The sequence below is a fragment of the Luteibacter sp. CQ10 genome (assembly GCF_040900725.1).
In the GTDB taxonomy this organism is placed as follows: Bacteria; Pseudomonadota; Gammaproteobacteria; order Xanthomonadales; family Rhodanobacteraceae; genus Luteibacter.
In genome coordinates this window covers 1-113,984 of the sequence record NZ_JAEUYM010000002.1, presented here as the reverse complement: position 1 = coordinate 113,984, position 113,984 = coordinate 1, and the positions used below count along the sequence as shown (strand labels likewise).

Annotated in this window: 99 protein-coding genes, 1 other RNA gene and 1 riboswitch (1 of these 101 running past the window's edge); of the genes, 50 read left to right on the top strand and 50 right to left on the bottom strand. The window is 67.9% G+C overall.

Going from position 1 to position 113,984, the window contains the following annotated elements:
* On the bottom strand, positions 1 to 17 hold the 5' end (the start) of the coding sequence (locus tag JNG39_RS09390; RefSeq protein ID WP_368310976.1) for a hypothetical protein. It extends 307 nt beyond the left edge of the window; the window shows 17 of its 324 coding nt (coding positions 1-17); it begins with the start codon at positions 15 to 17; its stop codon lies beyond the left edge, outside the window.
* Between the two features lie 90 nt (positions 18 to 107).
* Between JNG39_RS09390 and cysK the strand changes: the two genes are divergently transcribed.
* Together cysK and JNG39_RS09380 are read left to right on the top strand one after the other, a co-directional pair.
* A complete protein-coding gene (gene cysK, locus JNG39_RS09385) occupies positions 108 to 1,064 on the top strand; it encodes a cysteine synthase A (RefSeq protein WP_368310975.1) in 957 nt (318 codons plus the stop codon).
* Between the two features lie 102 nt (positions 1,065 to 1,166).
* The gene (locus JNG39_RS09380; RefSeq protein ID WP_368310973.1) at positions 1,167 to 1,505 is read left to right on the top strand and encodes a hypothetical protein; all 339 of its coding nucleotides are present in this window, start codon (positions 1,167 to 1,169) and stop codon (positions 1,503 to 1,505) included.
* Here JNG39_RS09380 and JNG39_RS09375 read toward each other — a convergent pair.
* The 12 genes from JNG39_RS09375 to JNG39_RS09320 form a co-directional block, all read right to left on the bottom strand.
* Complete coding sequence (locus JNG39_RS09375) at positions 1,499 to 2,716, bottom strand: hypothetical protein (protein ID WP_368310972.1); 1,218 nt, start codon at positions 2,714 to 2,716, stop codon at positions 1,499 to 1,501. The two genes, JNG39_RS09380 and JNG39_RS09375, sit on opposite strands and share 7 nt — an antisense overlap.
* Positions 2,716 to 5,508, bottom strand: coding sequence for an AAA family ATPase (locus tag JNG39_RS09370; protein WP_368310970.1), 2,793 nt, complete (start codon positions 5,506 to 5,508; stop codon positions 2,716 to 2,718). The genes JNG39_RS09375 and JNG39_RS09370 overlap by 1 nt, the downstream gene beginning before the upstream one ends.
* Complete coding sequence (locus tag JNG39_RS09365) at positions 5,501 to 6,232, bottom strand: hypothetical protein (protein ID WP_368310968.1); 732 nt, start codon at positions 6,230 to 6,232, stop codon at positions 5,501 to 5,503. Before JNG39_RS09365 ends, JNG39_RS09370 begins: the two co-directional genes overlap by 8 nt.
* On the bottom strand, positions 6,225 to 7,535 hold the full coding sequence (locus JNG39_RS09360) for a hypothetical protein (protein ID WP_368310966.1): 1,311 nt from the start codon (positions 7,533 to 7,535) through the stop codon (positions 6,225 to 6,227). The genes JNG39_RS09365 and JNG39_RS09360 overlap by 8 nt, the downstream gene beginning before the upstream one ends.
* 2 nt (positions 7,536 to 7,537) lie before the next feature.
* Positions 7,538 to 8,134: a GTP cyclohydrolase I FolE gene (folE, locus tag JNG39_RS09355; protein WP_144913258.1), complete on the bottom strand. Its 597-nt coding sequence runs from the start codon at positions 8,132 to 8,134 to the stop codon at positions 7,538 to 7,540.
* A gap of 183 nt (positions 8,135 to 8,317) precedes the next feature.
* Positions 8,318 to 9,766 carry a DNA recombination protein RmuC gene (locus JNG39_RS09350; RefSeq protein WP_368310964.1) on the bottom strand — a complete coding sequence of 483 codons (1,449 nt, stop codon included), beginning with the start codon at positions 9,764 to 9,766 and terminating at the stop codon, positions 8,318 to 8,320.
* Between the two features lie 159 nt (positions 9,767 to 9,925).
* On the bottom strand, positions 9,926 to 10,582 hold the full coding sequence (gene rpiA / locus JNG39_RS09345; protein WP_368310963.1) for a ribose-5-phosphate isomerase RpiA: 657 nt from the start codon (positions 10,580 to 10,582) through the stop codon (positions 9,926 to 9,928).
* Positions 10,579 to 11,055, bottom strand: coding sequence for an EVE domain-containing protein (locus JNG39_RS09340; RefSeq protein WP_368311907.1), 477 nt, complete (start codon positions 11,053 to 11,055; stop codon positions 10,579 to 10,581). Before JNG39_RS09340 ends, rpiA begins: the two co-directional genes overlap by 4 nt.
* Positions 11,034 to 11,645 carry a 5-formyltetrahydrofolate cyclo-ligase gene (locus JNG39_RS09335; RefSeq protein ID WP_368310961.1) on the bottom strand — a complete coding sequence of 204 codons (612 nt, stop codon included), beginning with the start codon at positions 11,643 to 11,645 and terminating at the stop codon, positions 11,034 to 11,036. Before JNG39_RS09335 ends, JNG39_RS09340 begins: the two co-directional genes overlap by 22 nt.
* Positions 11,646 to 11,758: 113 nt before the next feature.
* Positions 11,759 to 11,941, bottom strand: a non-coding RNA gene (gene ssrS / locus JNG39_RS09330) — 6S RNA.
* Positions 11,942 to 11,948: 7 nt separating this feature from the next.
* Positions 11,949 to 12,257 carry a cell division protein ZapA gene (locus JNG39_RS09325; protein WP_144913270.1) on the bottom strand — a complete coding sequence of 103 codons (309 nt, stop codon included), beginning with the start codon at positions 12,255 to 12,257 and terminating at the stop codon, positions 11,949 to 11,951.
* A gap of 10 nt (positions 12,258 to 12,267) precedes the next feature.
* Entirely contained in the window at positions 12,268 to 12,492 is a 225-nt protein-coding gene (locus JNG39_RS09320) for a TIGR02449 family protein (protein WP_144913272.1), read from the bottom strand.
* 72 nt (positions 12,493 to 12,564) lie between these two features.
* Between JNG39_RS09320 and JNG39_RS09315 the strand changes: the two genes are divergently transcribed.
* Both JNG39_RS09315 and JNG39_RS09310 read left to right on the top strand, forming a co-directional pair.
* Entirely contained in the window at positions 12,565 to 13,131 is a 567-nt protein-coding gene (locus tag JNG39_RS09315; RefSeq protein WP_368310959.1) for a UPF0149 family protein, read from the top strand.
* The gene (locus JNG39_RS09310; protein ID WP_368310957.1) at positions 13,128 to 14,420 is read left to right on the top strand and encodes an aminopeptidase P N-terminal domain-containing protein; all 1,293 of its coding nucleotides are present in this window, start codon (positions 13,128 to 13,130) and stop codon (positions 14,418 to 14,420) included. The genes JNG39_RS09315 and JNG39_RS09310 overlap by 4 nt, the downstream gene beginning before the upstream one ends.
* 140 nt (positions 14,421 to 14,560) lie before the next feature.
* Here JNG39_RS09310 and cydX read toward each other — a convergent pair whose 3' ends face one another.
* The 12 genes from cydX to rph all read right to left on the bottom strand — a co-directional run bounded on the left by cydX (position 14,561) and on the right by rph (position 25,730).
* Positions 14,561 to 14,677: a cytochrome bd-I oxidase subunit CydX gene (gene cydX / locus JNG39_RS09305; RefSeq protein WP_368310956.1), complete on the bottom strand. Its 117-nt coding sequence runs from the start codon at positions 14,675 to 14,677 to the stop codon at positions 14,561 to 14,563.
* A gap of 12 nt (positions 14,678 to 14,689) precedes the next feature.
* Positions 14,690 to 15,820, bottom strand: coding sequence for a cytochrome d ubiquinol oxidase subunit II (gene cydB / locus JNG39_RS09300; protein ID WP_368310954.1), 1,131 nt, complete (start codon positions 15,818 to 15,820; stop codon positions 14,690 to 14,692).
* A gap of 11 nt (positions 15,821 to 15,831) precedes the next feature.
* Entirely contained in the window at positions 15,832 to 17,400 is a 1,569-nt protein-coding gene (locus tag JNG39_RS09295; RefSeq protein WP_368311905.1) for a cytochrome ubiquinol oxidase subunit I, read from the bottom strand.
* Positions 17,400 to 17,618 carry a cytochrome oxidase putative small subunit CydP gene (gene cydP / locus JNG39_RS09290; protein ID WP_368310952.1) on the bottom strand — a complete coding sequence of 73 codons (219 nt, stop codon included), beginning with the start codon at positions 17,616 to 17,618 and terminating at the stop codon, positions 17,400 to 17,402. Before cydP ends, JNG39_RS09295 begins: the two co-directional genes overlap by 1 nt.
* A 331-nt stretch (positions 17,619 to 17,949) precedes the next feature.
* A complete protein-coding gene (gene pepQ / locus JNG39_RS09285) occupies positions 17,950 to 19,275 on the bottom strand; it encodes a Xaa-Pro dipeptidase (RefSeq protein ID WP_368310950.1) in 1,326 nt (441 codons plus the stop codon).
* A 101-nt stretch (positions 19,276 to 19,376) separates the two neighbouring features.
* Positions 19,377 to 19,982 carry a hypothetical protein gene (locus JNG39_RS09280; RefSeq protein ID WP_247372925.1) on the bottom strand — a complete coding sequence of 202 codons (606 nt, stop codon included), beginning with the start codon at positions 19,980 to 19,982 and terminating at the stop codon, positions 19,377 to 19,379.
* A gap of 58 nt (positions 19,983 to 20,040) precedes the next feature.
* Positions 20,041 to 20,388 (bottom strand): PilZ domain-containing protein, encoded by a 348-nt coding sequence (locus tag JNG39_RS09275; RefSeq protein ID WP_368310948.1) that lies wholly within the window; start codon positions 20,386 to 20,388, stop codon positions 20,041 to 20,043.
* Complete coding sequence (locus JNG39_RS09270) at positions 20,385 to 22,550, bottom strand: DUF1631 family protein (RefSeq protein ID WP_368310947.1); 2,166 nt, start codon at positions 22,548 to 22,550, stop codon at positions 20,385 to 20,387. Before JNG39_RS09270 ends, JNG39_RS09275 begins: the two co-directional genes overlap by 4 nt.
* A gap of 195 nt (positions 22,551 to 22,745) precedes the next feature.
* A complete protein-coding gene (gene hemW / locus JNG39_RS09265; protein WP_368310946.1) occupies positions 22,746 to 23,903 on the bottom strand; it encodes a radical SAM family heme chaperone HemW in 1,158 nt (385 codons plus the stop codon).
* Complete coding sequence (gene rdgB, locus JNG39_RS09260; protein WP_368310944.1) at positions 23,900 to 24,493, bottom strand: RdgB/HAM1 family non-canonical purine NTP pyrophosphatase; 594 nt, start codon at positions 24,491 to 24,493, stop codon at positions 23,900 to 23,902. Before rdgB ends, hemW begins: the two co-directional genes overlap by 4 nt.
* A complete protein-coding gene (locus JNG39_RS09255) occupies positions 24,493 to 25,002 on the bottom strand; it encodes a GNAT family N-acetyltransferase (protein WP_368310943.1) in 510 nt (169 codons plus the stop codon). Before JNG39_RS09255 ends, rdgB begins: the two co-directional genes overlap by 1 nt.
* Positions 24,999 to 25,730 (bottom strand): ribonuclease PH, encoded by a 732-nt coding sequence (rph, locus tag JNG39_RS09250; RefSeq protein ID WP_368310941.1) that lies wholly within the window; start codon positions 25,728 to 25,730, stop codon positions 24,999 to 25,001. Before rph ends, JNG39_RS09255 begins: the two co-directional genes overlap by 4 nt.
* Before the next feature lie 77 nt (positions 25,731 to 25,807).
* Between rph and JNG39_RS09245 the strand changes: the two genes are divergently transcribed.
* On the top strand, positions 25,808 to 26,671 hold the full coding sequence (locus JNG39_RS09245) for a YicC/YloC family endoribonuclease (RefSeq protein ID WP_247372938.1): 864 nt from the start codon (positions 25,808 to 25,810) through the stop codon (positions 26,669 to 26,671).
* Between the two features lie 73 nt (positions 26,672 to 26,744).
* Here the strand turns inward: JNG39_RS09245 and JNG39_RS09240 are convergent, their stop codons facing one another.
* Positions 26,745 to 27,143 (bottom strand): VOC family protein, encoded by a 399-nt coding sequence (locus JNG39_RS09240; protein WP_368310939.1) that lies wholly within the window; start codon positions 27,141 to 27,143, stop codon positions 26,745 to 26,747.
* A 16-nt stretch (positions 27,144 to 27,159) separates the two neighbouring features.
* Positions 27,160 to 27,903: an SDR family NAD(P)-dependent oxidoreductase gene (locus tag JNG39_RS09235; RefSeq protein ID WP_368310938.1), complete on the bottom strand. Its 744-nt coding sequence runs from the start codon at positions 27,901 to 27,903 to the stop codon at positions 27,160 to 27,162.
* A gap of 133 nt (positions 27,904 to 28,036) precedes the next feature.
* On the opposite strand from JNG39_RS09235, the gene JNG39_RS09230 reads away from it, so the two are divergent.
* Entirely contained in the window at positions 28,037 to 28,951 is a 915-nt protein-coding gene (locus tag JNG39_RS09230; protein ID WP_368310936.1) for an AraC family transcriptional regulator N-terminal domain-containing protein, read from the top strand.
* Between the two features lie 204 nt (positions 28,952 to 29,155).
* Here JNG39_RS09230 and JNG39_RS09225 read toward each other — a convergent pair whose 3' ends face one another.
* The gene (locus JNG39_RS09225; RefSeq protein ID WP_368310934.1) at positions 29,156 to 30,106 is read right to left on the bottom strand and encodes a LysR substrate-binding domain-containing protein; all 951 of its coding nucleotides are present in this window, start codon (positions 30,104 to 30,106) and stop codon (positions 29,156 to 29,158) included.
* 172 nt (positions 30,107 to 30,278) lie between these two features.
* On the opposite strand from JNG39_RS09225, the gene JNG39_RS09220 reads away from it, so the two are divergent.
* The 9 genes from JNG39_RS09220 (at position 30,279) to JNG39_RS09180 (ending at position 54,141) form a co-directional block, all read left to right on the top strand.
* Complete coding sequence (locus JNG39_RS09220; RefSeq protein WP_368310932.1) at positions 30,279 to 31,031, top strand: response regulator; 753 nt, start codon at positions 30,279 to 30,281, stop codon at positions 31,029 to 31,031.
* Positions 31,021 to 34,506: an ATP-binding protein gene (locus JNG39_RS09215; RefSeq protein ID WP_368310930.1), complete on the top strand. Its 3,486-nt coding sequence runs from the start codon at positions 31,021 to 31,023 to the stop codon at positions 34,504 to 34,506. Before JNG39_RS09220 ends, JNG39_RS09215 begins: the two co-directional genes overlap by 11 nt.
* 278 nt (positions 34,507 to 34,784) lie before the next feature.
* Positions 34,785 to 45,602, top strand: a complete 10,818-nt coding sequence (locus JNG39_RS09210; RefSeq protein WP_368310928.1) for a VCBS domain-containing protein — start codon at positions 34,785 to 34,787, stop codon at positions 45,600 to 45,602.
* Positions 45,603 to 45,622: 20 nt separating this feature from the next.
* Positions 45,623 to 47,515 (top strand): TolC family protein, encoded by a 1,893-nt coding sequence (locus tag JNG39_RS09205; RefSeq protein WP_368310927.1) that lies wholly within the window; start codon positions 45,623 to 45,625, stop codon positions 47,513 to 47,515.
* A gap of 5 nt (positions 47,516 to 47,520) precedes the next feature.
* Entirely contained in the window at positions 47,521 to 48,348 is an 828-nt protein-coding gene (locus JNG39_RS09200; RefSeq protein ID WP_368310925.1) for an efflux RND transporter periplasmic adaptor subunit, read from the top strand.
* A 4-nt stretch (positions 48,349 to 48,352) separates the two neighbouring features.
* Positions 48,353 to 49,732 carry an efflux RND transporter periplasmic adaptor subunit gene (locus tag JNG39_RS09195; protein ID WP_368310923.1) on the top strand — a complete coding sequence of 460 codons (1,380 nt, stop codon included), beginning with the start codon at positions 48,353 to 48,355 and terminating at the stop codon, positions 49,730 to 49,732.
* A gap of 3 nt (positions 49,733 to 49,735) precedes the next feature.
* The gene (locus tag JNG39_RS09190; RefSeq protein ID WP_368310922.1) at positions 49,736 to 51,859 is read left to right on the top strand and encodes an HlyD family efflux transporter periplasmic adaptor subunit; all 2,124 of its coding nucleotides are present in this window, start codon (positions 49,736 to 49,738) and stop codon (positions 51,857 to 51,859) included.
* 196 nt (positions 51,860 to 52,055) lie between these two features.
* A complete protein-coding gene (argS, locus tag JNG39_RS09185) occupies positions 52,056 to 53,786 on the top strand; it encodes an arginine--tRNA ligase (RefSeq protein WP_368310920.1) in 1,731 nt (576 codons plus the stop codon).
* Between the two features lie 202 nt (positions 53,787 to 53,988).
* Entirely contained in the window at positions 53,989 to 54,141 is a 153-nt protein-coding gene (locus JNG39_RS09180) for a hypothetical protein (protein WP_368310919.1), read from the top strand.
* A 138-nt stretch (positions 54,142 to 54,279) separates the two neighbouring features.
* Here the strand turns inward: JNG39_RS09180 and JNG39_RS09175 are convergent, their stop codons facing one another.
* The 3 genes from JNG39_RS09175 to JNG39_RS09165 are packed head-to-tail and all read right to left on the bottom strand — an operon-like array spanning position 54,280 to position 56,440.
* On the bottom strand, positions 54,280 to 55,518 hold the full coding sequence (locus JNG39_RS09175; protein ID WP_368310917.1) for a flavin monoamine oxidase family protein: 1,239 nt from the start codon (positions 55,516 to 55,518) through the stop codon (positions 54,280 to 54,282).
* Positions 55,515 to 55,889, bottom strand: a complete 375-nt coding sequence (locus JNG39_RS09170; protein ID WP_368310915.1) for a hypothetical protein — start codon at positions 55,887 to 55,889, stop codon at positions 55,515 to 55,517. Before JNG39_RS09170 ends, JNG39_RS09175 begins: the two co-directional genes overlap by 4 nt.
* Complete coding sequence (locus JNG39_RS09165; protein ID WP_368310913.1) at positions 55,886 to 56,440, bottom strand: RNA polymerase sigma factor; 555 nt, start codon at positions 56,438 to 56,440, stop codon at positions 55,886 to 55,888. The genes JNG39_RS09170 and JNG39_RS09165 overlap by 4 nt, the downstream gene beginning before the upstream one ends.
* 132 nt (positions 56,441 to 56,572) lie before the next feature.
* Between JNG39_RS09165 and JNG39_RS09160 the strand changes: the two genes are divergently transcribed.
* Positions 56,573 to 56,896: a hypothetical protein gene (locus tag JNG39_RS09160; protein WP_368310911.1), complete on the top strand. Its 324-nt coding sequence runs from the start codon at positions 56,573 to 56,575 to the stop codon at positions 56,894 to 56,896.
* A 29-nt stretch (positions 56,897 to 56,925) separates the two neighbouring features.
* On the opposite strand, the gene JNG39_RS09155 is transcribed toward JNG39_RS09160, so the two are convergent.
* On the bottom strand, positions 56,926 to 57,666 hold the full coding sequence (locus JNG39_RS09155) for an SDR family NAD(P)-dependent oxidoreductase (RefSeq protein ID WP_368310910.1): 741 nt from the start codon (positions 57,664 to 57,666) through the stop codon (positions 56,926 to 56,928).
* 80 nt (positions 57,667 to 57,746) lie between these two features.
* Between JNG39_RS09155 and JNG39_RS09150 the strand changes: the two genes are divergently transcribed.
* The 3 genes from JNG39_RS09150 to JNG39_RS09140 are packed head-to-tail and all read left to right on the top strand — an operon-like array spanning position 57,747 to position 61,983.
* Entirely contained in the window at positions 57,747 to 58,433 is a 687-nt protein-coding gene (locus JNG39_RS09150; protein ID WP_368310909.1) for a TetR/AcrR family transcriptional regulator, read from the top strand.
* 44 nt (positions 58,434 to 58,477) lie between these two features.
* Positions 58,478 to 60,679 carry a penicillin acylase family protein gene (locus JNG39_RS09145; RefSeq protein WP_368310907.1) on the top strand — a complete coding sequence of 734 codons (2,202 nt, stop codon included), beginning with the start codon at positions 58,478 to 58,480 and terminating at the stop codon, positions 60,677 to 60,679.
* The gene (locus JNG39_RS09140; protein WP_368310905.1) at positions 60,676 to 61,983 is read left to right on the top strand and encodes an amidohydrolase family protein; all 1,308 of its coding nucleotides are present in this window, start codon (positions 60,676 to 60,678) and stop codon (positions 61,981 to 61,983) included. The genes JNG39_RS09145 and JNG39_RS09140 overlap by 4 nt, the downstream gene beginning before the upstream one ends.
* Before the next feature lie 27 nt (positions 61,984 to 62,010).
* On the opposite strand, the gene JNG39_RS09135 is transcribed toward JNG39_RS09140, so the two are convergent.
* Positions 62,011 to 62,994 (bottom strand): oxidoreductase, encoded by a 984-nt coding sequence (locus JNG39_RS09135; RefSeq protein WP_368310904.1) that lies wholly within the window; start codon positions 62,992 to 62,994, stop codon positions 62,011 to 62,013.
* A 78-nt stretch (positions 62,995 to 63,072) separates the two neighbouring features.
* Between JNG39_RS09135 and JNG39_RS09130 the strand changes: the two genes are divergently transcribed.
* The 7 genes from JNG39_RS09130 (at position 63,073) to JNG39_RS09100 (ending at position 68,369) form a co-directional block, all read left to right on the top strand.
* Positions 63,073 to 64,008, top strand: coding sequence for an AraC family transcriptional regulator (locus JNG39_RS09130; RefSeq protein ID WP_368310902.1), 936 nt, complete (start codon positions 63,073 to 63,075; stop codon positions 64,006 to 64,008).
* A 232-nt stretch (positions 64,009 to 64,240) separates the two neighbouring features.
* A complete protein-coding gene (gene gmk / locus JNG39_RS09125; protein ID WP_368310900.1) occupies positions 64,241 to 64,858 on the top strand; it encodes a guanylate kinase in 618 nt (205 codons plus the stop codon).
* Positions 64,855 to 65,667 (top strand): ABC transporter ATP-binding protein, encoded by an 813-nt coding sequence (locus JNG39_RS09120; RefSeq protein WP_368310899.1) that lies wholly within the window; start codon positions 64,855 to 64,857, stop codon positions 65,665 to 65,667. Before gmk ends, JNG39_RS09120 begins: the two co-directional genes overlap by 4 nt.
* Positions 65,664 to 66,431 (top strand): lipid asymmetry maintenance ABC transporter permease subunit MlaE, encoded by a 768-nt coding sequence (gene mlaE / locus JNG39_RS09115; protein ID WP_368310897.1) that lies wholly within the window; start codon positions 65,664 to 65,666, stop codon positions 66,429 to 66,431. Before JNG39_RS09120 ends, mlaE begins: the two co-directional genes overlap by 4 nt.
* Positions 66,432 to 66,489: 58 nt before the next feature.
* Positions 66,490 to 67,365 (top strand): outer membrane lipid asymmetry maintenance protein MlaD, encoded by an 876-nt coding sequence (gene mlaD, locus JNG39_RS09110; protein ID WP_368310896.1) that lies wholly within the window; start codon positions 66,490 to 66,492, stop codon positions 67,363 to 67,365.
* Positions 67,366 to 67,386: 21 nt separating this feature from the next.
* On the top strand, positions 67,387 to 68,076 hold the full coding sequence (locus tag JNG39_RS09105; protein WP_368310895.1) for a phospholipid-binding protein MlaC: 690 nt from the start codon (positions 67,387 to 67,389) through the stop codon (positions 68,074 to 68,076).
* A complete protein-coding gene (locus tag JNG39_RS09100) occupies positions 68,073 to 68,369 on the top strand; it encodes a lipid asymmetry maintenance protein MlaB (RefSeq protein WP_247372986.1) in 297 nt (98 codons plus the stop codon). The genes JNG39_RS09105 and JNG39_RS09100 overlap by 4 nt, the downstream gene beginning before the upstream one ends.
* A 112-nt stretch (positions 68,370 to 68,481) precedes the next feature.
* Here JNG39_RS09100 and JNG39_RS09095 read toward each other — a convergent pair whose 3' ends face one another.
* Positions 68,482 to 69,315 carry a VacJ family lipoprotein gene (locus JNG39_RS09095; protein WP_368310893.1) on the bottom strand — a complete coding sequence of 278 codons (834 nt, stop codon included), beginning with the start codon at positions 69,313 to 69,315 and terminating at the stop codon, positions 68,482 to 68,484.
* A 173-nt stretch (positions 69,316 to 69,488) separates the two neighbouring features.
* Here JNG39_RS09095 and rpoZ point away from each other — a divergent pair, with 173 nt between their 5' ends.
* The 4 genes from rpoZ (at position 69,489) to recG (ending at position 74,807) form a co-directional block, all read left to right on the top strand.
* A complete protein-coding gene (rpoZ, locus tag JNG39_RS09090) occupies positions 69,489 to 69,779 on the top strand; it encodes a DNA-directed RNA polymerase subunit omega (RefSeq protein ID WP_247372989.1) in 291 nt (96 codons plus the stop codon).
* 112 nt (positions 69,780 to 69,891) lie between these two features.
* A complete protein-coding gene (locus tag JNG39_RS09085; RefSeq protein WP_368310891.1) occupies positions 69,892 to 72,075 on the top strand; it encodes a bifunctional (p)ppGpp synthetase/guanosine-3',5'-bis(diphosphate) 3'-pyrophosphohydrolase in 2,184 nt (727 codons plus the stop codon).
* Between the two features lie 217 nt (positions 72,076 to 72,292).
* Positions 72,293 to 72,676, top strand: coding sequence for a RidA family protein (locus tag JNG39_RS09080; RefSeq protein ID WP_368310889.1), 384 nt, complete (start codon positions 72,293 to 72,295; stop codon positions 72,674 to 72,676).
* 16 nt (positions 72,677 to 72,692) lie between these two features.
* Entirely contained in the window at positions 72,693 to 74,807 is a 2,115-nt protein-coding gene (recG, locus tag JNG39_RS09075) for an ATP-dependent DNA helicase RecG (protein ID WP_368310887.1), read from the top strand.
* 113 nt (positions 74,808 to 74,920) lie between these two features.
* On the opposite strand, the gene JNG39_RS09070 is transcribed toward recG, so the two are convergent.
* Positions 74,921 to 75,889: a mitochondrial fission ELM1 family protein gene (locus tag JNG39_RS09070; RefSeq protein ID WP_368310886.1), complete on the bottom strand. Its 969-nt coding sequence runs from the start codon at positions 75,887 to 75,889 to the stop codon at positions 74,921 to 74,923.
* A 126-nt stretch (positions 75,890 to 76,015) separates the two neighbouring features.
* Between JNG39_RS09070 and JNG39_RS09065 the strand changes: the two genes are divergently transcribed.
* The 6 genes from JNG39_RS09065 (at position 76,016) to JNG39_RS09040 (ending at position 80,896) form a co-directional block, all read left to right on the top strand.
* Complete coding sequence (locus JNG39_RS09065; RefSeq protein ID WP_368310884.1) at positions 76,016 to 76,609, top strand: malonic semialdehyde reductase; 594 nt, start codon at positions 76,016 to 76,018, stop codon at positions 76,607 to 76,609.
* Between the two features lie 68 nt (positions 76,610 to 76,677).
* Positions 76,678 to 77,256, top strand: a complete 579-nt coding sequence (locus JNG39_RS09060) for a YceI family protein (RefSeq protein ID WP_368310883.1) — start codon at positions 76,678 to 76,680, stop codon at positions 77,254 to 77,256.
* 178 nt (positions 77,257 to 77,434) lie between these two features.
* The gene (locus JNG39_RS09055; RefSeq protein ID WP_144913399.1) at positions 77,435 to 77,644 is read left to right on the top strand and encodes a zinc-finger domain-containing protein; all 210 of its coding nucleotides are present in this window, start codon (positions 77,435 to 77,437) and stop codon (positions 77,642 to 77,644) included.
* 57 nt (positions 77,645 to 77,701) lie between these two features.
* Entirely contained in the window at positions 77,702 to 78,841 is a 1,140-nt protein-coding gene (locus JNG39_RS09050; protein ID WP_247372997.1) for a glycosyltransferase, read from the top strand.
* Entirely contained in the window at positions 78,838 to 80,115 is a 1,278-nt protein-coding gene (locus JNG39_RS09045) for an O-antigen ligase family protein (protein ID WP_368310882.1), read from the top strand. Before JNG39_RS09050 ends, JNG39_RS09045 begins: the two co-directional genes overlap by 4 nt.
* A complete protein-coding gene (locus tag JNG39_RS09040; protein WP_368310880.1) occupies positions 80,105 to 80,896 on the top strand; it encodes a glycosyltransferase family 2 protein in 792 nt (263 codons plus the stop codon). The genes JNG39_RS09045 and JNG39_RS09040 overlap by 11 nt, the downstream gene beginning before the upstream one ends.
* Here the strand turns inward: JNG39_RS09040 and JNG39_RS09035 are convergent.
* On the bottom strand, positions 80,846 to 81,748 hold the full coding sequence (locus tag JNG39_RS09035) for a VirK/YbjX family protein (protein ID WP_368310878.1): 903 nt from the start codon (positions 81,746 to 81,748) through the stop codon (positions 80,846 to 80,848). The two genes, JNG39_RS09040 and JNG39_RS09035, sit on opposite strands and share 51 nt — an antisense overlap.
* Before the next feature lie 93 nt (positions 81,749 to 81,841).
* The gene (lpxL, locus tag JNG39_RS09030; RefSeq protein ID WP_368310876.1) at positions 81,842 to 82,759 is read right to left on the bottom strand and encodes an LpxL/LpxP family Kdo(2)-lipid IV(A) lauroyl/palmitoleoyl acyltransferase; all 918 of its coding nucleotides are present in this window, start codon (positions 82,757 to 82,759) and stop codon (positions 81,842 to 81,844) included.
* Positions 82,760 to 82,840: 81 nt separating this feature from the next.
* Here lpxL and waaA point away from each other — a divergent pair, with 81 nt between their 5' ends.
* A complete protein-coding gene (gene waaA / locus JNG39_RS09025; protein ID WP_368311903.1) occupies positions 82,841 to 84,106 on the top strand; it encodes a lipid IV(A) 3-deoxy-D-manno-octulosonic acid transferase in 1,266 nt (421 codons plus the stop codon).
* Between the two features lie 120 nt (positions 84,107 to 84,226).
* On the opposite strand, the gene JNG39_RS09020 is transcribed toward waaA, so the two are convergent.
* Together JNG39_RS09020 and JNG39_RS09015 are read right to left on the bottom strand one after the other, a co-directional pair.
* The gene (locus JNG39_RS09020; protein WP_368310874.1) at positions 84,227 to 85,627 is read right to left on the bottom strand and encodes a TolC family outer membrane protein; all 1,401 of its coding nucleotides are present in this window, start codon (positions 85,625 to 85,627) and stop codon (positions 84,227 to 84,229) included.
* A gap of 38 nt (positions 85,628 to 85,665) precedes the next feature.
* Positions 85,666 to 86,325 (bottom strand): protein-L-isoaspartate O-methyltransferase, encoded by a 660-nt coding sequence (locus tag JNG39_RS09015; RefSeq protein ID WP_368310872.1) that lies wholly within the window; start codon positions 86,323 to 86,325, stop codon positions 85,666 to 85,668.
* Positions 86,326 to 86,684: 359 nt separating this feature from the next.
* On the opposite strand from JNG39_RS09015, the gene JNG39_RS09010 reads away from it, so the two are divergent.
* On the top strand, positions 86,685 to 87,350 hold the full coding sequence (locus JNG39_RS09010) for a TetR/AcrR family transcriptional regulator (protein WP_368310870.1): 666 nt from the start codon (positions 86,685 to 86,687) through the stop codon (positions 87,348 to 87,350).
* A 34-nt stretch (positions 87,351 to 87,384) separates the two neighbouring features.
* Positions 87,385 to 87,483: riboswitch (TPP riboswitch) on the top strand.
* A 72-nt stretch (positions 87,484 to 87,555) separates the two neighbouring features.
* On the top strand, positions 87,556 to 89,403 hold the full coding sequence (gene thiC, locus JNG39_RS09005; RefSeq protein WP_368310869.1) for a phosphomethylpyrimidine synthase ThiC: 1,848 nt from the start codon (positions 87,556 to 87,558) through the stop codon (positions 89,401 to 89,403).
* A gap of 4 nt (positions 89,404 to 89,407) precedes the next feature.
* Here thiC and JNG39_RS09000 read toward each other — a convergent pair whose 3' ends face one another.
* Positions 89,408 to 90,319: a hypothetical protein gene (locus tag JNG39_RS09000; protein ID WP_368310867.1), complete on the bottom strand. Its 912-nt coding sequence runs from the start codon at positions 90,317 to 90,319 to the stop codon at positions 89,408 to 89,410.
* A 204-nt stretch (positions 90,320 to 90,523) separates the two neighbouring features.
* Here JNG39_RS09000 and JNG39_RS08995 point away from each other — a divergent pair, with 204 nt between their 5' ends.
* Positions 90,524 to 91,096, top strand: a complete 573-nt coding sequence (locus tag JNG39_RS08995) for a bacterioferritin (protein WP_247373009.1) — start codon at positions 90,524 to 90,526, stop codon at positions 91,094 to 91,096.
* A gap of 44 nt (positions 91,097 to 91,140) precedes the next feature.
* Positions 91,141 to 92,157 (top strand): DUF2333 family protein, encoded by a 1,017-nt coding sequence (locus JNG39_RS08990; RefSeq protein WP_368310865.1) that lies wholly within the window; start codon positions 91,141 to 91,143, stop codon positions 92,155 to 92,157.
* A 247-nt stretch (positions 92,158 to 92,404) separates the two neighbouring features.
* On the opposite strand, the gene ppa is transcribed toward JNG39_RS08990, so the two are convergent.
* From ppa to JNG39_RS08960, 6 genes are all read right to left on the bottom strand, one after another.
* Positions 92,405 to 92,938 (bottom strand): inorganic diphosphatase, encoded by a 534-nt coding sequence (gene ppa / locus JNG39_RS08985; protein ID WP_144913428.1) that lies wholly within the window; start codon positions 92,936 to 92,938, stop codon positions 92,405 to 92,407.
* Between the two features lie 169 nt (positions 92,939 to 93,107).
* Positions 93,108 to 95,231, bottom strand: coding sequence for a prolyl oligopeptidase family protein (locus JNG39_RS08980; protein WP_368310863.1), 2,124 nt, complete (start codon positions 95,229 to 95,231; stop codon positions 93,108 to 93,110).
* A 168-nt stretch (positions 95,232 to 95,399) separates the two neighbouring features.
* Complete coding sequence (locus JNG39_RS08975; RefSeq protein WP_368310862.1) at positions 95,400 to 97,448, bottom strand: sodium-translocating pyrophosphatase; 2,049 nt, start codon at positions 97,446 to 97,448, stop codon at positions 95,400 to 95,402.
* Between the two features lie 181 nt (positions 97,449 to 97,629).
* Positions 97,630 to 98,037, bottom strand: a complete 408-nt coding sequence (locus JNG39_RS08970; RefSeq protein WP_368310860.1) for an RcnB family protein — start codon at positions 98,035 to 98,037, stop codon at positions 97,630 to 97,632.
* A gap of 15 nt (positions 98,038 to 98,052) precedes the next feature.
* Positions 98,053 to 98,466, bottom strand: coding sequence for an RcnB family protein (locus tag JNG39_RS08965; RefSeq protein WP_368310858.1), 414 nt, complete (start codon positions 98,464 to 98,466; stop codon positions 98,053 to 98,055).
* Positions 98,467 to 98,587: 121 nt separating this feature from the next.
* The gene (locus tag JNG39_RS08960) at positions 98,588 to 99,874 is read right to left on the bottom strand and encodes an amidohydrolase family protein (protein ID WP_368310857.1); all 1,287 of its coding nucleotides are present in this window, start codon (positions 99,872 to 99,874) and stop codon (positions 98,588 to 98,590) included.
* Between the two features lie 51 nt (positions 99,875 to 99,925).
* Here JNG39_RS08960 and JNG39_RS08955 point away from each other — a divergent pair, with 51 nt between their 5' ends.
* Together JNG39_RS08955 and JNG39_RS08950 are read left to right on the top strand one after the other, a co-directional pair.
* Positions 99,926 to 101,170, top strand: coding sequence for a putative DNA modification/repair radical SAM protein (locus tag JNG39_RS08955; protein WP_368311901.1), 1,245 nt, complete (start codon positions 99,926 to 99,928; stop codon positions 101,168 to 101,170).
* Positions 101,170 to 102,579, top strand: a complete 1,410-nt coding sequence (locus tag JNG39_RS08950; protein WP_368310856.1) for a UdgX family uracil-DNA binding protein — start codon at positions 101,170 to 101,172, stop codon at positions 102,577 to 102,579. Before JNG39_RS08955 ends, JNG39_RS08950 begins: the two co-directional genes overlap by 1 nt.
* A 113-nt stretch (positions 102,580 to 102,692) precedes the next feature.
* Here JNG39_RS08950 and JNG39_RS08945 read toward each other — a convergent pair whose 3' ends face one another.
* Entirely contained in the window at positions 102,693 to 103,949 is a 1,257-nt protein-coding gene (locus JNG39_RS08945; protein WP_368310854.1) for a 6-phosphofructokinase, read from the bottom strand.
* 196 nt (positions 103,950 to 104,145) lie between these two features.
* Here JNG39_RS08945 and JNG39_RS08940 point away from each other — a divergent pair, with 196 nt between their 5' ends.
* The 6 genes from JNG39_RS08940 (at position 104,146) to JNG39_RS08915 (ending at position 110,763) form a co-directional block, all read left to right on the top strand.
* Positions 104,146 to 104,727: an adenylate kinase gene (locus JNG39_RS08940; RefSeq protein ID WP_368310852.1), complete on the top strand. Its 582-nt coding sequence runs from the start codon at positions 104,146 to 104,148 to the stop codon at positions 104,725 to 104,727.
* A 59-nt stretch (positions 104,728 to 104,786) separates the two neighbouring features.
* Positions 104,787 to 106,145 carry a UDP-N-acetylmuramate:L-alanyl-gamma-D-glutamyl-meso-diaminopimelate ligase gene (gene mpl / locus JNG39_RS08935; protein ID WP_368310851.1) on the top strand — a complete coding sequence of 453 codons (1,359 nt, stop codon included), beginning with the start codon at positions 104,787 to 104,789 and terminating at the stop codon, positions 106,143 to 106,145.
* 10 nt (positions 106,146 to 106,155) lie between these two features.
* On the top strand, positions 106,156 to 106,758 hold the full coding sequence (locus JNG39_RS08930) for an LON peptidase substrate-binding domain-containing protein (protein ID WP_368310849.1): 603 nt from the start codon (positions 106,156 to 106,158) through the stop codon (positions 106,756 to 106,758).
* 7 nt (positions 106,759 to 106,765) lie between these two features.
* Positions 106,766 to 107,581 (top strand): SDR family oxidoreductase, encoded by an 816-nt coding sequence (locus JNG39_RS08925; protein ID WP_368310848.1) that lies wholly within the window; start codon positions 106,766 to 106,768, stop codon positions 107,579 to 107,581.
* Between the two features lie 197 nt (positions 107,582 to 107,778).
* The gene (locus JNG39_RS08920) at positions 107,779 to 109,113 is read left to right on the top strand and encodes a sigma-54 interaction domain-containing protein (RefSeq protein ID WP_368310846.1); all 1,335 of its coding nucleotides are present in this window, start codon (positions 107,779 to 107,781) and stop codon (positions 109,111 to 109,113) included.
* Between the two features lie 396 nt (positions 109,114 to 109,509).
* On the top strand, positions 109,510 to 110,763 hold the full coding sequence (locus JNG39_RS08915; protein WP_368310844.1) for an acetylornithine/succinylornithine family transaminase: 1,254 nt from the start codon (positions 109,510 to 109,512) through the stop codon (positions 110,761 to 110,763).
* Between the two features lie 74 nt (positions 110,764 to 110,837).
* Here the strand turns inward: JNG39_RS08915 and hemL are convergent, their stop codons facing one another.
* Complete coding sequence (gene hemL / locus JNG39_RS08910; RefSeq protein WP_368310842.1) at positions 110,838 to 112,121, bottom strand: glutamate-1-semialdehyde 2,1-aminomutase; 1,284 nt, start codon at positions 112,119 to 112,121, stop codon at positions 110,838 to 110,840.
* Positions 112,118 to 112,765: a thiamine phosphate synthase gene (gene thiE, locus JNG39_RS08905; RefSeq protein ID WP_368310840.1), complete on the bottom strand. Its 648-nt coding sequence runs from the start codon at positions 112,763 to 112,765 to the stop codon at positions 112,118 to 112,120. Before thiE ends, hemL begins: the two co-directional genes overlap by 4 nt.
* A 96-nt stretch (positions 112,766 to 112,861) precedes the next feature.
* Between thiE and JNG39_RS08900 the strand changes: the two genes are divergently transcribed.
* A complete protein-coding gene (locus tag JNG39_RS08900) occupies positions 112,862 to 113,053 on the top strand; it encodes a rubredoxin (RefSeq protein WP_368310839.1) in 192 nt (63 codons plus the stop codon).
* 245 nt (positions 113,054 to 113,298) lie between these two features.
* Here the strand turns inward: JNG39_RS08900 and JNG39_RS08895 are convergent, their stop codons facing one another.
* Positions 113,299 to 113,751, bottom strand: coding sequence for a DUF192 domain-containing protein (locus JNG39_RS08895; protein WP_368310838.1), 453 nt, complete (start codon positions 113,749 to 113,751; stop codon positions 113,299 to 113,301).
* Between the last annotated feature and the right edge of the window lie 233 nt (positions 113,752 to 113,984).

Here is a 113,984-nt window from a genome sequence, read left to right as displayed (position 1 = left end):
ATGAGCCACAGGAGCATGGCGTATGGACGTCCATCGGGGGTTTGTGGTGTGCGCACGGGTGGGAGTACCTTTGAAGCCGTTTCTTCAGTCGACCACGGGGCTCTCCCATGATCCATGAAAACATCCTCGAAACGATCGGCCGCACGCCCATCGTTCGCCTGAATCGCGTCGCGCCCGCGCACGTCTCGCTCTACGCGAAAGTGGAATCGTTCAACCCTGGTGGCTCGGTGAAAGACCGCCTCGCCATCGCCGTGATCCTCGACGCCGAGCGGCGGGGCGTGCTCAAACCCGGCGACACGGTGGTCGAGGCGACCTCGGGCAACACCGGCGTGGCGCTGGCCATGGTCTGCGCCGCCAAAGGTTACCCGTTCGTCGCCGTGATGGCCGAGACCTTCTCGGTGGAGCGGCGCAAGCTCATGCGCGCCTACGGCGCCAAGGTAATCCTCACGCCCGCCGCCGAGCGCGGCTCGGGCATGGTCCGGCGCGCCGAGGAACTGGCGAAAAAGTACGGCTGGTTCCTGCCGCAGCAATTCAGGAATCCGGCCAATCCGGCCTATCACCGCAGCACCACCGCGGCCGAGATCCTCCAGGACTTCGCCGGTCGCCGCCTCGACGCCTTCGTGACGGGCTGGGGCACCGGTGGCACGTTGACCGGCGTGGGACAGGTGTTGAAGGTGGCGCGCCCGGAAGTGAAGATCGTCGTGGCCGAGCCTGCCGTGGCCTCCCTGCTCGAGGGCAAGGAATGGTCGCCGCACAAGATCCAGGGCTGGACGCCCGATTTCGTGCCCGAGGTGCTCGACCGCGAGGTGTTCGACGTGGACCTGCCGGTCGACGATACGACCGCCCGCGACACCGCTCGCCGCCTGGCGGCCGAGGAAGGCCTCTTCGTGGGCGTCTCAGCGGGCGCCACGATCGCCGCCGCGCTCGACTACGCCAAGACGGCGGAGCAGGGCAGCGTGATCCTGGCGATGTTGCCCGACACGGGTGAACGGTACCTGTCGACCTTCCTGTTCGAGGGGGTGAACGAGGGATCGGACGACGAGTGGCTGGCGACGCTGGGCTGAGACGCGAATCCCGCAGGGCGATGACGACAAGGGAACGACTCCCACGCATTCCCGTCACGCGCCACGCGTCACGGTGTCCTCCAGCTTCCGAGGAGACCGACCATGACCCTTTTTCGAAAGAGCCTCACCCATCAGATCGCCGGTCGCGCGCAGCGCATGACCGGCGCGATCACCCACGACCGCACCCGCGAGTTCACCGGTGCGGCTCGTCAGTATGTCGGTGACGCCGGCATGGCCGCGCTGCGCGCCGGCCGCCAGGTGAAACGCCATCCGCGCACGGTGGTGGCGGTCGGCCTCGGCGTCGCGGCGCTGACCACCTGGCTGCTTGTGCGTCGCCGTCCGGCCCCGGCGCCGCAGCGTGACGAACACGATCCGTTTCACCACGAGCCCGCCCCTGGCAACGACGAGGCGGTGGTGCCTGGCGAAACCGGTCTTTACTGATCCAGCCACTCGGTCAGGTCGAGGGCCTCCTGCTCTCCCTTGCGTCCCCGCCCGGCGAGCGCCTCGGCCAGCGACGCAAGTGTCGCATCCAGTTCCACGCGTGACAGGCGGGCAAGAATGGCATGGTCGTGATCGGTCATGCCCTTGCCCCGCCCTGTCGCCGCCAAGGCTTGGGGTGACATCGCGAGGGGCTTCCAGTTCGACCCCCACGGTATCGAAGCCCGCAGCGCGATCTCGATGCCGGCCGGATCGGGATCCGCCGCGACGAGCGCGGGTAGCGGCACGAGGGATACCAGATGCCGCATGGCGTCCAGCCACCATCCGGGTACGTAACCCGGCATCCAGACGACCGCGTATCGATCGCCGATTTTCCTGGCGACCTCTTCGAAGCTCGTCCGGTTCTCCACCAGCAACCAGGCGACGGGAGAGCCTTCGGCGCCACACAGGCGGCCCAGCGTCAGTGGGCTAAGGGCGATCATGTCGGGGATGGCGGTCAGATCGAGCTCACCGCCTCCATCGACCATCAGGCGTAGCGGTGCCCGAAGCAGCAGCCCCGGGGTATGTGTGGAGACGCCCAGTTCTTCCAGGTCGACGTGGCGGGCCAGCCAATGCCAGTCGGCGGAGGTCATGCCGTGGGTGTCGTCCAGGGCGAACTGCGCAAAGGCGTTGCGGCTGCCGCCGCGCTGTTCCGCACACCATCGATCAAGCCGCGCCACGAGGGTCGCGCGACGGAGCAGGGTACGCGTGGCGAGCGTGCGCAGGCTGGCATGCAGGGCAAGGAGCCTTTCGTCGAGCGGTGCGGCCCCCATGGCATCGGCGCGTCGGCCAGCCTCGGCGTCGCGGCGCGGCAGGGTCAATGCGCCGCGCAGTTCGTCGGCATGAACCCAGCGCAGGGCGGTGATTTCCCACACGCTGCCCCTGCGCTTTTCGCGCAGTTCGATCCAGCCATGCACCAGAAGGTATTCAGCGGCGGCGATGGCGACATGGCGCGCATTACCCGCCCTGGCGAACAGCGTCTTGCCCTTGAGGGCATCGCCACCGGCGCGCAACAGGTCGACTACCAGCGCGCGGTGTTCACCGAGCAACGTGTCGACGCGTCGGTCACCGGCCGCCGCGCGCCGCAGCCGCCCGAGGCGGCTTGGGGAATCGTAGCTGGCGCGGATGCCGTCGGCGTCGGGCGGCCCCCATATCCGGTCGGCCGCCTTCGTCATCACGCCACCTCAGCCTTGCGCCGCAGGACGGCCAGGGGTTGCGCCCACTGGGCACCGGGCCGCCGCTTGCTGGTCACCAGCGTGAGATCCGACGGCTGGAACACGTTTACGTTGTGCGTGGCGGGGGTGGTAAGGATGTATTGCGCGCGGGTGGACTTGAGGAACGCGCCGACCTTGTCGATGTTGAAGATGTCCAGGTGGGCGAACGGTTCGTCGATGAAGACGAAACCGCCCGGGCGATCCTCGTCGCGCATCAGCGCCACGAGCAGCAAGAGCGACTTCATCACCTGCTGTCCGCCCGACGCCTCGCCGTCGTCCATCCCGATCCAGCCCTTCTTGTCGAACTCAAAACGCACGTGGAGAGCGGCCGAGGCCAGCGCGAGATCGTCGTTGGTCAGCTCGGGCAGGTCGACGTCGACGCCGATGCCCGCCAATTCGGCCAGGATCTTGAGGTTTTTGGCGTAGCGACGCACGGTATTGCGCAATACCTGGATGTACGCGCCGCGGGCTTCATGCGTGATGCGACTCGCGCGTTCCAGGTGTATCCGTCGCTTGTCGAGATCGCCCTTCAGGCCGTCGTGGTCGCCGGCCAGCTTGTCACGAAGCGACAGCACGCTGGCATCGGTTTCCCAATGGCCCTCCTCGAGGCGCCGTTCGTTGCGCTCGATGGCGCGGCGCACCTCCGACGACGACTGGAAATCCTCGCGCAAGGCGGCCATGGCGGCGCGCGTACGTTTCGCCAGGGGTACGTGGACGCGCTTGGCACGGAAGGTCTTGAGGCGCTCCAGCTGTTCTCCGCTGGTGTGGTGATGCTGCCGTTCGGCCTCCACCTGCTGGCGACGTACGGTGACCTGCTCGCGCGCGGCATTGTCGCGCGCGTTGGAGGTCCTGGTCCGTTTCTCCCGCACGCTCTCGTAGTGCTGCTCGGCGGCGACGTGGCTGTCGGCGGTGCGCTGCACGTCTTCCTGCAATCGGGTTTGCTGCTCGCGCGCTTCGTTGAATTCGTCTGCTCGGTCGGCCAACTGGCTGCTGGCGTTGGCGCCGCGCAGGATGCTCTCGGCGTCGCTGGCCTGGGCCGACGCGGTCTTGCGCTCGTCGGCAAGGGCGCGAAGGCGCTCCTCGATATCGCGCAGGCGCGCTTCGCCGTCGCGCAATTGGCGTTCGCGGGCCGCGGCGCCGAAATACATGTCGTCCACGCCGAGATGACGGCCGCCACGGCGCTCGCGGAAATAACCCTGCGGGGTGATCCAGTCCTGGTCGCGGCCGAGTTTCGATCCTTCGGCGACGTCGTCCACGCGCCGGATACGGTCGAGGTTGCGCAGCAGCCAATCGGGGGCGGCGGCGGAGAACTCGACCACTTCAAGGAGCGAGCCGGGCGTCGGCTTGCCGGCGGGTTCGCGATCGGCGACCACGAAGTGTTTGTAGCGCATCGATTCGCCGAGCTTCCACGCTTTTTCGCGGTCGCGCGGATCGTCGAGCAGCACCACGTGCCGATAGCCCGCGAGCACGGCTTCGACGGCCGCCTGCCAGCGCGGCTGAGTGATTTCGACGGTTTCGCTGAGCATGCCGTGGCGAATGCCCGCGTCGTCCAATGCGCGACGGAAGGCGGCCTCGAAGTCGGGCGTGTAGCGGCGGCCGCTGCGCCATGCGGCCAGCTTGCTGGTGAGCGTGCCCAGCTCCTGGCGAAGCGTGCCTTCCTCGTCCTGCAAGACGCGCAACCGCGCGCGTGCGTCGCGCGCGATGGTGGCGAGTTGCTCGTGATCGGCGCCGTCCTGCGCCGCCACGGTTTGGCGGAGGCGGTTTTCCTGGTTGATGATCAGGTCGTTCTGGGCGAGCGCGGCGCGTGCGGCATCGAGGCTTTTCTGCGTCAGCTGGCGCGCGGCGTCGGCGTCGTTCTGCTCGATGCGCAGGCGCTCGCCCGTGTCGTCGAGCGCCTGCAACTGCAGGGTGATGTCCGCGTCCTGACGCTTCAGTTCCGCCACGCGGCGCTTGAAGCCGTTGAGCGCCGGACGCGCACCGCGGATGCTGGCCGCGATTTCGGCCAGTTCGATGCGTGGCTGGATGTCCGCCACCAGCGATACGCGTTCTTCCTTGAGCGCGGTCCATTCCTGGTACGAGCGCGATCGCGCTTCGGCTTCCTGCAGGCTGATGCCGATCAGCGAGAGTTGCTGTTCCAATCCGTGCAGTTCGCGGTCGGCTTCGGTCTGCTCATTGCGCGCGCGCTGGTAGTCGTCCAGGACGGTCTTATCGCCGAACACGTCGAAGACCAGGTCGAGCAGCTGCTTGGGAGGCAACTGGCAGAGCTTGTCGGTCGCGCCCTGTTCGAGCGTGAGCACGCGGCGTATGGCTTGCGACAGGCCGGCTCCCTCAAGGCGCACGCGGTATTCGCGCAAGCCGAGGAAATCGTTGCGCTCGGCGATGGCTTCGACGCTGACGTCGCCACCCAGCACGGCGTATTGGCGCGTCCACTCGCCACCCTTCTTCTGGATGCGGCAGGCGAGGGTGACCTCGCGATCCATGATGGGAAAGAACGGGCGTTCGCCGTTCGGTCCCGGCAGGTTGCCCACGCGCGCGCGCAGCCAGGCGAACGGCTGGCCGTTGTGGCGCAGGTAGCTTTTGTAGTCGCGGTTGCCTGCGCAGTCGATGGTGAGCAGCGTGCGCAAGGCATCGAGCAACGTGGTCTTGCCCGAACCGTTCGGGCCCACGACGGTGACGATGTTGGTGTCCAGCGGCAGGCTGAAACGCTGCCAGTAGTCCCAGTGGACGACCTCGAGGCTACGGAAATCAAACATCGTCGTTGTCCTCGACCTCGGTGTCGTCGATCAGCTCGTCGCCGGCCACGCCGGCGGCTGCGTTCGCCGCGCGCGCCGATGCTTCGGTCAGCAGGTCGCCCAGCGCGCCGTCGAGTACCCGCCTGGCCGTGCGTTCGTAATCGAAGGCGAGATCCAGCAGGGGGCCTTCGGCGATCAGGCGGCTGTCCGGCCCGTCGCCACGCTTACGGATGATGAACCCCAGGCGGCTGAGGGTGCCCAGGAGAATATTGATGCGCATCTTCCCGCCGAGCTTCTCGCCGAAATCGGCCAGCAGCGTGCGCTCGGCGATGACCGGCGCCACCGCGGGGTCGCGGGGAATGGGTTTTTCCTCGGCGAACATCTGGGTCTGGGAGGCGGCGGCTTCCAGTGCCTGGCGCTCCACCTGCCGCTGGCGCTTGGGCAGCACGATCAGGGCCCAGATCACCACCAGCAGGGCCACACCGTCGCGGTCCAGCTGCATCGTGTTGGAAATCCAGCTGTCGCTGCCGCCGAAGACGGCGCGCTCGCTCTTTCGCGACACGGCCAAGCCGATATAGGCGGCGTAGGGATGCTCGCGCAGTTCCAGCCCCACGGCTTCGAGGCGGCGGTCGAGTTCTTCGCGGTAGCTTTCGTCGAGCAGAGCCTTGCGCGCCTGCACGTCGTCGCGCGGTAGCCATCGCTGGGCGAGCAGGCGGGTGACCAGGCTGGCGGTATCGTCATGCATCGGTGGTGTCCTTCGCGCCGTCACGAGGACGCAGGCGTCCGGCGCTGACGAGCGCGATGTGGGGCAGGTCGGGGTCGATCAGCCGTGGCTCGATCTCGAGCGCGAGCGGCAGTCGGGCGAGGTCGGCGGTGCCGCCTTCCAGCGCCGCGGATTCGGGATCGCCGAGGAGTCCGAGCAGGGAGAGTCGATACGCGGACAGCGCGTAGTCGTCGCCGATGAGCGTTTCGGACAGTTCGCGGGGGGCTACGAGGGCGGCCAGTTCCGCGTGCCACGCCTCCAGGTGGCGAAGGTCTTCCTCGCTGGTGGGCAGCTCCGCGGTTTCCGGCGGCGCTTCCGCGCTGGGCAGGGTGGTGACCTCGGCGGCGAGGCGTTCGCGTTCGAGCAGTTCGTATTCGGCCACGTCCAGCGCGATCTGGTCGTGCAGGAAGGGGGCGGGCAGGGGCAGCAGCAGCTGTCCGTCTTCGAAGGCGGACAGGGTGTCGATGTCCTGCGCGCGCAGCCAGCCCACGAGGTCGGAGGAGGACAAGCCGGTGCGGCCCAGATGCACGCGATGCTGGTCGATCTTGTTGAGTTCGCGCTGGAACACGCCGGCCTGGCGCAGCAGCGAGCTTTGCGCGCGGCCCACCGCCTGGGCGAGGCGATGGGCGGCGGGCTCGAGTTCTTCCTGGCGGGTGATGGAAGCGACCACGTCGGTGCCTTTTTCCACCCATGTCCACACCGACTCGAGACGTTCGGCGGCACGCCGGATGCGATGTTCGGAACCGGAGAGCACGGCGCGGTCGAAGTCTTCCTTCAGTTCCGTCAGACGCGAAAGCAGGTGGCCCAGTTCGTCCACCGACACGCGGCCCACGGCCTGTCCGGCAGCGAGCTGGGCGGTCAGGTAGCCGAGACCGTCGTCGTCGTCGCGCTCGAATTCCAGCATCGCGGCCAACGCACCGAGGGCCTTCCGGCCGACGGGGCCGATGCGATAGCGCATCGTTTCGCCGTCGTAGACGAGGATGTCGTGATCCTTGAGGCGCTGGACGACGGTTTCGAGCTTGACCGGATCGACGAAGGCGAGCTGGTCGCGGATTTCCTGCGGCGTCCACTCCGTGGCGTGCGAACGTGCGCCGATGGTACGAAGCACCAGCAGGCGAAGGAGAACCTGCGTTTCGCTACCGTGGAAGAGGGCGGAAAACGCGCGCAACAGGCCGCGTCCGCGCAACAGCGGAAAAAGCGAAGGCAAGTCTTCCGCGACGACGCCGTCGCGGAAAACATCCTGCAGGCGCTCGTCGTGGAAGGAAGTGTCGTTCGGGCCGCTCAACGTCAACGCCGGTCGACGCCGACGAAGCGGAGGAATTCGCCGCGCGTGCGCGGGTCTTCGCGGAAGCTGCCGAGCATCTGGCTGGTGATCATCGACACGCCGCGCTTGTGCACGCCGCGGGTGGTCATGCATTCGTGGCTGGCGTCGATCACCACGCCGACGCCGCGCGGGCGCAGGGTATCTTCGATGCAGTGTGCGATCTGCGCGGTGAGTTTTTCCTGCACCTGGAAGCGACGGGCGAAACCGTCGACCACGCGGGCGAGCTTGCTGATGCCGACGACGCGATCGGTGGGCACGTAACCGACGTGGGCACGACCGATGATCGGCGCCATGTGGTGTTCGCAATGGCTCTCGAACTCGATGTCGCGCAGCACGATCATCTCGTCGTAGCCGGCCACTTCCTCGAAGGTGCGGCGCAGGTACTCGGCCGGATCTTCGTCGTAGCCCTTGAACCAGTCGGAATAGGCCTTGACCACGCGCTTGGGGGTGTCGAGCAGGCCTTCGCGCTTCGGATCCTCGCCCGCCCATAGCAGCAGGGTACGCACGGCCTCCTCGGCCTGCTCGCGGGTGACCGGGCGGGGCTTGTCGGCGTCGCTCATGGGGCGCAAATCCTCGAGGTGGTGCAAACGGGCATTGTAACGCGGGGAGGAGGTCGTCGGCGGCCTCGCCGCGAAAACCGGCGGCTCCTGCGTACGCAGGAGCGACGAGCTGCAAGATACCGATCCGTCGTCCCTGCGTACGCAGGGAACCAGCGCGAGGCAGCCGGCTTTCGCCGGGCGCGGCTACGGCTCTTCGTCTCCGGCGGCCTCGCCCTCGTCGGCTTCCGCCCCCAGCTTCAGCAAGCGCTGCGTCTCCTCCCCACCCAGCGTCTCCACCCCGCGCAAGCGCCGCTCGATGGCCCGCGTGCGCACGCCGGCGCTGTCGATGCTGTTGCGCACGGTATCCAGCTGCTTACGGGTCTTCTCCAGCACGGTGCCGAACTTGCCGAACTCGTTCTTCACCGCGCCCAGCACCTGCCAGACCTCCGACGAACGCTTCTCGATGGCCAGCGTGCGGAAACCCATCTGCAGGCTGTTGAGCAGGGCGGTGAGGGTGGTGGGACCGGCCACGGTCACGCGATGCTCGCGCTGGAGCTGGTCGGATAGGCCCGGCCGGCGGATGACCTCGGCGTACAGGCCCTCGGTGGGCAGGAAGAGGATGGCGAAATCGGTGGTGTGCGGCGGCGCCACGTATTTGCCGCGGATGCGCTTGGCTTCCTCGCGCACGCGCAGCTCCAGGGCTTTGCCGGCGGCGAGCACGCCCTCGGCGTCGGCGGCGTCCTGGGCCTCGAGCAGTCGCTGGTAGTCCTCCACGGGATACTTGGCGTCGATCGGCAGCCATACCGGCTCGCCGTCGTCGGTGCCCGGCAGGCGGATGGCGAACTCCACGCGCTCGGCCGAGCCCGGGACGGTGGCGACGTTGGACGCGTACTGCTCGGCGATGAGGATCTGTTCGAGCAGGGCACCCAGTTGCACCTCGCCGAAGGTGCCGCGGGTCTTGACGTTGGTCAGCACGCGCTTCAGGTCGCCCACGCCGGCGGCCAGCGCCTGCATTTCGCCCAGGCCGCGCTGTACGGCCTCCAGGCGCTCGGACACCAGCTGGAACGACTGGCCCAGGCGGGTTTCGAGCGTGGACTGGAGCTTTTCGTCCACGGTGGCGCGCATCTGCTCGAGCTTGGCGGCGTTATCCTGCTGGATGGCGGCCAGGCGGGTTTCCAGCGTGCCGCGCACGTCGGCCAGGCGTTTCTCGTTGTCGGCGGTGAGGGCGGCCAGGCGCTGGTCGATCCGTTCGCCGAAGTGCTTGAGGGTGAGGGCGGATTCCTCGCGCGTCTTGCGCGAGTCGTCGGCCAGGCCCTGGCGCAGCGATTGCAGGCCGTTGTCGGTGCGCTCGGTGAGCTGGTCGAGGCGGCGGGCGAAGCCTTCGATGCGCTCCTGCTGGCGCTCGGAAGCGGCCTGGAGCTGCTCCTGCACGTGGCCGCGGAACTGGCCGAAGCTCTCGCCCAGCTCGCCGCGCCCGGCGCGGTGTTCGTCGCGCAGCATGGTTTCGAGGCGGCGGGAGTCGTCGCGCAGGGCGTCGAGACGGGCGGCGCTGCCGTCGTCCCGCCTGCCGCGGGCGAGCAGGGCCAGGAGCAGGCCCGTGCAGGCCAGGGCGAGCACGAGCAGGGCGATGAGGAGAAGGGTTTCGAGGGTCATGGGGGGAGTGTCGTGGTTCCTGCGGCCGCGAGGCAATCGTGATTCGCCGATGCGATCGGCTCCCACCCCTTCGGTAGCAGCGCTCCTACCGGAGGGGTGGGAGCCGATCGCATCGGCGAATCAGGCTGCGGTAGCGCTCGACTCTGCTCGCGGGCGATCTCAGATCTCGCGATTGCCCACGATCACGACATCCGCCCGGCGCTTGGCGAACAAGCCCACGCAGACGATGCCCACGATTTGGTTGAGCTGGGCCTCGAGGGCCACCGGGTCGGTGATGCGCCAGCCGTGCACGTCGATGATCCAGTTGCCGTTGTCGGTGACCGTGCCGTCTCGCCATACGGGCTGGCCGCCCAGGGCGACGATCTCGCGGGCCACGAGGCTGCGCGCCATCGGAATGACTTCGATGGGCAGCGGGAACGCGCCCAGCACCTCCACCTGCTTGGTGGCGTCGATGATGCACACGAACGTGTCGGAGGCCGCGGCCACGATCTTCTCGCGCGTGAGCGCCGCGCCGCCGCCCTTGATCAGGCACTTGTTCGGATCGCACTCGTCGGCGCCGTCGACGTAGAGGTCGAGGCGACCCGCCGCGTTGAGGTCCATGACATCGAAGCCGAGCTTGCGCAGCCGCTCGCTGGAGGCTTCGGAACTGGAGACGCAGGCCTTGATGCGGTCGCGATACTGCGGCAGTTCGTCGATGAAGAAATTCACCGTCGAGCCCGTGCCCACGCCGATGATGCCGCCCTTGAAGCTGCCGTTGCCCACGTACTTGAAGGCGGCGGTTTCGGCGGCAAGCCGCTTCTCGTTGTCCTGGCTCATGCTTTCTCCAGCTTCAGGATGTAATCCCAGTCGCCCTTGGCGACCGGCATGACGGAGAGACGGTTGCCCTTGCGTACCAGGGGCATGTCGGCCAGTTCGTCGTGGCCCTTGAGTTCGTCGAGCGAGATGGTGCGCTTGAGCTTGCGCTCGAATTTCACGTCGACCAGCATCCAGCGCGGTTCCTCGCGCCGGCTCTTCTCGTCGTAATACTTCGACTTCGGGTTGAACTGGCTCTCGTCGGGGTAGGCCGGCGAGGCCACCGAGGCGATGCCCACGATGCCGGGCACCTCGGTGTTCGAGTGGTAGAAGAAGATCTTGTCGCCGACCTTCATGCCGTCGCGCATGAAGTTGCGCGCCTGGTAGTTGCGCACGCCGTCCCACGGCTCGACGCCCTTGCGTTCGAGGTCGTCGATGGAGAAGGCGTCCGGTTCGGACTTCATGAGCCAGTATTTCACGCCTTCACGCCCGTGCAGTCGATGAGCTCCTTCTCCGTGGCGACGTAATCGAGCGGGATGTCCCATTCGGCGGTCTCGATCGCGTCGATTTCCTGGAAGGCGTAGCCCACGCCCACGAGCAGGGGCGTGGCCGGGCGCTCGCGCCCGCGCAGGAACTCGAAGCTGCGGTCGTAGTAGCCGCCGCCGAAGCCGAGGCGGTTGCCGCGGCGGTCGAAGCCGAGCAGGGGCACCAGCACGAGGTCGAGCTTGTCGGCCTCGACGATGCGCTGGGCGGCCTTGGGCTCGGGAATGCCCAGTTCGTTGCTTTCCACGTCTTCGCCCGTGGTCCACGGCGCGAAGGTGAGCCGGCGCTTGCCGCCCGACTTTGTGACGATGGGCAGGTAGAACGTCTGTCCGCGTTCGGCCAGGGGCGCAATGGCGAGGTTCAGCGGCAGCTCGCCGCCCGTGGCCCAGTAGCCGGCCACGTGCGTGTCGGTGAGGAATTCGGGGAGCTGCTCGAGCGAGGCCCGGAGGCCCTGGGCCGCGGCGACGCGCTCGGCGGGTTTCAGTTCACGGCGGCGCTGGACGAGGTCGGCGCGCAGTTCACGTCTCTCGGGGAGCTTGGTCATGGGATCGTTCTGCCGGGCGGCACGGGCGGGGAAGGTCGCCGGCAAGCCGCTGCCCCCGGTGCCGCGGGACCAACGCTGACCGGTCTGTCACCGGCCGGCCATAAAAAGGAGAGACGTCCTCCGCACTGCCGCTGCGCACCAAACGACCTTGATCCAAAGGATCAGGTGGGAGAACCACGTGACTTCAAGGCTTTCCGCACTTGGCGGACATGCGCAACCGTCACGTAAGGTCGACCCGGGGTCGTATGTAGGAACAAGGCAAATGTAAAGTGCGCTGGCGAACAGCGCAGAGAACGCCCGGCGCTATTTTACCGAGGCGTCGACAAGACCATCAAGCTTCTTGCGCAGGGCGGCCAGACCGTCGGTCAGCACCTGTTCCTGACTGGCCTGATCCTTGCGTAGCGTGAGCAGTTCGTGAGCGATGCTGACGGCGGCCAGCACGGCGATGCGGTCGAAGCCGGGCACCTTGGCGTTCGACTTCAGTTCACGCATCTTGCCGTCGAGGAACTGGGCCGCGGCCACGAGGCCGGCCCGCTCTTCCGGCGCGCAGGCGATGTGGAACTCGCGGTCGAGCAGGCGCAGGGACACCGGTTCGCTGGTCGTGGCGTTCATGAAAAAGGTTTCAGCCCGTGTTCTCGAGCGCCTTGAGGCGCTGGATCATCGCTTCCACACGGCTGCGCGCCTGTTCGTTGCGAGCCATGAGTCCTGCCCGTTCGTTGGCCAGTTGCTCCTGGCTGTGCCGCAGGCTGCGGTTTTCCTCGGTGAGGCGACGAACGGTATCGACGAGCCGGTCGAGCGTGGCGCTCAGGGCTTCCAGTTCGTTCTTGAAGGCGTCCGGGGTCGTCATGGGGCGGACTATAACAGGGGACTTGGCGTCAGGGTGCATTAGAATCCCGACGATTCCCCAGGAGTATGCGTCATGCCGGCCAACATCACCGTCGATCCGGAAGACATCGCCGAACTCATCGGCCGCTGCAAGCTCGCCACGAGCGTCAGCGAGTTCCACGGCTCGCTCGTGGGCTACATCAGCGCGGGCGGTTCGTTTACCGGCGATTCGGTGCTCGATGCACTCAAGCTGGAACCCGATCCGGCTCCCACCGCCGACGAGCAGGGCATGCTGACGCGGCTGCGTCACCAGACGGAAACCTGGCTGGCCGATACCGAGCTGAGCTTCATGCCCTGGGTGCCCGACGAGGAGTCCCCGCTTCACGAGCGCGTGGAAGGGCTGGCCGATTGGACGCGGGGCTTCCTCGGCGGCTTCGGCCTAGGCGGCAACGCGGAAACGGCCAAGGCCCTCAGCGACGACGCGCGCGAGATCCTGCGCGACATGGCCACCATCGCCTCGACCGAAGCCGAACTCGACGAAGACGTCGAGGGCGACGAGGCGTCGCTGACCGAGCTGGAGGAATACGTGCGCGTGGGTGCCCTCACCCTGCATGCCGAGATGGCGAAGCGCCAGGAACCGGCCGGCGACACGCTGCATTGATCGCGCCCGCCGAATACGCCCGCCGCCGCCGTGAGCTGATGCGCATGGCCGGCGAGGACGCCGTCCTGATCCTCGCCGCCGCGCCCGAGCGCATGCGAAACGCCGACGCGCCCTGGCCTTACCGCCAGGACTCCGATTTCCACTATCTCACCGGTTTCGGCGAACCCGAGGCGGTGCTTGCCCTGTTGCCCGGTCGCGCGCACGGTGAGACGGTGCTGTTCTGTCGCGAACGCGACGCCGAGCGCGAGCGCTGGGACGGCGAGCGCATGGGCACCGACCGTGCCGTGCGCGAACTGAAACTCGACGATGCGTTTCCCATCGACGACATCGACGACATCCTGCCCGGCATGATCGAGGGCCGCGCGCGGGTGTATTGCCATTTCGGCCAGGAACCCGATTTCGACGCCCGCCTGCTCGGCTGGATGCGGCGCCTGCGCACGGCGCGCGGCGGCGGCGTGGTGCCGAAGGATCTGGTCGCCCTCGGCCACCTGCTGCACGACCTGCGCCTGTTCAAGTCGCGCGACGAACTCGTGCTGATGCGCCAGGCCGCCGACGTGGCGGGTGCCGCGCACCTGGCCGCGATGCACATGGCCCGGCCCGGCGTGGCCGAGTACGAGATCGAGGGGGAAATCCTGCGCACCATCCGTGGCCGCGGCGCGGTGCCGGCGTTCCCCCCGACGGTGGCCGGCGGCACCAACGCCTGCATCATGCATTACCAGCGGAACCGTGCCACGCTCAACGACGGCGAACTGCTGCTCGTCGACGCGGGCGCGGAGGTGGATTGCTACGCCTCCGACATCACCCGCACGTATCCGGTGGGCGGTCGCTTCACGAACGAGCAGCGCGCGCTCTACGACATCGTGCTCGAGGCGCAGCTCGCTGCCATCGACGCGGTGCGTCCCGGCCGCTCGTTCGCCGCCGCGCACGACGCGGCGGTGCGTGTCATCGCCACGGGCCTGTGCGCGCTGGGCCTCATCGGCGGCGGCGTGGAACGGGCCATCGCCGACGGCGCGTACAAAGCGTATTTCCCCAGCAAGACCGGCCATTGGCTCGGGCTCGACGTGCACGACGTGGGCGACTACCGCATCGACGGCGAGCCGCGCGTGCTGGAGGAAGGCATGGTGCTTACCGTGGAGCCGGGCATCTACGTGCCGCCGAACGATCGCGGCGTGCACGAGCGCTGGCGCGGCATCGGCATCCGCATCGAGGACGACGTGGCGGTGACCAAGGGGGCGCCGGAGGTGATGACGGCGGTGGTGCCCAAGCGCATCGCCGACCTGGAGCGTTAAGAGCCGATGGCGGCTCGTCGCTTAGCCTTGAACCGAGGCGCTGGGCTCCTGCGTGCGCAGGAGCGACGGTGCTCGTAGCTCGTCGTTCCTGCGCACGCAGGAACCCAGCGCCGCGAGATCGGTTTTCGCGACAACGTCTCCTACGTATCTTTCCGACGATGCGCCTCGTCGTCCGAATGCACCTCGAACCACATCGCGTTGAGCACCGCGAAGCTGCACGCCAGTCCCAAACCCAGAATCCACGCGAAATACCACATGGCAGCGCTCCTTCAGTACATGCCGTGCGATTTGCGCACGTGCTCGAGGGTGACCCGGCCGCGCATCACGCGGTAGACCCAGCCGGTGTAGAGGATGATGATCGGCATGAAGAACACGGTGACGCCGAGCATCAGCAGCAGGGTGCCCTTGCTCGACGAGGCGTCCCACACCGTCAGGCTCGACGCGGGATCGGCCGACGAGGGCATCAGGAACGGAAACAGCGCGAAGCCCGCCGACACGATGGTTCCCGCCACCGCCAGGCCGCTGAAGAAGAATCCGGCGAAGCCCCGCCGGCCAATGGTGGCCTGCAGGCCCAGCGCACCGGCGAAGGCCACCACGGGTGCCAGCCAGAATCCGGGGTGGGTGAGATACCCGGCGAACCACGAGCCGCCGATCGCCACCTGCTTGGCGAGGGGGTTGGAGATGCCGTCGGCCACCACAGGGCCGACCACCGCATAGCCCGGGATGCCATAGGCCAGCCAGGTGCCCGCGAGCACGAAGAGCACGAGATAGGTGAGGGAGGCGAACCGGGCGATGCGCACCGCGCGCTCGGCGATGGCATGGTCGGCCTTCATCGCGACCCACGACGCGCCATGGGTGAGCAGCATGCTCAGGCTCACGAGGCCGCAGAGCAGGGCGAACGGGCGGAACAGGCCGAAGAAACTGCCTTCCCAGGCCATCCGCAGGTCGCCGTCGTAGCGGAAGGGCAGGCCGAGGAAGAGGTTGCCGAAGGCGACGCCGCAGACCAGCATCACGATGAGGCCCGACGCCACCAGCGCGTAGTCCCACACGGCTTTCCAGCGCGCATCGTGCACCTTCTCGCGGAAGTTGAAACCCACGGGGCGGAGGATGAAGGCCACCAGCAGCACGAACATCGCCACGTACAGCCCGGAGAACGACGCGGCGTAGAGCAGCGGCCACGCGGCGAACACCGCGCCGCCGCCGAGCACGAACCAGACCTGGTTGCCTTCCCAGGTGGGTTCGATGGTTTCCAGCAGCACCACGCGTTCATGGTCGTCGCGACCCAGCACGCGGAGCAGGGCCGCCACGCCGAAGTCGAAGCCGTCCATGATGGCGAAGCCGCAGAGCAGGACGCCGATCAGCGCCCACCAGATGATGCGAAGGGTTTCGTAGTCGAACATGACGTACTCCTTCAGGCCGTCTGCGCCGTGGCGGGAATCGCATCGGGGCGGGTCGGCCACATGCCCAGGCCGTCCGGTCCCTTGCGCGCGAACTTCACCATCAGATAACCGTCGACCACCGCCAGCGCGGTGTAGAACAGCACGAAGCCGCCGAGCGATATCCCTACCTGACCCGGGGTGAGCGAAGACGCGCCCAGGGCCGTGGGCAGCACGCCCTCGATGGCCCACGGCTGGCGGCCGTATTCGGCGACGATCCAGCCCAGTTCGGCGGCTACCCAGGGCAGCGGCAAACTCCATAGGGCCATCCTGAGGAAGCGGCGCCCTTCGAGGCGTCGCTTGCTGGCGCGCCAGAACGCGTAAGCGAACAGGCCGATGAACCACAGTCCGCAGGCGACCATGAGGCGGAACGACCAGAACAGCACGGGCACGTTGGGTATGGTGCTGTCGGCCGCCTTCTGGATGTCCTCGGGGGTGGCCTTGCGCGGATCGTCGATGAAGCGCTTGAGCAGCAACGCGTAGCCCATGTCCTTGTCGTGGGTGGCGAGGATGGCCTTCGCCTGGGCGTCGTCCCTGTTCTCGCGCAACACCAGCATCGCGTCGTAGGCCTTGATGCCGTCGGCGATGCGCACCTTCGCCTCGTCGACGAGGTCGGCGATGCCGAGGATGGGCTGGTCGATGGAGCGCGTGCCCATCAGGCCCATCACCCAGGGAATCTTCACGGCCGCGTGCGTGGTATGGCTCTTCACGTCCGGAAGGCCGAACAACGTGAACGAGGCCGGCGCGGGCTCGGTCTCCCACATCGCCTCGATCGAGGCCATCTTCATCTTCTGGTTTTCCGAGACGGTATAGCCCGACTCGTCGCCGAGCACCACGACCGAGAGCGAGGCGGCGAGCCCGAAGCTGGCGGCCACCGTCATCGATCGCTTGGCGAAATCGACGTTGCGCCCGCGCAGCAGGTACCACGCACTGATCGAGAGCACGAACATCGCTCCCATCGTGTAGCCCGCGCTCACCGTGTGCACGAACTTCGACTGCGCCACCGGATTGAAGATCACGTCGCTGAAGGAGGTGACCTCCATGCGCATCGTCTGCGCGTTGAACGCGGCGCCGACGGGGTTCTGCATCCATGCGTTGGCGATGAGGATCCACAGCGCCGATAGGCTGGTGGCCAGCGCGAGGAACCAGGTGGCGATCATGTGCTTCAGCGGCGAGATGCGTTCCCAGCCGAAGAAGAACACGCCCACGAGCGTGGCCTCCAGGAAGAACGCCATCATGCCCTCGATGGCCAGCGGCGCGCCGAAGATGTCGCCCACGTAGTGCGAGTAATAGGCCCAGTTGGTGCCGAACTGGAATTCCATGGTGACGCCGGTGGCGACGCCCATGGCGAAGTTGATGCCGAACAGCACGCCCCAGAACTGGGTCATGCGCTTCCATATCTCGCGCCGCGTCATCACGTACACGCTTTCCATGATGGCGAGCATGAAGGCGAGGCCGAGCGTGAGCGGAACGAACAGGAAGTGATAGAGCGCGGTCAGCGCGAACTGCAGGCGCGAGAGGCCGACGACATCGGGGTCGACGATCATGGCGAGGTTCCCTGGGTGGAGGCGGAGGCGGGCGCGAGCATCCGGTCGACGCCCGCGGGCGAGACATCCGCGCGCGGGAGCGGCCGGATGGCCACGTACCAGATGAGCATGAGCAGGGCGAGCTTGGCGACGACGATGAGGGAAAGCTCGACCGCGAGCCTCTTGAGCGGCTTGTCGCGCCAGCGGCGTTTGGGTGAAGCGACGACGTCCGTCATACGTGCGATTCCGGCAAGTCCGAAAAATCCGTCGCCATCGTACGCCCTGCCTTCGCGGGGGCAGGCATGACCGATTGTCGCAACGGGCTGACCGCGTATGCTCTGGTTTTCCCCTTACGGGGCCGAGCATACGCCAGGATCGGTGCCGATTGAATGCCGTCGCCTTGCGCGGGAGGCAGGGCGTCGGCGCCCTCAGGCTGGCTGGGGCGCGGGGTTCCTGCGTGCGCAGGAACGACGGACTGCGGGATGGAACGCCTTGTATCTCATGCCCTCACGTCATTCCTGCGCACGCAGGAATCCAGTGCCGTGAGCAGGTTTGTCGCGACGGCCGTCAGCCCGACAACCCAAACGCATCCCGCGTCAGGTTCTCCGGCTCGCCCGTGGTGCACACCACGTCGTCTTCGATGCGGATGCCGCCGTACTTGCGGAAGCGGTCCACGCGGGCCCAGTCGATGTCGCCCGCGAACGGCTTGTCCTTCAGCTCGGCCAGCAGCATGTCGATGAAATAGATGCCCGGCTCGATGGTGACCACCATGCCCGGCTCCAGCGTGCGGGTGAGGCGCAGGTACGGATGGCCTTCGGGCTTGGGAATGGTGCCGCCGGTTTCCGACGCCTGGAAGCCGCCGACGTCGTGCACCTGCATGCCGATGCCATGGCCCAGGCCGTGCGGGAAGAATGCCGACGACACGCCCGATTCCACCGCGCTCTCGGGGCTCATGCGGATGAAGCCGTGCTCGCGAAGCACGCCGGCCAGCGCATGGTGGGCGTGCACGTGCAGCTCCGGATAGCTCTGGCCCGCACGCACCTTCGCCACGAACGAGCGCTCCGCGGCATCCACGCTGTCGATCAGGGCCTGGAATTCGGCGGCGTCCTTCCCGGCGTAGGTACGCGTGATGTCGCTGGCGTAGCCGGAAGCGCTGGCACCCGCGTCGATCAGGAACGAGCGGCTCTCGGCCGGGGCGACGCGGTCGAAATTCGTGTAGTGCAATACCGCGCCGTGCTCGTTCGTGCAGACGATGCTGGCGTACGGCAGCTCGGCGTCGGTCTGGCCGACGGCGGCGAGGTAGGCCTGGTGGATGCCCAGCTCGCTTGCGCCCTCACGGAACGCCTTCTCGGCCGCGCGATGGCCTCGCGTGCCGCGCCGGCTGGCTTCGCGCATCAATTCCAGCTCGTACGGGGTCTTGTAGGCGCGGTGATAATGCAGGTGGTCGACCACCGCCGGCGGGTTGTTGGAGCAGACGTCCTTCAGGCCGCAGTGCGCGTCACCGATGATGGCGCAGCGCGAGAGCATGGCGGGGAGCTCGGCGATGGCGTCGTCGGGCTTGCGCACCACCACGATGTCGAAGTGGTCCACCCAGTAGCCGGTGGGCGCTTCGGGCACCACGTGCCAGTAGTCGCGCGGCTGCAGGAACACCAGCTTCGGCTTCTCGCCCGGCGTGTACACCAGCCAGCTCCCCGGGGCATCGGTCAGCGGCAGCCAGTGCTTGAAATGGGGGTTCACGACGAACGGGTAATCCTGGTCGTCGAGGAACTTGGTGATCGGGCGGCCGGCCGGCACCACGAGATGGTCGAAACCGCCACGCGCCAGCGCGGTGTCGGTGCGCTCGCGCAGGGTGGCGAGATGCTGGGGATAGAGCGCGGCCAGCGCGTCGTTCATCGGTGTTCTCCGGGATCGGGGGTGCGGGGAAACGCCAATGGTGCGCCCATGCGTGGCCTTCGCCAACCCCGGTCGGGCCGCCCGCCGAAAGGCCGCGAGGGTCAGGCCCTTGCGAAGACCACCATGTAATCCGCCGCGAGATCGCCCAGCCGATGGCGCAACAACGTGGCCCGGTGGTCGTCCCTGCCGGTCAGGCTGAGCATGTGCGCGCCATACAGCGTGATGGCGAAATGCCCCACCGCGAAATCGTGGTTCGGCGAGCGCCACTGCACCAGGGGCGTCCAGTTCGCGCAGGAGGGGCAGGCGACGTAAGCCGAATCCGAGCCGTCGGACCAGATCGCCAGCGCTTCCTCGAGGGCGTCGCTGCCTTCCTCGCCGGGCGAGAGCTCGGCGCGGCAATCCGGGCAGCGGATGGTGAAACCGCGGTCGTAGCGACTGAAGATGCCGTTTTCGGGGCCGCCCTCCACCAGATGCGAACCGTCGGGGCCATCGACCCAGCGGTGCCCGCTGGCATGCAGCCCGATGGCGAGGACGCCTGTGTCGTGGCGCAGTTGTTCGTCGGTCACACGAAAGCGCGCCTCGGCACCGTGCGCGTGCGGGCCGATGGTGCCGTCGCCGACCAGGCGCAGGTAGAGGGCCGTGGCGGCGGCAGCGGCGTCGTCGCGCTCGAGGCGGGAATCGACCAGGATCGTGGTGGCGTCGCTCATGAGGATGGATGGTGATCCTCGGCGCGGCAGGTCGTAAAGCATGTTCGATGGTCTCCGTTCAGTCCGGATGCGGCCCGACCCACTGGTCGATGAGGTGGATGTCGTCGTCGCTCGCCGCCACGAGGCGGTAACCGCTCCAGAACTGGCCGGCGAGAGCCGCCGGCTCATGCCATTGTTCCTGGATGCCGATCTCGATCCGGCGCGCGTTTCCGGCCGTATCGGGCAGGGTGAAGACCACCTGGCGAACGAGGCCGGCGAGCGGCGCGCCCGCGCCGATCAGCATGAGGCCACCCACCGACAGGTTGCCCAACTGCCCCACGACCTGGTCACGGAACACGTCCATGACGGGAATGGGCAAGGTGGCCCGCTTGCGGGGGGCGCGGCGTTGCTCGTTGGGCGTGGTCATCCGTGCCCCACCTGGCGTCCGCCGTCGTCGGTGCCGCGATCGCGGCGCAGGTTGCGGGTGACCGCGCGCCAGGCGCGATCGATCATCGACAGGCGCTGCTCTTTCCATTCCCAGGCATCGCCCGCGGCGATGAGGCCGGCGAGGCGGGTCAGGTCGATGTCCTCGATGCGCGTGCCGCGTGCGGTCACGAACAGGCAATGACCCGTGGCGGGCGAGAACCAGGCCAGCTTGCGTCGCGCCGTGCCGCCGTCCGCCTTGCGAAATTCGAACCAGGTGCCGAACCGCAACTGCGCGAACCCCGCGTGGACGGCCTGAGCCGCGGGGTCCAGGGGCGTCGGTTCGACCGCCGGGCGCGGTTCGCCGTGGGCGGTGCCTTCGCCCAGGCGTGGGCGTTGCTTGAGGCGCAATGCCACGTCGGTGGCCGTCGGCGCGGCATCGCTTTCCGGTCCGTCGAACACGCCCGCCGCCACCTGGGAGGCTTCGACCGGGTGCATGCCGAGGTGTTCGAGACCGCGCTCGATGTCCTGGCGCAACCTGGCCATGTCGCCGACCGGACGGCGGCCGAGCAGTTGATCGGTGACGCCGAGGCACTGCAGGAAGGCCTCGCCGTTCTCGCCGCCGCGCAGGATGTGCAGGGCGAGCACGTCGGCCCAGGTGCGCTCGAGCAGGATGCGCAGCACGCCGCGCGCGGCGGGCTGGCCGACCAGCCGTTCGGTCATGAGTTCGGCGGCGCGTCGGCGTGCGCGCTCGAGCTTGTCGCGGCCGTCCATCGCCTCGATCTGGCGGCGCTCCGCCACGTGCGCCTTGCGGGCGAGATGGGCGATCTGCCGCTCGATGCCGGCACGCCACGCCGGGTCCACCACCTGGGCCTGCCCCGCCTCGAGCACGATGCGCTCGAGCTGGTCGAGCAAGGCGGCGTCAGGTTCGCCGTCGGCGGGATCCAGCCACGTACGGGCGGCCTCGCCGACGGTTTCCAGCAGCGCACGGGCGGGATGCGAGGGCTCGTCGAAGAAACCGCGATCGTTCATCGCCGCGCGCAGCATCGGCCATTGCAGTCCGCCCAGCAGCGATCGTCCCCGGCCGGCCGCGCCGAGTTCGCCGGCCAGGCTCTCGAAGAGCATGGCGGTGAGGGTGACCGTGTCGTCCTGTTCGGCCGAGAGTTCCGCCGGCGGCGAACCGCGTGGGCGGCCGCGCTCGAGTTGCGCCAGCAGCTCTTCGCGCAACGCGTGGGCGCTGCGGATCTCTCGCCGGGCGGCATCGGTCACGTCGGCGACGTGGCCCTGCAAGGCGTGTAGGGCGGTCTGCAATTCCTGGTCGCTGGCCAGCCGCGGTGCCGGGCCCGTGCCGCGGACGTGTCCCGCGCGTCCGGCGAGCAAGGCACGCAGGCCTTCGAGCACGCCGATATGGTCTTCGGTGGTGCGCGTGTCCGGCGGCGCGGCCGGTTCGCGTGGCGGCACCGGATGGTTCAGCCGCACGTTGGGAAACACGCGGAACCCCGGGAGGATGCCGTGCGTGCGGTAATGATCGTTGAGCGCGGTATAGAAGGTATCCACCGGCGCGAAGACGTGCGTGTCCACCGCCTTGAAGAGCAGGAGCATGTGCGCCGGCTCCAGCGGTATCGGTCGCGCGGCGTCTTCCAGTGCGGCGGCGAGCACGCGCGGTCCCACCGGCAGGCCGTCGGCTTCCAGCGGCGCGCTGCCGGCCAGTACCGCCATGCGGTATCCCAGCTCGAAGAGGCTGGCGGCACTGCGCGATTCCGCGCGGGCGGCCATGCTCGCCAGCGCGTCCGTGCGCTCCTGTTCGCCCGGATCGACCAGGCTCAGGGCCGCATGGCCACCGTCGGACGGCTCGCGGGGGAGTGCTTCGCCGAAGTGGCGAAAGCGCTGGGTGAGAAACGCGGCGAAGCGCTGACGGAAACCGGCGCCTTCGCGTTCGGCGATGACGCGGCCATCGAAGCACGCCTGTTGCTCGAGATGATTGCGGCTGCTTTCGGCGGCGGTGAACAGGCGGCCGTCGAGATCGCGCAAGGCATGGCGCAGCGGTGCGTCGAGCCAGGTGAGGCACAGCGACAGTCCCTGCTGCGCTTCGCGTTCGGCACGCGGCGATAGGGAGACGGGTTGCGTACCCATCCGGCCTTGCGTCGGCGGCGTGCCTGGATTCATCGATGATGGGTCCTCCCCTAACCCGGGATCGAGTGTAGGAGGCGCCGCGTGTGCCCCGCCAGCCGCCGGACGGTGGGATTTCGGCTAGGGCGAATGGCCTAGGTCGGTGCGTTTTCGCGAGTGCCTTCGCCGATGCGATCGGCTCCCACCCTTCGGTAGGGCGGTTATCGCGAGATCGCTACCGAACCTGCGGAGCTAATCCATGAAGGCTTCGATGACGTCGTTCAGGAACCGCTGCCCCCGTTCCGTCGTGCGCAGCGTCGCCGGATCGTCCACCACCCATCCCTTGGCGATGCAGGCGGTCATGGCGGGCGCGATACGCTCCAGCCCCAACCCCGTCCGCTCGGTGAAATCCCCCATCGGCACGCCGTCGATCAACCGCAGCGCGTTCAACATGTACTCGAACGGCAGGTCGGCGGCCTCGATGCGGCTGTCGCCGCCAATGCGCGACGACTGGCCGGCCTGGGCCAGGAATGCGGCCGGCAGGCGCGTTTTCCAGCGCCGCCGCACGCCGTCGGCATCGCTGATCTTTCCGTGGGCACCCGCGCCGGTGCCCAGATAGTCGCCGAAACGCCAGTAATTGAGGTTGTGTTCGCAGCGCCGGCCGCCCTGGGCGTATGCCGAGACCTCGTATTGCCCGTAACCGGCCTCGGCCAGCCGCGCCTGGCAGGCTTCCTGGATCGCCCAGGCCGAATCGTCGTCGGGCAGTGGCGGCGGATTGGCCGCAAACGCCGTATTCGGTTCCAGGGTGAGCTGGTAATGCGATACGTGCGTCGGTGCGAGCGCCACGGCCTGCTCGACATCGGCGATGGCACCCTCGAGCGTCTGGGTGGGCAGCGCGTACATCAGGTCGATGTTGATGTTGTCGATGCCGGCGTCCTGCGCCTGGCGCACGGCGTCGGCCGCCTCGTGAGCGGAATGGATGCGGCCCAGACGGTGCAGCTTGTCGTTGTCGAAGCTCTGCACGCCGAACGAGATGCGATTGATCCCGGCGGCGAGGTAGCCGTCGAAACGGCCGTGTTCCACCGTGCCCGGATTGGTTTCCAGCGTGATTTCCGCACCGCTTTGGAAAGGCAGCCGTTCGCGCGCGCCGTCGAGGAAGCGACCGACGAGTTCGGGCGAGAACAGGCTCGGCGTGCCGCCGCCGAAGAACACGCTGTGGATGGCGCGGCCGTGGATCGCCTCGCTGAAATCCCGTAGGTCGCCGTCGAGATCGGCGAGCAAGGCATCCACGTAGGCCGCGTAGTCGGGCGTGCCGCGCACGCCATGCGAGTTGAAGTCGCAGTACGGGCATTTGCGCACGCACCAGGGCATGTGCACGTACAAAGACAGCGGCGGCGGGACCAGGCTCATGCCAGTTCGGACAGGCGCGCCTTCAGCACGGCCAGTGCCTGGCCGCGATGGCTCAGGCGGTTTTTCAGTTCGGCGTCGAGTTCGGCCGCGCCCAGGTCGGAGCCGTCGGGAAGGAACAGCGGGTCGTAACCGAAACCGCCCGTGCCACGCGGCGCCTCGAGAATGCGCCCATGCCAGCGCCCTTCGGCGATCAGCGGCGCCGGATCGTCGGCATGGCGCAGCCACACGAGCACCGCGATGAAATAAGCCGTGCGTTTCTCCGCCGGCACGCCGTCGAGTTCGCGCAGGAGCTTCGCGTTGTTGGCGGCGTTGTCGCCGTGCACGCCCGCGTAGCGCGCGGCGTACAGGCCCGGCGCACCGCCGAGCGCATCGACGCAGATGCCCGAATCGTCGGCCAGCGCGGGCAGGCCGGTGGCACGCGCGGCGTGGCGCGCCTTGATGAGGGCGTTCTCGACGAAGGTGAGGCCGGTCTCGTCGGCATCGCCCACGCCCAACGCCGTCTGCGGCACCAGTTCGATGTCGCTGCCGGCCAGCAGTTGCCACAGTTCGGCCACCTTGCCGGCGTTGCCCGAGGCCAGGACGGTGCGCATCACGCGCCCTCCGAGAATTCCGGCGCGTAGTCGACGCGGCCGCGATAGCCGGCGAGCCCGTCGATGGTCAGCGGCAGCACCTGGAAGGCGTTGCCGCCTTCGAACGCGTCGCTGAGATCGTGAGCCGACGCCTTCTGGAAGCCGAAACCGGCGTAGTAGGCCGGCGAACCCAGCACGAATACCGCGCGCGCGTCGGCGACGAAGCAGGCGCCGATGCCTTCTTCGATGAGCTCGTGGCCGACGCCCCGGCGCTGGTGGTCGGGATGCACGGCGACCGGCGCGAGGCCCAGCGCCTTGCCGTCGTCGCCCTGCTCGATGGTCACGGGCGAAAACAGCACATGGCCGATCACCGTGTCGTCCTCGTCCACCGCCACGAGCGACACGCTGGCCTTGCCCGCCTCGACCAGCCGCCGCACCAGGCCGCCTTCCGCCGGGCGGCCGAAGGCGGCTTCGTGCACGGCGACGATGGCGTCGAGGTCGTCCGCGGTGGCGGCGCGTACGTCGCTCATGCGCCGACGCCCAGGGAAGCGCGCTGCGCGGCCACGAGTTCGTCGATGCCCTTGGCGGCGAGTTCGAGCATGGCGTTCATCTCGTCGCGGCGGAAGGCGTGGCCCTCGGCCGTACCCTGCACCTCGATGAAGCCGCCGCCGTCGTTCATCACCACGTTCATGTCGGTGTCGCAGTTCGAGTCCTCGGCGTAGTCGAGGTCGAGCACCGGCATGCCCTTGTAGACGCCCACCGATACCGCGGCCACCGCGCCGAGGATGGGATTGCGCTTGACCAGCTTGCGCTCGGTGAGGGTGGCCACGGCATCGACCAGCGCCACGTAGGCACCGGTGATGGCGGCCGTGCGCGTGCCGCCGTCGGCCTGGATCACGTCGCAGTCGAGGGTGATCACGCGCTCGCCCAGGGCGGCGCGATCGACGCAGGCGCGCAGCGAGCGGCCGATGAGGCGCTGGATTTCCATCGTGCGACCGCCCTGGCCGCCGCGCGCAGCCTCGCGCTGGGTGCGGTCGCTGGTGGCGCGCGGCAGCATGCCGTATTCGGCCGTGACCCAGCCCTCGCCCTTGCCGCGCAACCACGGCGGCACGCGCTCTTCGACCGAGGCGGTGCAAAGCACGCGGGTGTCCCCGAAGCTCACCAGGACGGAGCCCTCGGCGTGGCGGGTGTAGTGGCGTTCGATGCTGACGGTGCGCAACTGGTCGGCGGCACGGCCGCTCGGACGGGAGAAAGACATGGGCAGGCCTGATTTGGGCGCGGGCGGTGGGTCAGTTTACCATTGCCCCTCTTGTTTCCGCGCGAGCGATGCCTCCCATGATCCGCAGCATGACCGCCTATGCCTCCGCCGAGAGCGCGGGTCCCTTCGGCACGCTTACCTGCGAGCTGCGCACCGTCAACCACCGTTACCTCGAAATCAGCCCGCGCATGCCGGACGACCTGCGCAACGCGGAAGGCCTCCTGCGCGAGCGCATCGCCACGCGGCTGTCGCGCGGCAAGGTCGACGTGACGGTACGCCTGCGGAGCGAAAACGGCACGGCCGATGGCCTGCGCGTCAACGGAAGCATGCTTTCGCGCCTTTCCGAGCTGGCGCTCGACCTCGAGCAGCGCTTCCCGCGCATGTCCATCGAGTTCACCGAACTGCTGCGCTTCCCCGGTGTGCTGCAGCAGCCCGAAGCCGACACCGAGACCCTGCAGGCCTCCCTCCTCGACGTGCTCGACCGCGCGCTCGACGCATTGGCCGATACGCGCGGCCGCGAAGGCGCCAAGCTCGGCGAGATCCTGCGCGATCGCCTGGACGGCATCGAAGCCATCGTGGGCGACGTGCGCGGCTGGCTGCCGGAGATCCGCGCCGCGCTGCGCGCCCGCCTGGAATCGCGCCTGGCCGACATCCGCCAGCCGGTGGAGCCGGGCCGCCTGGAACAGGAACTCGTGCTCCAGATCACCCGCATCGACGTCGACGAGGAACTCGACCGGCTCGCCACCCACATCGCCGAAGCCCGCCGCGTGCTCGCGCTGAAGGAACCGGTGGGCCGCCGCCTCGATTTCCTCATGCAGGAGTTCAACCGCGAGGCGAACACGCTGGGATCGAAGTCGGTGGACTCGCGCACGACCAACGCGGCCGTGGAGCTGAAGGTGCTGATCGAGCAGATGCGCGAGCAGGTGCAGAACATCGAGTGATGCCCACGGCCGTGGCCGTACCCGTGGATACGCCTTCTCGCCGACTCGGGCGGCGGGTGAAGTGGTGCGTCGCTCAGTCGTGCTGCCAGCTCTTGTAGACGAACTCGATGCTGTAGCCGTCCGGGTCGAGCACGTTGGCCGCGTAGTAGCGCGGATCGTAGTACGTGCGTGCCCCGGGTGCGCCGTTGTCCCGCGCGCCGGCCTCGATGGCCGCGGCGTAGGCGGCATCCACGGTCGCCACGCTATCGGCGACGAAGCCGACGTGCACGGCGCGCCCGTCGGTTGCGCCTTGGCGAAGCCAGAAGAACATCCGGCCGCCGGCCCCGAATCCTTTCAGGTCGGGGTGACCCGCGGGGCCACTGCTGCCGTCATAGTCGTGCAGGTTCGCGATGCCCAGTGGTTCGAGCGCACGTCGGTAGAAGCCGACCGAGCGATCGAGGTCGCGCACCGAAAGAAAGATATGGTCGAGCATGTCGATCTCCCCGGGTTCAGATGATGTAGCCGCCGCTGACGTCGATGGTCTGGGCATTGACCCAGGCACCGTCGTCGCCGAGCAGCGTAGCGATGACACGGGCGACGTCATCGGGCTCGCCGATGCGGCCAAGGGCGGTCTGTCCGGCCAGCAGGCTCTCGAATTCCGGGGTGATGCCGCCGCCCAGCTCCGTGCGAACGGCGCCCAGCGACACCGCGTTCGCACGAATGCCACGCTCTCCGAATTCCTTGGCCATGTAGCGGGTAAGTACGTCCAGGCCGCCCTTGAACGAGGCGTAGGGAGCCACGCCGGCGAACGCGGCCCGCGTCGTCGCGCTCGTGACGTTGACGATGCACGACCCACGGCCCATGAGCGGAAGCAGGCGCTGGGTGAGGAAGAACGGGCCCTTGAGGTGCACGTCGAACAGCCCGTCGAACTCGGCTTCCTCCACGGCTTCGATGGGCTTGAAGATGCCGTAGCCGGCGTTGTTGACCAGTCCGGCCAGGTCGCTACCGTTCCATGCATCCGCGAGTTGCGCTTCCACGCTTTGGCGAAACGCGTGGAACGTTGCGACGTTGCCGACGTCCAGCGGCAGGGCGGCCGCGCGGCCGCCTTCGCGTTCGATCCGGGCCACGACGTCGGTCGCGGCGGCCGGGTTGCTGAGATAGGTGAGGATGACGGCATAGCCGCGGCGGGCACATTCTCGCGCCGTGCTGGCACCGATGCCGCGGCTTCCGCCGGTGATGACGATGGCTTTCATGAGAACACCTCGGGTTGAGAGGCCTCCACCTTAGGAAAGCCGCCCTTGCGACACCTGCCGATTCGGGGCGAAGATCTGCCCGATCCTGCTTTTCGGCTTGCGCGCCCTCGGGCCATGGCGTTTCATGTCGCCCATGAACGCCCCGCTGATCGAACTGCGCCGCCTGGCAAGGCACGCGAGAAATGCCCGCACGGAGACCGGCATCCCGCGTGTTGCCATGGTCCAGGGCAAGATTCCCGAGCATGCCCTGGCGGCGGTCTACGATCCGATGATCAACCTGATCCTGCAGGGCGGGAAGACGATGACGGTGGGCGAGCGTACGTTGCACTACGACCCGGCCACCTACTTCGTCATGACGGTGGACCTGCCGGCGGTCGGCGCCGTCCACGGCGCCCGGGACGGCAGCCCCTATCTCGCGGTCAGCCTCACGCTGGATGCGAACGTCATCGCGAACCTGCTGCACGACGTCGGTCCGGACAGCGCAGCGTTACCGCCGTCGCATGGCCGCGGGTCCGCCTTTTCGGTCGCCGGCGTCACGCCCGAATTCATGGACGCCTGGGTTCGCATGCTCTCGTTGATGGAGCGGCCTTCCGAGATCGCGGCGCTCGCGCCGGCGTACGAGCGCGAAATCCTGTTTCGCGTGTTGCAGGGCCCGCATGGCGGCCTGTTGCGCGACATCGCGACGCCCGACTCGGCGCTGGCCCGTTTACGTACCGCGATCCGGTGGATTCGCGAGAACTATGCGAAACCGTTGCGCATCGCCACGCTGGCGGAAAACGTGGCAATGAGCGAATCGGCCTTCCACCGTCACTTCAAGGCCGCGACGGCGCTCAGTCCCCTGCAATACCAGAAGCAGTTGCGCCTCATGCGGGCAAGACAGCTTCTCATCGCGGACGGCGCGAGCGTGACCGCCGCCGCACTCGACGTGGGTTACGAAAGCGCCACGCAGTTCAGCAGGGAATACGCGAGGGCCTTCGGCATGGCCCCGTCGAAGGATGCGGCGAGGATCGTCAGGGCGTTTCGGAACCCGGCCGCACCGTCCCGATGATCCATGGATGGTCCGGTGGACCGCGCGAGGTCAGGTCGGCCAGCGGGGGAAGCATTTGGCCAGCCAATGGTCGGCGCTGGTGTAACGACCGGCGCCGTAGTTTTCCATGGGTCCATGCTTTTTTGGTATCGCTTCTCGCGCCGTTAGGCTTTCCTGTCCCATGCCAGGGGTGACGCCCCGCGACGGCAGGCGTCGCGGGGCGGGTCAGGCGGACGGAGCGGACGTCTCCGTAAGCGACGTGGCAGCCACCTGCTGCTCCCATCGCTCCGCCATGGCCGTCATGCCCTTCTGCAGGAAGCGCACGAAGTTCACCGTCACCTCGCTCACCGCGCGGCTGGACAGCGTGAGGGCGTGCAGCGTGCGTGGCAGCTGCTCGAAGTTTTCCAGGATCGTGCGCAGGCGGCCGGAGCCGAGGTCGTCGGCCACCATGTAGAGCGGCAGTTGCGCGAAGCCCACGCCGGCGCGCGCCGCCGAAAGCAGGGCGCCGAGGTCCGCCGAGGCCATGCGGCCGTTGCGGCGATGGGGTGCCATCCCGTGGAACGCCCAGTACCCCGACGTGCCGTTGGCATAACTCAGGCAGTGTTCGTCATCCAGTGCGCCGGGGTGTTTCGGGGTGCCGATGCGGCGCACGAGGTCGGGGCTGCCCACCGTCACCATGCGAACGGTGCCGAGGGAGCGGGCCACGATGTCGCCGCTGTCGGGCAGCGTTTCGCGCAGGCTGAGGATCACGTCGGCCTGCTGGCGCAACAAGGCATCCAGATCGTGGCCGCCGGTACTCACCGCGAGGCGGATGCGAGGGTGGGTGGCGGCGAAGCCGGGCGCCAGCTCGGCCACCATCGGCGACACCAGGCCTTCGGCCTCGATGCGCACGAGCCCGCGGGTAGGATCCTGCGATATCGCCGCCTGCTCGGCCGCGACGGCGGCCTCGCACATGGCCGACGCGTGCCGGTACACGCGCTCGCCCGTGGCGGTGAGCGCGAATTGCCGCGCGTTGCGATGGAGCAGCCGCGCGCCCAGGCGTTGCTCCAGTGCGATGAGGCGACGGCTCAGCAGCGAACGCGTCGTGCCCATGCGTGTGGCGGCGGCGGAAAAACCGCCTGCTTCGATGACCTGCACGAAGAGGTACAGGTCGCCGAGATTGTTGATTCGATCCATGGGTTGCTTCGTTGGAATCCGTCGCCCTGCCTGGGGCCAGTCTATGGTCAGGCGGTGAGGGCGTCTTTTGGCTGTACGGCCAATTCCTTTGCCGGAGCGGAAAACCTATAATGCAGCCGAAAACGCGTCGGTCCCGTCAAGGGCACGTCGCGACCGCAGGGGGTCCGATTTCATGTCCGCTCAGAATGCCCACATTCTGGTGATCGACGATGCGCCGGAAGACATCCGCGAACTGCTGGTGGCCCTCCGGGCCCAGCCGTGGCGGATCACCCTCGCCACCACGGCGGAGCAGGGCTACCGTCGCACCCAGCTGCTCGCTCCGGACCTGATCCTGCTCGACGTGCGTATGCCGGGCATGGATGGATTCGCGCTGTGCCGTCTCCTGCAGGAACTGCCGCGCGCGCAGGAAACACCGATCCTCTTCCTGACCTCGGCCGCCAGCGCGGAAGAGCGCCTCGAAGGCCTGAACCACGGCGCCGTCGACTACATATTGAAGAGCTGCGAACCGGCCGAGCTGCTGGCCCGCGTCGGCATCCACCTGCGGCTGTCGCGTCGTGCGCCGGAGCCCGCGCCGGCCACCGACGTCTCGTCCACGCGCGACGAGGTCACGCTGCGCGCCGCGATGCGGCTGATCGGCCAGCGGCTGGCCGAATCGTTCACGCTGGAACAGATCGCCGCCGACGTGGGCACGTACGACAAGCGCCTCTCGGCGATCTTCCGCCAGCGACTGGGCCTGACCGTGTTCGCCTGGATTCGCGAAGAACGTCTGCGCCGGAGTCGCGAACTGCTGGCCGATACCTCGCTGGGCATGCAGGAGATCGCCGAGACCATCGGTTTCCGCAGCGCATGCAATTTCACCACCGCCTTTCGCGAACGCCTGGGCGTGACGCCCAGCCAGTACCGCAAAGCCGCCCGTGTCGGTTAGGCGGCTCCTGGCGGCGTGCTTCGTCGCCGCCGTCGCCGCCTGGCTGGCGCCGCTGCGCGCCGCCGCGGTGCAGTTGCCGCTCACGGTCTACGACCAGGCCAGCGGCCTGACCAGTCTCTCCGTGGTGCGCCTTCTCGACGACCACGAGGGCTTTCTCTGGGCCGGCACCGAGAAAGGCCTCTATCGCTTCGACGGCCTCGGCTTCAATCCGGTCGGCGCCTCGCGCGGCTTTCAGACGTCCGAAGTGGTCGGCCTTGCCGAGGACGCCGACGGCCACGTGTGGGTGGCCTCCCGCGCGGGGCTCCAACGGCGCGGGGACGACGGCAACTTCACCTGGGTCAAGCCCGGTGGCAGGACGGTGCTGGCCGATCGCGGCCAGACGCTGGCCGCCGACGATCATGGCGGCATGCTCGTGGTGAGCGGGCATCGATTGCTGCGTCTGGCGCGGGATGCCGCCGGACACTGGACCTCGGCCCCCTTGCTCGCCGAGGCGCCGGCCCCGGACGACATCGCGGCGGTGCTCCATCGCAACGGCACCACGTGGTTCGGCTGCGGCCCCGCCCTGTGCCGCCTGCGCAACGGCGTGCTCAACCGGTTCGGCACCGGCCAGGGCGTGCCGGCCGACCGCTGGCTGGGCATCCTCGCCTCGCGCGACGGCAGCCTGTGGGTACGCGGCATCCGTCACGTGCTGCGCCTGGCGCCCAATGCCACCGGCTTCGCCGCCCACGACATTCCGGGGGGACACATGGAGGTGGCGGCCTCCAGCATCGACATCGTCGAGGATCGCGCCGGCCGCATCCTCACCCGCACCGACAACGGCGTGGCGCGTTGGGACGGCGCCCGATGGGACGTTTTCGACACCGGCAGCGGGCTACCCGACGTGGGCGTCTCGTCGATGGTCGCCGACCGGGACGGCATGATCTGGATGGGTACTTACGGCCGTGGCGTCTTCTATTGGAGCAGCGCCGACGCGGTGGAGAACTGGACCTCGGCGCAAGGCCTCAGCGGCAGCCTCGTCTGGTCGATCGCCCGCGGCGAGGGATCCTCGGTGTGGGTGGCGGGTGAAGCCGGCGGCGAAGTCGTCGAGCCGAGCGACGGTCGCGCGCATCGCCTGTCCCTGTCGGTCGCGCCACCGTACCAGGCGCATGCGGTCATCGCCGACGGCAAGGGCTCGATCTGGTACTTCCTCTTCGACGGGCGCGTGCTTCGCCACGAGGTCGCCGGCGGACGCACCACCGTCGTGGCGACCTTGCCCTATCTGGTGCGCGGCGCGTTCCGCGACCGCGACGGGCGCTTCTGGGCATACACGCTCGGCGGTCTCTATGAGGTGGACGTCACCGCCGGACAGGCGGTGCGCGCGGCGCCCGAGCTCATTCCCGCGACGATGTGCTCGGACATGGCCGAAGACGGCGATGGCCGCCTGTGGGTCGCGTGCAGTTCCGGCCTCTATAGGCACAACGCCCGCGGCTGGGCACGCGTCCGCGTGTCGCCGGACGAATCCGCCGGCGGTTACGAGAACGTGGCGGTCACGCCGGACGGGCGTCTATGGCTGAGTTCGCTCCAGCCCGGTCTGCTGGAGGGCCGCACGGGCGACGCCGATGCGATCACCGCGGCACCGGTGTCCGACCCGCTGCTCATGGACACGCGCTTCTACTTCCTGCGCGCCGACCGTCGCGGCCGCCTGTGGGCGGGCGGCGGCAACGGCGTGGACGTGCTCGACCACGGCCAGTGGGTGCGCCTGTCGATGCGTGACGGCCTGCTCTGGGACGAGACCAACCACGGCGCGTTCTTCGCCGACGCCGACGGCACGGTATGGATCGGCGCGCCGGTGGGCCTCACGCATGTGCTGGACCCGGACCAGCTGCTCGCGTCGCGACGCATCGTGCCGGTGCTGCTCGCCGCGCGTTACGGCGATGCCGACGTGGACGGAGCCGCCGCCTTGCCCTTCCGCGACGCGGCCGCCTTCACGCTGCGGTTCGGCGTGTCCGGCAACAGCGCGGGCCATCCGGTGCGTTTTCGCTACCATCTTTCCGGTATCGACGACGGCTGGGTGGAAACCGCCCAGCGCGACATACGTTACGCGTCGCTGCCGTCGGGTCATTACCGTTTCGAGGTCCAGGCCATCGACGTGAACCGGCGCGCGCGTTCGGAGCCCGTCGCGCTGGCGTTCACCGTATCGCCGCCGTGGTGGCTCACGCCCTGGGCCTACGTGGGCGAGGCGTTGCTGGTGCTGGCCGTGATCGCCCTGGCCTGGCGCTGGCGCATGCGCATGCTGATCGCCCACGCGCAACGCCTGGAAGGCATCGTGCAGACGCGCACGGCGGAGCTGCGCCAGTCGCTGCAATCCCGGCGCATGCTGCTCGCGCACGTGGGCCACGACCTGCGCGCGCCCCTGGGCGCCATCATGAACGCGGTGCGCCAGTGGCGCGCCGGCAGCACCGCGCGTGATTACCCCGAGGTCATCGAGCGGCAGGTGCGCCAGCAAATGGCGCTGATCGACGACCTGCTGGAATTCTCGCGCGGCGAACTGGCCGAACTGCGGCTCGAGCCCGTGCCGGGTTACCTGCACGGCTTCCTCCATGACGTGGGCGAGCAGGCGGCGTTGCTGGTCGAGCGCCATGGCAACCGTTTCGAGTGCCGCTTCGACGATCGCCTGCCGGCCGTGGTGGTGGCCGACTTCCATCGCCTGCGCCAGGTCTTGCTGAACCTGCTGGGCAATGCCGCGAAGTTCACCCACGACGGCGTCGTGGTGTTCCGCGCCGACGCGGTGCCGGAGCGCGGCGGGCACGTCAGGCTCGTCTTCACCGTCGAGGACACGGGCATCGGTTTCGATCCGGAAGCGCTGCAGTCGCTCCAGCAGCCCTTCGCGCGCGGGGACAACGTCGCGCAGCACGAAGGCAGTGGCCTGGGCCTGTCCATCGTCGTGCAGTTGCTCCAGCACATGGGGGCGCACCTCGAGGCCGAGCCGGGCTCGTCGTCGGGCAGCCGTTTCACCTTCGCGGTGGAGTTCCCGCTGGCGGACGAGAACGACCTCGAAGCCGAGTTGGCGCCCGGCGGCGACGTGGGCGAGGTGGACGGCGACGGCCTGACGGTGCTGGTGGTCGAGCCGCATGCTCCCACCCGCGCGGTGCTGTGCGACCTGCTCGACGGCTACGGCTTCCAGAGCGTGGCCGTCGCCGATGCGACCGCGGCCATGGACGCCTTCCATCGCGAGGCCCCCGCGCTCGTGATGACCGAGCAACGCCTCCCCGGGAGCGACGGCTGGCGACTGCTGCACGCCATACGCCTGGCCGACCGGTCGGTACCCGTGCTGCTCCATGCCGCCACGGCGCCCCGGCGCCCGGTGGACGGTACCCTCGACTTCGACGGCGTGCTGCTCAAGCCGGTCACCGCCACCGAATTGATGCGCCGAGTGGTCCGGCTGACGGGCCTCGCGGGCGACGAAACGCGCGTTACATCGGAATATCCGGGCTGATTTCACGCACGGCGGCCGTCCGCCACGGCAAAGGTCATCCTCCCCACGGTCCCCCGCCGGACCGTCGAGGCCTTTGCCGGAGCGCCCGTTCGTCATGCCCGACGTGACGTAAGTTCCCATGAAACCGGCTTCCCCGTTTCATCGCTGAAACATAGGATCGCGATCAAGGCTGTGATCGTGATCACAGTTTCACGTCGATTTCGCCTTTCCTGAACGCCTTTGGCTTCGGGACGGCGGCGGTCGGCCCGTGTCGTGTCCGTCCACAGGCAAGGCGACCCATGTCAGGGAACAAGTCCTCGAACCCCTTCCGTCCGCGTACCCACCGCTATGCGCTGGAGCCTCGGCAGATGTACGACGGCGCGGCGGTCGTCGAAGCGAACCGCCACGTCGATGCCGCCCAGACGGCCCAGGACGCGGGCAAGTTCCAGAGTCCGGCCACGGAACAGCCTGGTCAGGCGGCACCGACGCCGCGTGTCGAGGCGCGCGCGTTCGTGGCGGCCGCGTCCACCGATTCGACGGTCACCACCGCGAGCAAGGGGCTGACGGTGGCCGAGCCCAGCTCGCTCAACGCCCCCGGCGCCGACCGCGGCACGCTGAGCGGCTGGACCATCGCCGGCGCGTCCGGCGACCCGGTCACCGTGACCGCCCGGGTCGGCGACGCCACCAAGGGCTCGCTCCTCTCGTCCGGCGGCGGCACCACCAGCGACCAGGGCGCCAGCTATACCTTCAGCGGTACCCGCGCCCAGGCCACCGCGTGGCTCAACCAGCTCACCTTCGTCGCCGCCGACACGGAACTGGGCCTCACCGCCGCCAAGACCACCATCGACGTCACGGTGAACGACGGCCAGGCGCACACGCATTCGCTGGACGTGACCATCACGCCGTCGAACGATCCCGTCTCGGTGGCCGATGCCACCCTGACCGTGCCGGAAGTGGATGCGTCCGGCGGGCGGAGCATCACCGTCATCGGCACGGACACGTTGGCCGCCCACGACCCCGAAGTGGACGTGTCGGGCACGCAGACACCCGAGCAGATCGTCTATAGCGTCACCGGCCTGCCGCAGTACGGCTACCTCACCCTCGACGGCAATCGCCTCGGCGCGGGCTCGATCTTCACCCAGCAGGACGTGATCGACGGCCGCGTGGCCTACGTGCATACCGCCACGGGTGCCGACCAGGACACCGCCGACGGCTTCGATGCCCGCGTGAACGACGGCGCCACGCCGCTGGACCGCTCCGATACCGTGCACGTCACGTTGAACATCACCCCCGTGAACCAGGCGCCGACCATCGGCGGCGAGGGCACGGTCTACGAGGGCCAGCCGGCCAACGCGCACGACACGGGCAACGTCGGCCAGTACATCGTGGCCGATACCGGCGGCGATCCGCAGGACTCGGCGCTCACCGTCACCATCACCTCGCTCACCACGCACGGCACGCTGTACTTCAACGGCGTGGCGGTCACCGTGGGCCAGACGTTCGACTATTCGCAGCGCAACCTGCTCACGTACGGCAACGACGGTGCCGAGAATATCGCCCAGGACAGCTTCGGCGTGAGCGTGAGCGACGAAGGCGGCGGCACCGGCACGAAGGGCACCGGCACCGGCACGATCGTGCTCGACATCGCCGCGGTGGACGACGATCCCGTGTTCGACCGAGGCAGCACGCGCACCGCCACGGTCACCGCCGGTGGCGAGGCGCCCGCGGGCGCCTATGCGGTGACGCTCACCACGCAGATGATCGGCGCGTCCGACGTGGACACGCCGGACCGCAACATCAGCTTCATCACCAGCCAGGCGGGTCTTACCCACGGCTACCTCACGTTGAACGGTCAGCAGCTGAAGGACGGCGCCACGTTCACGATGGACGACGTGCGCAACGGCCGCGTGCAGTACGTGCAGGTCTCCGGCGCCGCCGCGGGCGATCAGGACACCTTCCATTTCCAGGTGGTGGACAACACGACGGCGCTGCGCTGGAACGCCGACGGCAGCACCTTCACCCGCATCGGCGGCGATTACACCGGCGGCACGCCGACCGACACGCTGAACGATTTCGTGTTCACCATCGATCTCGCGCCGACGTCCGCGGGCAACGGCGGCCATCCCGCCGCGCACGATCCGCAGATCGCCGAGAGCGCTTCCGACCACGCCGGCACCGACCAGCAGGGCAGCACCCTGGGCCAACTGGACGAAGGTGGCAACCTCGTCATCCAGGGCACCACCACCGACGGCCAGCCGACCGACGTCGCGCATGCGCCGTTCCTCAGCTACACGGCCACGGGCGTGGACCCCTCGCAGGTGGTCTACACCTTCCTGGGCTTCACCAACGACGCGGGCATCACCACCGTCGCCGGCACGCTGCAGAAGCACGTGGACAACGCGTGGGTGAACGTCGCCGAGTTCGGCACCTTCACCCAGGCCGACCTCGACGCCGGCAACATCCGCTTCCAGCACAACGGCGACAGCGAGAATTTCCACGTCAAGGCCAACTTCTCGGTCAGCGCGGGCCTCATCACGACGCAGAACGGCCAGCCGACGGTGGATACCTGGACGCCGGCGTTCGACATCTACATCCGGCCGACCAACGACCTGCCCACCGTCACCGGTTCGTCGAACACGGTGATCGCCGAAGGCGAGACGGCCTACATCACGCGCGGCCAGCTCGGCCTGGGCGATCCCGACGACGCCACCAGCCAGAGCTGGCTCGAAGGCACGCCCACGCTGCACAACGGCGATCCCAACTTCGCCGACAACAACGACGCCACGGGCGCCAACGCGCTGAAGTTCCTCATCACCAGCCTGCCGCCCGGCGGCAAGCTGCAGTTCTCCACCGACGGTGGCCAGAGCTGGCAGGACGTCACCGTGAATACGCAGCTGGACGCATCCATCATCACCGACAGCGCCGGCACCACGGGCCTGCGTTTCGTCAGCAACGGCTCGGAAGTGCGCAGCGCCAGCTTCACCGTCGAGGCGCAGGATCGCTGGGGCGATCGCTCGGCAAGCCCGGCCACCGTCACCATCCAGATCACCAACGTCAACGACGCACCGCAGATCGCGAAGGATCCGACGCAGGCCGATCCGGTGGTGCCGTCCGATTCCGTGAACCAGATCGGCGGGCAGCCGGTCAACGTACCGCTCACCTTGCCCGAGGGCGGCTACGCGCAGATCACCACGGCGATGCTCCAGGCCTATGACCCGGACAGCACCAGTACGCAGGTGCAGTACGTGATCACCAGCGCGCCGCAGCACGGCAGCGTGGCGTTCTCGACCGACGGCGCCAACTTCCACATCCTCGGCAAGGGCTCGTCGTTCACCCAGGCGGACGTGGCGGCGGGACACATCTATTACCTCAACGACGGGACCGAGCCGGCCAGCGCGGGTTACCCCTCGACGCCCGACGATACGTTCGGCTTCACCCTGTCCGACGGCGACAAGGAGCAGACGGGCAACGCGTTCTGGATCTACACCACGCCGACGAACGACGCGCCGGTGGTCAAGGCACCCACGGGGCCCGTCGACATCGACAGCACCGACCCGGCCAACAACAAGGTGCCGGGCTTCAGCGTGTCCGATCCGGATATCACGGACGGCATCGGCGCGGGCGAGACCGACGCCATGCAGGTCACCATTCGCCTGCTCCATGCCGACGGCACCGCGTTCGCCGCGGGCGAGTACACGACCGATGGCGTGGCCATCGGCATCGCCGGCGGTAGCGGCGTGACCATCGACGCCGACAAGGACGGTTCGGGCGACTACCTCGTGTTGACCGGCACGCGCGCACAGATCAACGCCGCGCTGGCGGGCCTGTCCGTCACCTTCGGCAGCGACCTCGACGCGACGTATCAGGTGCAGGTGATCGCCGACGACCGCCTGCGCGACTCGAGCGGCGCGCTCGCGGGCGGCGCCAACGGCGGCCCGGTCAACCAGGCCGACGAGCCGGGCACGGGTAACGGTGCTTCCACCTCGCCGGTGGATACGAACGACTACGACTGGTACGCCGACGACGTGCCGTCCGACAGCGGCAATCTCGCCGCCGCCGCGGTGGACATCCGCGCCTCCAGCGTCAACGAACCGGCGACCATCGGCGGCCCGACCGCCACCGTTCCCGTCTACGAAGACCAGCCGACCCACATCGGTGGCGGCTTCACCGTGAGCGACCCGGAATCGGCCGCGTTCGACACGCCGGTGACGGTGACGCTTTCCGTTCCCAGCGGCACGCTGGGCATCGGCGGCACCGGCGTCCAGACCAGCGCCAGCGGCGCGGGCGGCCAGGCGGTGACCATCGCCGGCGACGGCACGGGCACCCTCGTGCTCACCGGCCGCGCCAGCGACATCGAGGCGTTGCTCAACGACACGACCAATGGCCTGACCTACCTCAGCGCGCGCAACGTCAACCACGACACGAACGGCGGCGACGCCGGCGACGTCACCCTCACCATGAGCCTCGACGACACCGGTTCGCGTATCGGCGGCGACGTGGGCTCGGGCAGCGTCGCCAACAACCCGGCCGACGTGCACGTCGCGCTCGACATCGTGCCGGTCAACGACGCGCCGACCGTGAACGCCGGCGGCGACACCGTGTACCTCAACGGCAGCACGCCGGTGGGCGGTTTCTCGGTGGACGACGTCGATTACACCGACGGCGGCGGCATCGCCGCCGGCGAGCAGGATTTCATGCAGGTGACCGTGCGCGTCACCGACGCCGCCGGCCATGCGCTGGCGGCGTCGAACTACGCCAACATCGTGCTCGGCTCGAGCACGGCGGGCACCTCGGGCGCCACGGTCGACGGCACCTTCGACGGTACCGATTCGGCGCTGGTCATCCGCGGCACGCGCCAGCAGATCAACGACTACCTGGCGGGTCTGGAAGTCTCGATCAGCGGCGCGCTCGCCAACGTCGACCAGGCGTTCCGCGTGGAAGTCGTCGCCGACGACCGCCTGCGCGATCTCGCCTCCGGCGCGCTCGACGGCTCGAACGCCGCCAACGGCGGCAAGAACGACGGCGGCACCGGCACGCAGAACGTGCCCACCACCGAGATCGACCCGTACGCCGACGTGCCGAACGGCCTGGGTCAGAACGTCTCGAAGGGCTCGCGCGACGTCTTCCCGACCTCGATCAACAATCCGACGGCGATCGGCGTCACCGGCGACAACGCGGCCGACGAGAACGCGGGCGACATCTATACGCTCAGCCACGTGACCCTGGCCGATCCCGACGCGGGTACGACGGCCATCAGCGCGACGATCACGTTGCAGGACGGCTTCTCGATTCACGACGTGGCCGGGCATACCGCGTCGGGTACCTACGGCAATATCTCGTTCACGATCTCCGGCGACGGCCGCTCGGTGACCATCACCGGTGCCATCACCGACGTGCAGGCGGCGATCAACAGCGTCGGCATCCGGCTTCCCGCCGCGGTCGCCGGCGACAACAACGCTCACTGGAACGGTACGTTCCAGGTGCAGCTGACGGTGAACGACAACGGCAACCACGGCGACCGCCCCGACCAGGGCACGCTGGACGCCGACCAGGCCCAGAACGAGCAGAACGATACGACCACCGTCGGCGACGAGTACGGCTATGCCGATGGCTCCTCCAGCGCGCTGGTCACCACGCGCGTGATCGACGTGACCGTCAGCGCCGGCACCCAGGTGCAGGAAGCGGGCCTTCACGACGGCAGCGGCCACCAGGGCGTGGACGGCACCGAGACCTTCGCGCTGTTCAACGATCTGTCCAGCGTGACGATCGGCGACCCGGCCGACGGAGCGGGCCATTTCGTTACCCTGCCCCTCGCCCAGCTGCAGGACATCGCGAACGTCGCCATCGCGGACCGCACGATCGCCACCGCCCACGGCACGCTCGTCGTCACGGGGTACGACTCGGCCACCCGCACGCTGACCTATCACTACGAGCTCACCTCGGCGGTGAACCAGCCGGGCGCGACCAGCAGCAACGAAGTCATCGCCATCTCGACGACCGACAGCAAGAACGTCACGGACAACGGCACGCTCACCGTGAACATCGTCGACGATGTGCCGGTCGCGGTGGCCGACCAGAACGACGTGAACGAGAACGGCACGCCGACGACCGGTAACGTCATCGGTAACGGCAGCGTGAACGACAAGGCCGACACCATCGGTGCGGATGCCAATGCCACGCCCGTCACCGGTGTCGCGGCGGGCAATTCGAACGGTGTCGCGGTGAGCGGTCGCGTCGGCACGGTCGTCACCGGTGTCTACGGCCGTCTCACGCTCAACGCCGACGGCAGCTACAGCTACACGGTGAACGACAACGATGCGCGCGTGAACGCGCTCAAGGACGGCCGCACGCTCACCGACGTGTACACCTACACGATCACGGACGGCGACGGCGACCGCGCCACGGCGACGCTTACCATCACCATCCATGGGCATACCGACGGATCGCCCACGGTCACGTCGGTGGACGGCAACGGCGCGGTGGCTGGACAGGCCACGGTCCACGAGTCCGGGCTGGTCGACCACGACGGCACGAACGCGGCCACCGGCACCATCACGCTGACCGCCCCCGACGGCCTGGCCAGCGTCACGGTCGGCAACACCACGCTTTCCCTGTCGAACCTGACGGGGCTGTCGCCGAGCACGCCGCGAACCATCCTCACGCCGAACGGCACGCTCACGCTCACCGGCTTCACGCCGACGGCGACGGTGGGTGGGGTGCCCACGGCGGGTACCCTCAGCTACACCTTCACCCTGACGAGCCCGATCGCGCAGCAGCCCAGTGTCACCGACAGCACGTTGGACGTCGCGTTGCTGGTGACCGACGCAGGCAACGGTACCGCCGCCGGCACGCTCACCATCGACGTCGTCAACGACGTGCCGACGGCGAATGCGGATCACGCCGACATCAACGAGAACGGCACCACCGTGGCCGGCAACGTCGTCGCGGGCGGCGGGACGAACGTCGCCGATCGCGTGGGCGCGGACGCGACCGCCACGCCGGTCTCCGGCGTGGCCGCCGGAAACTCGCAGGGCGCGAACGTGACCGGCAACGTGGGCATCGGCGTCACCGGCACCTACGGCACGCTCACGCTCAACGCCGACGGCAGCTACACCTATGCCATCGACACCGACAACGCCGAACTGAACGCGTTGAAGAACAGCGAAACCCGGACCGATACCTACACCTACACGATCACCGACGCCGACGGCGACACCAGCACCACGACGCTGACCATCACCATCCATGGCCAGACCGACGGCACGCCGTCGGTGACGCCGCACGACGACAACGGTGCCGCGGCCGGGCATGAGACTGTCCACGAGTCGGGGCTGGTCGACCAGGACGGCAGCCAGGTGGTGAGTGGCAACATCGATTTCAGCGCCGGCGACGGGCTCCAGAGCATCACGGTGGGCGGCACCACGTTGAGCCTGGCGCAGCTGGATGCCCTTGCCGCAGGCGGCAAGGTCGTCATCGACACCGACCACGGCAAGCTCGAACTGAACGGGTACGAGGTAAAGACCTCGGTCGGCGGCGTGCCGACGAGCGGCACGCTCAGCTATACCTACACGCTCACCCAGGTCACGGCCGGCAACGGCACCACCGATGACATCCCGTTGGTGGTGAGCGATGCGCACGGCGGCACGCAGGGGCCGCTCACGATCAACATCGTGAACGACACGCCGGCCGCGCACGCCGACAACGCCGACGTGAACGAGGACGGTCCGTCGATCACGGGCAACGTGGTGTCCGGGGCCGGTCCACGCGACGTGGCCGACCGCATCGGTGCGGACACGAACGCCTCGCCGGTCTCCGGCGTCGCCGCCGGCGATTCGCAGGGCGCGAACGTGAACGGCCACGTGGGCACGGGCGTGACCGGCACCTACGGCACCCTCACGCTCAACGCCGACGGCAGCTACGGCTACGTGCTGGACAACACCAACGCGACGGTCAACGCGCTGAAGGACGGCGACACGCTCACCGATACCTATACGTACACCATCACCGACGGCGACGGCGATACCAGCACCACCACGCTCACCATCACCATCCATGGCCACACGGACGGCGCGCCGACGGCCGAACCGCACGACGGCAACGGGGCGGGCAACGGTACCGACGCCGTGGGCGACGCCACCGTATGGGAGTCCGGTCTCACCAGCGACGGTCCGGTGGGGCAGGCCAGCCATGTCTCCGACACCATCGACATCACTGCACCGGACGGCCTGCTGGGCATCGAGATCAACGGCGTCGCGATCACCCGCGCCGAACTCGAAGACCTCGCCCAGGCGCCGAAGACGATCGTCACGTCGAAGGGCACCCTGACGCTCACCGGTTTCGACGAGACCGACTTCGTCGGCGGCGTGCCGACCCGCGGCACGCTGTCGTATACCTACGACCTGGCGGGACCCCTGGTCCAGGTCGCCCCCGACCACGCCAACAGCACCGATACCTTCGCCGTCACCGTTCACGACGTGAGCAACGGCACGGGCACGCGCAACCTCGTGATCGACATCGTCAACGACGCGCCGACCGCGAACGCCGACCGTGCCGACGTGAACGAAGACGGCGGCGTCCCGGTCACCGGCAACGTCGTCACCGGTGGCGGCACGAACGTGGCCGACCGCCTCGGTGCGGACGGCACCGCGACGCCGGTCACCGGCGTCGCCGCCGGCGACGTGGGCAGCGACGTGACCGGCAGCGTGGGCTCGGGTATCGCTGGCCACTACGGCACGCTCACCCTCAACGCCGATGGCAGCTACAGCTATGCGGTGGATGACGCCAACGCGACGGTGAACGGCCTGCGCAACGGCCAGACGCTTACCGATACCTACACCTACACGATCACCGACGCCGACGGCGACACCAGCACCACGACGCTCACCATCACCCTCCACGGACACACCGACGGCGTGCCGACGATCGTGCCGGTGGACGGCAACGGCGGCGTAGACGGGCATGCGACGGTGGCGGAAGCGGGTCTCGTCGACCACGACGGTTCGCAGGCCACGACCGGCACCATCGACCTCACGGCCGACGACGGCCTCGCCGGCATCGTCGTGGGCGGCACGCCGGTTAGCCTGGCCGAGCTGGCCAACCTGTCCACGACGCCCATCACTATCCACACGCCGGACGGCACGCTGGTGCTCACCGGATTCCAGCCGGGCTCCACGGTCGGCGGCGTGCCGACAAGCGGCACGCTCAGCTACACGTACACCCTCGACCACGAGACCTCCACGCCGAACGCCGCGAACGGCCACGACGACGTGGCGCTGAAGGTGATCGACGCGGGCGGCGGCGAGGCGACCGGCACGCTGCGCGTGAACATCGTCGACGACGTACCGACCGCGAACCACGACGACAACGCCATCGACGAAAACACCGCGTCGGTCGGCGGCTCGGTCATCGCCAACGATCGCATCGGCGCCGACGGCACGGCGTCGCCGGTCACGGGCGTGGCGGCAGGCGTGGCCGGCGGTGACGTCGGCGGCCACGTGGGCACCGGCGTCGACGGCACCTACGGCACGCTGACGCTCAACGCCGACGGCAGCTACAGCTACGCGCTGGACAACGCCAACCCCACGGTCAATGCGCTGAAGGACGGCGAGACGTTGACCGATACCTATACCTACACCATCACCGACGCGGACGGCGATACCAGCACCACGACGCTCACCATCACCATCAAGGGCCATACCGACGGCAACCCGGCCATCGCGCCCGCGGGTGGCGCGAACGGCGCGGGCGGTCACGCGAGCGTCGCCGAGTCGGGCCTCGTCGATCATGACGGTTCGCAGACGACGACCGGCGTGATCGACGTCACCGCCGACGACGGCCTGTCCTCGGTCACCGTGGGCGGTACCACGCTCACCGCCGACCAGCTCGCCGCGCTGTCCGGCGGCACGCCCGTGACCGTGCATACGCCGGACGGCACGCTGGTGCTCACCGGCTTCCAGCCGACGTCGACGATGGGTGGCGTACCGACGGCTGGCACGATCAGCTACACGTACACGTTGGACCATCCGACGAACGGTCACGGCGTGACCGACACCATCGCCCTGACCGTCACCGATCGCGGCGGCGACACCACCGCGGGCGCGCTCGTGGTGGACATCGCCAACGACGTGCCGACGGCCCATGACGACAGCGCCACCATCGTGCAGGACGCGGGCCAGACCGCCACGAGCGGCAACGTGTTCACCGGCACGGCCACGCACGTCGGTGCCGACCGCATCGGTGCCGACGGCTCGGCCAATGGGGGCCCGGTCACCGGCGTGGTGTCCGGCAACACCGGCCACGCGGGCAGCATCGGCGGCATCAGCCAGGGCGCGTTCGGCACGCTCGTGCTCAACGCCGACGGTACGTACAGCTACACGCTGGACACCGCGAACCCGACCGTGAGCGCGCTCGACGCCAGCCGCACGCTGACGGAAACCTTCGTCTACACCATCACCGACGCCGACGGCGATACCAGCACGGCGACGCTCACCATCACTATCCACGGCACCACGCCGCCGATGCAGGCGCGCTGGGGCGACCAGATCTTCCCGATCGTCTACCAGCGTCCCGATCGCGACATCCGCCAGGGCTGGGAACCGGGCCTGTTCGTGGTGCCGGAGGTGAACCAGTCGCAGGACGACACGGTGCGCTGGCAGAACCAGTGGGTGACCGGCCGCGGCGGGTTCGCCGTCGATGCCGGGCTGCCGCGGGATCCGTCGAACGTGCAGTTCGTGCTGGACGACGGCGTGGCGTTTTCGCGGAAGGTGCTGGCCGAGGCGCATGCGCGCTCCCGCGTCGCCCTCAACGACTTCGGCCTGGCGTCGAGCCCGCTGTGGGACGACTTCTCGCCCTTCGCGCCGACGCGCGTCGGCCAGCTCGATGCCTATGCGCACGACCGGGGCCACGCGGACGAGCACGAGCGCGAGCATCTGCGTCCGCACGCCACCGCCCACGACGCGCTGCCCGCGCCGGGCAAGCCGGTACCCGCCACCACGGTGCCGCCGCCGGCCTCCACGCCGTCCGGCGCACCGTCGCTCACCGCGCAGATCGCGGCCATGGCCACCTCCGGCGCCGTCCCGCTGGCCCAGGCGCCCGCCGCCCATCCGTCACGTCATTAATCGAATCGGAAAAGAACTCCATGCTCCCTTCCAAAGCCATGAAGCCTGCCGTCCCGCTCGCCGCGTCGATCGCCCTTGCCGTGTTCCTGACGGGTTGCGGCGCGGTGAAGCCCAAGCCGCTCACCCATGACGAGATCGTCAACCGCGCGAAGAACGACCAGCAGGCGATGTACAAGGGCCAGGAGCCCGTCACCGCGCCGATCACGCTCGCCGACGCGATGGCCCGCTCGCTCAAGTACAACCTCGACTACCGCCTGAAGCTGATGGAGACCGCGCTGTCGCGCGGCCTGCTCGACGTGTCCGAGCTGGACATGCTGCCCAAGCTGATGACCGACGCCGGCTACCGCTGGCGCAGCAACGATTCGGGCGGCACCAGCATCGGCATCCAGGACCGCGTGATCAGCCTGCGCCCGTCCACCTCCGAAGAGCGCGTGCACTACCTCGCCGACGCCACGCTGTCGTGGGACGTGCTCGACTTCGGCCTGAGCTACTACCGCGCCAAGCAGCAGGCCGACGACGTCAACACCACCGACGAGCGCCGCCGCAAGGTGTTGCAGAACATCGTGCAGGACGTGCGCGACGCCTACTGGCGCGCGCTCGGCGCGCAGCGCCTGCTCGGCGAGACGCAAACCCTCGCCGACAATATCCAGGCCGCGCTGGAGAAGACCCGCCAGGCCGAACGCGCCGGCGTGCTGCCGCCGGTGGAAGGCCTCGAATACCAGCGCGCGCTGCTCGACGCGATGACCCTGGTGAACGAAAAGCGCCAGGAAATGGAACTGGCCAAGCGTGAGCTGGCCGCGCTGATGAACCTGGCGCCGGGCACCGAGTTCACCCTCGCCGACGCGAAGGAAACGGGCCTGTCGCAGGTGCCGACGAACCTCGACCAGCTCGAGCAGATGGCGCTCGAACAGCGTCCCGAATTGCGTGAGGAGGATTACAAGACGCGCATCGATGCCGTCGAGACGAAGAAACAGATCCTCGCGCTGTTCCCCAACCTCAACCTGTTCGGTGGCGTCGGCTACGACTCCAACAAGTACCTCTACAACGAGAATTGGGCCCAGGGCGGCGTCAGCCTCTCGATGAACCTGTTCCGCCTCGCCGGCATCCCGGCGATCAAGCGCACGAACGAAGCGCGCATGAAGGTGGACGACGCACGCCGCATGGCGCTGTCGATGGCCGTGCTCACGCAAGTGCGCGTGTCGGTGGAGCGTTACAAGCTCGCCGTGTACGACCACCAGTTGGCCGAGGAATCCGCGCGCGTCGACCAGCGCCTGGCCAGCGTCGCCCGGGCCGGTTCGAGCCACCAGCTCACGAGCGAACTGGAAACCCTGCGCACCGGCGCCCGCTCGATGGTGTCGCGTTTCCAGGAAGCCTCGTCGTATGCCGCCGCGCAGTCGGCCTACGGCCGCGTGCTGAACTCGGTAGGCATCGACCTGATGCCCGAACAGATCGCCTCCAGCGACCTGCCGACCATCGCCAAGGCCATCCAGGCCAGCCTTGCCGATGGCGAGAAGCAGGTGTTCACCCAGGTCGCCGACGCGCCCACGGTGGATCGTCCGATCCAGCTCAGCGTGTCGGGCCTGCCCGGGCGCGTCGACGGCGAGGCCGTGCGTGGCGCGGTGGGCAAGGTGATGACCGGCAACCATCTCACCCTCGGCAACGGCGGCGACGCACTGGCCGTGGATCTGCACTACAGCGCCACCCCGGGCAAGACGGCCACGCGCGCCAAGTGGGACGTGACCGTGCAGGACACCGCCGGCAAGCGCCTGCTCACGCAGAGCTATCTCAGCTACCTCCCCGACGACGTGACCACGCGTTCCGTCGTCGCCCTGGCCGAGGCCGCCACGCTGTCGGTGATGGACGCGATCCATCGCCTCGCCGCGGCCCCCGAGACCGCCGCCGTATCGCAGTGAGCCGCATGAACACCTTTCGACATACCGTCGCACCGGCGAAGGCCGGTGCCCACGGCGAGACGCGCCATCGAGTGACGACGCTCATGGCCGGTCTTTTCGTGTGGGCTCTGGCCTGGGCAGGCACCGCACCGGCCGAGTCCGCTCCAAAGGCCTCGCAGGCCCCCGTGCGTTTCCTCGTCGTCGCCGCGCAGGAAAGCCCGCTGTCCGCCGTGGCCGGGGGGCGCGTGGCCCGGGTCTATGCGCAACTGGGCGATACCGTCACCAAGGGCAAAGTGCTGGTGTCGCTCGATTGCAGCGACGTCGAAGCCCGTCGCGCATCGGCCGATGCCGAGTACAAGGCCGCGCAGTTGAAGTACGAGGCCAAGGCCAAGCTTCAGGGCCTGGATTCGGCCGCCGCGCTGGAAGTGGAACTGACCGCCGCCGACGTCAATCGCACGCGCAGCCAGGAGCGCATCTTCGAGGCGCAGCTCGCGCAATGCCGTTTCGTGGCGCCGTTCGACGGTCGCGTGGCCCGCGTGCACGTGAAGGAAGGGCAGGGCGTCGCGCCCGGCGCGCCGGTGATCGACCTCGTCGGCACGGGCACGCCGAAGGCGCGCCTCAACGTGCCGTCGAACTGGATCGCCTGGCTGAAGCCGGGCGCGCACCTGGACGCCACCATCGACGAGACCGGCGCCAGCTACCGGCTGACCGTGACCCGCCTGAGCGGTCGCGTGGACGCGGTGAGCCAGACCATCGAAATCGAAGCCGCCTTCGAAGGCGACACCAGCCGCGTGCTGCCGGGCATGAGCGGCCGAGCGTCACCGGGCAAGCCGGACGTGGGTCCGAAGGTCTGAACCGATGAACGCACACGACGTTCGCGGCGCGAACGCGCCGTCGCGGTTCTACGCGCTCGCGGGGCGCGTGGAAGCCGCCACCAACGCGTCCGAGCTGGGCTTCATCGCCTGCAACGAGGCGCGCCTGCTGGTGGATTACCGACAGGCGGCGCTGGTGTCGTTGTCCTCGGCGCGCGGCCCCAGGCTGGCGGCGCATTCGGGGCTGGCCGATCCGGACCCGAACACGCCTTACGCACTCTGGCTTACCGCCGTGGCCCGGCGCGTGACCGAACGTTGCGCCGAACTGCCGCAAGGCGCGCGCGTGCTGCCGTTGTCGGCGGACATGCTCGGCGACGCACTGGCCGCCGAATGGAGCGAGTGGCTGCCCGCGCACGTCTGGGTGCTACCGCTGTCCGGCCCCGATCGCGCGGTGGGCGCGTTGCTGTTCCTCGCGCGGGACGACGCGTGGCCCACCACGCTGACGCCGGACAGCGCGGAATTCGCGCTGCTTCAGCTCGGCAGCCTGCTCGGCTACGCCTGGTGGTCGCTGGTGGCCAGGCCGTCGCGCTGGCGGGACGCCTGGCGCAAGGTGACGCGCGGCCGTGGCCTGCGTTACGCCCTCGCGGCCCTGTTCGTCGTGCTGCTGATTCCGGTGCGCGAATACACCCTCGTGCCGGCCGAGATCATTTCCACGCGCAGCCAGGTCATCGCCTCGCCGCGCGAAGGCGTGATCCATCGCATGGCGGTACTGCCCAACTCCCCGGTGAAGGCCGGGCAGGTGCTGGCCGAGTTGGACGACACCACCTTGCGCAACAAGCTCGCCGTGGCCCAGGCCGAACTGGCCACCGCCAACACGGAGATGCACCAGGCCGCGCAGCAGGCCATCGAAAGCCAGAGCGCGAAGGCCGACCTCGGCCTGGCCGAAGGCAAATGGCGCGAACGCCAGGTCGACGTCGACTCGCTCCAGCGCGAGGTCGACAAGCTCGCCATCCGCGCTCCTGCCGATGGCGTCTTCGTCTATTCCGATCCCGATGACTGGGCGGGCCGTCCCGTGCAGACGGGGGAACGCATCGGCCTGCTCGCCGATCCTCGCGCGTTGGGCGTCCGCGCCTGGGCGCCGGTGGGCGAGGCGACCAACCTCGCTTCCGGCGCACCGATGACGGTGTTCCTCAAGGTGGCGCCGCTGGATCCGCTCGATGCGCGCCTGGACTACGCCGGCTACCAGCCGGTGGAAGCCCCCAACGGCGTGGCGAGCTATTCGCTGCGCGGCACGATCGAGGGCACGCCGCCGGGCGCTCGCATCGGCTTGCAGGGCACCGCGCGGGTGTCCGGCCGCTGGAGCGTGCTGGGTTACCTGATGCTGCGGCGTCCGCTGGCGACCGTGCGCGCCTGGATCGGTCTGTAAGCGATGGCGGCCCTGGCCGAGATCGCGTCGATGGCCGCGGCGGCACCGCCGTGGCCCGCGTTGCGCGACGAGCTGAAGATCCACCCGGCGGGCCGCAATCGTGACGGGTCGCCGGCGTGGCATCTGTCCGATCCCGTGCGCAACCAGTTCTTCCGCATCGGCTGGCTGGAATTCGAGATCCTGCGACATTGGGGATTGGGTGAGCCCTCGCGGATCGCCGCCGCGGTGGCCGACACCACGACGCTCGCCCCCGACACGCAGGACGTCGTGGACTTCGCGCGCTTCCTCCAGCACCAGCAACTGACCCGCGCGGCGCAGCCGAAGCACGGCCCCTCGGTGCTGCACTGGCTGTTGCAGAACTATCTGTTCATCCGCATTCCGCTGGTGCGGCCGGAGCGTTTCCTGCGCCGCGCCTTGCCGTACGTGCAGTGGATGTTCGGCATGCGTTTCCTGGTGGCGACGCTCCTCGCCGCCGTGCTCGGGTTGCTGCTCGCCGCGCGCCAGTGGGACGTGGTGCAGGCGAACCTGCGCGGTGCGATGAGCTGGGACGGCGTCATCGCGTTCGCCGGTGCGCTCGTGTTCTCCAAATGCTGGCACGAGTTCGGCCACGCCTTCATGGCGACGCGCTTCGGCGTGCGCGTGGGACACATGGGCGTGGCCTTGCTGGTGATGTGGCCGATGGCATACACCGACACGGGCGAGAGCTGGAAGCTGGAACGATCGCGCCGCCGTCTCGCCATCGCCTCGGCGGGGGTGATGGCCGAGCTGGTGCTGGCGGCATGGTGCACCTTGCTGTGGTCATTCGCGCCGGACGGCAACGTCAAGAACGCGCTGTTCTTCCTCGGCACCACGGCGTGGGTGCTCACGGTGGCGGTCAACGCCAGTCCGTTCATGCGCTTCGACGGCTATTTCATTCTCGCCGATGCCCTGGATTACCCCGGCCTGCACGAGCGCGCCGGGCGCTGGGCGAAGCGCTGGGTGCGCATGAAGCTGCTGGGCATCGAGGATCCCCGTCCCGATGCGGTGTCGCCGCGCTTTGCCGCGTTCCTCACCGGTTTCGCGTTTGCGACCTGGCTGTATCGCCTCACCTTGTTCGTGGGCATCGCCGTGGTCGTCTACCACGCCTTCTTCAAGGCGATGGGCCTCATTCTGTTCCTCGTGGAAATCGTGACGTTCGTGGTGAAACCCATGCTCAACGAAGTGCGTGTGTGGTGGATGCGCCGCGCGGAAATCCGCCGGCCGGTCCTCGTGCGCTGGCTGGTGGTGCTGGCCGTGCTCGCCCTCGTGTTGCTGGTGCCGTGGTCGTCGCGCGTCGGCGGCGAGGCGGTGGTCGAGGCGGGTTTCGAGCAGCCGGTATTCACGCCGTACCCGGCGCGCATGGAACGGGTGAACGTCACCGACGGCATGAACGTCAAGGCCGGTGAGGTGCTGTTCGAACTCACCGCGCCTTCGCCGCAGGACGATCGCGCCAAGGCCGATGCCTTGCGCGACGCCTACGAGGCGACCGCGCGCGGCGCCGGGGCCCTCGACAAGGACGGCGTGGCGAAACAGGTGGTGGCCGACCGCATGGCCGACCAGTACGAGGTGCAGCAGCGCGCCAGCTCGGCCGAGTTGCACCGTCTGCGCCTCGCCACGGCGGAAGACGGCGTGGTGCGCGATCTCGACCCCACGTTGCAGGCCGGAAGCTGGGTGTCGCCGGGCTCGCGTATCGCCACCGTCATCGGCGGTACGCGCTGGCGTGCGGAGGTGCTGGTGTCGGAAGCCGATCGCGCGCGACTGGTGCCGGGCAGTGACGCCACGGTCTACCCGAGCGGCGGCGGAAGCCCGCTGCGCGGCCGGATCGTCGCCGTGGACAACGGCGCGCTGGAACGCCTGCCGAGCCTCGCCCTGGCGAAGAACCACGGCGGCCCCATTCCGCTCAACCCGACGGCTCCGGTGAAGGAGCTGCGCCCGGCGACGGCGTGGTATCGCGTGCGTGTGGAAGGCGACGGATTGCCGGGCCCATTGGGTTCCGAACAACTGGCGACGGTGAAGATGACCGGGCGGCGCGAGAGCCTCGGTCGCCGCTGGATCGACAGCGCGTTGCTGATCCTGTTGCAGCAGACGGGATTGGGCAAGGACGGTTGATCCTGCCGCCTTGGCGTGAGCTCGACGCCAGAGGCGGTCGCCGTGCGACGGCATGGAGGGCCCCTGGACGTACAACGAAGCGTCGCACCGGCGCAGGCCGGTGCCTACGGCGAGGCGTTCGTGCGGGCCATGTCCCCTCGACCCGTCGCACCAATCACGCGATGATGCCGGGCGCACTTCCACGGATGACCCACCCATGACCACCCTCGCCACGCAGATCGAGCGACTGCTCGTCGCCGCCTTCGAATCCCACGGCTTCGACGGCAGCGGCGTACGAGCCGTACCGGCACAGCGCCCCGACCTGGCCGACCTGCAGTGCAACGCGGCCATGCCGTTGGGCGGAGCGATCAAGCGGCCGCCGCGCGAGATCGCGGAAGCGGTCGCCGGCTCGCTGCGAGGCAACGACGCCTTCGACAGCGTGGACGTCGCCGGACCGGGCTTCATCAACTTGCGCCTCTCGTCGTCGCTGCTCGGCGAATGGGCCGAACGCCAGCGCGACGACGAAAGCGCGGGCATCGTGGCGCAACCGCCGGAAACCGTCGTGATCGACTTCGGTGGTCCCAACGTCGCCAAGCCGCTGCACGTGGGCCACCTGCGTTCGCTGGTGCTCGGCGAGAGCCTGCGCCGCATCCTCATCGCGCAGGGGCATCGTGTCATCGGCGACGTGCACCTGGGCGATTGGGGCCTGCAGATGGGCATGCTGATATCCGAGCTGCCGTCGATCTGGCCCGAACTGGCCGATGACGGTCCGTGGACGACGAGCCCGCCGTTCGACATGGCCCAGCTGCAGGCGATCTACCCGCGCGTGGCCGCCGCATGCAAGGCCGACGACGCGCGCATGGCCGTGGCCCGTGCCGCCACCGCGAAGCTGCAGGCGGGCGACGCGGCATTTATGCGCATGTGGGAAACGATCCGCCGCGTGTCCCTCGACGCGCAGACGGCCGACTTCGCCGCGCTCGGCGCGCACTTCGACGAACTCAACGGCGAAAGCCTCGTGCAGCCGCTGATTCCCGCCATGATCGCCGACCTCAAGGCACGCGGCATCGCGCGGGAAAGCGAAGGCGCGCTGGTGGTGGACGTGGCGGAGGAGGGCGACGATTCACCGGTGCCGCCACTGCTGCTGGAAAAGTCCGACGGTGCGGCGCTGTATGCCACCACCGACATGGCCACCATCCTCGATCGACGCGACCGGCTGCATCCGTCGCGCATCGTCTACGTGGTGGACCAGCGTCAGGCGCTGCATTTCCGCCAGGTGTTCCGGGCGGCCAGGCGTGCGGGCTATGCCGAAGGCATCGACCTGGTACACGTCGGCTTCGGCACGGTGAACGGCCGCGACGGCAAGCCGTACAAGACGCGCGACGGCGGCGTGGCCCAGCTGCACGAACTGTTGGCCGACGCGGTGGGCCGTGCCTACGCCCGCATCGAAGAGAGCGGCGAGACCGACGACATCGACGCGCGTGCGCGGGCCATCGGCATCGCGGCGGTGAAGTTCGCCGACCTGTCGACCTATCGCACGTCGGGCTACGTGTTCGATCCCGATCGCATGGTGTCGTTCGAGGGGCGCACCGGGCCTTACGTGCAGTATGCGTGCGTGCGGATCTCGTCGATCCTGGAACGGGCGGCATCGCAGGGGACGATCGCCGGAACGACGCTGGTGCGTGAACCGTCCGAGCGGGCGCTGGTGCTGCTGTGCGCGCGTTTTCCCGAGGCCGTGGCGTCCGCGGCGAACCGTTACGCGCCGAACGATCTGGCCGACTACGCCTATGACCTGGCGCAGGCATTCAGTCGATTCTATGCCGAGTGTCCGGTGCTGGCGGCGGAGGATGCCGGCGTTCGGGCGTCCCGTCTGGCCCTATGCGGTCTGGCGCGGCACGTATTGGCCAAGGCACTGGATCTGCTGGGCATCCGCATTCCGACGCGAATGTGACGTCGCGCCGGAAGCTTGACCCGACTTGAATGGCCGACGCGCCGGGCTTCCACGGACGGTGCGGCATTCAGTCCTGGGTCGGGTCGATTAACGGAGTCCCCTCCGTCGCGCGGCGACGACGTTTTCTCGATTGACCGCATGCGCGTCGAAGGGTCACGCTGATTCCAGGGTGCGATGTCCGCACGCTCCTGGAGAACCATCCATGAAACGTTGCCTGTTCCTCATCGCCATGGCGATCACGCTTCCTTCCCTGGGCGGTTGCATCATCGATCCCCATCGTCCGCATGGTTACTACCATGATCGCGATCACCACTGCGATGGTTACCGCGATAGCGACTGTCATCGCTGGCGTTGAGTAAGAGCCGACAGGTAACTCGCTGCGACTGGACGGGCGGCTCCTGCGTGCGCAGGAACGACGTGGAAATCAGGTGTGATGGCCATTCTTGAGGCATGTCGTTCCTGCGCACGCAGGAACCCAGCGCCGTGAATCCGGTTATCGCGAAGTGCCGAATCGCGAAAGTACTTCATCCGCCGCTCGCACGCCGCTCTCGAATGCTCCGTGCGCCGTGGAGAACGCGTCGTGATGCGTCGCCTCCCCCGCGAAGAATAGGCGATCCTCGAACGGTGAAGCGAGAACCCGGCGCTGGTCCGCATATCCCGGCAGGGCATGGCTATACGCGCCGCGTACGTAGGTGCTGTTGCTCCAGCCCGAGGTCGCCAGCGGACGCAGGTGGCGACGCGCATCCGCGCCGAGCAGTTTCACCAGCCACTCCATCAACCGGTCGAAGGCCGCCACCGAGCCTTCGGTGGTGACGTCGTGGGCGCTTCGTCCGCCGAGGAAGGTTTCGATCACCGGATGGCCGAGGGGGCGCAGGTAGAACACCGGACTGTCCGCGTCGCGCGGATCGGCGATCAGTGCATGCTCGGCGGGTAGGTCGAAGGCGCCGTCGACGCGCAGGAAAAGCTTTTCGTTGCAGCCCAGCGGCAGCCGCGAAGCCGCATGCCGCCATGCGTCCAGCGACGACGGCATCCGGATCAGGTCGCCTGCCAGGACGTTGCTGGAGGCGGTGAGAATGGCGGCACGGGCATGGATGTCGCCCGAGGGCGTCTTCAAGGTCACGCCCGGTGTATCGAACGCGATGGCCTCGACGGGCGTCGACAGCCGGCAGGTCACGTCGACGGGCAGCGAGGCGGCGATGAGCGTGCCGTAGCCACGTGCCACGCGCCAGTTGTTGCCCGAGGCGGCACGTTCATAGGCCACGTAATCGGTGGCGGAAATTCGTTCGAGCGGTGCACCGCTGATGTACCCGCTCATCGCCTGCAGGTAGCCGTTCCAGGGACCGTTCGCTTCGAGCGCGTCGCTGGCGAGGTCGGACGCGGGCGGCGACGCCATGAGGCGCTCGTGCCAGGCGTCGTAGGCCGCGTGGGCCTGCGCCTGTTCGCTTTCGGAAAAGTGTGGATGCGGCTGCGGCTTGTCCCACGCCGCCGGGCGGCGATCGATGTCCCAGCCGTTCTCCTCGCCGATTCGGCGCCACGCGTTGTGGTCGGCCGAATGCAGCCAGCCGCAGCCCATGTCGAGCGGTAGACCTTCGACATCGAGCGTCCAGCCGCGGCCGCCGACGCGTTGGGTGGCTTCCAGCAGCCACACCGAAAGACCGCGTCCCGACAGTCGCCGTGCCGCGCCGACGCCCGCCGCGCCGGCACCGACGATGACGACGTCGACCGTGGTCACCAGGGAAGGCCCCGCCGCTGCATGTGCCAGCCCAAGGCGGATACCCCCGCCGCCGCGACGACGACGACGAGCCATGCCGCACCCGCGGGTGGCGCCCAGTGGAAGGGCGTGAAGCCGATGATCGCGACGATGGCCAGCAACGCCACGGCCGCGCCGACGAGAGCGCCTTCCAGCCGGTCGGCCCGGGTCTCCGGGCGCTGCGCATAGGCGCGCCGTTCGAGTGTGCGCGCGAAATCGGGAGGGAGGTCGGCGTCGGGCGCCTCGCCGAGCACGTCGGCCACGACGCGGTAAGCCGCGTCGCTCGTCATCGCGGCTTCCTGGCGTTCCCAGTCGAAAGGTGGCACGTCCATGGGGTGCATGGTCGGGTTCATGGCGTGGGTTCCATGTGACGGAGCAACCGCTCGCGAAGGGCGAGCCGGCCCCGGAAAAGATAACTCTTGATCGTGCCGACGGGCAGGGAGGTGACCTTCGCGATATCCGCCAACGGCATCTCGTCGAAATGGTAGAGCGTGAGCAGGGTGCGTTGCAGCGGCGGCAACGTGTCCAGGGCCTCGCGGACCTTGCCTCGCATTTCCTCGCGGACCAGGGTGGAGGCGATGTCGTCACCGTCGGCGTATTCCGCCACGCTCTCGACGTCGGCCGATCCGTCGATGGGAATGCGCCGTTTTTCGAGGTGGCGGATCGCCACCGACCAGGCGATGCGGGTCATCCAGGTCTTCAGGCTCGCATCGAAGCGAAACGTGGGCATCGCCTTGTGCGCGCGAAGGAATGCGTCCTGGCACAGTTCGCGCGTGTCTTCCCGATCGCCGGTGAGGCGATAGATCACCCGCCAGCACACGTCCTGGTACTCGCGGACGAAGCGCTCCATGGCGCCCTTGCGCCCCTCCAGCACCTCGCGTACCAGCCAGCGGTCCTCTCCCATCGCGCTCCTCCCCGTTCCCTGCCTTTGATACAGGCAGCGGGGCGGCGGTTGCAAAAAAAGCTGCGCGATCGCCTGCAACCGGCGTCGGACCCTCCGTATCTATCCTCGGCAACCACCCACCGAGGAACCATCATGCAAGTCGACCTGACCGCCATCTCCATTTTCGCCTGCATCACGCTCATGGTGCGCTCGTTCATCGATGCCTGGAGCCGACGCCGTCTGCTACGCGCGGCCGGGTCCGACGATCTGCTGCGCACCTTCATGCTGGGCGAGGATCGCCAGCGCCGCCTGTCCAGCCTTTACTGGGGCATCGTCGCGGTCGCAATGGCCGCCGCCTTCGCGGCCATCGGCACGATGGACACCGAACGGGTCACGCCCGCGGCCGTCGCCGCCGTGCTGGCCGCGGTGGGTGTCGCCAACCTCGCGTTCTTCGCCATCTCGCGCCGGCTGTCGTGACGCGCCGGCCGATCGATCGGCTGACGCATTCAGGCGCTGGCGCCGCCGTCGGCGACCAGCGTGGAGCCCGTGATCACGCTGGCCGCGGGACTGGCGAGGAAGACCACGGCGTTCGCCACTTCGCGCGGCTCGCCATAGCGCCCGAGTGCCGTTAGACCGCGCTGGACATCGGCCCCCTCGCCCGTGGACGGATTCATGTCGGTGTCGGTGGACCCGGGCTGGACGAGATTGACCGTGATGTTCTTCGGGCCCAGTTCGCGAGCGAGGCCGCGATTGAACGAGAGCAGCGCGGATTTGGTCATCGAGTAGGCCGTCACGCCGCCGAACGGCACGCGCTCGGCGAGGCTGGAACCGATCGAGATGATGCGACCGCCCGAACCGAGGTGGGGGATCACCGCCTTCGCGAACAGCACGGGCGCGCGGACGTTGACGTCCAGCATCGCCTGGAGCTCGTCGAGCTGGATGTCGGCGATCATGCCGCCGGTGGCGATGGCCGCGTTGTTGACGAGGATGTCGATGCCGCCCAGTCCCTTGACGGCTTCGTCCACGGCCCGTTCGATCGCCTGGGGATCCGTGTTGTCGGCCTGGATCGCGAGGGCACGGCGCCCCGTGGCTTCGATCGACGCCGCCGTCGCCTTGGCGCCCTCGGCGGAGCGTTGATACGTAAACGCGACGTCCGCCCCGTTTTCCGCGAGTGCCAGGGCGATCGCCGCCCCGATGCCCCTCGAGCCGCCGGTGACCAGCGCGCGCTTTCCCGTCAAATCAAGCATGGCGTATCCTTTATGCAGCGTTCGATGCATAAATCCTAGAAGGCTTGTCGGCGACGGTCAACTGACTTAAACAATGATCGATGCAAAAAGACGACCCCGTTCATTCTGACGACGCGCCGGTCCGGGTCCGCGGCCGGCCGCGGACGTTCGACCGCGAGGTGGCGCTCGACCGGGCAACCCGCCTGTTCTGGACCAAGGGTTACGATTCGACGTCCATCGCCGACCTCACCGAAGTCATGGAGATCGGGACGAAAAGCCTGTACGCGGCCTTCGGTTCGAAAGAGGAACTCTTCGGCGAAGCCTTGCGGCACTACCAGCGAACCCATGAAGGCCTGGTATGGGATCGCTTCCGTGCGGCACCTACCGCGCGGGACGCCGTGTCGGCCTTTCTTTACGACTCCGCCGCCGCCTTGACGGGATCGCTGCGCGACATGCCTCGCGGCTGCATGGCGACGCTGGCATCGATGGGTAGCGGGGGACAGTGCACCTTCCAGGCATTCGTCGGCATGATCGGGGGCACCTTCGCCAACGTGCGATCCCGTATCGACAAGGGCGTCGGTGACGGCGAATTGCCACGGAACGTCGATGCCGACGGGCTGGCCCGGTTCGTCGAAACCGTGCAAAACGGCATGACGGTTCGCGCACGCAACGGGGCCACGCGCGAGGATCTCGAAGGGGTCGCGCATGTGGCGATGGCTGGCTGGGACGCGATGATTTCCCGGGCAACGGGCCACCGGCCTTCCGATCCGGCACTTGACGCACGATGAACCCCTGGCGATAGGATCGCAAGATTCGTCAGGGGTTACCCACCATGTCCGCATCCCGCCGTGCCGCGCTCGCCGCGTCGTTGGCTATCGTGTTCGTCGCCCCGGGGGCGCATGCCGCCGAGACCGCCTCGGCACGTTGGCAGCGTGAAGCGCAGGCCGTCACCATCGTCCGCGACGACTGGGGCATCGCCCACGTGCATGGCAAGACCGATGCCGACGCGGTGTTCGGCATGGCCTATGCGCAGGCCGAAGACGACTTCAACCGCGTGGAGACCAACTACCTGGTCTCCCTCGGTCGGCTGGCCGAGGCCGAAGGCGAAGCGGCGCTGTGGAAAGACCTGCGCCAGCGCCTCTTCATCGACGACACGCAGCTGAAGGCGCTCTACGCGCGCAGCCCGGCGTGGCTGAAGGCATTGATGGATGCCTGGGCCGATGGCCTGAATTTCTACCTCGCCACGCATCCCGGCGTGCATCCGCGCGTCATCACGCGCTTCGAGCCGTGGATGGCCTTGAGCTTCAGCGAAGGCAGCATCGGCGGCGACATCGAACGCATATCCACCAAGGGCTTGCAGGCCTTCTACGGCGACGATCCGGCAGGCGCGCTGGCGCAGGTCACGCCGCCGTCGAGCTGGTGGGAGCCCACCGGTTCCAACGGCATCGCCATCGCGCCGAAGCTCACGGCGAACGGCCACGCGTTGCTGCTGATCAATCCGCACACCTCGTTCTTCTTCCGTTCGGAATTGCAGATGTCGAGCGACGAGGGGCTCAATGCGTACGGTGCGGTCACCTGGGGCCAGTTCTTCGTCTACCAGGGCTTCAATCCGCACATCGGCTGGATGCACACCTCGTCGGGCGTCGACGTGGTGGACGAGTTCGCCGAGGACGTGGTGAAGCGCGACGGCAAGGTGTTCTACCGCCACGGCAAGATGCTTCGCCCGATGACCACGCGCGGGGTGACGCTGCGCGTGCGCAACGCGGACGGCACGATGGCCGAACGCACGTTCACCACCTATGCCTCGCACCACGGGCCCATCGTGCGTGCCGACGGTGGGCGATGGGTCGCCACGGCGTTGATGAACAAGCCGCTCGAGGCGCTGGAACAGAGCTGGTTGCGCACCAAGGCCAACGACTACGCCGGCTACATGAAAGTGGCCGAACTCAAGGCCAATTCGTCGAACAACACGATCTATGCGGACGACAAGGGCAATATCGCCTACCTGCATCCGCAGTTCATCCCCGCGCGCGACGACGCATTCGATTACACCAGGCCGGTGGACGGTAGCGATCCGGAAGCCGACTGGCGTCCGCTGCTGCCGCTGGACAAGGCGCCGCACCTGCTCAATCCCGGCACCGGCTGGATCTTCAACACGAACGACTGGCCGTACTCCGCCGCGGGGGCCGACAGTCCGAAACGGGGCGATTACCCACGCTACATGGATTCGGCGGGCGAGAACCCCCGTGGCCTGCATGCCACGAAGGTGCTCACCGGCCAGCACGACATGACCAAGGCCTCGCTCCTGGCGGCGGCCTTCGACCCGTATCTTCCCGCCTTCGAGCGGCAGTTGCCGATCCTCATCCGCGATTACGACGGGCTCGATGCGAGCGATCCGCTGAAGAAGACGCTGGCCGGGCCCATCGGCATGCTGCGCCGCTGGGACTACCGCTGGGGCATCGCCTCGATGCCGACCACGCTGGCCGTGTACTGGGGCGACACGCTCTGGGACGCGGTGAGCAAGGACGATACGCAGGAAGGCCTGTCGATCTACGACGTGATGGCGGAGAAGGCGGGCCCCGCGAAGCGCCTGAAAGCGCTTTCGGACGCGGTCGACCGGCTGGAGCGTGACTTCGGCGACTGGGGCGTGCCCTGGGGCGAGGTCAATCGCTACCAGCGCAACGACGGCGCTATCGTGCAGACCTTCGACGACGCCAAGCCGAGCATCCCCGTGCCGTTCACCTCGTCGCGCTGGGGCTCGCTCGCCTCGTTCGGTGCGCATCGATGGCCGGGCACGAAGAAGTATTACGGCACCAGCGGCAACAGCTTCGTGGCCGTGGTGGAGTTCGGGCCGAAGGTGAGCGCGCGCGCCATCACCATCGGTGGCGAGAGCGGGCATCCGGGTTCGCGGCATTTCAACGACGAAGCCGAACGGTACACCACCGGCAACCTGCGCAAGGTTTATTTCTGGCCCGAAGACCTGCGAGGCCACGTCGAAAGCACCTACCACCCCGGCTCGAAGGACGCGCCATGAACCTGTTTCGCAGGCTTACCCTCGCTGGCGGCCTCGCGCTGGCCTTTGCCGTGTCCGCGCAGGACGTGCCCGGGCCAGCCGACCATCCCTTGCTGCTCAAGGCCGATCGCGTGTTCGACGCGGGCGGCGCGCAGGCGCACGACGGATGGGTGGTACTCGTGCAGGGCGGCAAGATCGCCGCGGTGGGACCCGAAGCCAGGGTGTCCGCACCGGCAGGCACCGAGACGCTCTCGCTTCCGGGCATGACCCTGCTTCCGGGCCTGATCGATGCGCACTCCCACGTGTTCCTGCATCCGTACAACGAGACGCCATGGAACGATCAGGTGCTGAAGGAAACGCTCGCGTTCCGTACCGTCGAGGCGGTGAAGCACGTGCGCGATACGCTGATGGGTGGCTACACCGCGCTGCGCGACCTGGGTACCGAAGGCGCCGGTTACGCCGACGTCGACGTGCAGAAGGCGATCGACAAGGGGTTGATTCCCGGGCCGCACCTGTTCGTGGCCACGCGCGCGACGGTCGCGGCCCATTGTTACGGTCCCGGTCCGCTGGGCTTTCGCGAGGACGTCGACCTGCCGCAGGGCGCGATCCCCGTGAGCGGCACGGCGCAGATGATCGATGCCGTGCGCGACCAGGCGGCGCACGGCGCGGACTGGATCAAGCTCTATGCCGATTATCACTGTGGCAAGGCGAAGGGCTCCATGCCCACGCTATCGCAGGAAGAACTCGATGCGGCCGTGGCCACCGCGCACGCGCTGGGCTTGCCCGTGGCGGTGCATTCGAGCACCGCCGAGGGGATGCGCCGGTCGGTGATGGCAGGCGTCGACACCATCGAGCACGGCTACGGCGGTACGCCGGAGGTGTTCGCGCTGATGAAAAAGCATGGCGTGGCTTACATGCCCACGCTGGAGGCCAGCGCGGCGTATGCGGAATATTTCGGCGGCTGGAAGCCGGGCAACCCGCCGACGGACGACATGAAGCGCTCGGCGGAGGCGTTCAAACGCGCGATGGAGGCCGGCGTGACCATCGGCGACGGCAGTGACGTGGGCGTATTCAGCCACGGCACGAACTACAAGGAACTGGCATGGATGGTGCGCGACGGCATGACGCCGTCGCAGGCCTTGCTTGCCGCGACGGCGGTGAATGCCAAGGTGCTCAGGCAGCAGGACCGATTCGGCCAGCTGAAGGCCGGGCTCGACGCCGACATCATCGCCGTGCCGGGCGATCCGACGAAGGATATCTCGGTGCTGTCGAACGTGCCGTTCGTGATGAAGGGGGGCGCGATCTACAAGCGCCCATCTCCTTAGGATTCGCCGATCGTATCCGCGAACAGGCTAGCCTCGGTCCAGACTCACGCCCGTCTGTTCCTCACTCAGCGCCCAAAGCGTCTCGGCGCCGTCCGCATCGACCGCATACGGCCGAACCCCCGCCATCTTGCGCAACTCCGCGATATCGGTCGTATCGGTTAGCAACAGCGGCGCGACATCGCAATCTTCCAGATACAGCCCGCCCATTCCATCGAGCTGCGCACTGGTGGCCGCCCACACGCTCGTCGCCGCGCCCTGCGGCACGCTCTTCATGCCCTGCGCCACCTCCGCCACCGGCTTGCCGTGCTCGTCGATCACGCCGAAGCCGCGCAATTCCTCTTCGCTCATGTAGCGGGCGAGGTCGGTCATGATCGCGCCGGGATGCAACGAGAACGCGCGGATGCCGTCGGCCTTGCCACGCGCGTCGGCACCCACGGCGAAGAGCACGTTGGCCGTCTTCGACTGGCCGTAGGCCGTCCAGCGGTCGTAATCGCGATGCTGGTAATGCGGATCGTCGAAGACGACGGGCGAGAAACGATGCCCGCGCGAGGACACCGAGACGATGCGCGCTCCGTTGGCTTTGCGCATCAGCGGCCATAGACGTACGGCTAGCTGGAAATGACCGAGGTGGTTGGTGGCGAACTGCCGCTCGTAACCGCGCGCGTCGCGTTCGAGCGGGCAGGCCATCACGCCCGCGTTGTTGATGAGCAGGTGCAGCGCGTCACCGCGTTCGACGAGCGTGCGGGCGAAGGCGTCGACGGACGCGGGATCGGCGAGGTCCATGGGCAGCAACTCGACGTCCAGTGCGTCGAGGGCGCGACGGGCCTTGTCCATGTCGCGGGCGGGCACGGTCACCCGGGCGCCGGCGCCGAGCAGCACGCGGACGGTTTCCAGGCCCAGGCCGGCATAGCCGCCGGTGACCACGGCATGCTTGCCGGTCAGGTCGATGCCTTCGATGACCTCGGCGGCCGTCGTGGTCGCGCCGAAGCCGGAGGGGAGGGGGGATTGCATGGTGGGGCTCCTCGGTAGGGTTCCCTCCCAAGGTAAGGGCGCCGGTCCGGACGACGAATGCTTGAAAGTCCCGGATGCATGAGTAATCGTACGGAAATGACGGACGATCCCATCACCGAGTTCCTGCGCCTGGCCGAGGTCGAGTCGGTGATGTCCGGCGGCTTCACGGCCGGCGGCGACTGGTCCGTGCGCTTTCCCCCGCCGGACAAGCTGAAATTCTTCGCCTCGGCACGCGGCGGCTGCGTCCTGCGCATGGAGGGCGACACCGACGACGTGCCGCTGGCGGAAGGCGACGTGGTGCTGCTCATCGCCCCGCGCGGCTTCGTGCTGTGCAGCGACCCGGCCGTCGCGCCGCGCGAGGCGCGTGAGTTTTTCGGGGACGTTCGCGGCGGGATCGTCCAGGTGAACGAGGGCGTCGACACGCTCCACATCGGCGGTCACGTGCGCCTGCATCCCGACTACGAGCCCATGCTGACGGGCGCGCTGCCACCCTGGATCCACGTGCGCGCGACGGCGCCGGAAGCCTCGGTCATGCGCTGGCTGATCGACCGCATGGTCGAAGAAAGCGCGGCGTCGCGTCCCGCCGCCGGCCTCATGCTGACCCAGCTGGCCCATCTTCTCTTCGTGCAGATCCTCCGGGCCCACATGGCCTCGGGCGAATCGCTGCGCGCGGGCTGGCTGCGCGCCGCCGCCGATCCGCGGCTCGCTCCCGTGCTCAGGCGGATCCATGCCGATCCGGCGCAGCCCTGGCGCCTGGACGACATGGCCCGCGCGGCCGCCATGTCGCGCACGGTGTTCGCCGCGCACTTCAAGGCCGTGGCCGGCGTCGCGCCCCTGACGTATCTCACGCAATGGCGCATGCGGCTGGCCACCCATGCCCTGCGTCGCGGCAGCGTGCCGGTGGCGGTGCTGGCGCGCGATCTGGGCTACGCGTCGGAAAGCGCCTTCAGTCATGCGTTCAAGCGCGTGGTGGGCGTGTCGCCCGCGCGTTTCGCGCTGTCGTCGGCCGCCTGAGCCCCGCTTCGCGTCGCTGATTAGCGCTGAGCCCGGGTATCCCGGCGGTGCCGGGCTCGTCGCAGGTTCTTGGCGTCTTCGCCGCGTCGGTTCGGCCCGCTAACGGGGCCAGCGCCGCTGAATCCGGCTACAATCCCGTTTTGCGCAACGAAAAGCACCCCCGTCACGGCCTCGTCCGTCATGGGCGGGGCGTTCGGGAGAGAGCCATGACCACCCATCGAGAGACCCGCGGATGACGCCAGGCACCCTGTTCGTGGTGGCCGCGCCGTCGGGCGCGGGCAAGTCGACGCTGGTCAACGCGCTGCTCGAACGGGAGCCGCAGATCTCGCTGTCCATCTCCCACACCACCCGGCCGCCGCGCCCGGGCGAGCAGTACGGCCGCCACTATTTCTTCGTGGAGCGCCCGGATTTCGAGAAGGAAATCACCGACGGCATCTTCCTCGAGCATGCCGAGGTGCACGGCAACCTCTACGGCACGTCGCGCACGGTGGTCGAGGAGAAGCTGGGCAGCGGCAGCGACGTGCTGCTGGAGATCGACTGGCAGGGCGCGCGCCAGGTACGCCAGGGCAAGCCCGATTGCGTGAGCGTATTCATCCTGCCGCCCTCGCGCGTGGAACTGGAGCGCCGTCTGAGGGGTCGTAACACCGACGCGGCGGACGTCATCGAGCGCCGGTTGATCAATTCCCGCGAAGAGATCGCCCATGCGCACGAATTCGACTACATCATCGTCAACGATCGCTTCGAAGACGCCCTGGCCGACCTCCAGGCGATCGTCCGGGCCGTCCGCCTTCGCGCGCCCCTCGAGGCGCTGCGTCACCACGAGCTGATCCAGGAGCTGATCGCCCCATGACCGACGACGCCATCGTCCGCGTACGCGGACTGACCACGGTCCTCAACGGCAAGACCATCTTCGACGCGCTCGACCTCGACATCCCGCGTGGCAAGGTCACGGCCATCATGGGCCCCAGCGGCACGGGCAAGACCACCCTGCTCAAGCACATCACCGGGCAGATGCGCGGGGACGCGGGCAGCGTGGAGGTCGACGGCGAGAACGTGCCGGCGCTGTCGCGCGAGCGCCTCTTCCGGTTGCGCGAACGCATCGGCTACCTGTTCCAGAACTCGGCCCTGCTGACCGACTTCGACGTCTTCGAGAACGTGGCCTTTCCTTTGCGCCAGCACACCCGGTTGCCGGAAGAACTCATCCGCAACATCGTGCTCAACAAGCTGCAGGCCGTGGGCCTGCGCGGCGCCGCGCGGCTGATGCCCACCGAGCTGTCGGGTGGCATGGCGCGTCGCGTGGCGCTGGCGCGTGCCATCGTCTTCGATCCGGCGCTCATCCTCTACGACGAACCTTTCGTGGGCCTGGACCCCATCGCGCTCAACCAGGTGCTGCTGCTCATTCGCACCCTCAACGAAACGCTGGGCATCACCAGCGTGCTGGTGGCCCACGAACTGGCGGCGGTGCAGAAGGTGGCCGACCACGTCTACCTCATCGCCAACGGCAAGGTCGTGGCCCAAGGCGCGCCCGACACGCTGGCCACCGACGGCTCGCCGTGGACGGCGCAGTTCTTCGGTGGCGAGGCCGATGGCCCGGTACCGTTCCAGTATCCCGCGGGCGATTACGCCGCCGCGCTCGGTTTCCCCGGAGGCAAGGCATGACCACCCGGGACGACAACGTCGTCACCCGTAGCCTGGCGCAGATCGGCGCCTGCGGCATCTTCGGGCTCACCATCCTCCGCGCCATCCCGCGCAGCATGCGCCATGGCCGCGAGACGATCCGGCAGATCTGGTTCGTGGGCGCGATGAGCCTCACCATCGTGATGACCTGCGGCCTGTTCGTGGGCATGGTGCTGGGCCTGCAGCTCTACGACGTGCTCTCGATCTTCGGCGGCACCTCGGCCACGGGCACGGTGGTGGCCATCGCCATCTATCGCGAGCTCGGGCCGGTGGTCACCGCGCTCCTGTTCGCCGGCCGCGCGGGCACCTCGATCACCGCCGAGATCGGCCTGATGCGGGCCACCGACCAGCTCGACGCCATGGAGATGATGGCGGTGGATCCCGTGGCCTACGTGGCCGCGCCGCGCTTTCTCGCCGGCGTGGTCGCGCTGCCCCTGCTGGCCATCGTGTTCTGCGCCATGGGCGTGTTCGGCGGCCACCTGGTGGGCGTCACCTGGCTGGGCATCGACAACGGCACGTTCTGGTCGAACATGACCGCCTCCGTCGACGTCCACAAGGACATCGTCAACGGCGTCCTCCTGAAATCGGTGGCCTTCGGCATCGTCGTTTCGCTGATCGCGGTGTTCCAGGGCTATACCACCCCACCCACCAGCGAAGGCGTCGCCTATGCGACCACGCGCACCGTGGTCGCTTCGTCCATCGCCATCCTGGCGCTGGACTTCGTGCTCACGTCGTTCCTGATCTGACGGCCACGGAGCCCGCCATGACTTTCATCCCTTTCGCATTCCACACGAGGATCGTGCCGTGACCCAGAGACGTTCCTATGCCGTCGGCACCGGCCTGTTCATCGTGCTCGGCTTCGCCGCCCTGGCCTATCTCGCCACGCAGACCACCTCGGTGGCCAATACGCATCGCGGGTCCACCTACGACGTGACCACCCGATTCGCCAACGTGGGCCAGCTCAAGGTCCGCGCACCGGTGAAGGTCGCGGGCGTGCGCGTCGGTTCGGTTGAATCGATCGACCTGGTGCCGGGCAAGGAAGAAGCCCGGGTCACCCTCGCCATCGACGACGGCCACAAGGACATCCCCCAGGATTCCGTGGCCACCATCTACACGAGCGGCCTGCTCGGCGACCAGTACGTCGGCATCCAGTTCGGCCAGTCGAAGACCCCGGTGAAGGAGGGCGGCGAGATCGGGCTGACCCGCCCGGCCCAGCAGCTGGAGGAAATGCTCGGCAAGTTCTTCGGTGGCGGCAGCGCCCCGGACCGCCTGGGCGGCACCTTCCACGTGACCGGCGATTTCACCAACATCGGCGGCCTGCAGCCGGGCGCCGCGGTGAAAATGGCCGGCGTGCCCATCGGCAGCGTCGAATCGGTGGTGGTCAAGCCGGGCGCCGTCGAGGCCACGGTGACCCTTGCGATCGACAAACGTTACTCCCAGATACCCAATGACTCGGCGGCCGCGGTGTTCACAAGCGGTTTGATCGGTAGCCAGTATGTTGCGATCCAGCCCGGCGGCTCGCCGGAATACCTGGCGGATGGTGACAGTCTCGTGCTGACGCAGTCTGCGCTCCAACTGGAAGACCTGATCGGCAAGTTCCTCGTGAACGGCTCGCCGAGCGACAACAAGAACGGCAACGCCCAGGGCGGTGCCCAACCCGATAACGCCGGCAAGAAATAACGCCGGTTCAGGAGATACCGCATGTTGCGTCAGCTTTCCCTCGCCATCGCCCTTGCCGTCGGTACGGTCGTGGCCGCACCCGTTCTCGCGCAGGATGCCGCCCCGGCGGCCGCATCGCAGAACCAGTCGCCCCAGCAGGTGGTGCAGCAGATTTCCGACGACCTGTCCAAGGCCATCGAAGGCCACCAGGCCGAACTGAAGAACGATAAAGAGAAGCTGATCGCCGTCATCGACGACACCTTCCTGCCGCACTTCGACATCGACTACGCCTCCATCCTCGTGCTCGGCCAGCATGCTCGCGCGGCCACGCCCGAGCAGCGCAACCGTTTCGCCAAGGCGTTCTACAACTCGATCACCCACCGCTATGCCGAGGGCCTGCTCAACTACACCCGCGGCCGCGTGAAGGTGTTGCCGTTCAGCGGCGACCTCAACAAGTCGCGCACCGTCGTCCGTACGCAGGTGATGCTCGACGACGGCAAGTCGGTGTCGGTGGACTACGCGTTCCGCCAGAGCAAGAGCGGCGACTGGAAGGCCTACGACGTGATCATCGAGGGTATCTCGTACATCACCAACTACCGCAACCAGGTCGACGCCGAGATCAAGAAGAACGGCGGCGACGGCAAGGGCCTCGACAAGCTCACCGCCGATCTGGAGCAGAAGGGCTCGGCGGCCATCGACCAGCTCCAGAAAGACGGCGGCGCGACGAAGTGAGCCAGCCGGCTTTTCAGCTGAGCACGCCGGCGCCGGATACCCTCGCGGTATCCGGCGCGCTCACGTTCGATACGGCGGCGGGTGCGCTGCATGCAGGGCGCGTCGAGCTGGACCGCGGTTCGCAGGGCGTGCTCGATCTGGCCGGTGTGACCCAGGCGGACAGCGCGGGCCTGGCGACGGTGCTGGCCCTGCTGGCGCATGCGCGCTCGAAGGGGCGAGCGATGGGCGTGGCCCATGCGCCGACGGGATTGCAGGCTCTCGCTCGCGTATCGGGTGTCGATACGCTGTTGTAAAAGCCGCATCGCCGGTTCGCGAAAACCGGACGCCTTGAGCCGGAACGAGCGACACCATCCACTCGGCTTTCGAACGAAAAAAAAAGCCCCGATCACGTCGGGGCTTTTTTCGTCACTGCGGCTTCTGCTTGTTCTGGTTTTCCCACTTGTGCTGCTCGTCGAGCAGCTCTTCGGGATCGAAGTTGGAATTGTTGTCGCCGCTGATGCCCTGCATGCGCTCGATGACGTCGGCGGGCGGGTTGCCGTCGTAGATCTGGTAGAGGCGCTGCTGGCGATAGGCGTCGCGCACGAATACGTACGGATCGTAGGCCGAAGCCAGGAAGCTCTCCGCGTCGATGGCGCGCGCGCGCAGCGTCACGAGGTAGAGAACCTGGGGAACGTAGTACTCGCCGTGGTGGAAATCGTGGTTGCGCGAGAGATAGCTGAGCGGGTCGAAGAAGTAGCTGTCGACCGGCAGGCGCCAGACGTCGCGAACGGTGGTGGGGCCGACGAAGGGCAGCACCAGGTAGTCGCCCTCGGGCACGCCCCAGCGGGCCAGGGTGACGCCGAAGTCGTTCTCGTGCAGCGGCATGCCGAGCAGGCTGGCCGGGTCCTTGAAGCCCAGGAAGCCGATCGTGAGGTTCACGATGAAGCGGCCGGTGGTGACCACGGCATCCTTCGGACGGGCCTGGAGCAGGTCGTTGGCCACCGTGATCGGCAGGCGGATGTTGGTGTAGAAGTCGCTGACCGCCGTACGGACCGCCGGGGTGGTGATCTTGCGGTAGCCGACGGCCACCGGCCGGATGGCCGCCTTGTCGAGCTTGTCGTTGAAGGCGTAGACCTTGCGGTTGAAGTGCTCGTTGGGGTCGTCGGTGCGCGGCGGCGCGATCTGGCAGGCGGCCAGCAGGCCGATGACCAGCAGGCCTAGCGCGGGGCGGACGATCCGGGAGAGGAATCTACGAGGCATGGGGATAGCTTCGGGTGGGCAGTACTTTAGTGTACCGCTTGGTTTTATTATTTGCACCCCGTGAAGGGTACCCGCGTGGGAACCGGGCATCATACCCCCGCCCCGATTGCCAGCCAACCGGGCAGGCCGGTAAACTGCGCTGTCAGAAGTTTCTTTATCGTCAAGGATTTGAAATGGCCCGTATTACCGTCGAAGACTGCCTCGAGGTAGTCGACAACCGCTTTGAGCTCGTGCTCATGGCGACCAAGCGCGCCCGCCAGCTCTCCAAGGGCGCCGAGCCCACGCTCGATCCGAACAACGACAAGCCGACCGTGCTCGCGCTGCGCGAGATCGCCGATCGCCGCGTCAACGACGAGATGATCGACGAGATCGACCGCGCCGCCCGCGAGCGCGCCGAGCGCGAAGCCCTCGAGTGGGCCGCCACCGAAGTGGACGACGACCTCTCGAAGGGTGGAGATGACTGATGACGCCGGGTCGCTGTCGACCCTGCCATCGTTCGTTCCCTGCGCACGCTGAGGCGCGGCTGGCGAGGCCGCGCGCGGGAGGCATCCACGCCTGAGGGCGCGAGGGTCTCCCATGAACGTCATCCCCGACAAAAAACTGACCGACGTCTCCGACGACACCCCGGTGCCTCCGTACGTGCAGGCGCTGGAGGACCGGGTGGGCGCGTATCTCCCCCACGAGCAGGTGCTGCGCATCCGGCGCGCTTTCCTGGTCGGCGCCGCGGCCCACGAGGGCCAGACCCGCAAGTCGGGTGAGCCCTATATCACCCATCCGGTCGCGGTCGCCCAGGTGCTGGCCGAGCTCGGCCTCGACGCCGAAACCATCATCGCCGCCATCCTTCACGACACGCTGGAGGACACCAAGCTCAGCCGCGAGGAGCTTGCCGGTGAATTCGGCGAGACCGTGGCGGAACTGGTCGACGGCGTCACCAAGCTCGACAAGATGCGTTTCTCCAGTCGCGCCGAGGCCGACGCGGAAAGCTTCCGCAAGATGCTGCTGGCGATGGCACGCGACCTGCGCGTGATCCTCATCAAGCTCTCCGACCGCCTGCACAACATGCGCACGCTGGGCGCGAAAGAGTCCGAGTCGCGCCGCCGCATCGCGCGCGAAACGCTCGAGATCTACGCGCCCATCGCGCAGCGCCTGGGCATGAACAAGTTCAAGGCCGAGCTGCAGGATCTCGGCTTCAAGGCCCTGTATCCCGATCGCCACCGCATCATCGCCGAGCGCATCCGCGCCGCGCTGGGTAACCGCCGCGAGGCGATGGGCAAGATCGAGATGGCGCTCGAGGGACGGCTCGCCGCCGAGAAGATTCCCGGCCGCGCGGTCAGCCGCATCAAGTCGCCGTGGAGCATCTATTCGAAGATGCGCAACGAGCACAAGTCGTTCGCGCAGCTCATGGACGTCTACGGCTTCCGCGTCATCACCGATACCGCGATGCACTGCTACCAGGCGCTGGGCGCGGTGCACGGCCTCTACAAACCGGTGGACGCGCGCTTCAAGGATTTCATCGCCATCCCCAAGGGCAACGGCTACCAGTCGCTGCACACCGTGCTGCTCGGTCCGTTCGGCGCTCCCATCGAGATCCAGATCCGCACGTCGGAAATGGAGTCGGTGGCCGAACGCGGCGTGGCCGCGCACTGGGCCTACAAGACCGACTCCGGCCCGGCCAACAGCGCGCAGCTGCGCGCCCGGGAGTGGCTCTCCGCGCTGGCCGACAGCCAGGCGCACACGCCCTCGGCGTCGGAATTCCTCGAGAACGTCAAGATCGATCTCTTCCCCGACGAGGTCTATCTGTTCACGCCGCGCGGCGACATCTTCTCGCTGCCGCGCAACGCCACCGCCCTGGATTTCGCCTACGCGGTGCATACCGACGTGGGCGATCACGCCGTGGCGGCGCGCGTCGACAAGAAGCTGGTGCCGCTGCGCACGCGGCTGGTCTCCGGACAGGTCGTGGAGGTCATCACCGCGCCGTCGGCCGTGCCCAATCCGGCCTGGCTCGAAGCGGTGGTCACCGGCAAGGCGCGCACCGCCATCCGCCAGTACCTCAAGCATCTCCAGCACGAGGATGCCGTGGATTTCGGCCACCGCATGCTCGACCGCGCGCTCGATGCGCGTGGCTTGAGCCTCGATGCCGTGCCGCCGGCCACGCTGGATCGCTTCCTCGATGACGCCAAGCTCAAGCGACTGGAAGAACTGCTCGCCGAGATCGCGCTAGGCAACCGCTTCGCCGATCAGGTGGCGAATCAGCTGGTGGCGCTGCTAGGACCGCGTGACGACCATCCGTCGGCCCAGCCGGCCGAGCATGCCGTTGAGAAGATCCGCATCAGTGGGGCGGAGCGTGGCGTGTTGAGCTTCGGCAACTGCTGTCATCCGCTGCCGGGCGACGAGATCGTCGGATTCCTGTCGTCGGGCAAGGGCATCGTCGTGCATCGCGTGGAATGCCCCAACGTGGCCGAGTTCCGCAAGACGCCCGAGCGCATCGTCGCCATCGAATGGGATCGCGACGTCAGCGGCGACTACCGTGCCGAGCTGCGCATCGAAGTGCTCAACCGTCCCGGCGTGCTCGCCACCGTGGCCGCCGCCATCGCCGACGCGGGCTCGAACATCGAGAACGTGGAGTACATCGAGCGCGACAGCACGGCCGCCACGCTGCTCTTCGCCATCGAGGTGAAGGGGCGCAAGCACCTGGCCGACGTGATGCGGCGCGTGCGGCGCACGGGCGTGGTGAGCGGCGTGTATCGCCACCCGCTTTAACCCGAAAACCGAGGCGATCCTGTTCGCCGATACGATCGGCTCCCACCCCTTCGGTAGCCGACTCGCCGAACCCGTCCGAAGGTTTTCGATGGCTGCCTGCCGAAGGGTGGGAGCCGATCGTATCGGCGAACGGCGACGCGGTATCGTACGGGCCGGGCGGTAGGCTCCCATCGACACGTCCGATAGACTCCCCCGATCCCCTCACGAGGAACGCCTCATGACCCGCAGCACCATCGCCACCGACAAGGCCCCGTCGGCCATCGGTCCGTACTCGCAGGCCGTCCGCGCCGGCAACACCGTGTACTTCTCGGGGCAGATCCCGCTCGATCCGGCGACGGGCAACCTCGTCGAAGGCGACATCACCGCGCAGACGCGCCGCGTGTTCGACAACCTCGTGGCCGTGGCCGAAGCCGCGGGCGGACAGCTTTCGGACATCGTCCGCGTGGGCATCTACGTGACCGACCTGGGAAACTTCGCCGCGGTCAACGCCGTGATGGCCGAGTACTTCCAGCAGCCGTATCCGGCGCGATCCACCATCGAAGTGTCCGCCCTGCCCAAGGGCGCGCAGGTCGAGGTCGACGCGATCCTCGTGCTGCCGTAAGGCGATCCCCGTAGCCGTGGCGTCACGCGCGAGCGCTCCCTCCGCCGTCCCCGCAGATCCGGGGCGGTCGCCCTTGACGACGCTCGGCGGCGTCGGGCCGGCGCTCGCCGATACGCTCGCGAAACTCGGCCTGCGCGAAGTGCAGGACCTCTGGTTCCATCTGCCGCTGCGCTACGAGGATCGCACCACCGTCGTGCCCATCGGCGACCTGCGTCCGGGCGACCGCGCGCAGGTGGAAGGCGTCGTCGAATTCGTCGAACGCGGGTTCCGGTTTCGCCCGCAGCTGAAAGTCGTCATCGGCGACGCATCGGGACGCGCGCTCCTGCTGCGTTTCTTCCATTTCCGCAAGGCGCAGGTCGACCAGCTTCCGAAGGGCACGCGGTTGCTGTGTTTCGGCGAGGTGCGCCAGGGCCCGCAGGGCCTGGAGATGGTGCACCCGCAATACCAGCGCGTCGACGGCGACGAGCCGGTGGTGGTCGACGAGCGCCTCACGCCGATCTATCCCACCACCGAAGGCCTGGGCCCACGTCGCCTGGCGGGCGTCATCGCTCGCGCCATGGCGCACCTGCCCACCGACGACCGTCTCGAACTCATTCCCGGCGATGTCGGCCGGCCGTCGGGGCTGACCTCGCTGCGCGAAGCGTTGCTCTACGTGCACCGGCCACCGCCGGACGTGGACCTGCGCCGCCTGGAGCAGGGCACGCATCCCGCCCAGCAACGCCTCGCCTTCGAAGAACTGCTCACCCAGCACCTCACGCTGCGACGCATGCGTGCCGCGGTGAAGAAGCGCAAGTCGCCTGCACTCAAGAGCGCGGGGACGTTGCGTGAGCGCCTGCTCGCTTCGCTGCCGTTTTCGTTGACCAGGGCACAGGCTCGCGTGTCCGGCGAAGTGGCTCGCGACCTGTCGCGCGCGCATCCCATGCTGCGCCTCGTCCAGGGCGATGTCGGCAGCGGCAAGACCGTGGTGGCCGCGCTGGCCGCCGTCGCGGCGGTGGAAAGCGGCTACCAGGTCGCGCTGATGGCGCCCACGGAACTGCTCGCCGAACAGCACCTGCGCAATTTCCGCGCATGGCTCGAGCCGCTCGGCCTCGACGTGGAATGGCTCGCGGGCAAGGTGCAGGGCCGAGCGCGCAAGAGCGCGATCGCACGCGTCGCCGATGGCAGCGCGCACGTCGTGGTCGGTACGCACGCGCTCATGCAGGAAGGCGTGGCGTTTTCGAAGCTCGGCCTGGTCATCGTCGACGAACAGCACCGTTTCGGCGTGCACCAGCGACTCGCATTGCGCGACAAGGGCGCGGAAGGCGAACTCATACCGCACCAGCTCGTGCTCACCGCCACCCCGATCCCGCGCACGCTGGCCATGAGCGCCTATGCCGACCTCGACGTCTCGTCCATCGACGAACTGCCGCCCGGACGCACGCCGGTGCAGACGGTGGCGATTTCCAACGAGCGCCGTTACGACGTGATGGAACGCATCCATTCGGCCTGCATGGAAGGACGCCAGGTCTACTGGGTCTGCACGTTGATCGAGGAATCCGAGCAGCTCAACGCGCAGGCGGCCGAAGTAGCGCATGCCGAGTTGACGCTCGCGCTGCCCGATCTCTCGGTGGGACTCATCCACGGACGGATGAAGCCGAAGGAAAAGCAGGCGGTGATGGATGCGTTCAAGAACCGCGAACTGGCCGTGCTGGTCGCCACCACGGTCATCGAGGTGGGCGTCGACGTGCCGAACGCGAGCCTCATGGTGATCGAGAACAGCGAGCGGCTGGGCCTCGCCCAGTTGCACCAGTTGCGCGGCCGCGTGGGGCGCGGGTCGATCGCTTCCACGTGCGTGCTGCTTTACCAGACGCCGCTGTCGCGCCTGGCGAAGGAGCGCCTGCAGGTGATGCGCGAGACCAACGACGGGTTTCGCATCGCGGAGAAAGACCTCGAGTTGCGCGGCCCGGGTGAAGTGCTGGGCACGCGCCAGACGGGCCAGTTGCAGTTCCGTATCGCCGACCTCGCGCGCGACGGCCACCTCATGCCCGAGGTGCAGCGCGTGGCCGAGGCGATGATGCGTGATCATCCGGCGCGTTGCGAAAGGCTCATTGCGCGGTGGGTGGGGGATGCCGCGCGATACGTCGATGCCTGAAACCGTGTCGCGGGCAGGTATCGCCGATACGATCGGCTCCCACCCCTTCGGTAGCGAACTCACTACCGAAGGGGTGGGAGCCGATCGTATCGGCGAAACACGGTTGCGAAGGGCTAGGCTCCCAACCCGAGGTGTGCCCGCACCTTCTCCGCGATCGCCACCGTCTCCCGCAACGGCTCCTGCAAGTCCGAGGTCACGGCGTCCATGTCGTGCAAGCGGCGTGTCGCCCGCAACTCGGCATGGAACCGTTCGAGCTTGGCCGGTAGCGGTCCGCTCACCAGCGTATGCACCGGACGCCCCGTGGCACACGCTTCGGAGAGCATGTTCACCGAGTCCGGCGTGACCGCCAGCCGGTCCGACCAGCCCAGTACGCCAGGGTAGGGATTGGGTCCATCGGTGGATGAGGTCCAGACGAAGCCCGGCAGCCCGGCGAACGCGGCATGGATCATCGGCAGCTGCGCCGCCGGCGTGCGTCGCGACGTCACCACCAGCAGCGAACCGCCGTCGCGCGCATGCCGCGCCTTCACCGCCTCGAGAAACGCCGCCGTCGTGGCGGCATCCACCGGTCGTCCATGCATGTCGCCGCCGATCAGGACGCCGAGGCGGGGCGAGGGCAGGTCGGCGAACGCGGCAAAGCCCGCCCGGGCGTCGCCGAGCCAGGCGCCGTCGACGGGGTTGAGCGAGCCCAGGGACGCGAGCACGTTGTCGCCCGACAGCTCGTCGTGCTTCGGTGCCACCACGAGATCCCAGTGCCGCGTATCGATGCGCGGATCGAGCAGCTGCACGGCGAGGGTGCGGCCACCCGACCAGCGGCGGAGCTGGCGCGTGGCCCAGGCCGCGATGCGGCCGCAGCCGATGGCCAGCGTGGGCCAGGGCGGGAGGAGGGCATCGTCGCGTCCCCCCAGCGCCAGCCGCGAGCCGGGCAGGAGGCGCGGTGCCAACCAGGACCAGGGCGGGCGCAGTTCCACCACGATCTCGCGAATCGACGGCGTGAGCGCCTCGGCCAGGGCGAGCGCCTGGCGGCGGTTACCGGCGGCGCCGTCGGTCAACACCCAGCACGAGGGCGTCGCAGGCTCCTTCATGGACGGGTTCCGGGGCGGATTGTTATCGAATTCGGCACAGTTCGTTCCTCACCCGGTGATTGGCTAATCCGTTCGCCCTGCGTAGATTCTACAATCGGTTCAGTAAGCCACTTTACAAGGATACGCATGTCCTCTCCCTTGCCCGATGCCTCGCTCGACCAGATCTTCCTCTCCGCCCGCACCTTCAACGCGTGGCTGGACAAGGAGGTCACCGACGATCAGCTTCGCCGCATCTACGACCTGGCGAAGATGGGGCCCACCTCCGCCAACTCGTCGCCGATGCGCGTGCGCTTCATCAAGTCGAAGGACGCCAAGGAGCGCCTGCGCCCGTTCCTCAGCGAGGGCAACCTCGCCAAGACGATGGCGGCACCGGTCACGGCAATCGTCGCCACCGACTTCGCCTTCTACGAAAAACTGCCCAAACTGTTCCCGCACGCCGACGCGCGTAGCTGGTTCGAAGGCAACCAGGCGCTGGTCGAGGCCACGGGTGCCCGCAACGGCAGCCTGCAGGGCGCTTACCTGATCATCGCCGCGCGCGCGTTGGGCCTGGACTGCGGACCGATGTCCGGTTTCGACCAGGCCGGCGTGGACGCCGAATTCTTCGGCGGCACGTTCATCAAGTCGAATTTCCTCGTGAACATCGGCTATGGCGATGCCGGCACCGGCCTCTTCCCGCGAAGCCCTCGCCTGGATTTCGACGAGGCGGCACAGATCCTCTGATTTTCCCGCGGCGACCGTCCGGTCCCGCTGCAAACGGCAGTACCCACCCTCACCGCTGGAGACACACGATGCGCGCCTTCCGTTACCTCGCCCTCGCCGGCCTGCTGGCCACCGCCGGCGCCGCCGCCGCCGCCCCGGTCACCTACAAGCTCGACCCGACCCACACGATGGTGCTGTTCAGCTGGAACCACTTCGGTTTCTCGAACCCGTCGGCCGACCTCAACAACGTCGACGGCACCCTCGTCTACGACGAGAAGGATCCGACCAAGGCGACGGTCGAGGCCACCTTCAAGCTGGCCGACCTCGACACCTTCGTGCCGAAGCTCGACGAACACCTGAAGTCGAAGGACTTCTTCGACGCCGCGCAGTACCCGACCATCACCTTCAAGAGCACCAAGGTCGCCACCGCGGGCAAGGACAAGCTGAAGGTCACCGGTGACCTCACCGTGCACGGCGTCACCAAGCCGGTCACCCTCGACGCCACCCTGAACAAGATCGGGCCGCATCCGATGATGAAGGTGCAGACCGTCGGCTTCGACGCGACCGCCACCCTCAAGCGTTCCGACTTCGGCGTCGGCGCCTATGTGCCCAACGTGTCCGACGAGATCAAGATCCGCATCACCACCGAAGCGCACGCCGACAAGTAATCGGTTTCGCCCGGACCCCGGTGGGAGCGGACCCCGTCCGCGCCCACCTTCCCGGCCTCGAACGGCCGCTGAGCGGCCTTTGCTGACCGTGAGCGTCATGCGCGTTTCCGGTGGGGCGGGGCAGGCGATCCTGCTACCATCCGTAGCCCCGCTAGACCGCATCGCCCGGAGCTTCCCCATGTCCCGCCCCAATCCCGCGGCCGCGCCGCTGATCCCGGCGAACGCCGAAAACCGTTACGACGTGACCCGTGCCGACCTGCCGCTGTCCTGCCCGATGCCGGGCATGTACCTGTGGAACTCGCACCCGAAAGTCTACCTGCCGATCGAAGACGACGGCGGCACCTCCAAGTGCTCCTATTGCGGCGCGACCTACGTCCTGAAAGACTGACGGCACGGCGCGGGCACGCTTCCTGCTTCGCCTGCGCACCCTTTCCACGGACCGCCCATGGCCACCGTCTTCCCGCACCGGACGATGACCGTCGTGCAACTGGTTCCCTCCCTTCACTCGGGCGGTGCCGAGCGCTCGACCCTTGAAATCGCACGGGCCCTGGTCCAGGCGGGGCATCGCTCGGTCGTGATTTCGGCGGGCGGCCGCCTCGTGGCCCAGCTCGAAGCCGAAGGCAGCCGGCACGTCAGCCTGCCGATCGGCCGCAAGGCGTTTTCCACGCTTTTCATGACGGGCAAGCTGCGCCGCGTGTTGCGCGACATCCAGCCCGACATCGTGCACGCGCGCTCCCGGCTGCCAGGTTGGCTCGGCTGGTGGGCGTTGCGCGGGATGAAGCCGCGCCCGCATTTCGTCACCACGGTGCACGGCCTGAATACGCCGGGGCGCTACAGCGCCATCCTCCTGCGCGGCGAACGCGTCATCGTGGTCTCGCAGACCCTGCGCGATTACGTGCTGCGCCATTATCCCCGCGATATCGAAGCCTCGCGCATCACGGTGATCCCGCGCGGCATCGACACCGACGCGTTTCCCTACGGCTACCGGCCCGACGATGCCTGGCAACGGGCCTTCTTCGAACAGTATCCGCAGCTCGCGGGGGCACCCCTGCTCACCCTGCCCGGGCGCGGCACGCGGCTGAAGGGCCATGCCGACGCCATCGAACTCATCGGCGACCTCGCCCAGCGCTCCATCGACGCGCGGCTCATGCTGCTGGGCGCGGATGAGCCGGGCCGCGAGGCCTACGTGGAAGAACTGCGCCAGCTCATCCGCGCGCGCGGGCTCGAGGACAAGGTGGCGATCTCGCCTGCGCGATCCGACGTGCGCGACGTCTACGCCATGTCGGCGCTGGTGTTGCAGCTATCGAATCGCCCCGAGTCGTTCGGCCGTACCGTGGTCGAAGCGCTCGCGTTGTGCCGGCCGGTGATCGGCTACGCCCATGGGGGTGTCGGCGAACTGCTCGCGGAGCTCTATCCCGCCGGCCGCGTGCCGCTGGGCGATCGCGAGAAGCTGGTCGAGCGGGCCGCCGAACTCCTGCGTTTCGCGCCCCCCATTCCGCCGCCGCGCAGCTATCGCCTCGTCGACATGCAGTCGGCCACCCTGGCCCTCTACGCCGACGTGGTCGAAGGCGTGCCGGTCGCGTGAGTACCGGTCTGTCGGCGAGGATCCGCGCCGGTCTCGCCTCGCCCCTGTTGCCGATCTGGCTCGTGCCGGCCCTGCTGCCGCTGGGGCGCAGCGCCGAGCTGGGCGTGTTCCTCAGTCTCGTCGGCACCGTGCTGCTGCTGGTGCGCGAGCCGCGTTCCCTCGCCCATCACCCTGGCGCGAAGCTGTTCCTGTGGCTGTTCGCCGTTTATGCGGGCGCCGCGCTGGTCTCGGCGGTGGATGCCGTGGCACCGGGCAAGACCTGGGGCACCGTGGCGGCGATCCTGCGCTTCGCGCCGTTGGGCATCTATACCTGTTTCGCCATGCGCCGCCCGGGAAAAGTCCGGGCGCTCTACACGGCCACGGCCGCGGTCGTGGCGATCTGGGTGGTGGATGCCTGGGTGCAGGCGCTCACCGGCTACGGCCTTGCCGGTGCGTCCAACGCCGAGCGCCTCTCCGGCATCTTCGGCGCCACCAACCTCAAACTCGGGCCGGCGCTGTCGGCTTGCGCGCCGTTCCTGCTCTGGACGGCGCGCGAGCGTTACGGCCGGCGCGGCCTCGCCCTGGCGTTCCTGCTGACGCTTGGCCCGGTGCTGCTTTCCGGCTCGCGCGCTTCGTGGATCTGCTACGGCATCGTGGCCGTGGCTTTCCTGTGGATCGAAGCCGGTTCGTTCCGTCGCTTCGCCGCCGCCTGCGTCGGCCTGGGCGTGGCCCTGCTGGTGGTCGGCGCGCTGGCCTGGCAGGTATCGCCGCGTTTTCGCGATCGGGTGGCGCATACGGTGCCCGCGCTCACCGGCACCAGCGCGGGCATCGACAGCGCGCTCACCGGCCGCCTGGACATCTGGACCACCTCGCTTCGCCTGTATGCCACGCATCCCGTGAACGGCGTGGGCGTGCGGGGTTTCCGCGTTGCGTATCCGTCCGCCGCCACGCCCGGCGATCACTTCCTCACCATGGAAAAGTGCGGCGAGGGCGAGGGTGCCTGTCACGCGCACCAGGTGCTGCTGGAAGTCGCGACGGAGACCGGCACCCTCGGCCTGCTCGCATGGCTGGCCGCCGCCGTCTTCGCCGTTCGCCGCTGGTGGATGGCGGGAGCGGTCGCTCGCGCCCGCGCGTTCCCGGCCACTGTGGCGCTGGTGGCGATCCTCTTTCCGCTGAACACGCACATGGCGTTCTATTCGGCGTGGTGGGGGTTGTTCGCCGCGTGGCTGCTGTCCGTCTGGTGCGCGGCGCTCTACGCGGACCTTCCCGACGTGGAGCCACGCCATGGCGCGTGAGCCGCTGTCGGTGGTGGTCACCACCTTCGACAACGCCGACACCATCGGCGCGTGCCTTCAGTCGGTGCGTTTCGCCGACGAGATCGTGGTGCTCGATTCGGGTTCCACCGACGGCACGACGGACATCGCCCGGGAAAATGGCGCGAGAGTGCATGTGCAGCCTTTCGCCGGCTACAGCGCGCAGAAGCAGGCGGCGATCGACCTGGCGACGAACGCCTGGGTGTTGCTGCTGGATTCGGACGAAGTGTTGCCCGGCGCGGCGGCGGAAACCGTGCGTGGCGCGCTGGTGTCTCCCGGCGTCGCGGGCTTCGTGCTCCTGCGTCGCGAATGGGTGTTCTGGCGCTGGCAGCCGGCGCGCGCACGGTTGAATCACTACGTGCGCCTTTTCGATCGCCGCCGTGCCCGCATGAGCGGCCACGAGGTGCATGAGAGCGTGATGGTCGACGGGCCCGTGCGCCAGCTCGACGCCGTGATCGATCATTACGGCGAGCGCGACATCGAGGGTCGGGTCGACAAGGCCAACCGCTATTCGTCGTTGCAGGTGCGCGATCGCCATACGCGGCGGCCGTCGTTCCTGCGCACGCGCATGGTGGTGTACCCCACGGTGGCCTTCGTCCGTTACTACCTATGGCGGGGCCATTGGCGTGGTGGCTGGGCCGGCTTCGTCGCCGCGCGCGTGCACGCGTTCTACGCCTTCCTCAAGTACGCCAAGCTCTACGAGCGCGAACGGTCAGGCGGCCAGCGCGACGTCGGGTCGGAGTCCGAACGCGGCGACCAGTAGGCCGCATACCTCGAGGCGAAGCGCCTCGCGACGGCGGAACTCCGCGCGACGCTTGCTCTCGACGTCGGCGATGTCGCGCACGGGTTCGCGCGGCGACAACGCGTAGAAACCGTCTTCGGCCGCGACGGCATCGGCCTCGAGCCAGAACGCGTCGTAATCGGCCTTGATCTTGTCCGGCCGCGGATGCGCGGCATTGCCGATACAGAGGACGCGTTCCACGCCCATCGCCTCGGCGAGCGAACGGATCATCGACAGCAGCAGGTTCTTCGGACGCAAGCCGTGGCACTGGCGGGTGAACTCGCGCACGGCGTCGCGGCCGGCGTTCTTGGCCGCGCCCTGCAGGCAGCCGACGACGATGGCGCGTCCACCGTCGATGAAGGTGATGGCCGCATAGGAAATCTGCAGGCCGTCGTCGTCGGTGATCGACAGGCTCATCTCGCCTTCGCGGTCGCGCAGGCGCGGCGCCTTCAGGATCACGTGCAGGCCGTGGCCGTCACGCAGGGCCACCCGTCCCAGGTTCACCCGGCGCGTGCGGTAGAGGCCGTCGAACAGTTCGCGGGGAAAGCGGGCCAGCGCGAAGGCGTAGTGCGAGCGCAAGGCCTCCAGGCGCCGATCGATCGACCAGCGGCGGCAGATGTAGCGGTGCTGGTAGCGCTCGACGAGGGTGCCGTCGATCCGTGCCAGGCCATGCATGCCGGGTGCTTCCAGTTGCGCCAGCCAGGCGTCGTGCGCGCGGAAACGCACGGCCGAGCGGCCGATGTACGCCGCCACGGCACCGATGGCGCGCGTGCGCCTGCTGTGCCAGCGCATGCGCCCGCGCAACGAGCGCGCGAAACGGAAGATCGACTGCATGGGGAAAGACATCCATCGTCTGGGGATGGCGTCGTTGTACGCTCGCGAAATTTCACGGGACTTTCGTCGTGACTGACGAAAGAAACTGTCGCGTCAGTAAATCTTCGGTTCGCCGGGAGGGCGCGTCTTGAAGCGCTTGTGCACCCACAGGTATTGCTCGGGCGCCTCACGCACCATCTGCTCGATCTGCCGGTTGACCACGGCGGTATCGCGCGCGACGTCGCGCGAGGGTACGTCTTCCAGCGGTGCACCGAGGCGCAGTGCATAACCCGAGTCGCCGGGCAGGCGGCGATGGAAGAACGGGATGACCACGGCATTCGCCATGCGGGCGAGGTGATGCGTAGCGGTAATGGTCGCGGCCGGCACGCCGAAGAACGGCACGAACACGTTGTCCTTGCTGCGCATGTCCTGGTCGGGCGCGTACCAGACGGTGCCGCCGGCCTTCATGTACTTCACGGTGCCGCGGATGTCGTCCTTGTCGAACATCGCATCGGCGTAATCGAGACGCGCGCGGAGCACGGCGAATTCGAAGACGTCCGAATCCATGCGGCGGTACATACCCGCGATGCGGATGCGCTGCGACACCAGGCGCGCGCAGAGTTCCAGATGGGAGAAGTGGCCGCCGACCAGCAGCACGCCGCGCCCGGCCGCGCGCGCGGCTTCCAGGTGTTCCAGCCCTTCGAACGTGACCGGCACGCGGGATATCGCGCGGTCGGACCCCATCCAGCCCAGCGCGAACTCGACCAGCATCATGCCCACGTCGCAGAGATTGGCCCGCACGAGGGCTTGCTGGGATACCGGGTCGAGTTCGGGGAAACACAGCGCGATGTTGGTGGCGGCGATGTGCCGCCGTTCGCGATTGAGGTGCAGTGCGAGCCGGCCAGCCAGGCGGCCCAGCCCCATCAGCCAGCGGAAGGGCAGGTGGGCGATCAGCCAGATGAAACCCACGCCGATCCACGCCGGCCAATGACGGGGCGTGAGCAGGCGCGGCGAAAGGGTGGGGCGTGGCATTCCGGGCATTGCCGGCCATTGTAGCGAATGGGGGCGGCTATACTGCCCGATCACGCCACATCTGCCGGGTTCCAAGTGCTGCTGCGACTGCTCTACAACCTCGCCATGTACCTGTTCACCCCGCTGGTGATGCTGCGCCTGATGGCCCGGGGCATGCGCTACGGCGATTACCACGTGCGCTGGCGCGAGCGCTTCGGCCGTTTTCCCCAGCCCCGCCTGAGCGGCTGCCTGTGGGTCCATGCCGTGTCCGTGGGCGAGGTGAACGCGGCCGAGCCGCTCATCAAGGCCTTGATGGAGGCCTATCCGCAGGCGCCGCTCCTGGTCACCACGGTGACGCCGACCGGTTCGGAGCGCGTGAGGCAGCTTTTCGGCGACCGCGTGCACAACGTCTACCTGCCCTACGACCTTCCGTTCGCCGTGCGGCGATTCCTGCGCAGCACGCGGCCGCGCCTGGCCGTGATCGTCGAGACCGAAATCTGGCCGAACCTCTACTTCGCCTGCCGTCGCCACGGTATCCCGCTGCTGATCGCCAATGCACGCCTGTCCGAGCGTTCGTTGCGCGGGTATGCGCGCATGAGTTCGCTGGTGCGCCGCGCGCTTCGCTGCGTGAGCCATATCGCCGCGCAGTCGCGCACGGATGCCGCGCGCTATCGCCTCCTCGGCGCCGAGCCCAGCCAGCTCACCGTCTGCGGCAACCTCAAGTTCGACATGCCGGTGCCGCAGGCCGCGCTCGACGACGCCAAGGCCATGCGCGACACCTGGGGCAACGGGCGGCCCGTATGGATCGCGGCCAGCACGCACGAGGGCGAGGAAATGAGCGTCCTGGAGGCTCACCTCGACGTGATGCGCCGCCTGCCCGATGCCTTGCTGCTCATCGCCCCGCGCCATCCCGAACGCTTCCGCGCGGTGGAAGCCTCCGTGCGGAGCCTGGGTTTCACCGTGGGCACGCGCAGCGCCGACAGGGTGCCCGGGCATGCCACGCAATGTTTCGTCATCGACGCCATGGGTGAGCTGCTGCGTTTCTATGCCGCGGCCGATGTCGCCTTCGTCGGCGGCAGTCTGGTGCCCATCGGCGGACACAACGTGCTCGAGCCCGCGGCGTTTTTCAAGCCGGTGCTGGTGGGGCCGCACACGTTCAATTTCGAGGAGATCACCCAGGCGCTGCTCGACGCGGGCGGTGGCCAGCGTGTGGTCGATGGCGACCAGCTCGGTACCGAGGTGCTGTCGATCCTGCGCGACGAAAGCCGGCGCGGCGCCATGGGCAAGGCCGCCCGTCAGGTGTTCGAAAGCGAGCGCGGGTCGGTGGATAAGGTGATGAAACTGGTGGACGACCTGCTGCAGGAGTGAAAGGGTTACACAGCCGATGGGCTCCCGGCGACCGCTCTACCGAAGGAATAAGAGCCGACCTTACACCAAGAAAAAGGCGGGCCGAAGCCCGCCTTTTTCGTTCGCGACGATCGCGACGCGTTACTGCAGCAACGCGTTGATCGCTTCCATGTCCTTGATGTCCACCGTGCCGGCGGTCTGCTTCAGCAGCAGCTTATCGAGGATGAACTGGTGGCGCGCCTGCGAGTAGTCGCTCAGGGCCTGGGTGAGGTTCTGCTGCGCGATGAGCACGTCGACGATGGTGCGGGTACCCACCTCGAAGCCGGCCTGGGTCGCGTCGCGCGCGCTTTCGGCCGATTCCACCGCGGCCTTCGTCGCTTCGACCTTGCTGATGCCGGCGACCACGGAGCGATAGTAGTTGAGCGTGTCGCGGACGACCTGGCGGCGGGTGGCTTCGAGCGAATCCTGCGCGGCGTCACGCTGGTAGATCGTCTGGCGCACGCGCGACTGGGTAAAGCCGCCGGAGAAGATCGGCACGTTCAGCGTGAGGCCCACCGTGGTGGTGCCGCGACCGTTGCTGTTCGTACCCAGGCTGCCGCTGCCGCCGAGGCCGCCGTTGTTCTGCGTCCAAAGGGTCGACTTGTTATAGGACGCCGTCGCGTCCAGCGTCGGCAAGTGGCCGGCGCGCGCCGAGGAGATGGTGTGCTCCGCCGACTCGACGTTGTACTGCCCGGCGATGATCGTCGGGTTGGTCTTCACCGCCTGCGCCACCCACTGGTCGGGATCGTTCGGCGAGGGCGGATCCATCGGCAGCTGCTCGCGCAGCTTCTTCAGGTTGTTCGACGGCTTGCCGGTGATCTGGGTGAGCTGTTCGCGCGAGTCGGCCAGCGTGTTCTCGGCGGTGATCACCGCGGCGACGGCGGTGTCGTGCTGGGCCTTGGCATCCTGCACGTCGGTGATGGCCGACAGGCCCACGTCGAAGCGCTGCTGGGCCTGCTCGAGCTGGCGGGCCAGCGCCTGCTCGTTCGCCTTGGCGAAGGTCAGCGCGTCGTCGTTGGTCAACACCTGGAAATAGGCCGTGGCGACGCGAGTGAATAACTGCTGCGCGGTGGCGTCGTAGGAGGCGTCCTGCGACTCGGCGGACGAGCGCGCGGCCTTGAGGTCGGCCCACTTGCTGAGGTCGACCACCGACTGGCTCACCTGCGCGCCCAGCGTACGGGTGCGGGTGTGGCCGGTGTCGGAGGTGAGCAGCACGTTGCCGTTGGCGTCACGCAGCGGCGTGCCGGTGGCGTCGGTGAGCACCTCGCGCGACGGACCGGCCGGCTGGGCCTGGTTGAGGCTGATGCTGCCGTTCACCTGCGGAAGCAGGGCCGAGCGTGCCTGGACCACGCCTTCACCGGTGGCAAGGCGGTTGGAGTCGGCCTGCGACAAGGTCGGATCGTTGGCCCGGGCCAGTCGATAGGCCTCGAGCAGGTCTTCCGCGTGGCTCGCGAACGGCATCGCGGCCAGTGCGAGTGCCACGGTGATCAGCTTCAAGCGCATGGGTTCGCCTCGTGAATGATGGAAATGCTGGGGATCTGTCAGAGCACGAAGCGCTTCACCGGCGCGGCATGCGCCAGGTAGGGAAGGTCCGTTTCGAAAAGCGATTCCTCGCGATACCGGCCGTCGCCCTCGTGGGTGAGGAGCACGGCGGTCTGTGCGGGGGAATCGCCGCGTACCACGAACATGCGGCCGCCGGTCTTCAGCCAGCGCACGAACTTCTCCGGCACCGACTGCACCGCGCCGGTGACCACGACGACGTCGAAAACGCCGGCCGGGGTGTAACCGTTGACGGCTTCGGCGGTGGACAGCTCGACGTTGGCCACGCCGGCGGCGGCCAGGCGCTGGCGCGCGGCCTCGACGAAGTCGGCGTGCATGTCGATGCTGGTGACCTTGCCGGCGAGCGCGGCGAGGCAGGCGGTGAGGTAGCCCGAGCCGGTGCCGATCTCGAGCACGGTGTCGGTCTTCTTCAGTTCGAGCGCCTGGAGCACGCGGCCCTCGATCACCGGCTTCATCATCACCTCGTCGTGCCCCAGGGGCAGGTTGAGGTCGGCGAAGGCCACGTTGCGGTGGGCGGGCGCGACGAAGTCTTCGCGGCGAACGGTCTTCAGGGTCTCGAGGACGTCGAAGTCGAGGACTTCCCAGGGGCGAACCTGGTTTTCGACCATGTTCTGCCGGGCCTGCTCGAAATTCATCGCCATGGTGTTCTTTCCCGTACGAAAAGCTGCAAAAAGGTTCGGAAGGATAAGCGCTGCGCGCCCGTCGTCCCAATGTGTAAAGGCTGCGGGGCCGATGCCGTCCGACGAAGTGCCGGAAGTCACCGGACGCGGCTGACGGAAGTCATGCCCCCGACTGGCTGCTCCGCCGCCGGCTGAACGGCCGGTGGCGCGGCATCCTCGAGGCCCATGGGAACCGCCAGCGAGCGACCCCACCTCATTCTAAGGTAGACGGGCGGCGAAGCCCCGTTTTTCCGGCCATGCGAAAGGTAACGTGACAGGCTGGAAATAACTGAACCGCCGCGTATAATAAAGTCATAACTTTTGTTTGTGAAGGTGCAGCCATGAACGCCAGCCCGAAACTCAAGCCCCAGGGCCCCGGGCGTCCGAAGGACATGGAGAAGCGCGCAGCCATTCTCGACTCGGCCAAGGCCCTGTTTACCCAGGGCGGGTTCGCCGGGACCAGCATGGACGCCGTCGCCGCGTCCGCGGGCGTTTCGAAGCTCACCGTTTACAGCCATTTCGGCGACAAGGACAACCTCTTCCGCGAAGTGATCCGCGCGCACGTGCAGGAGCGCCTGCCCGACGACCTTTTCGACTTCAGCCCGGGCACGGACATCCGCGTCACGCTGAGCAACATCGCCAGCCGCCACGCGGCGATGGAGACCAACACCGAGTCGGTGGGCACCTTCCGGGCCATCCTTTCCGACTGCCATTCCGGCGGCAATCCCCGGTTCGGCCGACTGGTGTGGGAGGAAGGTCCCGTGCGCATGCACAAGTTGATGCAGCGCCTGCTGGAGGGCGCGGTCGACCGCGGCCAGCTCGACATCGCCGACGTCTCCCGCGCCACCACGCAGTTCCTGGCCCTGCTCAAGGGCGACCTCCTCATCCGCCGCCTGTTCGGCTGCGAGGATTGCGCCGTGCAGTTCGCCGAGGAGGTGCGCGCCAACGCCCAGGCCGCCGTGGACATGTTCATGCGCGCCTATTCGCCGCGCGCGGCGAACGCCTGACGCTCGCATCCACGCCCCGCTTCTGCTTGAATGGACGGCGAAGCGGGGGTGCCCATGCGAATGCGCGGGCTGAGAGAGTCCCTTCGAACCTGATCCGGCTGGTACCGGCGTAGGAAGCTTCGATCGCAAGCCGTGGTGCCTCCGGGCGCCCGCTTCGCGTCGGCGCACGTCCGCTTCTCCCTTTCCCGCGAGAGTCGAGACGCCGATGAATGCCATGCCCTCCGACCTGGCCCGCGCCGCGCGCGAGCTGTCCGAATCCGTTACCGCGCCGATCCCCGGCTCCCGCAAGGTCCATGTGACCGGCAGCCGGCCCGACCTGCGCGTACCCATGCGCGAGATCGCCCAGGCCGACACGCCCACGTTGTTCGGCGGCGAGGCCAATCCGCCCATCGTGGTCTACGACACCTCGGGGCCGTACACCGACCCCGCCCACCCCGTGGACCTCGCCGCCGGCCTGCCGGCCCTGCGCGCGGGGTGGATCGAGGAGCGCGGCGACGTGGCCCGCCTCGACGGGCTGTCGTCGGCCTTCGGCCGCGCCCGTGCCGAGGACGCCCGACTGGATGCCATCCGCTTCGGCCACGCCCGCCGCCCCCTGCGCGCGACACCGGGCGCCAACGTTACCCAGATGCATTACGCCCGCCGGGGCATCGTCACGCCGGAGATGGAATTCGTCGCGATCCGGGAAAACCAGCGCATCGAGGCGCTGGGCGATGGCGCCCTGCGCATGCAGCATCCGGGCGAGTCGTTCGGCGCGGCCACGCCGCGCCTGATCACGCCCGAGTTCGTGCGCGAGGAAGTCGCCCGCGGCCGCGCGATCATCCCGGCCAACATCAACCACCCGGAAGCCGAGCCGATGATCATCGGCCGCAACTTCCTCACCAAGGTCAACGCCAACATCGGCAACAGCGCGGTCAGTTCGGGCATCGCCGAGGAAGTGGAAAAGCTGGTCTGGGCCATCCGCTGGGGCGGCGACACGGTGATGGACCTCTCCACCGGCAAGCACATCCACGAAACCCGCGAATGGATCGTCCGCAATTCGCCGGTGCCGATCGGCACGGTACCGATCTACCAGGCGCTGGAGAAGGTGGGCGGCGTGGCCGAAGAACTTTCCTGGGAGATCTTCCGCGACACGCTCGTCGAACAGGCCGAACAGGGCGTGGACTACTTCACGATCCACGCCGGCGTGCTGCTGCGCTTCGTGCCGCTCACCGCCCGGCGCGTGACGGGCATCGTCTCGCGCGGCGGGTCGATCATGGCCAAGTGGTGCCTGGCCCATCACCGGGAGAACTTCCTCTACACGCACTTCGAGGACATCTGCGAGATCATGAAGGCCTACGACGTGTCCTTCAGCCTCGGCGACGGTCTGCGCCCCGGCAGCATCGCCGACGCGAACGACGCGGCGCAGTTCGGCGAGCTGGACACGCTGGGCGAGCTTACCCAGGTGGCCTGGAAGCACGACGTGCAGTGCATGATCGAAGGCCCTGGCCACGTGCCCATGCACCTCATCAAGGAAAACATGGAGCGCCAGCTGGAAAAGTGCCACGAGGCGCCGTTCTACACCCTGGGCCCGCTCACCACCGACATCGCCCCCGGCTACGACCACATCACCAGCGCCATCGGCGCGGCGATGATCGGCTGGTTCGGCACGGCGATGCTCTGCTACGTCACGCCGAAGGAACACCTGGGCCTGCCCAACCGCCAGGACGTGCGCGACGGCATCGTCACCTACAAGATCGCCGCGCATGCCGCGGACCTCGCCAAGGGCCATCCCGGCGCGCAGGTGCGCGACAACGCGCTGTCGAAGGCGCGCTTCGAGTTCCGCTGGGACGATCAGTTCAACCTCGGCCTGGACCCCGACAAGGCCCGCGAATTCCACGACGAGACGATGCCCAAAGACGCCCACAAGTCGGCGCACTTCTGCTCGATGTGCGGGCCGAAGTTCTGCTCGATGAAGATCACCCAGGACGTGCGCGACTACGCCGCCGAGCAGGGCATGGCGGAGAAATCGGCCGAGTTCATCGCGCAGGGAGGCGACGTCTACCGGCGAGCCTGACGCCTCAGGCGGCGCGAGGCAGGCGGCCCGTGGCCTTCATCGCCATGACGTCGCCCGCGTCGGCCGCGGCCTGCAGCCAGGGCTGCGTCGCTTGCCACCATGCGGCGACGCTCGCTTCGGTGGCGGCGGCGCCGTAGGGACGCGCTGGCGGCAATCGCACATGTACCGGCATCGGCGGCCAGCGGGTGAACTCGGGAATCAGACTGTCGAGCCAGACGACGCCCGCGAAGGCGAACTCCCCCGCGGTCAGCGGACCTCGCACGGATATCTCCACGTCGTTGAGCCAACAGACGCCCCTGTCTTCGCGGGCCGCCTGCACATCGTTGAAGAGATAGGAAACCACCACGCCCACGGGCACGGGGTGCTTGGCCGATAGACTGCGCGTGTGGTTGTCGATGCCTCCGGCGGCGAGAGCCGCCAGTTCTTCAGCGGTGGACGTGCTGAAGGGCAGCCAGCAGGTTCCGCGGTTGCCGTTGCCCATGGTGAAGGTGGGATTGTCCACCGGGCCTTCGGACACCAGGTGGCCGTCGTTGCGCAAGGCATCCCAGCAGAAATGCGAATTGGCGAACGCCCGGTGCAGTACCAGGTCGCGGCCGGCGCCTTCCAGCACCTTCAGCAGGTCGCGGCGTGCCGCCATGCTCGATATCCGGAACGCCAGCTCGCCCGGCACGATGCCGAAGGCCTGCGTGGCTTCCGTGGCGGTCGCGATGGGGGTGAGCTCGCCCACCTGCCGGTTGACGTAAACGGACAGGCCGTCGATCCGATAGACCTCATCGGGGTGAAGCGTGCGGGACATCTCCAGGTACTTGGGCGGCTTGCTATCGACCGACTCGATGAGCAGTTTCGCCCTCGGCCTGGCGCTGGGGAGGGGCTGCGAGGTACGCAGGCCGAAGGTCTGGCGCAACGAGTCGAACATGGGGGCGGCCGGGAGGACGGGAACGGCTAGTGTGTGGCGTCTTCCGACGGGTCGGAAATTCACCGGCGTTATACGTCCCATAACGACGGCGGATACGCGAAGGAGGGAGTGCGAAGCATTCGCACGGGCCTTCACCCGGCTTTTCCAGTGGTGACCCTACCTTTCCCGGTAGTCACGATCCCACGCTCCGAAGGAGACCAGGCCATGGCCAATCCCAAGCCATTCGTAAGCGATATCGAAAACATCCGCCGACGCGCCCGCGAGCACATCGACAAGGGCGCCATCACGGCGGGCTACCGTGCCGACCGCGAAACGGTGATCAAGCTGCTCAACGAAGCGCTCGCCACCGAGATCGTCTGCACGCTGCGCTACAAGTATCACTACTACATGGCCCCGGGCATCCATTCGCAGAGCGTGAAAGCCGAGTTCCTCGAGCATGCCCAGCAGGAGCAGGAGCACGCCGACCGCATCGCCGAGCGCATCACGCAGCTCGACGGCACGCCCAATTTCAATCCGGAAGGTCTCCTGTCGCGCAGTCATGCCGATTACGTCGAAGGCGTCGACCTGGTCGACATGATCAAGGAAGACCTTGTCGCCGAGCGCATCGCCATCGACAGCTACCGCGACATCGTCAATTACATCGGCGAAGACGATCCGACCACGCGCCGCATCATGGAAGACATCCTCGCGCAGGAAGAGGAACACGCCGAGGACATGGCGACGCTACTGGAGAATCTCGGCAAGAAGGGTGAGCCGGCCGCGCCCGCGAAGCACTGACCGGGTAAGCTGGGGCCATCGTTCGCAACATAAGGAGCATCGTCATGAACGCGACCGCCGCCCCCGCGCCCCGGCGCCGACGCAACCCCTTGAGCCTCGTGGTCGCCCTGCCGGTGGCGATCCTCGTGCTCCTGGTGCTGATCCTCATGTGGTGGTGGGACACCGAGCCGGAGCAGTTCGATCCGGTGGCGGCGACCACCACGCACATGAAGGAGATCGGCCGCCCGATGTCCACGGGCGCCGTCACCACCTACGCTTTGATCCGCTCGGTGGAAACCCTCACCGACAAGCGCGGCGGCTACCTCAGCAACGACCGGCTGCCGCCCGGGGTGTTCATGGACAACATCCCCAACTGGGAATTCGGCTCGCTGACGGCCTCGCGCGATCTCGCGCGCGCCTTGCGCAACGATTTCAGCCGTTCGCAGACGCAGTCCACCGAAGACAAGTCGCTGGGCGAAGCCGATCCGTTGCTCAACAGCCCGAACGACCGCTGGCTGTTTCCCAGTTCCGAGTCGCAGTACGGCAAGGCGGTGGACGATCTGGAGGATTACCTCGGCCGGTTGAGCGACGCCCAGGACGGCAACGCGCATTTCTATGCCCGCGCCGACAACCTGGCCGATTACCTGCAGACGGTCTCGGCACGCCTGGGTTCGCTCTCGCAGCGGCTATCGGCCAGCGTGGGCCAGCTCAAGGTCGATGCCGCGCCCAATGCCGACGTGGGCGCCAACGCGGGGCCGGCGAAGGCGGTCTACGTGAAGACGCCCTGGAACAAGATCGACGACAACTTCTACGAGGCGCGCGGCTACACGTGGACCTTGCTCGAACAGCTCAAGGCGATCCGCCACGATTTCGCGCCGATCCTGCGTTCGAAGAACGCCGACGCGAGCCTGCAGCAGGTGATCCGCGAGCTGGAGGAATCGCAGAAATCGCTCGGCAGCCCGGTGGTGCTCAACGGCTCGCCGTTCGGGTTCTTCGCCAATCATTCGCTGGTGATGGCCAACTACATCTCGCGGGCGAACGCGGCGATCATCGATTTGCGGGGATTGCTCGGGCGGGGCTAAAAGCCGCATCACCGTTGCCGCGAAAACTCAGTTCACGGCGCTGGGTTCCCCTGCTTCCGCAGGGGCAGGCTCTGCGTGCGCAGGAACGACGTGAGGTTGTTTGCGCGCCACGGTGAATCTTGCATACCGTCGTTCCTGCGTACGCAGAGCCTGCCCCTGAGGAAGCAGGGGAACCCAGCGCGAGGCGTAAGGGCAGGCGACGGCGACACATCGAAAAAGCCCGCCATCTCCGGCGGGCTCTCTTTCTTTACTTCGACGCCTTATACCGCTCGATACCCGCCGTGATCTCGGCCTTGGCCTCGTCGGCGCCGACCCAGCCGTCGACCTTGACCCACTTACCCTTCTCCAGATCCTTGTAGTGCTCGAAGAAGTGGCCGATGCGCTCCAGCCAATGGCCGGATACCTGTCCGATGTCCCTGATGTGCGCGTAACCGGCGAAGATCTTCTCGACCGGCACCACCAGCAGCTTTTCGTCGGAACCGGCTTCGTCGGTCATCTTCAGCATGCCGACGGGGTGGCAGCGGATCACCGAGCCCGGCACCAGGGAAAGGGGCAGGATCACCAGCGCGTCGAGCGGATCGCCGTCGCCGCCCAGGGTGCCCGGCACGTAGCCGTAGTTGCACGGGTAGCGCATCGGGGTGGAGAGGATGCGGTCGACGAAGATCGCGCCGCTGTCCTTGTCGACCTCGTACTTGACGGGCTCGGCGTCCTTGGGGATCTCGATGATGACGTTGATGTCGTCTGGCACGTTCTTGCCGGCGGGGACGAGGTGCAGGCCCATGAGGCGGGTTCCTTAGGTTCGTGGAGGTGGTCAGCCCCCAAGGATAGCGGCGGCGCGCGGGTAAGTCAGCCGCCCGATGGGCGGCTCGTAAAGCGTAAACCGTAAGTACAAGCCGGAGAAATCACTGTGCCGGCTTGCACTTAGGGTTCATGGCCGACTCACCCTCCGCTCACTTCAGGTGATCCCAAAGCCACACGTACGCCAGCGCGCTCATGAACGCCGATTGCTTGTTGTCCGCCGCGGCCCCGTGGCCGCCTTCCATGTTCTCGTAGAAGCTCGCGTCCAGGCCCATCGCCTGCATGCGGGCGGCCATCTTGCGGGCGTGCACCGGACCCACGCGGTCGTCGCGGGTGGAGGTGGTGAACAGTACCGGCGGGTAGGCCGTGCCCTTGTGCAGGTTGTGGTACGGCGAGAAGGTCTGGATGAATTTCCATTCCTCGGGGTTGTCAGGGTTGCCGTATTCGGCCATCCACGACGCGCCGGCCGACATGTGCGGATAGCGTTTCATGTCGAGCAGGGCCACCTGGCTCACCACGGCGCCGTAGAGCTGCGGGTACTTGGTGAGCATGTTGCCCGCGAGCAGGCCGCCGTTGCTGCCGCCCATCATGCCCATGTGCTTCGGGCGGGTGATCTTCCGGTCGATGAGGTCTTGCGACACGGCCGCGAAGTCCTCGTAGGCACGCGGACGGTTGGCCTTCATCGCCGCCTGGTGCCAGCGCGGACCGTACTCGCCGCCGCCGCGGATGTTGGCCACCACGTAGACGCCGCCCTTTTCCAGCCAGGCGCGCCCCGCGCTCGCCGCGTAGGCCGGCTGCAACGAGATCTCGAAACCGCCGTAGCCGTAGACCAGGGTCGGGTTGCTGCCGTCGGTCTTCAGCGACTTCGGCGCGATTTCGAAGTAAGGCACCTTCGTGCCGTCCTTCGAGGTGGCGAAGTGCTGGGTGACCACGTAGTTCGAGGCGTCGAAGAAGGTCGGCGTGTGCTTGAGCGCGTCGCGGCCCTCATGGCCGAGCGTGCCGTGGTAGAGCGTGGTCGGCTGCAGGAAGCCGGTGACGGTGAGGAAGTAGTCGTCGCTGTCGTCGGCATCGATGCCGATGGCCTGCATGGCGCTGAGCGCGGGCGCGCCGCCCAGCGCATCGCTCTTCCACGCACCCCTGTCGGCCGGTGTCAGCACGCGCACCTCGCTCACCACGTCGTGCATGAGGTTGAGGAACAGGTGGTGGCGCGTCCACGAGTAGCCGGCGAGCGAGGTGTGCGCGTCGGGCGTGAACAGCGGCACCAGCTCGCGCTTGCCCGCCATGTAGTCGTCGAACTTCGCGGCCAGCAGCGAGCCGGACGCGTACGTGGTGCCGCCCACCGTCCAGTCGGTGCGCAGTTCGATCAGCAGCCATTCGCGCTCGACGTCGGTGATGGCGTCGTCGGGCACGTCGATCTTCGTCAGCTTGCCGTCCTTGCCGCGCAGGAAGGTCTGGCTGGTGTAGAAGTCCATCGCACGCTGCACGAAGTCGCGCTCGAAACCGGGCGTGCGGTCGCGGAACGCCGAAATGGCCATGTCGTCGTGCTTGCCCTCGTACACCGTGGTGGCGCTGGACAGCGGCGTACCGCGCTTCCATTCCTTGACGATGCGCGGGTAGCTGGAATCGGTCATCGAGCCCGGGCCGAAATCGGTGGCGACGTAGAGGTGGTCGTCGTCGATCCAGGCGACCTGGCTCTTGGCCTCGGGCAGGGTGAAGCCGTCCTTGACGAAGGTCTTGGTGGTGAGGTCGAACTCACGGACCACGTCGGCATCGGCACCGCCGCGCGACAGCGACACGAGGCATCGGCGGTACTCGGGTTTCAGGCAGGTGGCGCCGTGCCACACCCAGTTTTCCTTTTCGCTGGCCGAAAGGGCGTCGAGGTCGATCACCGTTTCCCAGGCGGGTTTGTCCTTGCGGTACTCGGCCAGGGTCGTGCGCCGCCAGAGGCCCTTGGGATGGTCCTTGTCGCGCCAGAGGTTGTAATAGCGGTCGCCGATCTTGGAGACCATCGGGATCTTCGCGTCCGAATCGAGCATCTCCAGGATGCGCGCGTCGAGGGTCTTGAAGTCGTCGCCCTGGGCGTACTTTTCGACGGTCTTGGCGTTCTCCGCCTTCACCCAGGCAAGGGGCTTGGCGCCGTCGATGTCGTCGAGCCAGAGGTTTTCGTCGTCGCCGGCGGCCTGGGCGGCCGGGGCGGGGGTTTTCGGGAGGTCGTGGGCTTGGGTCATGCCCGACAATGTGAGGGCAATGGCCAGCGCAATCCAGCGGTGATGCATGGGAACCCCTTGAGGCGATCGATTCCCGTGACCTTAGCTCAGGCAGCCTCGAGGACGACCCATGACTTTCGCCCTAGGGTTCGCCGATACGATCGGCTCCCACCCCTTCGGTAGCGAGGTGGCTACCGAAGGGGTGGGAGCCGATCGTATCGGCGAATCCAGGTCGCCTCAGAGCAACGGAATCAACAGCAACGCCACGATATTGATGATCTTGATCAACGGATTCACCGCCGGGCCGGCCGTGTCCTTGTACGGATCGCCCACCGTGTCGCCCGTGACCGCCGCCTTGTGCGCATCCGAGCCCTTGCCGCCGAAATGGCCGTCTTCGATGTACTTCTTGGCGTTGTCCCAGGCGCCGCCGCCGGTGGTCATCGAAATGGCCACGAACAGGCCGGTGACGATCGTGCCGATCAGCACGCCGCCCAGCGCCTGCGCGCCGGCTTCGGGGCCGCCCAGCCACTTGAAGCCGAAGATCACCACCACCGGTACCAGCACCGGCAGCAGCGAGGGTACGAGCATCTCCCGGATGGCGGAGCGGGTAAGCATGTCCACCGCGCGGGAATAGTCCGGTTTGGTGGTGCCCTGCATGATCCCGGCGATCTCACGGAACTGTCGCCGCACCTCCTCGACGACCGCTCCCGCGGCGCGACCCACCGCCTCCATCGCCATGGCGGCGAACAGGTACGGAATCAGGCCGCCGATCAGCAGGCCGATGATCACGTAGTGGTTGGAGAGGTCGAAGCGCACTTCCGCGCCGCCGAAGTGCAGGCCGAGGTTGTGCGTGTAGTCGGCGAACAGCACCAGCGCGGCCAGGCCGGCCGAGCCGATGGCGTAGCCCTTGGTCACGGCCTTGGTCGTGTTGCCCACGGCATCCAGCGGGTCGGTGACGCCGCGCACGTCGGCCGGCAGTTCGGCCATCTCGGCGATACCACCGGCGTTGTCGGTGATCGGGCCGTAGGCATCCAGCGCCACCACCATGCCGGTCATGCTGAGCATCGCCGTGGCGGCGATGGCGATGCCGTAGAGGCCGGCCAGCGCGAACGCGCCCCAGATCGCCGCGCACACCGCCAGCACCGGCAACGCCGTGGACTTCATCGACACGCCCAGGCCCGCGATGATGTTCGTCGCGTGTCCCGTGGTGGACGACTGCGCCACGTGGCGCACCGGCCTGTATTCCGTGGCGGTGTAGTACTCGGTGATCACCACCATGGCGCCGGTGAGCACCAGGCCGATGATCGCGCAGCCGTAGATGCGTCCCGTGCCGTACGCGGAATCGGCCATCAACGATTGCGTGATGGGCCAGAAGGCGATGGCCGCGAGCAAGGCGGAGACGAACACGCCGGCGTAGAGCGCGTTCATGATCTTGCCGCCGCGGGTCTTCACGAAGAACGTGCCGATCACCGAGGCCACGATCGACGCCCCGCCCAGCACCAGCGGGTAGAGGATGCCCGAGGGTCCCGTCTCGGTCGCCAGCACGCCGCCCAGCAACATGGTGGCGATGAGCGTCACCGCGTAGGTTTCGAACAGGTCGGCCGCCATGCCGGCGCAGTCGCCCACGTTGTCGCCGACGTTATCCGCGATCACCGCCGGATTGCGGGGATCGTCTTCGGGGATGCCCGCTTCCACCTTGCCCACCAGGTCGGCACCCACGTCGGCGCCCTTGGTGAAGATGCCGCCGCCCAGGCGGGCGAAGATCGAGATCAGCGACGAACCGAAGGCGAGGCCGACCAGGGCGTGCAGCACGTGGCCGCGTTCGTAGCCCATGTGGGTAAGCACGCCGTAATAGCCGGCCACGCCGAGCAGGCCCAGCCCCACCACGAGCATGCCGGTGACCGCGCCCCCGCGAAACGCCACCGCCAGGGCAGAAGAAAGGCCGCTCCTGGCGGCCTCGGCGGTACGCACGTTGGCACGAACCGAGACGTTCATGCCGATATAGCCGGCGGCTCCCGAGAGGATCGCCCCCAGCGCGAAACCGATGGCGGTGCCCCAGTCGAGGAAGATGCCGATGAGCAGGAAAAGCACGATGCCGACCACGCCGATGGTGGCGTACTGGCGGTTGAGGTAGGCGCGGGCGCCTTCCTGGATGGCCGCGGCGATTTCCTGCATTCGTTCGTTGCCCGGCGATCTGGCCAGTACCCAACTGACCGAAAATGCGCCGTACAGAATCGCCACGACCGCACATCCCAGCGCGATCCATAAACCGTACTGTTGCAGCATCGAAGCCTCCCCGAATTGTGGGAGCCCGGCAGGGCTCGATCCGAGTATAGGCAGGGAAGGCGGGGAAACCTGTTGTGCGCTGCGCCACGTCGTCGGCGCTCCAGCGAACGCGGGAATCCGGAGCCTCGGCAATCATCCGAGCGATGCAGCCCTGGATTCCCGCGTTCGCGGGAATGACGCATTACTGCTGAAGCACGATGTCCGCGATGATGCCCGTGGCGACGGCGACGAGCAGGAACTGGCCGTCGTCGTCGTCACGCACCCAGTGGTAGCCGCGCGGCGGTTCGCGCAATCCGCGGTAGTCGTGCCAGCGGTCGACCACGATCACGCGACCGTCGTAACGATGGCCGCGTTCCCAATGGTGGTGCGCCCACGGCGGCGGTCCACGATGGTCCACCACGTGGGGCGGCGGGGGCGGAGGACCGCGATGATGGTCGTCGTGCCAGTCACGATGATCGTCGTGGCGATCGTCATGGTGGTCGTCATGCCAGTCGCGATGGTCCTGGATCGGCGACGGCGTGAAGGCGAAGGCCGGGGCGATGACGCCAGCGGCGGCGACGGCGAAAACCAGCTTGCCCAGCATCTTCATACGAGGTGTCTCCGTTTAGCGTGTGGCGATATCGAGAATGACGCCGGTGGCGACCGCCACCAGCAGGAAGTCGCTGTTGTCGCGTACCCAGTAGGATCCACGCGGCGGCGGACGCAGGCGGTAGTAGCCGTAGTCGTTGATCACCACGCGTTGGCCGTAGTAGCGGTGACCGCGTTCCCAACGGCCGCCGTAATGCGGGCCGTAGTACGGACGCGGGCCGTAATAGCGCGGCGGCGCGTGGTGGTAGTAGCGGTCGTGGCCGTAATACGGACGCGGCGGCGGGCGGTGGCCATGCCAGCCGCGGTCGTGGTGGTCGTAGCCATGGCGCCCCCGGTCGTGCCAGCCGTGGTCGTGGTCCGGTGCGGCGAACGCTACCGTGGTGGTGGCCAACGCCAGCGTGGCAAGGGTGGTACGCAAGAAGGTTTTCATGGCTCGTCTCCCAAGACGACCGTCATGCCGTGAGGCCGGTCGACGATTCGCATCCTAGGAATGGAATCCTGAACCGAAAGGTTCATGAAAGAGAGTTTCTGCGCCTGACGCGAAAACCTGTTCAGCTAATCGAGCCCGGCCGGAATTCCAGGCCCGTCTCCGGCGGGCGTTCTGCAAGATACAGCGACGATTTCCGTTCAGCCGAGCGCGCCAGCACGCGTCCTTCACGCATCACCAGCAGGCGGTTCGCGCGCAGCCGGATGGCCTCGTGCACGTCGCCGGCCTGCAGGAGCACGAGATCGGCACGCCGGCCTTCGGCGATGCCGTGGTCGTCGAGTCCCAGCATGCGCGCGGCGTTGACGGTGACCGCGTCGAAACACCGGGACACGCCCTCCATCGACGTCATCTGCGCCACGTGCAGGCCCATGTGCGCCACCTCGAGCATGTCGCCCGAGCCCATGCCGTACCACGGGTCCATCGCGCAATCGTGGCCGAAGGCCACGTTGACGCCGGCCGCCAGCAGCTCGGGCACGCGGGTCATGCCGCGACGTTTCGGATACGTATCGTGCCGGCCTTGCAGGGTGATGTTGATCAGCGGATTGGCGATGGCGTGCACGCCGGCTTCCGCGATGAGCGGCAGCAGCTTGGACACGTAGTAGTTGTCCATAGAATGCATGGACGTCAGGTGCGATCCGGTGACGCGCCCCTGCAGGCCGGTGCGTATCGTTTCGGCCGCCAGGGTTTCGATGTGCCGCGACAGGGGATCGTCGGATTCGTCGCAATGCATGTCCACGCGCAGGCCGCGTTCGGCGGCCAGCTCGCACAGCCAGCGGATGGATGCCGCGCCGTCGTCCATCGTGCGTTCGAAATGCGGGATGCCGCCGACCACGTCGACACCGCGGTCGAGCGCGCGCACGAGGTTGGCCTTCGCGTTCGGCGAACGAAGCAGGCCGTCCTGCGGAAAGGCCACCAGCTCCAGGTGCAGGTACGGCGCCACGCGCCGCTTCACTTCGAGCAGGGCGTCCACCGCGAGCAGACGGTCGTCGCATACGTCGACGTGGCTGCGGATGGCGAGCAGGCCCTGGGCCACGGCCATGTCGGCGTAGGCCATGGCGCGGTTCACCAGGGCGTCCACCGTGAGCTCGGGTTTGAGTTCGCCCCACAGCGCGATGCCTTCGAGCAGGGTGCCCGAGGCGTTCAGCCTCGGCAGGCCGAGCGAGAGCGTGGCGTCCATGTGGAAATGCGCGTCGACGAACGGCGGCGACACCAGTCGGCCCCCGGCGTCGATCTCTTCCGTGCCGGTGGCGTCGAGGCCGGGACGAACGGCGGCGAAACGGCCGTCACGGATGCCGATGTCGACGTCGCGGCGGCCGTCCGGAAGGGTGGCGTGTCGAATGATGAGATCCATGCCGGCGATCATAGCCCGTTGCACCGGCGCGACGGGGTCTTCACGCGCCCAATGAACCCTTGCGGCACCATATCCCGACCCATGGACATCTCCGAAAAGCTCGCCATCCTCGCCGACGCCGCCAAGTACGATGCCTCGTGCTCGTCCAGCGGCGGCAAGGGCCGGAACTCGCTCGGCACGGGCGGCATCGGCTCGACGGAAGGCATGGGCATCTGCCACGCCTATGCACCCGACGGGCGCTGCATTTCGCTGCTGAAGATCCTGCTCACCAACTTCTGCGTCTACGACTGCGCCTATTGCGTGAACCGCCGTTCGAGCAACGTGCGCCGTGCCCGTTTCACGCCCGAGGAAGTGGTGGAGCTGACGCTGGAGTTCTACCGGCGCAACTACATCGAAGGCCTGTTCCTGTCGTCGGGCATCATTCGCTCCCCCGACTACACGATGGAACAGCTCGTGCGCGTGGCGCGCACGTTGCGCACGGAACATCGTTTCGGCGGTTACATCCACCTGAAGACCATCCCCGACGCGTCGCCTGAACTCATCGATGCCGCCGGACGCTGGGCCGACCGGCTCAGCATCAACGTGGAGATGCCGACGGAAACCGGCCTGAAATCGCTGGCGCCCGAGAAGCACGCCGGTGACATCCGCAGCGCCATGGGCCGGCTGCGCCTGGCCATCGACGAGGCGAAGGCGGAAAAGAAGGCACCGCGTTTCGCACCGGCCGGCCAGAGCACGCAGATGATCGTCGGAGCCGATACCGCCAGCGATCGCGACGTGCTGGCGACCAGCACGAACCTCTATACGAATTACCGGCTTCGCCGCGTTTACTACTCCGCCTTCAGCCCGATCCCCGATGCGTCGAAGATCCTTCCGCTGAAGCCGCCGCCGCTGGTGCGCGAGCATCGCCTCTACCAGGCCGACTGGTTGATGCGGTTCTACGGATTCCGCGCCGAGGAAATCGCGCCGCCGGGCGACAGCGGCATGTTGCCACTGGACATCGATCCGAAGCTGGGCTGGGCGCTGCGCCATCGCGAGCGCTTTCCCGTGGACGTGAACAAGGCCCCGCGCGAGATGCTCCTGCGCGTGCCGGGCCTTGGCGTGAAAACGGTGGACAAGATGATCGCCATGCGCGCGCACAAGCGCATCCGTTACGACGACCTCGTGCGCCTGCGCGTGCCGGTCCGCAAGGTGGCGCCCTTCGTGGAAACCATCGACCACCGTCCCCGCGGCGATCACGAAAGCACGGTGTTGCGTCGCGACCTCCGTGAACCGGCGCAGCCCGACCTGTTCGGCTGATGTACCGCGTCACCCTCGACGATCCGTCCAGCCTCGACGAGTGGCGAAGCAAGGCGCGGGCCTTGCTGCTCGCCGGCATCGAGCCTGCGCAGGTGGAGTGGCAGACGGAAAGCGGCGGACTGTTCGGTGCCGACGATGCCTTGCCGCCGCCGCGCGACGTGCGGCCCCCCGGCGTGCCGCGCGACTTCGTCACGCTCGCGAACGGTGTGCTGGCGCATTCGGACCCGCGCCGTCATGCCGTGCTCTATCGCATGCTCTGGCGCCTGGCCCATGGCGAGAAGCACCTGCTGGCGGTCGCCACGGACGACGACGTGGCCTGGACGCACGCCTGCGTGAAGCAGGTCAGCCGCGACATGCACAAGATGAAGGCCTTCGTCCGCTTCCGCGAGGTGAAGCTGGACGGTGAGAGCGTGTACGTGGCGTGGTTCGAACCGGCGCACGACATCGTCACGCGCGTGGCGCCGTTCTTCGTGCGGCGATTCACGGGCATGCGCTGGTCGTTGCTCACGCCGTCACGCACCGCCCACTGGGACGGCACCACCCTGTCGTTCGGGCCGGGTGCGAGCCGCGCGGATGCGCCGTCGGACGACGCGCTGGAAGACCTGTGGCGAACCTATTACGCCAGCATCTTCAATCCGGCCCGATTGAAGGTGGACGCGATGCGTCGCGAGATGCCGGTGCGTTACTGGAAGAACCTGCCGGAAGCGCGGCTCATCCCCGAACTGGTGCGCGACGCGCTGCCGAGGATGCAGGCCATGGTCGAGAAACAGCCTACGATACCGAGGAAGAAGATCACGCCCTTGCAGAAGGCTGTGGACGATGCCCCCGAGGGCAGTCTTACGGCCCTGCGCAGGCAGGCGAAGGATTGCCGCGCGTGCGACCTGTGGAAGCCCGCCACGCAGACGGTATTCGGTGAAGGGCCGGCGCATGCGCGCATCGTGGTGATCGGCGAGCAGCCGGGCGACCAGGAAGACCTCGCCGGAAAGCCCTTCGTGGGGCCGGCGGGCAAGCTGTTCGACCGTGCCTTGGGCGAAGCCGGCGTCGAGCGCGACCAGCTCTACGTCACCAACGCGGTGAAGCATTTCCGCTTCGAACCGCGCGGGAAGGTGCGCCTGCACAAGCGCGCCAGCGCCGAACAGCAGGCGGCATGCCGGCCGTGGCTGGCGGCGGAGATCGACCGGATCCAGCCGGAGCGGATCGTCTGTCTCGGCGCGATGGCGGCGCAGGCGGTGTTCGGGTCGTCGTTCCGGCTGATGGCGCAGCGAGGGGAATGGCTGGACTTGCCCGACGGGCGCAAGGCGATGGCGACGGTGCATCCGTCGTACCTGTTGCGGGTGCCGGATCCCGGGGAGCGGGAGAAGGCCTATGCGGAGTTCGTGCGGGACCTGGCGCTCATGCGGGATGACTGAGGCGTCGTGGTTCGCCGATGCGATCGGCTCCCACCCCTTCGGTAGGCCGGATTTTCGAACCGTCGCTACCGAAGGGGTGGGAGCCGATCGCATCGGCGAACCCGGGTCGCGGTTCACCCCACCTTGAACTTCTTCAACTTCTTGGGTACCGAGGCGTTCTTCAGCGTCACGTACACCGGCAACCCATCCTCACCGTAAGGCGGCGGCACCTCGCCCTGGATCAACGGCGCGAGGTACTTCCGGGCCGCGGAGGTGATGCCGAATCCGTCCTTCGACATGAAGCTCTTCGGCATCTTCTTTTCGTGGTTGGCGATCTTGTCCAGCGGCGCGGCCTCGATGGTCCACTTGTACGGCTCGTCGGACTTGCGCACGATCACCGGCATCACGGCGTTGAGGCCTTCGGCGGCGTATTCGACCGCTTTCCTGCCCACCGCGTAAGCCTGGTCGACGTCGGTCTTGGAGGCGACGTGTCGCGCGGAGCGCTGGAGATAGTCGGGCAGGGCCCAGTGGCATTTGTAGCCGAGCTTCTCGCGCACCAGCGCCACCAGCACGGGCGCCACGCCCCCGAGTTGCGCATGGCCGAATGCGTCGTGCGCGCCGGATTCGGCGAGGAAGCGGCCGTCGGCATCCTTCACGCCTTCGGACGCCACCACGGTGCAGTAGCCCACCTTCTCGACGGTGGCCTGCACGCGGGCGAGGAAGGTCTCCGCGTCGAACACGTTTTCGGGAAAGAGGATCACGTGCGGCGGATCGCCCGCCTTGTTGCCGGCGAGGCCGGCGGCCGCGGCGATCCAGCCGGCATGGCGGCCCATCACCTCGATGACGAACACCTTGGTCGAGGTATCGGCCATCGACGCCACGTCGAGGCTGGCCTCGCGCACGGATATCGCGGTGTACTTCGCCACCGAGCCGAAGCCGGGGCAGGTGTCGGTGACCACCAGGTCGTTGTCGATGGTCTTCGGCACGCCGATGCAGTTCACCTCATAGCCCAGCGCGTGGCCGATCTTGGAGACCTTGTTGGCCGTGTCGGCCGAATCGTTGCCGCCGTTGTAGAGAAATGTGCGGATGTCGTGTGCGCGGAACACCTCGATGAGGCGCTCGTATTCGGCACGATTCTCTTCCAGCGACTTCAGCTTGTAGCGGCACGAGCCGAACGCCCCGCCGGGCGTATGCCTCAGCGCCGCGATGGAGGCCTTGGCTTCCTTGGTGGTGTCGATCAATTCCTCGCGCAGCGCACCGAGGATGCCGTTGCGGGCGGCGTACACCGCCATGCCCTTGTCCCGGGCGGTCTCGATCACGCCGGCGGCGGTGGCGTTGATGACGGCGGAGACGCCACCCGACTGGGCGTAGAGGATCTTGCCGGCGGCCATGCTGCGCTTCCTTCTTCGTGGGAGTGGCCCCAGCGTAGCGCGTGCCGCGTCGGCGCGGGCTCAACGGCTGCGGCGCCTTGCCACGCCCATGCCACAGGCGTTTGACGACGCGCCCCCCTGCCAGTACCTTGAGACCCATTTTCTTGTGTCCGGCGGCGATTCCTAGGACTCCCGCCCGACGAAAAACGGAGCATCCATGCGACTCGTGCTATTCGGCGCCCCCGGTTCGGGCAAGGGCACCCAGGCGGCCGTCCTCAAGGCGGACCTGGGCATCCCGCACATTTCCACCGGCGATCTCCTGCGCGCCGAGATCAAGGCGGAATCCGAACTGGGCAAGAAGGCCAAGGCCATCATGGACGCCGGCCAGTTGCTGTCCGACGACATCATGCTGGGCATCATCGAAGATCGCCTGAGCCAGCCCGACGCCAAGCCGGGTTTCATCCTTGACGGCTATCCGCGCAACCTCGCCCAGGCCGCGGCGCTCGACGAGGTGCTGGCGCGCATCGGCCAGCCGCTCGACGTGGTGATCAAGCTCGAGGTGCCCAACGAGGCCATCGTCGATCGCTGCGTGGTGCGCTTCGAGAAGGAGCACCGCCCGGACGACAACCCCGAGACGGTCAAGAAGCGCCTGGCCATCTACGCCGACCAGACGGCCCCCGTGGCCGAGTTCTACGCCAAGCGCGGCAAGCTCAAGGTGGTGGACGGCGTGGGCGACCTCGCCGACGTCACCGCCCGCATCAAGGCCGCGCTCAACGACGCGGTCGCCGCCAGCGCCTGATCCCACCGGCCCGCCGTCCCGGGCGGGCCTTTCGCCGTTCCGGCGTCTCGAGCCCAGCCATGCGCGTCCATATCCTCGGTATCTCCGGCACCTTCATGGGCGGCGTGGCCGCGCTCGCGCGCGAGCTGGGCCTCACGGTGGAGGGCTCCGACGCCAACGTCTACCCGCCCATGAGTACCCAGCTCGAGCGGCTGGGCATCCAGCTGATGCAGGGTTATGAGGCGAAGCACCTGCAACCGGCGCCCGACCTGGTCGTGGTGGGCAATGCCATGACGCGCGGCAATCCGGCCGTGGAATACATGCTCGACGAGGGCATGCGCTACATCTCCGGTCCGCAATGGCTGGGCGAGACCCTGCTCGGCGGCCGCGAGGTGCTGGCCGTGGCCGGCACCCACGGCAAGACCACCACCACGAGCCTGCTGGCCCACCTGCTCGAAAGGGCGGGGCAGTCGCCCGGTTTCCTCATCGGTGGCGTGCCCGGCAATTTCGACGTGTCCGCGCGGCGTGGCGAGGGCAAGCCCTTCGTCATCGAGGCCGACGAATACGACTCGGCCTTCTTCGACAAGCGTTCGAAGTTCGTCCATTACCGGCCGCGCATCGCCATCCTCAACAACCTCGAATACGACCACGCCGACATCTTTCCCGACGTGGCCGCGATCCAGCGCCAGTTCCACCATCTCGTGCGCACCGTGCCCGGCAACGGCCGGCTCATCGTCAATGCGGAAGACCCCTATCTCGCCGAGGTGCTGGCGATGGGCGCTTGGACGCCGGTGGAAACCTTCGGCATCGACGCGGGCGACTGGCGCGCCGAACTGCTCGCGGCCGACGGTTCGCACTTCCGGGTGTCGCAGGGTGGCACCGTGCTCGGCGACATTCGCTGGAACGCCCTGGGCCGTCACAACGTGATGAATGCGCTCGCCGCGCTGGCGGCGGCGAATGCCGCCGGGGCCGATCCGGTGGCCCTGTTGCCGGCCTTCGCGGATTTCGCCAGCGCGCGGCGCCGCATGGAAGTGATCGGCAACACGCGGGGCGTCACGGTCTACGACGACTTCGCCCATCACCCGACCGCCATCGCCACCACCCTGGCGGGGCTTCGCGCGAAGGTGGGTGCGTCGCGCATCGTCGTGGCGCTGGAGCCCCGCTCCAACTCGATGCGCCTGGGGGCCCACGCCGACGCGCTGGCACCCTCGCTGACCGATGCCGATCGCGTGGTGTTCCTGCAACGCCCGGAACTGCCGTGGGATGCGGCCAAGGTCATCGGCGCACTCCACGGACACGGCGTCGCCGTGCCGTCGGTGGACGCGCTGGTCGCCACGCTCGTGGACGAGGCCCGTGACGGTGACCACGTGGTGTTCATGTCCAACGGCGGTTTCGAAAACGCGCCGCGGCGCTTCTTTGCCGCGTTCGACGCGGGTTAGACTGACGGGCATGGCCGCGACCACGCCCACGCACGACCTGCCGCTCTTTCCGCTCTCGAACGTCCTCTTCCCGGACGGTCATCTCCAGTTGCGCATCTTCGAGCCGCGTTACCTCGACCTGGTGCGTGAATGCGCGCGCACGGGACGGCCTTTCGGCGTGTGCATGATTCTCGACGGGCGCGAGGCCGGACAGCCGGCCATCCCGGCCGCCGTCGGTACGCTGGCCACCATCACCGATTTCCATACCCGTGAAGACGGCCTGCTCGGCATCGTGGCCCAGGGCGGACTGCGCTTTCGCGTGCTGCGCACCCGGGTGCGTTCGGATGGCCAGGTGCGTGGCGACATCGCCACCTGGACCACCGAGGAAACCCTCCCCGTGCCCGCCGAATTCGGCCTGCTCGCCACGATCCTCGAGCGGCTGGCCGAGCAGATGATGCCCGCGTGGCGCCATGACGTGGCGGCCCGCGCCGACGATGCGAGCTGGGTGGGCTTCCGCCTCTGCGAACTGTTGCCGCTCGACCCGGAGGAGTGCCAGCACATGCTCGAACTCGACGATCCGCTGCAGCGCCTGGCCGAGCTGCGCGACATCCTTCCACGCTTCCAGCGCGGCTGAGGCCACCATGGCATCGCTGGCGGGAAAGACGCTGTTCATCACCGGCGCCTCGCGCGGCATCGGCCTGGCCATCGCGGTGCGCGCCGCGCGCGACGGCGCCAACGTGGTGATCGCGGCCAAGAGCGGCGTACCCAACCCGAAACTGCCCGGCACGATCCACACCGCCGCCGCGGCGGTCGAGGCCGCCGGTGGTGTCGCGCTGGCGCTCAAGGTGGACATCCGCGACGAAGCCGAAGTCCGCATGGCCGTCGCCACGGCCGCCGAGCGTTTCGGCGGCATCGACATCCTGGTGAACAACGCCAGCGCGATCTGGCTGGCCGGCACCGAAGGCACGCCGATGAAGCGCTTCGACCTCATGCACGAGGTGAACACGCGCGGCACCTTCATGGTGACGCAAGCCTGCCTGCCGTGGTTGAAACGGGCGGACAACCCGCACGTGCTCATGCTGTCGCCACCGCCGAGCCTCGATCCGCGCTGGTATGCGTCGCACGTGGCCTACACCATCGCCAAGTTCGGCATGAGTCATTGCGTGCTGGGCATGGCGCCGGAATTCGAGCCGCACGGCGTCGCGGTGAACGCGCTATGGCCGAAGACGATCATCGCCACGGCAGCTATCGCCATGATCGACGGCGTGGACCCGAAACGTTGCCGGCGTCCCGAGATCGTCGCCAACGCGGCGCATGCGATTCTCACGAAGCCTTCACGTGAATCCACCGGTCGTTTCTTCATCGATGAAGACGTGCTTCACGATGCCGGCGTTCGCGACTTTTCCGGCTACGCGGTCGATCCCTCGCAGGCCTTGTTGCCGGATCTGTTTCTCTGACGCCGTCGGTTAGCGCGACGGGTTAGCCCGTTTGGCGTATGGCCGCTTTCGGCAAGCCGTTATAACGTCCCATCCAGTCGCCATCGCTGGAAAAAGGCGGTGGAGCGTGGGGCTTGCCGACGGCAGGGGGTGTCGGTGGCGGGTCCGGACTACCCGCGAAGGCCGCGGCAGGCCACAGACACAGATGAGGAACGGGCATGTCTCGCGGGGAAACGTCAGGGCGTTGCGTCGTGTGGGTAGGCAGGCCGAGCGTCGAAGAACACTTCGGTCTCATCCGGGCGGGCTGGCGAACGGTGGTCGCCGATCCAGCCCACGATGGCGGTGGCTTGCCCGACTGCGGTCATCGCGCCATCGCCGTGCTCGACCTGCGCGCGGCCACGGAACCCGCCGCCCGCATCCTCTTCGAGCTGAAGGAAAATCATCCCGACCTCGCCTGGATCGGCCTTACCGGCACCCGCGGGTCGACGGATGACGATGCGCTGCGGCGACTGCTGCCGCAGGCGTTCCACGTCATCGAGGGCAACGCGCCGCTGGGCGCCTTGCGCCAGGCCTTGCGCCGCGTACCCGGCGACGACATGGAGATCGACGACGAACCGCCGTCGCTGCTGACCGGCAACAGCCCGGCGATTCGCACGCTGTCGCAGAACCTGCGCAAGTTCGCGCCCGTGGAACTGCCCCTGCTCATCACCGGCGAAACGGGCACCGGCAAGGAAATGGCCGCCCGCGCGTTGCACCAGCTCTCCCCGCGTCGCGACAAGCCGTTCGCGGCGATCAACTGCGGAGCGTTGCCGGCCAACCTGGTGCAGTCGGAACTGTTCGGCCACGAGCGGGGCTCGTTCACCGGGGCCGCGTCGCGCCGCATCGGTCACTTCGAATCGGCGGACGGCGGCACCGTGTTCCTCGACGAGATCGGCGACCTGCCGCTCGAAGCCCAGACCAACCTGTTGCGCGTGCTGCAGGAAGGCACGATCGAGCGGATCGGCAGTTGCCAGTCGATCAAGGTGGACGTGCGCGTGCTCGCCGCCACGCACGTGGACCTGGAAAAGGCCGTGGCCCAGGGACGCTTTCGCGAAGACCTGTTCTATCGCCTGAACGTGCTTCGCCTGCGCATGCCGCCGCTCAGGGAGCGTACCGGCGACGTCGACCTGCTGGCCCAGCATTTCCTGGATGCCTTCCGCGAAAACTACGGCACCCGGGCGCGCACGTTCAGCAGCGCGGCACGACGGGCGATGAACGCGTTTTCCTGGCCGGGCAACGTTCGCGAACTGATGAATCGCGTGCAACGCGCGGCGGTGGTTGCGGACGATGCGCTCATCACGCCCGACGACCTCGAACTCAACGCCGAGACGCGCGGTGCCGATCGCGACAGCCTGGGCAGCGCGCGCACGTCGGCCGAGCGCGAGGCCATCATGGATTGCCTGCGGGCCAGCGCCTTCAACATCAGCGAATGCGCCCGGCGCTTGCGCGTCTCCAGGGTCACGGTCTATCGCCTCTGCAAGAAACACCAACTGGCCATCGACCAGCTCCGATAACCGCGCTCACCGTCGAGAGAAACTCCCGGCCCTCGGGGGACCGGGAGTTCCCATTCGCCCGTCCGGCTTGGCAGGGTCGCCGAAAGGAACGAACACCACTGGCGGGGAGCCTCGCCAAGCAAGGAGCAATCGCCGTGCCATGCGACGCGGGCACTGATTCCCAAGGGTTTTCGGCCAGGGGCGGGTCGCGGGGAGCGGTTCGGCGCTGTAGCGGTGGTTAATCAAGCGTTGCACGGGCGCTACATGCGCGTTGTCGGCGCCCCTCCGGCCTTATACGATGGGCATCCCGCGTTCGCGCGGGCCCGGATCGATGTCGGACCGCAGACCGTACCGTGCGATTCCATCCGTCCCCAAGCTTGGGTTCCGGCGCTGCGGCCGAGGCCCGGAGTCGTTGCAATGTCGTCGTCGCATCCTGCCGATCCCTCGGACCTCATCGGCCTGGGCAAGCGCTATTGGCTGCCCGTCTATCGTCCCCGCGACGTGGTGCTCGACCACGGCAAGGGTGCCCGCGTATGGGATACCGAAGGCCGCGACTACGTCGACTTCGGCGCCGGCATCGCCGTGAACGCGCTGGGCCACCAGGACCCCGATCTGGTGGAGGCCCTGGTCGCCCAGGCCCACAAGCTCTGGCACGCCAGCAACGTGTTCTACACCGAGCCGCCGTTGCGCCTGGCCGAGGAACTGGTCGGGCATGCGCCGTTCGCCGAGCGCGTGTTCCTCTGCAATTCCGGCACCGAGGCCAACGAGGCCGCGATCAAGCTGGTGCGCAAGTGGGCCGCCTCGCAGGGGCGCGCGCCCGAAAACCGCGTGATCGTCACCTTCAAGGGCTCGTTCCATGGCCGCAGCCTCGCGGCGGTGACAGCTACCGCGCAGCCCAAATACCAGGAAGGCTACGAGCCGCTTCCGGGCGGATTCCGCTACGTGCCGTTCAACGACGTGCCGGCGCTGGAAGACGCCTTTGCCCAAGGCGGCGTGGCCGCCGTCATGCTCGAGCCGGTGCAGGGCGAGGGCGGGGTGATGCCCGCCGCGCCGGGTTTCCTCAAAGCCGTGCGCGAGCTGTGCGACACGCACGATGCGCTGATGGTGCTCGACGAGATCCAGAGCGGCATGGGCCGCACCGGCACGTTGTTCGCCCATGCGCACGACCACGTCACTCCCGACATCGTCACGGTGGCCAAGGCGCTGGGCGCGGGCTTCCCGATCGGCGCCATGCTGGCAGGACCCAAGGTGGCGCAGGTGATGCAGTTCGGCGCCCATGGCACCACGTTCGGCGGCAATCCCATGGCCGCCGCCGTGGCACGCGTGGCGCTGCGCAAGATTTCCTCGCCCGCGATCCTGCTCAACGTGGAGCGCCAGGGCAACGACATCCGCAAGGGCCTGGACAAGTGCAACCACGAGTTTCACCTGTTCTCCGAGGTGCGCGGCCGCGGCCTGATGCTGGGCGCCGTGCTGGCGCCGGCCTATGCCGGCCGGGCGGGTGACATCCTGGATATCGCCGCGGCCCACGGCCTGCTGATGCTCCAGGCCGGTCCCGACGTGCTGCGCTTCGTGCCGCCGCTCAACATCACCGACGAGGAAGTGGCCGAAGGCCTCGACCGCCTGCACGCGACGCTCGCCGAGTTCGTGGCGGGACAGGCCAAGGTGGCCTGACGCCCCCGATAGCGACCGCAGGTACGTCGCCCCGGCGCAGGCCGGGGCGTACGGCCCCGGCCCGGCGCGGGCGATTACGCGCCCAGCGTGGCGAATACCGCGTCCGCCGCGGCAATCGTCTCATCCAGCACCTCATCCGAATGCGCGCTGGACACGAACCCCGCCTCGAACGCCGACGGCGCGAGGTACACGCCGCGCTCCAGCATCCCATGGAAGAACCGGTTGAACGCCGATACGTCGGCGGCGGTCGCCTGCGCATAGCTCTCCACCGTCTCCGCGGTGAAGAACAGGCCGAACATCGCCCCCACGCGGTTCACGCTGAAGGGAATGCCGTGCTTTTTCGCCGCCGCGGCGATGCCGTCGGTCAGCCGGACCGTACGGGCGGCCAGGTCGTCATGGAAGCCCGGGGCCTGGATCAGTTCGAGCATGGCCAGGCCCGCGGCCATCGCCACGGGATTGCCCGACAACGTGCCCGCCTGGTAGATCGGCCCCGCGGGCGCCACCTGTTCCATCAGGTCACGGCGACCGCCATAGGCGCCCACCGGCATGCCGCCGCCGATGATCTTGCCGAAGCAGGTGAGGTCGGGCGTGATGCCGTAGTGCGCCTGTGCCCCGCCGAGGGCGACCCGGAAGCCGGTCATCACCTCGTCGAAGATCAGCAGCGCGCCATGTGCCGTGCACAGCTCACGCAGGGCCTGGAGGTAACCGTCCTTCGGCGGGATGCAGTTCATGTTGCCCGCGACCGGCTCGATGATGAGTCCGGCGATGTCCGCGCCATGCTCGGCGAAAAGCGCGCGGGCGGCGTCGATATCGTTATAGGGCAGGGTGAGCGTGAGGTCGGCGGCGGCCTTGGGTACGCCGGGAGACGTGGGTACGCCGAACGTGAGCGCGCCCGAACCGGCCTTCACCAGGAAGCTGTCGCCGTGGCCGTGGTAGCAGCCCTCGAATTTCACGATCTTCGAGCGGCCGGTGGCGCCACGGGCCAGGCGGATGGCCGACATCGTCGCCTCGGTGCCCGAATTGACCATGCGCACCATCTCCACCGACGGCACGAGCGTGACGATCGCTTCGGCCATGGTGACCTCGGCGGCGCAGGGCGTGCCGAACGACAGCCCGTCGCGCACGGCGCGCTCGACCGCCTCGCGCACGGCGGGATGGTTGTGGCCGACGATCATCGGCCCCCACGAGCCCACGTAGTCGATGTACCGCTTGCCTTCCACGTCCCACAGGTAAGCGCCGTCGGCACGCGCCGTGAAGAAGGGTTCGCCGCCCACCGACTTGAAGGCGCGCACCGGCGAGTTCACGCCGCCGGGCAGCAGCTGGCGGGCGCGGGCGAAGAGTTCGTGGTTGCTGGTCATCGAAGGATTCCGGGACGAGGGTCGAAAAGGTCGGCGAAGCGGCGCGTGGCCGTCTGGATATCGTCGGCCGCGAAGATGGCGGAGACGACGGCGAGGTAGTCGGCACCCGCGTCGATCACGACCCCGGCATTGTCCGGGGTCAGGCCGCCGATCGCCACGACCGGAAGGCCCAGGGCCTTTACCTGCGTCAACACGTCGTGCGACGCCACGGGGGCATGCGGCTTGGTGGTCGAGGGATACATCGCGCCGAAGGCCAGGTAATCGGCGCCTTCGGCGGCGAGTTGGCGCGCGCGCTCGATCGATCCGTAGCAGGACACGCCGATGATCGCCTCCGCGCCGAGTTCAGCGCGGGCCTCGGCGATGGAGACGTCCTCCCGGCCCAGGTGGACGCCGCCGCCGGTGGCTTTCGCCAGGGCGACGTCGTCGTTGACGACGAAAACGGCGTCGTGGAGGGCGCACAGGCGCGACAGCTCGTCGGCCTCGGCGCGTCGGCGTTCGGCGTCGATGGTCTTGTCGCGGTATTGGAGGATACGCGCGCCACCGGCGAGGGCGGCCCCGGCGGCGGCGAAGAGGTCGTCGCGGGGACCGTCGGTGATGGCGTAGACGCCCTTGCCCTGGAGTCGCGTTTTGAGGAAGGTGGTCATGGCTTTCTCTGTAGGCGTGAAGGCGTGGCGGTGGCGCCGGCGCGTCGGGGGGTGACAGAATGAAGGACTTCCCGTCAGACCACAGTACGCGTGACCATGAGCCAGAACACCGAAACCACCCTTCGCAAATGGATGTGCGTCGTCTGCGGCTTCATCTACGACGAAGCCCTGGGCCTGCCGGAAGAGGGCATCGAGCCGGGTACGCGCTGGGAGGATATCCCGGATACCTGGACTTGCCCGGACTGCGGCGTCACCAAGGACGACTTCGAAATGGTCGAGATGGACTGATTCGCAACGATAGCGTCAGGGGATGGGGCTGACAGCGTTTCGCCCCATTCCGCCCGCCATAGGGCACAAATGCCTGCTTCCATGGCTCCACGGCCGCGCAACGCGAGCCCTTTCGTGGAGGAAGCCGACATGCAGCGATTCATTCCCTTCGACGACCAATGGGACGAGCTGGCCGGGCTGGACCCGGCCTCGCTGGTTCCCTATCACGTGGGCGTGCCGTGCGAGCACGGCCTGGCGCCGGAGCCTTACTTGACCGTGCCTACGTCGCCTTTGATGGACAACGGTTCCCCGAGCTTGAGCCCCAGCTTCCCAGCGGTGCCGGCGTTCAACTCCAGGACGTAGCGCGCGTTGCCGTCGCTGGGATAGGTCTCGCAGGGGTCGGCCTTGCAGGGCTGCGCGTTCAGCTGCATCGAGACGAGCCTGAGGTCCTTGTCGAAGTAGAGAATGTCCAGCGGGATGAGGGTGTTCTTCATCCAGAAGGACCGCGGCTCGTCGTCGGCGAAGACGAAGAGCATGCTGTGGTCGGCGGCCATATGCGTCCGGTTCATCAGTCCGAGCGCGCGCTGGTCGTCCGTCACGGCGAATTCGGTGGAGAATCGCTGTCCGTGGAGCGTCACGGCCGGACCTGCCACCGCCGCGTGGGCGCCCACCGACAGGAAGAATAGCGCGGCGGGGAGGAAACGCTTGATCATCGCCATACCTTATTAGTGTGGAAAGGCGTCGAGTGTACCTAGGACGCGGGCACCCGGCCTCGCGTGCAAATTTTTTCAAAAATATGTCGGGATACCCCTTCACAGAATCGCGATCTGACCCTATACTTTCCTTCTGGTCGCGAAGAAAGACGCCCACGCGACAGTCTCTTGCTTCACCAGCCACCTCGAAAAAAAGTTTGACGAGATGGTTGACAGAAACGAAAGATGCTCTAAAATGG

Excerpts from the sequence above, each read along its gene's own strand:
- JNG39_RS09020 (WP_368310874.1), bottom strand. The coding sequence starts at position 85,627 with ATGCGCTTGAAGCTGATCACCGTGGCACTCGCACTGGCCGCGATGCCG.
- ppa (WP_144913428.1), bottom strand. The coding sequence starts at position 92,938 with ATGGGCCTGCACCTCGTCCCCGCCGGCAAGAACGTGCCAGACGACATC.
- JNG39_RS09230 (WP_368310936.1), top strand. The coding sequence starts at position 28,037 with ATGAACGCCCCGCTGATCGAACTGCGCCGCCTGGCAAGGCACGCGAGA.
- JNG39_RS09015 (WP_368310872.1), bottom strand. The coding sequence starts at position 86,325 with ATGGCGATGAATTTCGAGCAGGCCCGGCAGAACATGGTCGAAAACCAG.
- JNG39_RS09040 (WP_368310880.1), top strand. The coding sequence starts at position 80,105 with ATGGCGCGTGAGCCGCTGTCGGTGGTGGTCACCACCTTCGACAACGCC.
- cysK (WP_368310975.1), top strand. The coding sequence starts at position 108 with ATGATCCATGAAAACATCCTCGAAACGATCGGCCGCACGCCCATCGTT.
- JNG39_RS09035 (WP_368310878.1), bottom strand. The coding sequence starts at position 81,748 with ATGCAGTCGATCTTCCGTTTCGCGCGCTCGTTGCGCGGGCGCATGCGC.
- JNG39_RS09145 (WP_368310907.1), top strand. The coding sequence starts at position 58,478 with ATGTCCGCATCCCGCCGTGCCGCGCTCGCCGCGTCGTTGGCTATCGTG.
- JNG39_RS09220 (WP_368310932.1), top strand. The coding sequence starts at position 30,279 with ATGTCCGCTCAGAATGCCCACATTCTGGTGATCGACGATGCGCCGGAA.
- cydX (WP_368310956.1), bottom strand. The coding sequence starts at position 14,677 with ATGTGGTATTTCGCGTGGATTCTGGGTTTGGGACTGGCGTGCAGCTTC.
- JNG39_RS09105 (WP_368310895.1), top strand. The coding sequence starts at position 67,387 with ATGTTGCGTCAGCTTTCCCTCGCCATCGCCCTTGCCGTCGGTACGGTC.
- JNG39_RS08940 (WP_368310852.1), top strand. The coding sequence starts at position 104,146 with ATGCGACTCGTGCTATTCGGCGCCCCCGGTTCGGGCAAGGGCACCCAG.
- JNG39_RS09155 (WP_368310910.1), bottom strand. The coding sequence starts at position 57,666 with ATGCTTGATTTGACGGGAAAGCGCGCGCTGGTCACCGGCGGCTCGAGG.
- JNG39_RS08970 (WP_368310860.1), bottom strand. The coding sequence starts at position 98,037 with ATGAAGATGCTGGGCAAGCTGGTTTTCGCCGTCGCCGCCGCTGGCGTC.
- JNG39_RS09375 (WP_368310972.1), bottom strand. The coding sequence starts at position 2,716 with ATGACGAAGGCGGCCGACCGGATATGGGGGCCGCCCGACGCCGACGGC.
- JNG39_RS09315 (WP_368310959.1), top strand. The coding sequence starts at position 12,565 with ATGCCGGCCAACATCACCGTCGATCCGGAAGACATCGCCGAACTCATC.
- JNG39_RS08945 (WP_368310854.1), bottom strand. The coding sequence starts at position 103,949 with ATGGCCGCCGGCAAGATCCTCTACGCCCAGTCGGGTGGCGTCTCCGCC.
- JNG39_RS09195 (WP_368310923.1), top strand. The coding sequence starts at position 48,353 with ATGAACGCACACGACGTTCGCGGCGCGAACGCGCCGTCGCGGTTCTAC.
- lpxL (WP_368310876.1), bottom strand. The coding sequence starts at position 82,759 with ATGCCACGCCCCACCCTTTCGCCGCGCCTGCTCACGCCCCGTCATTGG.
- JNG39_RS09170 (WP_368310915.1), bottom strand. The coding sequence starts at position 55,889 with ATGAACCCGACCATGCACCCCATGGACGTGCCACCTTTCGACTGGGAA.
- JNG39_RS09065 (WP_368310884.1), top strand. The coding sequence starts at position 76,016 with ATGTCCTCTCCCTTGCCCGATGCCTCGCTCGACCAGATCTTCCTCTCC.
- argS (WP_368310920.1), top strand. The coding sequence starts at position 52,056 with ATGACCACCCTCGCCACGCAGATCGAGCGACTGCTCGTCGCCGCCTTC.
- pepQ (WP_368310950.1), bottom strand. The coding sequence starts at position 19,275 with ATGAACGACGCGCTGGCCGCGCTCTATCCCCAGCATCTCGCCACCCTG.
- JNG39_RS09140 (WP_368310905.1), top strand. The coding sequence starts at position 60,676 with ATGAACCTGTTTCGCAGGCTTACCCTCGCTGGCGGCCTCGCGCTGGCC.
- cydB (WP_368310954.1), bottom strand. The coding sequence starts at position 15,820 with ATGTTCGACTACGAAACCCTTCGCATCATCTGGTGGGCGCTGATCGGC.
- JNG39_RS08990 (WP_368310865.1), top strand. The coding sequence starts at position 91,141 with ATGAACGCGACCGCCGCCCCCGCGCCCCGGCGCCGACGCAACCCCTTG.
- mpl (WP_368310851.1), top strand. The coding sequence starts at position 104,787 with ATGCGCGTCCATATCCTCGGTATCTCCGGCACCTTCATGGGCGGCGTG.
- JNG39_RS08975 (WP_368310862.1), bottom strand. The coding sequence starts at position 97,448 with ATGCTGCAACAGTACGGTTTATGGATCGCGCTGGGATGTGCGGTCGTG.
- JNG39_RS09070 (WP_368310886.1), bottom strand. The coding sequence starts at position 75,889 with ATGAAGGAGCCTGCGACGCCCTCGTGCTGGGTGTTGACCGACGGCGCC.
- JNG39_RS09180 (WP_368310919.1), top strand. The coding sequence starts at position 53,989 with ATGAAACGTTGCCTGTTCCTCATCGCCATGGCGATCACGCTTCCTTCC.
- cydP (WP_368310952.1), bottom strand. The coding sequence starts at position 17,618 with ATGACGGACGTCGTCGCTTCACCCAAACGCCGCTGGCGCGACAAGCCG.
- JNG39_RS08925 (WP_368310848.1), top strand. The coding sequence starts at position 106,766 with ATGGCATCGCTGGCGGGAAAGACGCTGTTCATCACCGGCGCCTCGCGC.
- mlaE (WP_368310897.1), top strand. The coding sequence starts at position 65,664 with ATGACCACCCGGGACGACAACGTCGTCACCCGTAGCCTGGCGCAGATC.
- rdgB (WP_368310944.1), bottom strand. The coding sequence starts at position 24,493 with ATGCGCACCGTCCTGGCCTCGGGCAACGCCGGCAAGGTGGCCGAACTG.
- JNG39_RS08960 (WP_368310857.1), bottom strand. The coding sequence starts at position 99,874 with ATGGATCTCATCATTCGACACGCCACCCTTCCGGACGGCCGCCGCGAC.
- JNG39_RS09380 (WP_368310973.1), top strand. The coding sequence starts at position 1,167 with ATGACCCTTTTTCGAAAGAGCCTCACCCATCAGATCGCCGGTCGCGCG.
- JNG39_RS09320 (WP_144913272.1), bottom strand. The coding sequence starts at position 12,492 with ATGACGACCCCGGACGCCTTCAAGAACGAACTGGAAGCCCTGAGCGCC.
- JNG39_RS09010 (WP_368310870.1), top strand. The coding sequence starts at position 86,685 with ATGAACGCCAGCCCGAAACTCAAGCCCCAGGGCCCCGGGCGTCCGAAG.
- folE (WP_144913258.1), bottom strand. The coding sequence starts at position 8,134 with ATGAGCGACGCCGACAAGCCCCGCCCGGTCACCCGCGAGCAGGCCGAG.
- JNG39_RS08980 (WP_368310863.1), bottom strand. The coding sequence starts at position 95,231 with ATGCATCACCGCTGGATTGCGCTGGCCATTGCCCTCACATTGTCGGGC.
- JNG39_RS09085 (WP_368310891.1), top strand. The coding sequence starts at position 69,892 with ATGAACGTCATCCCCGACAAAAAACTGACCGACGTCTCCGACGACACC.
- JNG39_RS09370 (WP_368310970.1), bottom strand. The coding sequence starts at position 5,508 with ATGTTTGATTTCCGTAGCCTCGAGGTCGTCCACTGGGACTACTGGCAG.
- JNG39_RS09120 (WP_368310899.1), top strand. The coding sequence starts at position 64,855 with ATGACCGACGACGCCATCGTCCGCGTACGCGGACTGACCACGGTCCTC.
- JNG39_RS09060 (WP_368310883.1), top strand. The coding sequence starts at position 76,678 with ATGCGCGCCTTCCGTTACCTCGCCCTCGCCGGCCTGCTGGCCACCGCC.
- JNG39_RS09150 (WP_368310909.1), top strand. The coding sequence starts at position 57,747 with ATGCAAAAAGACGACCCCGTTCATTCTGACGACGCGCCGGTCCGGGTC.
- JNG39_RS09080 (WP_368310889.1), top strand. The coding sequence starts at position 72,293 with ATGACCCGCAGCACCATCGCCACCGACAAGGCCCCGTCGGCCATCGGT.
- JNG39_RS09135 (WP_368310904.1), bottom strand. The coding sequence starts at position 62,994 with ATGCAATCCCCCCTCCCCTCCGGCTTCGGCGCGACCACGACGGCCGCC.
- JNG39_RS09050 (WP_247372997.1), top strand. The coding sequence starts at position 77,702 with ATGGCCACCGTCTTCCCGCACCGGACGATGACCGTCGTGCAACTGGTT.
- JNG39_RS09235 (WP_368310938.1), bottom strand. The coding sequence starts at position 27,903 with ATGAAAGCCATCGTCATCACCGGCGGAAGCCGCGGCATCGGTGCCAGC.
- thiE (WP_368310840.1), bottom strand. The coding sequence starts at position 112,765 with ATGACCACCTTCCTCAAAACGCGACTCCAGGGCAAGGGCGTCTACGCC.
- JNG39_RS09160 (WP_368310911.1), top strand. The coding sequence starts at position 56,573 with ATGCAAGTCGACCTGACCGCCATCTCCATTTTCGCCTGCATCACGCTC.
- JNG39_RS09335 (WP_368310961.1), bottom strand. The coding sequence starts at position 11,645 with ATGACCAAGCTCCCCGAGAGACGTGAACTGCGCGCCGACCTCGTCCAG.
- JNG39_RS08915 (WP_368310844.1), top strand. The coding sequence starts at position 109,510 with ATGTCGTCGTCGCATCCTGCCGATCCCTCGGACCTCATCGGCCTGGGC.
- JNG39_RS09190 (WP_368310922.1), top strand. The coding sequence starts at position 49,736 with ATGGCGGCCCTGGCCGAGATCGCGTCGATGGCCGCGGCGGCACCGCCG.
- JNG39_RS08900 (WP_368310839.1), top strand. The coding sequence starts at position 112,862 with ATGAGCCAGAACACCGAAACCACCCTTCGCAAATGGATGTGCGTCGTC.
- JNG39_RS09350 (WP_368310964.1), bottom strand. The coding sequence starts at position 9,766 with ATGACCCTCGAAACCCTTCTCCTCATCGCCCTGCTCGTGCTCGCCCTG.
- JNG39_RS08995 (WP_247373009.1), top strand. The coding sequence starts at position 90,524 with ATGGCCAATCCCAAGCCATTCGTAAGCGATATCGAAAACATCCGCCGA.
- JNG39_RS09200 (WP_368310925.1), top strand. The coding sequence starts at position 47,521 with ATGAACACCTTTCGACATACCGTCGCACCGGCGAAGGCCGGTGCCCAC.
- JNG39_RS09280 (WP_247372925.1), bottom strand. The coding sequence starts at position 19,982 with ATGAGCGACGCCACCACGATCCTGGTCGATTCCCGCCTCGAGCGCGAC.
- hemW (WP_368310946.1), bottom strand. The coding sequence starts at position 23,903 with ATGAGCCTGGTCCCGCCGCCGCTGTCTTTGTACGTGCACATGCCCTGG.
- JNG39_RS08895 (WP_368310838.1), bottom strand. The coding sequence starts at position 113,751 with ATGGCGATGATCAAGCGTTTCCTCCCCGCCGCGCTATTCTTCCTGTCG.
- JNG39_RS09275 (WP_368310948.1), bottom strand. The coding sequence starts at position 20,388 with ATGACCACGCCCAACGAGCAACGCCGCGCCCCCCGCAAGCGGGCCACC.
- JNG39_RS09365 (WP_368310968.1), bottom strand. The coding sequence starts at position 6,232 with ATGCATGACGATACCGCCAGCCTGGTCACCCGCCTGCTCGCCCAGCGA.
- hemL (WP_368310842.1), bottom strand. The coding sequence starts at position 112,121 with ATGACCAGCAACCACGAACTCTTCGCCCGCGCCCGCCAGCTGCTGCCC.
- JNG39_RS09205 (WP_368310927.1), top strand. The coding sequence starts at position 45,623 with ATGCTCCCTTCCAAAGCCATGAAGCCTGCCGTCCCGCTCGCCGCGTCG.
- JNG39_RS09000 (WP_368310867.1), bottom strand. The coding sequence starts at position 90,319 with ATGTTCGACTCGTTGCGCCAGACCTTCGGCCTGCGTACCTCGCAGCCC.
- JNG39_RS09210 (WP_368310928.1), top strand. The coding sequence starts at position 34,785 with ATGTCAGGGAACAAGTCCTCGAACCCCTTCCGTCCGCGTACCCACCGC.
- gmk (WP_368310900.1), top strand. The coding sequence starts at position 64,241 with ATGACGCCAGGCACCCTGTTCGTGGTGGCCGCGCCGTCGGGCGCGGGC.
- JNG39_RS08930 (WP_368310849.1), top strand. The coding sequence starts at position 106,156 with ATGGCCGCGACCACGCCCACGCACGACCTGCCGCTCTTTCCGCTCTCG.
- JNG39_RS08950 (WP_368310856.1), top strand. The coding sequence starts at position 101,170 with ATGTACCGCGTCACCCTCGACGATCCGTCCAGCCTCGACGAGTGGCGA.
- rpoZ (WP_247372989.1), top strand. The coding sequence starts at position 69,489 with ATGGCCCGTATTACCGTCGAAGACTGCCTCGAGGTAGTCGACAACCGC.
- JNG39_RS09325 (WP_144913270.1), bottom strand. The coding sequence starts at position 12,257 with ATGAACGCCACGACCAGCGAACCGGTGTCCCTGCGCCTGCTCGACCGC.
- JNG39_RS09225 (WP_368310934.1), bottom strand. The coding sequence starts at position 30,106 with ATGGATCGAATCAACAATCTCGGCGACCTGTACCTCTTCGTGCAGGTC.
- JNG39_RS09165 (WP_368310913.1), bottom strand. The coding sequence starts at position 56,440 with ATGGGAGAGGACCGCTGGCTGGTACGCGAGGTGCTGGAGGGGCGCAAG.
- JNG39_RS09245 (WP_247372938.1), top strand. The coding sequence starts at position 25,808 with ATGATCCGCAGCATGACCGCCTATGCCTCCGCCGAGAGCGCGGGTCCC.
- JNG39_RS09095 (WP_368310893.1), bottom strand. The coding sequence starts at position 69,315 with ATGCCTCGTAGATTCCTCTCCCGGATCGTCCGCCCCGCGCTAGGCCTG.
- JNG39_RS09055 (WP_144913399.1), top strand. The coding sequence starts at position 77,435 with ATGTCCCGCCCCAATCCCGCGGCCGCGCCGCTGATCCCGGCGAACGCC.
- JNG39_RS08965 (WP_368310858.1), bottom strand. The coding sequence starts at position 98,466 with ATGAAAACCTTCTTGCGTACCACCCTTGCCACGCTGGCGTTGGCCACC.
- JNG39_RS09270 (WP_368310947.1), bottom strand. The coding sequence starts at position 22,550 with ATGAATCCAGGCACGCCGCCGACGCAAGGCCGGATGGGTACGCAACCC.
- JNG39_RS09130 (WP_368310902.1), top strand. The coding sequence starts at position 63,073 with ATGAGTAATCGTACGGAAATGACGGACGATCCCATCACCGAGTTCCTG.
- thiC (WP_368310869.1), top strand. The coding sequence starts at position 87,556 with ATGAATGCCATGCCCTCCGACCTGGCCCGCGCCGCGCGCGAGCTGTCC.
- JNG39_RS08955 (WP_368311901.1), top strand. The coding sequence starts at position 99,926 with ATGAACCCTTGCGGCACCATATCCCGACCCATGGACATCTCCGAAAAG.
- rpiA (WP_368310963.1), bottom strand. The coding sequence starts at position 10,582 with ATGAGCCAGGACAACGAGAAGCGGCTTGCCGCCGAAACCGCCGCCTTC.
- rph (WP_368310941.1), bottom strand. The coding sequence starts at position 25,730 with ATGTCTTTCTCCCGTCCGAGCGGCCGTGCCGCCGACCAGTTGCGCACC.
- JNG39_RS08920 (WP_368310846.1), top strand. The coding sequence starts at position 107,779 with ATGTCTCGCGGGGAAACGTCAGGGCGTTGCGTCGTGTGGGTAGGCAGG.
- JNG39_RS09240 (WP_368310939.1), bottom strand. The coding sequence starts at position 27,143 with ATGCTCGACCATATCTTTCTTTCGGTGCGCGACCTCGATCGCTCGGTC.
- JNG39_RS09255 (WP_368310943.1), bottom strand. The coding sequence starts at position 25,002 with ATGAGCGACGTACGCGCCGCCACCGCGGACGACCTCGACGCCATCGTC.